The organism is Proteus hauseri (genome assembly GCF_004116975.1).
GTDB lineage: Bacteria > Pseudomonadota > Gammaproteobacteria > Enterobacterales > Enterobacteriaceae > Proteus > Proteus hauseri.
Genome location: NZ_CP026364.1, coordinates 1,845,486 through 1,960,828, shown reverse-complemented (window position 1 = coordinate 1,960,828; position 115,343 = coordinate 1,845,486). Strand labels below are relative to the sequence as shown.

106 protein-coding genes, 3 tRNA genes and 2 pseudogenes (2 of these 111 cut by a window edge) are annotated in these 115,343 nt (G+C 37.4%); 42 read left to right on the top strand and 69 right to left on the bottom strand.

From position 1 onward, the window contains the following. The 5 genes from PH4a_RS09015 to PH4a_RS08995 form a co-directional block, all read right to left on the bottom strand. On the bottom strand, positions 1–791 hold the 5' portion of the coding sequence (locus PH4a_RS09015) for a Na+/H+ antiporter (RefSeq protein ID WP_064718723.1). It extends 859 nt beyond the left edge of the window; 791 of the gene's 1,650 nt are visible here — the first part of the coding sequence; it begins with the start codon at positions 789–791; the stop codon falls past the left edge of the window. 398 nt (positions 792–1,189) lie between these two features. Further along, on the bottom strand, positions 1,190–1,696 hold the full coding sequence (locus PH4a_RS09010; protein ID WP_129039262.1) for a GNAT family N-acetyltransferase: 507 nt from the start codon (positions 1,694–1,696) through the stop codon (positions 1,190–1,192). A gap of 127 nt (positions 1,697–1,823) precedes the next feature. Continuing rightward, positions 1,824–3,170: an NCS2 family permease gene (locus PH4a_RS09005; RefSeq protein ID WP_064718721.1), complete on the bottom strand. Its 1,347-nt coding sequence runs from the start codon at positions 3,168–3,170 to the stop codon at positions 1,824–1,826. Between the two features lie 740 nt (positions 3,171–3,910). Beyond that, positions 3,911–5,098 (bottom strand): MFS transporter, encoded by a 1,188-nt coding sequence (locus tag PH4a_RS09000; RefSeq protein ID WP_129039260.1) that lies wholly within the window; start codon positions 5,096–5,098, stop codon positions 3,911–3,913. A gap of 196 nt (positions 5,099–5,294) precedes the next feature. Beyond that, positions 5,295–6,041, bottom strand: a complete 747-nt coding sequence (locus PH4a_RS08995; RefSeq protein ID WP_129039258.1) for a sulfite exporter TauE/SafE family protein — start codon at positions 6,039–6,041, stop codon at positions 5,295–5,297. 185 nt (positions 6,042–6,226) lie between these two features. Here PH4a_RS08995 and PH4a_RS08990 point away from each other — a divergent pair, with 185 nt between their 5' ends. Beyond that, on the top strand, positions 6,227–6,805 hold the full coding sequence (locus PH4a_RS08990; RefSeq protein WP_064718718.1) for a helix-turn-helix domain-containing protein: 579 nt from the start codon (positions 6,227–6,229) through the stop codon (positions 6,803–6,805). A 134-nt stretch (positions 6,806–6,939) separates the two neighbouring features. Beyond that, entirely contained in the window at positions 6,940–7,836 is an 897-nt protein-coding gene (locus PH4a_RS08985; RefSeq protein WP_129039256.1) for a cation diffusion facilitator family transporter, read from the top strand. 74 nt (positions 7,837–7,910) lie between these two features. Here PH4a_RS08985 and ilvN read toward each other — a convergent pair whose 3' ends face one another. The 11 genes from ilvN to rbsK form a co-directional block, all read right to left on the bottom strand. Beyond that, positions 7,911–8,195, bottom strand: a complete 285-nt coding sequence (gene ilvN / locus PH4a_RS08980; RefSeq protein ID WP_129039255.1) for an acetolactate synthase small subunit — start codon at positions 8,193–8,195, stop codon at positions 7,911–7,913. Positions 8,196–8,198: 3 nt separating this feature from the next. Next, positions 8,199–9,893, bottom strand: a complete 1,695-nt coding sequence (ilvB, locus tag PH4a_RS08975) for an acetolactate synthase large subunit (RefSeq protein ID WP_129039253.1) — start codon at positions 9,891–9,893, stop codon at positions 8,199–8,201. Between the two features lie 444 nt (positions 9,894–10,337). Continuing rightward, the gene (locus tag PH4a_RS08965; protein WP_129039249.1) at positions 10,338–11,849 is read right to left on the bottom strand and encodes a YfcC family protein; all 1,512 of its coding nucleotides are present in this window, start codon (positions 11,847–11,849) and stop codon (positions 10,338–10,340) included. A 105-nt stretch (positions 11,850–11,954) separates the two neighbouring features. After that, positions 11,955–12,896, bottom strand: a complete 942-nt coding sequence (gene arcC, locus PH4a_RS08960) for a carbamate kinase (RefSeq protein ID WP_129039247.1) — start codon at positions 12,894–12,896, stop codon at positions 11,955–11,957. A 15-nt stretch (positions 12,897–12,911) separates the two neighbouring features. Further along, complete coding sequence (argF, locus tag PH4a_RS08955) at positions 12,912–13,904, bottom strand: ornithine carbamoyltransferase (protein ID WP_129039245.1); 993 nt, start codon at positions 13,902–13,904, stop codon at positions 12,912–12,914. A gap of 137 nt (positions 13,905–14,041) precedes the next feature. After that, entirely contained in the window at positions 14,042–14,143 is a 102-nt protein-coding gene (gene speFL / locus PH4a_RS18420) for a leader peptide SpeFL (RefSeq protein ID WP_106426928.1), read from the bottom strand. Between the two features lie 305 nt (positions 14,144–14,448). Beyond that, a complete protein-coding gene (locus PH4a_RS08945) occupies positions 14,449–15,240 on the bottom strand; it encodes a sulfite exporter TauE/SafE family protein (RefSeq protein WP_129039243.1) in 792 nt (263 codons plus the stop codon). Beyond that, positions 15,241–16,092 carry a MurR/RpiR family transcriptional regulator gene (locus PH4a_RS08940; protein WP_129039241.1) on the bottom strand — a complete coding sequence of 284 codons (852 nt, stop codon included), beginning with the start codon at positions 16,090–16,092 and terminating at the stop codon, positions 15,241–15,243. It lies immediately after the preceding gene. A gap of 31 nt (positions 16,093–16,123) precedes the next feature. After that, positions 16,124–17,488: a PTS transporter subunit EIIC gene (locus PH4a_RS08935; protein ID WP_129039238.1), complete on the bottom strand. Its 1,365-nt coding sequence runs from the start codon at positions 17,486–17,488 to the stop codon at positions 16,124–16,126. 43 nt (positions 17,489–17,531) lie between these two features. Next, positions 17,532–18,443, bottom strand: a complete 912-nt coding sequence (gene murQ, locus PH4a_RS08930) for an N-acetylmuramic acid 6-phosphate etherase (RefSeq protein WP_129041862.1) — start codon at positions 18,441–18,443, stop codon at positions 17,532–17,534. Positions 18,444–18,694: 251 nt separating this feature from the next. Continuing rightward, positions 18,695–19,624 carry a ribokinase gene (gene rbsK / locus PH4a_RS08925; RefSeq protein WP_129039236.1) on the bottom strand — a complete coding sequence of 310 codons (930 nt, stop codon included), beginning with the start codon at positions 19,622–19,624 and terminating at the stop codon, positions 18,695–18,697. 177 nt (positions 19,625–19,801) lie between these two features. On the opposite strand from rbsK, the gene deoC reads away from it, so the two are divergent. The 4 genes from deoC (at position 19,802) to prfH (ending at position 23,378) form a co-directional block, all read left to right on the top strand. Next, positions 19,802–20,470, top strand: coding sequence for a deoxyribose-phosphate aldolase (gene deoC, locus PH4a_RS08920; RefSeq protein ID WP_064718707.1), 669 nt, complete (start codon positions 19,802–19,804; stop codon positions 20,468–20,470). A 57-nt stretch (positions 20,471–20,527) separates the two neighbouring features. Then, positions 20,528–21,304 (top strand): DeoR family transcriptional regulator, encoded by a 777-nt coding sequence (locus PH4a_RS08915; protein WP_129039234.1) that lies wholly within the window; start codon positions 20,528–20,530, stop codon positions 21,302–21,304. Positions 21,305–21,629: 325 nt separating this feature from the next. Continuing rightward, positions 21,630–22,766 (top strand): RNA ligase RtcB family protein, encoded by a 1,137-nt coding sequence (locus tag PH4a_RS08910; RefSeq protein WP_129039232.1) that lies wholly within the window; start codon positions 21,630–21,632, stop codon positions 22,764–22,766. Continuing rightward, complete coding sequence (prfH, locus tag PH4a_RS08905; protein ID WP_129039230.1) at positions 22,767–23,378, top strand: peptide chain release factor H; 612 nt, start codon at positions 22,767–22,769, stop codon at positions 23,376–23,378. Between the two features lie 84 nt (positions 23,379–23,462). On the opposite strand, the gene PH4a_RS08900 is transcribed toward prfH, so the two are convergent. Continuing rightward, entirely contained in the window at positions 23,463–23,669 is a 207-nt protein-coding gene (locus tag PH4a_RS08900) for a hypothetical protein (protein ID WP_129039228.1), read from the bottom strand. Between the two features lie 996 nt (positions 23,670–24,665). On the opposite strand from PH4a_RS08900, the gene PH4a_RS08895 reads away from it, so the two are divergent. The 4 genes from PH4a_RS08895 to PH4a_RS08880 are packed head-to-tail and all read left to right on the top strand — an operon-like array spanning position 24,666 to position 29,580. After that, a complete protein-coding gene (locus tag PH4a_RS08895; RefSeq protein WP_129039226.1) occupies positions 24,666–25,244 on the top strand; it encodes a fimbrial protein in 579 nt (192 codons plus the stop codon). Between the two features lie 57 nt (positions 25,245–25,301). Next, entirely contained in the window at positions 25,302–25,982 is a 681-nt protein-coding gene (locus PH4a_RS08890; RefSeq protein ID WP_129039224.1) for a fimbrial biogenesis chaperone, read from the top strand. 19 nt (positions 25,983–26,001) lie between these two features. Then, a complete protein-coding gene (locus tag PH4a_RS08885; protein ID WP_244212952.1) occupies positions 26,002–28,509 on the top strand; it encodes a fimbria/pilus outer membrane usher protein in 2,508 nt (835 codons plus the stop codon). Positions 28,510–28,518: 9 nt separating this feature from the next. Continuing rightward, a complete protein-coding gene (locus PH4a_RS08880) occupies positions 28,519–29,580 on the top strand; it encodes a fimbrial protein (protein ID WP_064718700.1) in 1,062 nt (353 codons plus the stop codon). Between the two features lie 97 nt (positions 29,581–29,677). On the opposite strand, the gene PH4a_RS08875 is transcribed toward PH4a_RS08880, so the two are convergent. From PH4a_RS08875 to PH4a_RS08840, 8 genes are read right to left on the bottom strand one after another with little or no spacing between them, the layout of a single operon-like run. Beyond that, positions 29,678–30,847, bottom strand: coding sequence for a hypothetical protein (locus PH4a_RS08875; RefSeq protein ID WP_129039222.1), 1,170 nt, complete (start codon positions 30,845–30,847; stop codon positions 29,678–29,680). 8 nt (positions 30,848–30,855) lie between these two features. Further along, the gene (locus PH4a_RS08870) at positions 30,856–31,371 is read right to left on the bottom strand and encodes a fimbrial protein (RefSeq protein ID WP_129039220.1); all 516 of its coding nucleotides are present in this window, start codon (positions 31,369–31,371) and stop codon (positions 30,856–30,858) included. 9 nt (positions 31,372–31,380) lie between these two features. Next, entirely contained in the window at positions 31,381–31,908 is a 528-nt protein-coding gene (locus tag PH4a_RS08865) for a fimbrial protein (protein WP_064718697.1), read from the bottom strand. Then, positions 31,901–32,377 carry a hypothetical protein gene (locus tag PH4a_RS08860; RefSeq protein WP_064718696.1) on the bottom strand — a complete coding sequence of 159 codons (477 nt, stop codon included), beginning with the start codon at positions 32,375–32,377 and terminating at the stop codon, positions 31,901–31,903. Before PH4a_RS08860 ends, PH4a_RS08865 begins: the two co-directional genes overlap by 8 nt. Before the next feature lie 15 nt (positions 32,378–32,392). Continuing rightward, positions 32,393–33,127: a fimbrial biogenesis chaperone gene (locus PH4a_RS08855; protein WP_064718695.1), complete on the bottom strand. Its 735-nt coding sequence runs from the start codon at positions 33,125–33,127 to the stop codon at positions 32,393–32,395. Between the two features lie 21 nt (positions 33,128–33,148). Further along, positions 33,149–35,644: a fimbria/pilus outer membrane usher protein gene (locus PH4a_RS08850; protein WP_129039217.1), complete on the bottom strand. Its 2,496-nt coding sequence runs from the start codon at positions 35,642–35,644 to the stop codon at positions 33,149–33,151. A 46-nt stretch (positions 35,645–35,690) separates the two neighbouring features. Continuing rightward, a complete protein-coding gene (locus PH4a_RS08845; protein ID WP_129039215.1) occupies positions 35,691–36,278 on the bottom strand; it encodes a fimbrial protein in 588 nt (195 codons plus the stop codon). A 58-nt stretch (positions 36,279–36,336) separates the two neighbouring features. Continuing rightward, positions 36,337–36,891 carry a fimbrial protein gene (locus tag PH4a_RS08840; RefSeq protein WP_064718692.1) on the bottom strand — a complete coding sequence of 185 codons (555 nt, stop codon included), beginning with the start codon at positions 36,889–36,891 and terminating at the stop codon, positions 36,337–36,339. Positions 36,892–39,328: 2,437 nt separating this feature from the next. Here PH4a_RS08840 and PH4a_RS08835 point away from each other — a divergent pair. From PH4a_RS08835 to PH4a_RS08800, 8 genes are all read left to right on the top strand, one after another. Next, positions 39,329–39,604, top strand: coding sequence for a helix-turn-helix domain-containing protein (locus PH4a_RS08835; protein WP_064718691.1), 276 nt, complete (start codon positions 39,329–39,331; stop codon positions 39,602–39,604). Between the two features lie 201 nt (positions 39,605–39,805). Next, positions 39,806–40,351, top strand: coding sequence for a type 1 fimbrial major subunit FimA (gene fimA, locus PH4a_RS08830; RefSeq protein ID WP_129039213.1), 546 nt, complete (start codon positions 39,806–39,808; stop codon positions 40,349–40,351). Between the two features lie 17 nt (positions 40,352–40,368). Continuing rightward, positions 40,369–40,902, top strand: coding sequence for a fimbrial protein (locus PH4a_RS08825; RefSeq protein WP_129039211.1), 534 nt, complete (start codon positions 40,369–40,371; stop codon positions 40,900–40,902). A gap of 20 nt (positions 40,903–40,922) precedes the next feature. Further along, a complete protein-coding gene (locus PH4a_RS08820; protein ID WP_129039209.1) occupies positions 40,923–41,621 on the top strand; it encodes a fimbrial biogenesis chaperone in 699 nt (232 codons plus the stop codon). Between the two features lie 30 nt (positions 41,622–41,651). Continuing rightward, positions 41,652–44,189, top strand: a complete 2,538-nt coding sequence (locus tag PH4a_RS08815; protein ID WP_129039207.1) for a fimbria/pilus outer membrane usher protein — start codon at positions 41,652–41,654, stop codon at positions 44,187–44,189. Positions 44,190–44,200: 11 nt separating this feature from the next. Next, positions 44,201–44,728 (top strand): fimbrial protein, encoded by a 528-nt coding sequence (locus tag PH4a_RS08810; protein ID WP_129039205.1) that lies wholly within the window; start codon positions 44,201–44,203, stop codon positions 44,726–44,728. A 12-nt stretch (positions 44,729–44,740) separates the two neighbouring features. Then, positions 44,741–45,244, top strand: a complete 504-nt coding sequence (locus PH4a_RS08805; protein WP_129039203.1) for a fimbrial protein — start codon at positions 44,741–44,743, stop codon at positions 45,242–45,244. Positions 45,245–45,271: 27 nt separating this feature from the next. Continuing rightward, a complete protein-coding gene (locus PH4a_RS08800) occupies positions 45,272–46,231 on the top strand; it encodes a fimbrial protein (protein ID WP_064718684.1) in 960 nt (319 codons plus the stop codon). A gap of 441 nt (positions 46,232–46,672) precedes the next feature. On the opposite strand, the gene PH4a_RS08795 is transcribed toward PH4a_RS08800, so the two are convergent. The 11 genes and pseudogenes from PH4a_RS08795 to PH4a_RS08750 form a co-directional block, all read right to left on the bottom strand. Continuing rightward, the gene (locus tag PH4a_RS08795; protein WP_129039201.1) at positions 46,673–47,860 is read right to left on the bottom strand and encodes a hypothetical protein; all 1,188 of its coding nucleotides are present in this window, start codon (positions 47,858–47,860) and stop codon (positions 46,673–46,675) included. A gap of 24 nt (positions 47,861–47,884) precedes the next feature. Continuing rightward, on the bottom strand, positions 47,885–48,670 hold the full coding sequence (locus PH4a_RS08790) for a fimbrial biogenesis chaperone (protein WP_064718681.1): 786 nt from the start codon (positions 48,668–48,670) through the stop codon (positions 47,885–47,887). Positions 48,671–48,688: 18 nt separating this feature from the next. Continuing rightward, positions 48,689–51,229 (bottom strand): fimbria/pilus outer membrane usher protein, encoded by a 2,541-nt coding sequence (locus tag PH4a_RS08785; RefSeq protein ID WP_244212964.1) that lies wholly within the window; start codon positions 51,227–51,229, stop codon positions 48,689–48,691. 58 nt (positions 51,230–51,287) lie between these two features. Beyond that, positions 51,288–52,007, bottom strand: a complete 720-nt coding sequence (locus PH4a_RS08780) for a fimbrial biogenesis chaperone (protein WP_129039197.1) — start codon at positions 52,005–52,007, stop codon at positions 51,288–51,290. Between the two features lie 6 nt (positions 52,008–52,013). After that, on the bottom strand, positions 52,014–52,595 hold the full coding sequence (locus PH4a_RS08775) for a fimbrial protein (RefSeq protein WP_164971536.1): 582 nt from the start codon (positions 52,593–52,595) through the stop codon (positions 52,014–52,016). After that, the gene (locus tag PH4a_RS08770; RefSeq protein WP_129039193.1) at positions 52,579–53,292 is read right to left on the bottom strand and encodes a fimbrial biogenesis chaperone; all 714 of its coding nucleotides are present in this window, start codon (positions 53,290–53,292) and stop codon (positions 52,579–52,581) included. The genes PH4a_RS08775 and PH4a_RS08770 overlap by 17 nt, the downstream gene beginning before the upstream one ends. A gap of 53 nt (positions 53,293–53,345) precedes the next feature. Beyond that, the gene (locus PH4a_RS08765; RefSeq protein ID WP_129039191.1) at positions 53,346–53,909 is read right to left on the bottom strand and encodes a fimbrial protein; all 564 of its coding nucleotides are present in this window, start codon (positions 53,907–53,909) and stop codon (positions 53,346–53,348) included. Between the two features lie 250 nt (positions 53,910–54,159). After that, entirely contained in the window at positions 54,160–54,429 is a 270-nt protein-coding gene (locus PH4a_RS08760; protein ID WP_244212951.1) for a helix-turn-helix domain-containing protein, read from the bottom strand. 820 nt (positions 54,430–55,249) lie between these two features. Further along, a pseudogene (locus PH4a_RS18270) lies at positions 55,250–55,641 on the bottom strand (IS3 family transposase); the annotation flags it as partial. Continuing rightward, positions 55,629–55,759 (bottom strand): annotated as a pseudogene (locus PH4a_RS18265) (Arm DNA-binding domain-containing protein); the annotation flags it as partial. The pseudogenes PH4a_RS18270 and PH4a_RS18265, both read right to left, overlap by 13 nt. A gap of 179 nt (positions 55,760–55,938) precedes the next feature. Next, positions 55,939–56,023: transfer RNA gene (locus PH4a_RS08750), tRNA-Leu, on the bottom strand. A gap of 1,387 nt (positions 56,024–57,410) precedes the next feature. On the opposite strand from PH4a_RS08750, the gene ampH reads away from it, so the two are divergent. Then, complete coding sequence (ampH, locus tag PH4a_RS08745; RefSeq protein WP_129039189.1) at positions 57,411–58,637, top strand: D-alanyl-D-alanine-carboxypeptidase/endopeptidase AmpH; 1,227 nt, start codon at positions 57,411–57,413, stop codon at positions 58,635–58,637. A gap of 88 nt (positions 58,638–58,725) precedes the next feature. Here ampH and lptG read toward each other — a convergent pair whose 3' ends face one another. After that, entirely contained in the window at positions 58,726–59,805 is a 1,080-nt protein-coding gene (gene lptG, locus PH4a_RS08740; RefSeq protein WP_064718673.1) for an LPS export ABC transporter permease LptG, read from the bottom strand. Continuing rightward, a complete protein-coding gene (gene lptF, locus PH4a_RS08735) occupies positions 59,805–60,902 on the bottom strand; it encodes an LPS export ABC transporter permease LptF (RefSeq protein WP_129039187.1) in 1,098 nt (365 codons plus the stop codon). Before lptF ends, lptG begins: the two co-directional genes overlap by 1 nt. A gap of 286 nt (positions 60,903–61,188) precedes the next feature. On the opposite strand from lptF, the gene pepA reads away from it, so the two are divergent. The 6 genes from pepA to PH4a_RS08705 all read left to right on the top strand — a co-directional run bounded on the left by pepA (position 61,189) and on the right by PH4a_RS08705 (position 68,897). Then, on the top strand, positions 61,189–62,697 hold the full coding sequence (pepA, locus tag PH4a_RS08730; protein ID WP_064718671.1) for a leucyl aminopeptidase: 1,509 nt from the start codon (positions 61,189–61,191) through the stop codon (positions 62,695–62,697). Positions 62,698–62,834: 137 nt separating this feature from the next. Further along, positions 62,835–63,284, top strand: a complete 450-nt coding sequence (locus tag PH4a_RS08725; protein ID WP_129039185.1) for a DNA polymerase III subunit chi — start codon at positions 62,835–62,837, stop codon at positions 63,282–63,284. 13 nt (positions 63,285–63,297) lie between these two features. Then, complete coding sequence (locus PH4a_RS08720; RefSeq protein WP_129039183.1) at positions 63,298–66,186, top strand: valine--tRNA ligase; 2,889 nt, start codon at positions 63,298–63,300, stop codon at positions 66,184–66,186. A gap of 398 nt (positions 66,187–66,584) precedes the next feature. Then, positions 66,585–67,094, top strand: coding sequence for a GNAT family N-acetyltransferase (locus PH4a_RS08715; protein WP_129039181.1), 510 nt, complete (start codon positions 66,585–66,587; stop codon positions 67,092–67,094). Positions 67,095–67,507: 413 nt separating this feature from the next. Then, positions 67,508–67,675 carry a YhfL family protein gene (locus PH4a_RS08710; RefSeq protein WP_064718668.1) on the top strand — a complete coding sequence of 56 codons (168 nt, stop codon included), beginning with the start codon at positions 67,508–67,510 and terminating at the stop codon, positions 67,673–67,675. A 358-nt stretch (positions 67,676–68,033) separates the two neighbouring features. After that, positions 68,034–68,897, top strand: a complete 864-nt coding sequence (locus PH4a_RS08705; RefSeq protein WP_208730492.1) for a pirin family protein — start codon at positions 68,034–68,036, stop codon at positions 68,895–68,897. Between the two features lie 125 nt (positions 68,898–69,022). Here PH4a_RS08705 and rraB read toward each other — a convergent pair whose 3' ends face one another. After that, positions 69,023–69,454 carry a ribonuclease E inhibitor RraB gene (gene rraB / locus PH4a_RS08700; RefSeq protein ID WP_129039177.1) on the bottom strand — a complete coding sequence of 144 codons (432 nt, stop codon included), beginning with the start codon at positions 69,452–69,454 and terminating at the stop codon, positions 69,023–69,025. A gap of 185 nt (positions 69,455–69,639) precedes the next feature. On the opposite strand from rraB, the gene argF (PH4a_RS08695) reads away from it, so the two are divergent. The 4 genes from argF (PH4a_RS08695) (at position 69,640) to PH4a_RS08675 (ending at position 73,840) form a co-directional block, all read left to right on the top strand. Next, positions 69,640–70,644 carry an ornithine carbamoyltransferase gene (gene argF, locus PH4a_RS08695; protein WP_129039175.1) on the top strand — a complete coding sequence of 335 codons (1,005 nt, stop codon included), beginning with the start codon at positions 69,640–69,642 and terminating at the stop codon, positions 70,642–70,644. Between the two features lie 358 nt (positions 70,645–71,002). Next, positions 71,003–71,938, top strand: a complete 936-nt coding sequence (pyrB, locus tag PH4a_RS08685; RefSeq protein WP_064718663.1) for an aspartate carbamoyltransferase — start codon at positions 71,003–71,005, stop codon at positions 71,936–71,938. Between the two features lie 13 nt (positions 71,939–71,951). Continuing rightward, on the top strand, positions 71,952–72,410 hold the full coding sequence (gene pyrI, locus PH4a_RS08680) for an aspartate carbamoyltransferase regulatory subunit (RefSeq protein ID WP_064718662.1): 459 nt from the start codon (positions 71,952–71,954) through the stop codon (positions 72,408–72,410). Positions 72,411–72,658: 248 nt separating this feature from the next. Continuing rightward, positions 72,659–73,840, top strand: coding sequence for an MFS transporter (locus PH4a_RS08675; RefSeq protein WP_129039173.1), 1,182 nt, complete (start codon positions 72,659–72,661; stop codon positions 73,838–73,840). On the opposite strand, the gene PH4a_RS08670 is transcribed toward PH4a_RS08675, so the two are convergent. Then, positions 73,837–74,745, bottom strand: coding sequence for a LysR substrate-binding domain-containing protein (locus tag PH4a_RS08670; RefSeq protein ID WP_129039171.1), 909 nt, complete (start codon positions 74,743–74,745; stop codon positions 73,837–73,839). The genes PH4a_RS08675 and PH4a_RS08670 overlap by 4 nt on opposite strands. 333 nt (positions 74,746–75,078) lie before the next feature. Between PH4a_RS08670 and PH4a_RS08665 the strand changes: the two genes are divergently transcribed. The 5 genes from PH4a_RS08665 (at position 75,079) to PH4a_RS08640 (ending at position 79,206) form a co-directional block, all read left to right on the top strand. After that, positions 75,079–75,465, top strand: coding sequence for a RidA family protein (locus tag PH4a_RS08665; protein ID WP_004246200.1), 387 nt, complete (start codon positions 75,079–75,081; stop codon positions 75,463–75,465). Between the two features lie 344 nt (positions 75,466–75,809). Continuing rightward, complete coding sequence (gene nrdD, locus PH4a_RS08655; RefSeq protein ID WP_129039169.1) at positions 75,810–77,948, top strand: anaerobic ribonucleoside-triphosphate reductase; 2,139 nt, start codon at positions 75,810–75,812, stop codon at positions 77,946–77,948. Between the two features lie 4 nt (positions 77,949–77,952). Next, complete coding sequence (nrdG, locus tag PH4a_RS08650; RefSeq protein ID WP_064718657.1) at positions 77,953–78,417, top strand: anaerobic ribonucleoside-triphosphate reductase-activating protein; 465 nt, start codon at positions 77,953–77,955, stop codon at positions 78,415–78,417. A 26-nt stretch (positions 78,418–78,443) separates the two neighbouring features. Next, positions 78,444–78,653, top strand: coding sequence for a hypothetical protein (locus PH4a_RS08645; protein ID WP_023583554.1), 210 nt, complete (start codon positions 78,444–78,446; stop codon positions 78,651–78,653). A 190-nt stretch (positions 78,654–78,843) separates the two neighbouring features. After that, positions 78,844–79,206: a hypothetical protein gene (locus tag PH4a_RS08640; RefSeq protein ID WP_129039167.1), complete on the top strand. Its 363-nt coding sequence runs from the start codon at positions 78,844–78,846 to the stop codon at positions 79,204–79,206. A gap of 10 nt (positions 79,207–79,216) precedes the next feature. Here the strand turns inward: PH4a_RS08640 and PH4a_RS08635 are convergent, their stop codons facing one another. Both PH4a_RS08635 and PH4a_RS08630 read right to left on the bottom strand, forming a co-directional pair. Continuing rightward, positions 79,217–79,657: a YhbP family protein gene (locus PH4a_RS08635; protein WP_129039165.1), complete on the bottom strand. Its 441-nt coding sequence runs from the start codon at positions 79,655–79,657 to the stop codon at positions 79,217–79,219. Positions 79,658–79,771: 114 nt separating this feature from the next. Further along, complete coding sequence (locus PH4a_RS08630; protein ID WP_064718654.1) at positions 79,772–80,023, bottom strand: YdgH/BhsA/McbA-like domain containing protein; 252 nt, start codon at positions 80,021–80,023, stop codon at positions 79,772–79,774. 289 nt (positions 80,024–80,312) lie between these two features. Between PH4a_RS08630 and PH4a_RS08625 the strand changes: the two genes are divergently transcribed. Continuing rightward, complete coding sequence (locus PH4a_RS08625; protein WP_064718653.1) at positions 80,313–80,600, top strand: GIY-YIG nuclease family protein; 288 nt, start codon at positions 80,313–80,315, stop codon at positions 80,598–80,600. A 16-nt stretch (positions 80,601–80,616) separates the two neighbouring features. On the opposite strand, the gene PH4a_RS08620 is transcribed toward PH4a_RS08625, so the two are convergent. Beyond that, positions 80,617–81,123: a GNAT family N-acetyltransferase gene (locus tag PH4a_RS08620; RefSeq protein ID WP_129039163.1), complete on the bottom strand. Its 507-nt coding sequence runs from the start codon at positions 81,121–81,123 to the stop codon at positions 80,617–80,619. Next, the gene (gene ubiT, locus PH4a_RS08615) at positions 81,117–81,650 is read right to left on the bottom strand and encodes a ubiquinone anaerobic biosynthesis accessory factor UbiT (protein WP_064718651.1); all 534 of its coding nucleotides are present in this window, start codon (positions 81,648–81,650) and stop codon (positions 81,117–81,119) included. The genes PH4a_RS08620 and ubiT overlap by 7 nt, the downstream gene beginning before the upstream one ends. A 217-nt stretch (positions 81,651–81,867) precedes the next feature. Here ubiT and ubiU point away from each other — a divergent pair, with 217 nt between their 5' ends. Next, positions 81,868–82,863, top strand: a complete 996-nt coding sequence (ubiU, locus tag PH4a_RS08610; RefSeq protein ID WP_129039161.1) for a ubiquinone anaerobic biosynthesis protein UbiU — start codon at positions 81,868–81,870, stop codon at positions 82,861–82,863. A 13-nt stretch (positions 82,864–82,876) separates the two neighbouring features. Further along, positions 82,877–83,755 (top strand): U32 family peptidase, encoded by an 879-nt coding sequence (locus PH4a_RS08605; protein ID WP_129039158.1) that lies wholly within the window; start codon positions 82,877–82,879, stop codon positions 83,753–83,755. Positions 83,756–83,890: 135 nt separating this feature from the next. Here PH4a_RS08605 and PH4a_RS08600 read toward each other — a convergent pair whose 3' ends face one another. The 3 genes from PH4a_RS08600 to PH4a_RS08590 are packed head-to-tail and all read right to left on the bottom strand — an operon-like array spanning position 83,891 to position 87,180. Next, the gene (locus PH4a_RS08600; protein ID WP_064718648.1) at positions 83,891–85,054 is read right to left on the bottom strand and encodes an ABC transporter permease; all 1,164 of its coding nucleotides are present in this window, start codon (positions 85,052–85,054) and stop codon (positions 83,891–83,893) included. Beyond that, entirely contained in the window at positions 85,054–86,199 is a 1,146-nt protein-coding gene (locus PH4a_RS08595) for an ABC transporter permease (RefSeq protein WP_064718647.1), read from the bottom strand. Before PH4a_RS08595 ends, PH4a_RS08600 begins: the two co-directional genes overlap by 1 nt. 9 nt (positions 86,200–86,208) lie before the next feature. Further along, positions 86,209–87,180: an HlyD family secretion protein gene (locus PH4a_RS08590; protein WP_129039156.1), complete on the bottom strand. Its 972-nt coding sequence runs from the start codon at positions 87,178–87,180 to the stop codon at positions 86,209–86,211. 213 nt (positions 87,181–87,393) lie between these two features. Here PH4a_RS08590 and PH4a_RS08585 point away from each other — a divergent pair, with 213 nt between their 5' ends. Both PH4a_RS08585 and btsR read left to right on the top strand, forming a co-directional pair. Further along, positions 87,394–89,097, top strand: coding sequence for a sensor histidine kinase (locus PH4a_RS08585; protein ID WP_129039154.1), 1,704 nt, complete (start codon positions 87,394–87,396; stop codon positions 89,095–89,097). Between the two features lie 2 nt (positions 89,098–89,099). Beyond that, positions 89,100–89,816, top strand: coding sequence for a two-component system response regulator BtsR (btsR, locus tag PH4a_RS08580; protein WP_064718644.1), 717 nt, complete (start codon positions 89,100–89,102; stop codon positions 89,814–89,816). A gap of 159 nt (positions 89,817–89,975) precedes the next feature. On the opposite strand, the gene PH4a_RS18175 is transcribed toward btsR, so the two are convergent. The 17 genes from PH4a_RS18175 to rlmE form a co-directional block, all read right to left on the bottom strand. Continuing rightward, the gene (locus PH4a_RS18175; protein WP_208730502.1) at positions 89,976–90,485 is read right to left on the bottom strand and encodes a hypothetical protein; all 510 of its coding nucleotides are present in this window, start codon (positions 90,483–90,485) and stop codon (positions 89,976–89,978) included. A 150-nt stretch (positions 90,486–90,635) separates the two neighbouring features. Beyond that, positions 90,636–92,558 carry a DEAD/DEAH family ATP-dependent RNA helicase gene (locus PH4a_RS08570; protein ID WP_129039152.1) on the bottom strand — a complete coding sequence of 641 codons (1,923 nt, stop codon included), beginning with the start codon at positions 92,556–92,558 and terminating at the stop codon, positions 90,636–90,638. Positions 92,559–92,730: 172 nt separating this feature from the next. Beyond that, positions 92,731–93,618 (bottom strand): lipoprotein NlpI, encoded by an 888-nt coding sequence (gene nlpI / locus PH4a_RS08565; protein WP_129039150.1) that lies wholly within the window; start codon positions 93,616–93,618, stop codon positions 92,731–92,733. 114 nt (positions 93,619–93,732) lie between these two features. Next, positions 93,733–95,862: a polyribonucleotide nucleotidyltransferase gene (gene pnp, locus PH4a_RS08560; protein WP_064718639.1), complete on the bottom strand. Its 2,130-nt coding sequence runs from the start codon at positions 95,860–95,862 to the stop codon at positions 93,733–93,735. Between the two features lie 251 nt (positions 95,863–96,113). After that, positions 96,114–96,383: a 30S ribosomal protein S15 gene (rpsO, locus tag PH4a_RS08555; RefSeq protein ID WP_064718637.1), complete on the bottom strand. Its 270-nt coding sequence runs from the start codon at positions 96,381–96,383 to the stop codon at positions 96,114–96,116. A 125-nt stretch (positions 96,384–96,508) separates the two neighbouring features. After that, on the bottom strand, positions 96,509–97,462 hold the full coding sequence (truB, locus tag PH4a_RS08550) for a tRNA pseudouridine(55) synthase TruB (protein WP_129039148.1): 954 nt from the start codon (positions 97,460–97,462) through the stop codon (positions 96,509–96,511). Continuing rightward, complete coding sequence (rbfA, locus tag PH4a_RS08545; protein ID WP_064718635.1) at positions 97,462–97,863, bottom strand: 30S ribosome-binding factor RbfA; 402 nt, start codon at positions 97,861–97,863, stop codon at positions 97,462–97,464. Before rbfA ends, truB begins: the two co-directional genes overlap by 1 nt. Positions 97,864–98,173: 310 nt before the next feature. Continuing rightward, positions 98,174–100,927 (bottom strand): translation initiation factor IF-2, encoded by a 2,754-nt coding sequence (infB, locus tag PH4a_RS08540; RefSeq protein WP_129039146.1) that lies wholly within the window; start codon positions 100,925–100,927, stop codon positions 98,174–98,176. A 22-nt stretch (positions 100,928–100,949) separates the two neighbouring features. Beyond that, positions 100,950–102,458 carry a transcription termination factor NusA gene (gene nusA / locus PH4a_RS08535; RefSeq protein WP_064718633.1) on the bottom strand — a complete coding sequence of 503 codons (1,509 nt, stop codon included), beginning with the start codon at positions 102,456–102,458 and terminating at the stop codon, positions 100,950–100,952. Positions 102,459–102,478: 20 nt separating this feature from the next. Beyond that, positions 102,479–102,931 (bottom strand): ribosome maturation factor RimP, encoded by a 453-nt coding sequence (rimP, locus tag PH4a_RS08530; RefSeq protein ID WP_064718632.1) that lies wholly within the window; start codon positions 102,929–102,931, stop codon positions 102,479–102,481. Positions 102,932–103,132: 201 nt separating this feature from the next. After that, positions 103,133–103,209 (bottom strand) — tRNA-Met (locus PH4a_RS08525). A 60-nt stretch (positions 103,210–103,269) separates the two neighbouring features. Then, a tRNA-Leu gene (locus PH4a_RS08520) sits at positions 103,270–103,359 on the bottom strand. A gap of 63 nt (positions 103,360–103,422) precedes the next feature. After that, positions 103,423–103,767, bottom strand: a complete 345-nt coding sequence (gene secG, locus PH4a_RS08515; RefSeq protein WP_129039144.1) for a preprotein translocase subunit SecG — start codon at positions 103,765–103,767, stop codon at positions 103,423–103,425. Between the two features lie 166 nt (positions 103,768–103,933). Beyond that, positions 103,934–105,271, bottom strand: a complete 1,338-nt coding sequence (glmM, locus tag PH4a_RS08510; RefSeq protein WP_129039142.1) for a phosphoglucosamine mutase — start codon at positions 105,269–105,271, stop codon at positions 103,934–103,936. Continuing rightward, positions 105,268–106,110 (bottom strand): dihydropteroate synthase, encoded by an 843-nt coding sequence (gene folP, locus PH4a_RS08505; protein WP_129039140.1) that lies wholly within the window; start codon positions 106,108–106,110, stop codon positions 105,268–105,270. The genes glmM and folP overlap by 4 nt, the downstream gene beginning before the upstream one ends. An 80-nt stretch (positions 106,111–106,190) precedes the next feature. Continuing rightward, positions 106,191–108,125, bottom strand: a complete 1,935-nt coding sequence (gene ftsH / locus PH4a_RS08500) for an ATP-dependent zinc metalloprotease FtsH (RefSeq protein ID WP_129039138.1) — start codon at positions 108,123–108,125, stop codon at positions 106,191–106,193. Between the two features lie 47 nt (positions 108,126–108,172). Beyond that, complete coding sequence (rlmE, locus tag PH4a_RS08495; RefSeq protein ID WP_004246244.1) at positions 108,173–108,802, bottom strand: 23S rRNA (uridine(2552)-2'-O)-methyltransferase RlmE; 630 nt, start codon at positions 108,800–108,802, stop codon at positions 108,173–108,175. A gap of 145 nt (positions 108,803–108,947) precedes the next feature. Between rlmE and yhbY the strand changes: the two genes are divergently transcribed. Beyond that, entirely contained in the window at positions 108,948–109,241 is a 294-nt protein-coding gene (gene yhbY / locus PH4a_RS08490; RefSeq protein ID WP_064718751.1) for a ribosome assembly RNA-binding protein YhbY, read from the top strand. 122 nt (positions 109,242–109,363) lie between these two features. Here the strand turns inward: yhbY and greA are convergent, their stop codons facing one another. Further along, positions 109,364–109,840: a transcription elongation factor GreA gene (gene greA / locus PH4a_RS08485; RefSeq protein WP_064718626.1), complete on the bottom strand. Its 477-nt coding sequence runs from the start codon at positions 109,838–109,840 to the stop codon at positions 109,364–109,366. 408 nt (positions 109,841–110,248) lie between these two features. Here greA and dacB point away from each other — a divergent pair, with 408 nt between their 5' ends. Then, the gene (dacB, locus tag PH4a_RS08480) at positions 110,249–111,691 is read left to right on the top strand and encodes a serine-type D-Ala-D-Ala carboxypeptidase (RefSeq protein WP_129041856.1); all 1,443 of its coding nucleotides are present in this window, start codon (positions 110,249–110,251) and stop codon (positions 111,689–111,691) included. 131 nt (positions 111,692–111,822) lie between these two features. Here the strand turns inward: dacB and cgtA are convergent, their stop codons facing one another. The 3 genes from cgtA to rplU form a co-directional block, all read right to left on the bottom strand. After that, the gene (gene cgtA / locus PH4a_RS08475; RefSeq protein WP_064718624.1) at positions 111,823–112,995 is read right to left on the bottom strand and encodes an Obg family GTPase CgtA; all 1,173 of its coding nucleotides are present in this window, start codon (positions 112,993–112,995) and stop codon (positions 111,823–111,825) included. Between the two features lie 131 nt (positions 112,996–113,126). Then, positions 113,127–113,384 carry a 50S ribosomal protein L27 gene (gene rpmA / locus PH4a_RS08470; protein WP_064718623.1) on the bottom strand — a complete coding sequence of 86 codons (258 nt, stop codon included), beginning with the start codon at positions 113,382–113,384 and terminating at the stop codon, positions 113,127–113,129. Positions 113,385–113,403: 19 nt separating this feature from the next. After that, positions 113,404–113,712, bottom strand: coding sequence for a 50S ribosomal protein L21 (rplU, locus tag PH4a_RS08465; RefSeq protein WP_064718622.1), 309 nt, complete (start codon positions 113,710–113,712; stop codon positions 113,404–113,406). 262 nt (positions 113,713–113,974) lie between these two features. On the opposite strand from rplU, the gene ispB reads away from it, so the two are divergent. Next, a complete protein-coding gene (gene ispB, locus PH4a_RS08460) occupies positions 113,975–114,946 on the top strand; it encodes an octaprenyl diphosphate synthase (RefSeq protein WP_129039136.1) in 972 nt (323 codons plus the stop codon). A 47-nt stretch (positions 114,947–114,993) separates the two neighbouring features. On the opposite strand, the gene PH4a_RS08455 is transcribed toward ispB, so the two are convergent. After that, positions 114,994–115,343, bottom strand: the 3' portion of a protein-coding gene (locus tag PH4a_RS08455) for a DNA-binding protein (protein ID WP_064718620.1). Its footprint extends 67 nt past the window's final position; the window shows 350 of its 417 coding nt (coding positions 68–417); its start codon lies beyond the right edge, outside the window; it ends in the stop codon at positions 114,994–114,996.

Below are 115,343 nucleotides of genomic sequence, written 5' to 3'. Positions count from 1 at the left end.
GGCGCATTACGAATCACGCCGGATTTACTAATTGTCATACCGGCCGCAACTGCCGCAAGAATTCCAGAAAAGCCGATATGCTCTGCAATTAAATAAGAAGCAAAAGGTAGCAACAACATAAAGACAATTTGTGTCGCAGGATCATCACCGCTCCAACGGCTCATTAATCTTAATGATTTGCTGTAAATTAAAGTCACACCGATACCGGCAAGCAAACCACCCACAGCAACTTTAAAGAATTCAAGTGTTGCGCCACCAACAGTAAACACCATAGTGCCCATTGCGACTGCAACAGCAAATTTTAAAGCAACCAGACCTGAAGCGTCATTCATTAACGCTTCGCCTTCTAAAATACCCATTATTCGTTTAGGTATTCGTCCTTTCCCCACAATAGAAGAAAGTGCGACAGCATCTGTAGGTGAAAGAACTGCGGCAAGGGCAAAAGCAGAAATCAGAGGAATACTTGGCATCATCCAATAAATAAGATAGCCAATACCCACAACCGTGACCATAACAAGCACAAGCACAAGGATGAAAATTTCACGCCCATTTTGAATAAACTCACGCGTTGGTGTCTTCCAGCCATCAACAAATAACAGCGGTGGAATTAATAGAACGAGAAATAATTCAGGATCAAATGTGACATGCAAACCAAACTGAGGCCATGCCAATAAAGCCCCTATAACAATCTGTATTAATGGTAACGGAATACGAAAAGGAATAACTTTTGTAATTAAACCTGAAACTGAAACCACCAATATTAAAATTAAAATAGTAAAGAAAATTTCCATGTTACCCTTACATGCCCATTTTTACCCTGAAAACTGCTATCTTCACGCTAGATGAAAAGAACCCCTACTTAATGATAAAGAATACACACCTGTAAAATCTAAGCACTATGCCTATTCTTTACCTTTTCTTATTTTAAACTGATTCTTCTTTAACCCATGAGTAATCATTTAAAATTAAGATTAATCGCACTTTAATTGCTAGAACACATTTATCTCTTAAGAGATAAGCGTACTTTTATTAACGGCATATGAAAAAGAAAGAATACGTTTTTATTCCTATTTTTTGTTCTATCAATGTAATAGAGAGTATAAAAACGTAAAACATACAATAGTTAGAAAAAACTAGCCGATGAAAAACGATATTTATAAAAAATAGTTATTAAAATAGAGTATTCAACTTACGCTTCAATATTTTTGAAACGTGCCATCATAACAACATCACAGTATTTGCCTTCTTTAAATGCAGCATTTCGACGAATACCTTCAACTTCAAACCCTAACTTTTTATACAGATGCAACCCTTTTTCATTATCTGAATAAACCTCTAATTCTAATCGAGTCGCAGCTAACCAATTGAAAGCATAATCAATCGCCGTATTAATTAATAATTTTCCGACACCTTTTCCTGAATATTCAGCACCAACACCAATACCAAAACTGACAATATGCCGACGTCGAGGATGTGAATCAAGGATCAACGCTAAATGCCCAGCAACCTGATCATCGATAGTCGCAACAAAGTTAGGAACACCTTGCTCTGCAAATTCAGTAAGTCGTTTTTTCCATGTTGTGACGGAAGGATAAGGAAACTGACAAGTACATATATATAGATCAGGATGCATATACAATTGCTGTATTGCACCCGCATCTTCAGGTTCACTATGTCGAATTTTTATTTCTTGCATATGTTCTACCAACTATTTAATAACTAGCCTTAATTTCGACAATAGCGAATAAAAGTAGATAAATAAATAGCAAAAAGGCGGAATAAAGATATATTCCGCCTTTTGTTATTAAACCTGATTATTTAAATTAAATTGCCCAGTGACCCGCATAAAATGCCACTAACGCAATGGTAATTAATACTGTACCAATATTGAGTTTACGCCATTCGCCAGCGAATATTCTGCCAATAACTAAGCAGCCAAAACCTAGCATAATGCCCGTGACAATATTACAAGTAAGAACAATAAATACAGCACAAACCATGCCTGACATAGCATCAACAAAATCACTAAAATCGAGCTTAGTGACATTACCTAACATTAATAATCCTACATACATTAAAGCGGGCGCAGTTGCATAAGCGGGCACTAAATAAGATAGTGGCGATAAAAAGAGAATAAGTAAAAATAAGATCCCAACAACCGTTGCTGTTAATCCGGTTTTACCACCTGCTGCGGTTCCTGCGGCTGATTCGACATAAACTGCGGCAGGGGCTGCACCAATGACCCCTGCAAAAATACTACTTACTGAATCCGATGTTAACGCTTTACCACCATTGATAATTTGCCCACGTTTATCAAGTAAATTAGCTTGACCTGCAACAGCGCGAATCGTGCCTGTAGCATCAAAAATGGCAGTCATGACTAAAGCTAACACACTAGGTAATACTAATGGCTGTAAAGCACCTTTAATATCCATTGCAAATAATAAAGAAAGTCCTTCTTCACCTAATTGAGGCATTTTAAATACGCCTTGATATTTTACATTAGGATCAAAAATAAGCCCGATAATAGAAATAGCAATAATCACTAATAATACGCCACCGGGTACTTTACGTTTTTCTAAGCCAAAAATCGCAGCAAGTCCACCAATAGACATTAAAACAGAGAACGAAGTAAATTCGCCCATAGCAACAGGAAGTCCTTCAAAAGGATTTTTTATGACTAATCCAACGCTGTTGGCCGCAATTAAAAGTAAAAATAATCCGATACCAATACCTGCACCATGCGCGATACCTGTAGGAATATTTTTTAATATCCAAGTTCGAATGCCAGTTAAAGAAAATAAAGTAAACAAACAGCCCATTAAAAATACGGCACCTAAAGCAACAGGAACCGAAATATTTTGCCCTAAAACAAGACTAAAAGCTGTGAATGCTGTTAGCGAAATCGCACAACCTATCGCCATTGGTAAATTAGCCCACAATCCCATTAACAGGGAGCCTAAACCTGCAACCAAACAAGTGGCAATAAATACTGCAGTATGTGGAAAACCGGCTTGTCCTAACATACTAGGAACGACAATAACAGAGTACACCATAGCAAGAAATGTTGTTAAACCTGCGATCATTTCTTTACGAACCGTGGTTCCTCGAGCGGTAAGTTTAAAATAGTTATCTAGTTTACCTGTTGCTGCTGATTGATTAGCGGACATTACATTCCTCTGACATAAATACGGTTCTCTATCCATCAATACGAAAACGATTACGTATAAATAACAACATCCTCTTCAGGAGTAAAAATGAGGAGAAGAAATTTAGGCGCAAACGTTTGTTTTTTAGCGTGGATAAAGCAATAGAATTTGACGCAAACGATTATCTGGTGAATTTAGGGTAACAATCAAGCAAAAAAATGCTTTTTACATAAAAAAATCATAAAAAGATAGTTCAAAAGGGATAAAAAAGAAAAGAAGAGCATAGTGACCTACACTCTTCTAAATTTGATTTTTCATTATTAATAAAATTTTCAATATTTACCATGTAAATAATTAAATTTAATTAATATATTATTCTATTGTTATTTTTTCTACATTTCCCTAGCTTGGCTATTAATCATTCAATTCTTCATCATTAATCTGCTTAAAAAGCACTCATGTACTACTATAAAGTTAGTTGAGCTCGAACAGTTTTAGCAAATAATTTCCTATTAAATATTAATATTTCTAGATTATTCTTAATAAACTAAGTTAAATAACCTAGATATAAATGATAATTATATTCAATTCATAGAAAACAAATGGATAGAAGACTATCTTTAAGAAAGATACAAAATAGAAAGAAATGATTTAGATAAACAATAGAAAACAAATAAGACTTACTGTATATCACCTACTTAACTATCGCACTCTACAACTTACATTAAGTAGATGAAAAAACGATTAAATAAAGCATTCCATTACGGAGTACTCTTGTTTAGTGCATCGACACCCACATTAAAACGCTCTAATGTCGAAAGTAAAAATAGCCCCGTCATCACAACGAGCAAAAAAGGCAACGATGACGACGATATCTCAGACATTGCACCAGCAAGGAGTGGCCCAGAAAGATTCCCAATCCCCCATAACATCGCTGCAGAAGCATTTGCTACCATTAAGTCATTACCAGAGAAATATTGTCCAATTTGTACCAATGCGATGGTATAAATTGCGCCCGCAGTTGCACCCAATACTAATAAAAGAGGCCAAATTAAAATAGGATGAGACATAGTCACTGGCAATAACAAGCTAGAAAGTAGTGTGATCACCCCGCAAATACGATATAACCTTGTCCGATTCATATGATCAGCAAGCCAACCAAATGGCATTTGCATAATGGCATCACCCGCAAGAATGGCACTGATCATCATTGCAGCTATCGCTTCCGTGTGCCCAAGGCTTAAACCATAAATAGGGAACATCGACAATACCGTGCCGTCGAAAAAAGCAAAAAATAAAATACCACCACAAATAGCAGGTGCCACTTTAACAAAGCGGAAAATAGAAAAATTAGGCTCTTCAGTATTTGTTGGTAATTTGTCGCCTTTTTTCTGATCCATCATTAAAAATAGAACAATAGAAATAAGGTGAATAAAAATGCTAATTAAAATAGGTGTTTTATCCGCGACGCCATAAAGCGCAATAATAGAAGGCCCTAATAATTGGCTAATAGTGAACACTGTTGTATATACCGCTAAAATACGCCCTCTTTTGTTATCTGGCGAAAGCTCATTAATCCATGTTTCGCCTAAACAAATCATCACTCCACTAGCAATCCCTGTAATAAGCCGTAAAGGAAAGAGTAACTCAAGCGGTAATGTGCCCATTAAAGGCAACAAGCTAATAGCAGATAGCATTGTCGCCAATAACATCGCAAAACGTTTACCAAACCATTGCACAATACGTCGTGCAAAAGGCGAAATAATTAACATACCAATTGCAGGCGCAGCCGAAATAAGTCCAATAATAGATTCACTAATTCCCGCTAAATTAAGGCGTAATGCCACCATAGGAATAGTTAATCCGATAACAATACCGATAACCCCAATGCTTACCGTAATAGTTGTTATCGCAAAAATTTCAGATTGACGATAATTAGGATGAGACATGTCATTTTGTTTCTACTGGCTGTAGAAACCTCTTTATAAAGGAAATGGGTTAAATAAAATATTGTCGTATTATAGGGGATTAGAAATAGATAAACATGCTTAAAAATAGTAAGAAACCAGCGAAAGATCTTAATTTGTAGTAACTCGATCTCTCGCTTTCACAATATTCTCGTTTACATAATAATTGGCTTTAATCTTAAGCGAAGTAACGATAAATCAATACAGTGCCAGAAATTAAAACAATAGTGTAAATCACACTCATAAATCGCGCTTTAGACATCCGTAAAGTGAAATGTCGGCCTAACCAAATACCCGCTATCATCGCTGGCAAAAAGATAAGAGCCAATTGCACAATCTCTAATTGCCAATAAATTCCAGCAAAAAGAAAAATAATAACTCTCGTTAATGTGCTAAAACCAATTAACGTTGTTTGAGTAATACGAAACGTATTTTTATCTACTATTCGCCCTGATAAATAAATAGCATATAAAAAACCACCACTGCCGAAAAGTGCACTAAATACACCGCCAATTAAACCAAAGGGATAAACTAAGTGCTGAGAAAAATGACTCTCTTTCTTTTTCCAACATAAGGCATACAGCGCATAACAAGCGGCAAAGACACCTAATAGAAGCGAGAGTAAATCAGGTCGTGTGGTTAACAAGATAGCAGCGCCAACTAAACTTCCGATAATAATTAAGGGAATAAGGTAACGGATCTCTTTAAAATCCGCTTTTTTGCCATCTCTTAAAACATTAATAACCGCAGCGGTTAAATCAATCAATGCTAGCAAGGGGACTATTATTGATAACGGTAAATAAAGTGCCAACACAGGGCCTGCAATTAATGCTGAGCCGAAACCCGCCATGCCAAATATAATATAAGCAAAAAATAAGGTAAGAAGGCAGACAATAATATCTGTCCAAGAGAGCAATTCGATCATAATTAGCCTTGAATAATTATCATTTATAGCCAAGATATTAGCTTAGTAACTGAAAATCGAACAGATGGCGTAAAACTATTCACAAAATACAGTAGAAACAGAGTCTCATTTTCCCGAATGTGCCTAATTAGTGCTATTATCTAATGCGAATAACACTTTTAAACTGATGATATCTTGAATTGGCAATGAACCCACAACCCACAAAGAAAACCAATGAATACCTTGGTAATAAAGTCAAACAGTTAAGACAATCCCGAAATTTGTCACTTAATGAGCTATCAAGAAAATCGGGGATCTCCAAGGCGGCATTATCCAAATTAGAATCTGGCGATTCTAATCCTAGAATAGACACGCTAGAAGCTATTGCAATAGCCCTTGGCTTCCCTTTAGGTGATCTATTTAGTTTTACACGAGAAGAATATCCTCGTTTAGAACGCCATAAACCGATTATTGGTGATTATGCTCAGGAATTTAAATTCCGTATTGGTATCGGGAATATTACCGAAATTTGGCATATTGAAATGAAACATGGCGCAATTATTAATAGCCCTGCTCATGCCGATGGTACCCAAGAGCATATTATGGTCTATTCAGGAAAACTGATGATGCGCTTTGCTAATGATGAAACCGTATTATTAGAAACTGGCGATTTTTACGCATTCCATGGTAATGCACCGCACTCTTATATTTGTGTTGAAGGACATATGCGCGCTTCCGTTATTATGTCTAGCCCGAATCAACAACATTATCACCACCGCCCTTAAACTCTTTTCTGCCTTTATCACACGATAATTAATAAACTACTTATACTGTATTTTATTATCGTGTGTTCTCAATTTATTTTTATTTATTTTCAGCTATGTTTTAAATAGTGCTGTAAAACAATAAGGATACTTGAATGAGTGGAAATCATGAACATGCAGATGTAAAAGCATTACCTGAATCACGCCTATTAATTGCGTTCGGTTTAACATCATCATTTATGCTAGTCGAATTTATTGGGGGATATCTAACCGGTAGTTTGGCATTAATTTCCGATGCAATGCATATGATGACAGATGCTTTTGCTCTTTTACTTGCACTAATTGCTATTCATGCCGGTAGAAAAGCTTCTGATGTCTTGCGAACTTATGGTTATGCACGCTTTGAAATATTAGCAGCCACCATGAATGCTCTTATTTTAATGGCCGTTGCTTTTTATATTTTATATGAAGCCTATAAACGTTTATCTTCCCCTCCTGAAATTCAATCTATTGGTATGCTTATCATTGCGCTAATAGGTCTTATTGTTAACCTAATTTCAATGAAAATGCTCGCCAGTACAAAAGACGAAAGTCTCAATGTAAAAGGTGCCTATTTAGAAGTTTGGGCTGATATGTTGGGCTCAATTGGTGTCATTATTGGCGCTGTGATTATTTGGCTAACAGGTTGGGCGCTTGTTGATTCAATTATTGCGGTATTAATCGGCTTTATGGTCTTCCCACGAACTTGGATATTACTTAAAGAGTGTCTGAATATTTTACTTGAAGGTGTGCCACGCGGTATCGATTTAATTAAGGTTACTGATACCATTAATAATACAGAAGGTGTTATTGACTCTCATGATTTACATCTATGGGCACTCACACAAAGTAAACTTATTTTAAGTGGTCACATCGTTTATCAACCCAATGCCAATCATGAAGAATTAAGAATTCACCTTGAGCAACAACTTCGTGAGCAATTTCATATCAATCATATTACGTTGCAGATGGAATGCGAAGACAGGCAACATCTAGAAAAAAACCATCATTAAAACAAAATACGCTTATATCCTTATAAAGTTCTGGCTCTCTCTTAATAATTGAGAGAGAGCCAATAACAAACTAATTAATTTAAATAGCTTTCCATCTGCTCAAAAACACGCAAATCACCACTAAACCTGACTTCTTTAACATCTTCTAGTTTTTCAACCTGACTTACCATCTGCATTAAACGGTCATCTTTCTGTACTAATAACCAAATACGACTTTTATCACTATTTTTCATTGGCAAACAGAGAATGCCATCAACGTTAAATGCACGACGAGCAAATAATCCACAAATATGAGTCATCACACCAGGATGGTTGCGAACAATTAACTCTAGCGCGATAGGTTGTGTTTGTTGTGACATAAATTAAGCTCCTATCATATCGGTATTTGCCGCGCCTGGCGGAACCATTGGAAATACTTTTTCGTGAATATCAATCATTACATGAATTAAGCAAGGGCCCGGTTTATCTATCGCAGCTTGTAATGCTTGTTGCGGATCTGCCTCTTGGTTTAAATCACAGGTTTCTAATCCAAAACCTTCAGCGATGCGAATAAAATCAGTTTGATAAGGATAAGCCGCAGCATAAATACGCTTATCAAAAAAGAGTGTTTGTTGCTGGTGAACTAATCCTAATGCCTGATTATTTATCAAGATAATCTTGATATCCAATTGGTGTTCAGCCGCCGTTGCTAGCTCTTGGATATTCATCATAATGCTACCATCGCCTGAAAAGCAGAGGATTTTTTTATTCGGCTCTGCTAACGCAGCACCAATTGCCGCTGGCAGTCCAAATCCCATCGTACCTAATCCCCCAGACGTTAACCATTGTCGAGGTCGATTTAATGGATAAGCTTGTGCAACCCACATTTGGTGCTGACCAACATCTGTAGTAATTATCGCGTCATCATCAACGCAACGCGCTGCGGCTAATACAATGCCATAACCACTAAGAATGTTTTCTGAGTTTTTCATTTCCAGTGGATATTCTTGTTTCAATGTATTTACGCGCTCTATCCACTCACTGCGCTTATTATTATTAATAAGTGGTAACAGTAGTGATAACACCGATTTGGCATCAGCATGAATCGCGATATCTGGTTTTTTTATTTTGCTTATTTCCGCTTTATCAATATCCACATGAATAATTTTGGCATTAGAGCAAAATTTTTCTGCTTTACCTATCGCACGATCATCAAAACGGGCACCTAAAACGATTAATAAATCTGACTCTTCTAACACAAAGTTTGTACTACGCGCCGCGTGCATTCCTAACATGCCTAAATACAAAGGATGTGAAGGTGGCATTAATCCTAATCCCATCAAGGTCATGGTGGTAGGAAGATTATTTTTCTCTGCCAGCTCAATCGCTTCTTTGCAGGCGTCAGCACTAATAATGCCACCACCGAGATATAACACAGGATTTTTAGCTTGATTGATCATTTGAGCCGCTTGAATAACCAAATCCGTATTAAATGGCGGCACCAGATCTTTTTGTGGAATTGGCGGTAAATTATCAAAAGTAATAGTGGCTTGTTGGATATCTTTTGGTACGTCAACCCATACCGGGCCAGGTCTGCCTGACATGGCTAAACGAAATGCATCACAAATAATTTCAGGTAAATCTGCAATATCACGCACTAAATAATTATGTTTAGTAATGGGAATAGACATGCCATAAGTATCAACTTCCTGAAAGGCATCTGTACCAATCATTGCAGAAGAAACCTGCCCTGTAATACAAACCAGAGGAATTGAATCCAGTTTTGCATCTGCAATAGCAGTCACTAAATTTGTGGCGCCTGGGCCACTCGACGCAATACAAACCGCGGGTTTGCCATTAGTTCTAGCAATACCTTGCGCAATAAAACCAGCACCTTGCTCATGGCGAGTAAGGATATGACGAATAGATTGGCTTTGGCTCAATGCATCATACAAAGGTAAAGCGGCACCACCGGGGATCCCTGCAACCGTTGTAATGCCTTGCCGTTCCAGTAAATAAACGATTAATTGCGCGCCAGTAAAGGTTCTTTCTGCGGCATTGTCTTGTGATGCACCCATTTCTCTGTGTCCTTCATTTTAGGCCGGACTCCAATGGGCGGTTAGAATAAAAAACCCCGCCCGGTTTGTGCGCCGGCGGGGTTGCGAAACTATGTTGATTCGACCCGTTACGGCGCTTTGCCGACGACCACCACACGCACGACAACCGCAGACGCAATGTGCGCTGTTAGTCGTAGGCCTTGTAGTAGAGTAGTGATGATCATGGGGTACCTATCAATTTATTTAGTGATGTGTTTATTTGTTGTCTGTATTTAAAAAAACATAACTTATACAAATTAACAACCTTTTTTTACGGTTTATTTTTTATTGCCATTAAAAACGAGATCTTGATCACTGATGTTAGATGCAAAAATTCCCCCTTAGCTTGGAGTAAAAAACTATATTAACTTGCATTATTAGCATAATAAAAAACAAACTCAGTTAAATAAATACATCAATCACAAATTATAAAAGTGCCACTTGCACCAATAATAATGTCGCTGATAGTACAAACATAAATAACACCATTGGTATAATAAACTTGAGCCATTTATTATAAGAAATATCTAGCATTTGCAATGTGGCTAATACTAATCCTGTTGGTGCTAAAAATAACATAATATATTGTCCCCAATTATATGCTGATACCACCATATAACGAGGAACACCCACAGCATCCGCTAATGGTGCCATAATTGGCATTGCTAATACCGCTAATCCTGAAGATGACGGCACAATAAATCCCAAACAAATAAAAACCAATAATTGTGCAATTAAGAATAAGCTTGGTGGCATTCCAGCAACCATATGAGACATAAATTCAAGAATAGTATCTGCTATTTTTCCTTGTTCCATAACAAGGTTAACACCACGAGCTAAACCAATAATCAGTGAAACCCCCACTAATTCTGAAGCACCGTGAATAAAACCATCAATTGCTGTTTTTTCTTTTAAACCTGAGATACAAATAATGACAATGGCGATGGCTAAGAAAAGTGCTGCCATTTGTGGAAACCACCATCCCATATGCATAACACCCCAAACCATAATTGGGAATGCGGCAACAAATAAGCATAAGATGATTTTGCGACGCCAAGAAAAATCAAGTATCTCATTAGGATCATAATGGCTTAAAAAACGCTGTTTAAAACTTTCTGCATTTTCATAATTATAAGAAAAAGAAGGGTCTTTTTTAATTTTCTTACAATACCAATATAAATAAACAATAACGCCTATTGTGCCAATAATAAGCCCAATAGTACGAAAACCAATCCCTTCAATAAAACTTATCCCTGATGCATTAGAAGCAATAACCACAGAGAAAGGATTTACAGTTGAGAATCCAGCCCCCATTGACGAAGCTAAGAAAATAGCCCCAACACAAACAATAGCGTCATAACCCAGAATTAAGAATATTGGTACTAATATGGGATAAAAAGCGACCGCTTCTTCTTCAATCCCACAACTAGTTCCCCCTATGGATAAAATAATGGTGACACCAAATACCACTAAAAACTCTTTTCCTTTAGTTCGATTAGCCAGTGCTGATAAACCTGCATTAAATGCACCTGTTTGATTTACAACACCAATTAAGCCACCAAGCACTAAAATAAAAACAATAACATCAGCCCCCTCTATTGTCCCTTTCACCATGCTTTCGGTAATATCCATAATACCTTTGGGCTGCTGCGCAACTCTTTCATAAGTACCGGGTATCGCAATAGGTTTTTTTATTGTTCCATCAGTAAATTTATCAATTTCAATAGAAACATTTAAATTATCTAATGTTGATTGAGTAGCAGGTAATATTTCACTAGAGCCATCTATTTTTGCCACAATTAATGATGAATCTACGGAATTATAACTTAATCGTTCATATTCTCCTGCTGGAATAATCCATGTTAAGCCAACCACTATTACTGTAATTGCAAATAAAATAGTAAAAGCGGTCGGAAACGCAAACTTTTTAAGTTTCATAGCGTCCTCGACTTAAATAAGAGAGTAAACTCTGCTAGTAGAGGTAATATCTATCTAACAGAGTCAATTATTAGAATTAATTTTTAGTTAAAGATGATTAGGATATTAATTTAGTGTTATTGTTGTACCTGTTTTCCCCTCTAATGCAGATAACGCATTATCTAATGAAGTAATAATAGCTTGAGATGAAGAACCTCTTTCTTTAATAAAGTTAAGGCAAGCTTCTACTTTAGGTAACATACTCCCCTTAGCAAACTCACCATTATTTATATATTCTTGTGCTTGAGAAAGCGTTAATTTGTCTAAATTCTTTTTCTGAGGCGTATTAAAATGGATCGCCACTTTATCTACAGCAGTTAATATTAATAAAGTTTCTGCTTTTAATTCGACAGCTAATTTAGAACTGGAGTTATCTTTATCAATAACAGCATCAACACCTTCTAATACACCATTTTTACGAATAACAGGGATCCCCCCACCACCGACAGTAATAACCACCACATTATTCTCTACTAATTGCTTAATAACCAAAGATTCAACAATTTCTAATGGCTTTGGTGAAGGAATAACACGACGATATCCTCGTCCGGCATCCTCCATAAAATGAAAACCATGCTCTTTTTGAATTGTCTCAGCTTGCTCTTTAGTATAAAAAGCCCCTATCGGTTTGGTGGGTGATAAAAAAGCAGGATCTTGTTTATCAACCACGACTTGCGTAACCACAGTAGCGCAACCGTTATTCAGATTTCGTGCACATAATTCATCATTAATCGCTTGTTGCAGATGATAACCAATATAACCTTGGCTCATGGCACCACATTCAGCAAATGGCATATAAGGAGTACCAATATTTTGTTGCGATGCATAGTCCATTGCCAAATTGATCATGCCTACTTGAGGACCATTACCATGACCAATAATCACTTGGTAGCCCTTTTCTACTAAATCGACTATCGGTTTTGCCGTTTTTCTTACTATTTGTTTTTGCTCTAGTGGCGTATTTCCTAGTGCATTCCCACCTAAAGCAATGAATACCTTTTTAGGCATTTTAAGCTCCTTGCTTTAGCTTAATGTTGCAAACATCACTGCTTTAATGGTGTGCATACGATTTTCAGCCTGATCAAATACTTTAGATTGGCGAGATTCAAATACACCATCAGCCACTTCCATTTCGGCTAGGCCAAATTTTTGATAAATATCTTCACCAATAATCGTCAAGCGGTCGTGGAATGAAGGTAAACAGTGCAAGAAAATCGCATGCGGATTTGCCATTTTCATCATTGATTCATTCACTTGATAAGCTTTTAGCAGACGTATTCTTTCATCCCAAACGCTATCTGGCTCACCCATAGATACCCAAATATCGGTATATAAAACATCCGCATCTTTCGCACCTTTTTGAATATCATCAGTGAGTGTTATTGAGCCTTCATTTTCAGCCGCAATTTCACGACATACTTTCACCAACCCTTCTTCTGGCATTAATGATGCTGGGCCACAAGCTGTAAAATGCAGACCGAGTTTGGCACAAACAACCATTAAAGAATTCGCCACATTATTACGTGCATCACCAAAAAATGTCAGTTTCAAGCCTTTTAAATGGCCAAAATTCTCTTCAACAGTTAGCATATCTGCCAACATTTGTGTTGGGTGAAATTTATCTGTTAACCCATTCCATACTGGCACTCCTGATTTTGCTGCCAGCTCTTCAACCAGAGACTGATCAAAACCACGATATTCAATCCCATCATAAAAACGTCCTAAAACCCGCGCAGTATCTTCAATAGATTCTTTCTTACCCATTTGAGATGAACCAGGATCAAGATAAGTCACTCCCATGCCTAAATCATATCCAGCGACCTCGAAAGCACAACGAGTCCGTGTTGAGGTTTTTTCAAATAATAAAACAATATTTTTGCCTTCAAGTGAGCGATGAGGAATTCCCGCTATTTTTAATGATTTAAAATGTTTAGAAAGCTTCAATAAATATTGAATTTCATCAGAAGAGAAATCGAGTAATTTTAAAAAACTTCTGCCTTTAATATTAATAGACATAATAATCCTATCTCCTAATTATTTTGAGAATAATAGAGTGAAAATACGTTATTATTAAAAATAGAAACTCACCCGATAATATTGAAAGTCAATATAATCAGGGAATATATACGTACTATTAGAGAGAGAAAAAGAAATTATCCGTTAAATACAGAGAAATGAAAGCATTGGCGCTGCTTATACATCATGATATGTGTAATACGTCTTATATGAGGCGTTTTTCTATTATTATTTTCCATAATACTAGCACCCTCCTATATAGATATTTAAACGAGGGATTAAGTGAAACATATAGGAAATAATATTATTGTGACTATCATCTCAATTATCTATTTATAGCTAAAACTAGTTTTAGTTATAAATTAATGGCGAAAAGCACATACTGTTAACACTAAAAAAATGATAGCAATATATTATGGCCATTATCTTATTAATCTATCTCGATTAATTATTAAATATAAAAAATAGCGATAAATTTTATAAGATTTAATTTATAACGATTTATTAAAGTTATTTTTTATTAACATTATAGATACATTAAATATCAAAATAATCTAGCTAACATCATCACCGCACTACAAATAATTAAAAAAAGCGTGGCATATTGAAATACGCGATCAGGCATTCGGGTAAGTAACCACTTTGATAGCGGAATTGAGATTAAAGATCCTAAAAAAAGCATCAGAGCAAGATGAACATCAGTGTGGCCATCTTGCATATAAGCTAATGCTGAAGATCCCGATAATAGTGTTGTGGTAAAAATAGATGTACCAATGGCTTGTTTAATAGAGAGATTGGCATAACGCAAAAGCAAAGGCAGCACGACAACCCCGCCACCGACCCCCGTTGCACCTAATACTACACCTGCACTTATCGCCGGTAATAACAATGCCCGAATATTTAATGGTACAAGTTCTGCACTATCATTAACGGTTTTAGTCGGTAATGAAAAAAACATACGCTGAATAAACAAAAATAGAGAAAAAACTATCGCAGCAACTACCAGCGCATTGATTCCCCATTCGACTTGCTGCTGATACTCATTTAATGAACCTAAATAATTGACGAATATACTGGCTAAAAAGGTACTTGGTAGCATTATTCCTAATACTATTAAGGCGCGTTTAAAAGGAATATTACCTAAACGAAAATGCATGTAAGAAGAAGTTACTTTCATTAGCATAGAGAGCAAATTAGCGGTTGCTACAGCCATTAATGCATCCATACCAAAAAAGTAAGTTAAAACGGGTAAAACAATAACACCACCACCCACACCTGTTGTGCTAATAATTAAACCAATTGCCGCACCAACAGCTAATATGGTGACTAATAACATTTACTGATTCCCCTGCATAACAGCTTGTCGTCCTTTTAATAAGGCTCTTTCTGCTTGCTCATTTACCAATGTCATATATTTAAAAAACAGCACATCAAATGCCACCATTTGTAAAACTTGAGGAGTAATAACACCTAATTGGGAGTGCTGCTCATCATAGAAATAAGGCAAAGTATAATCAGCAAGTCGTGTTGCTTCATCTTGACCGAAACGAGTTAACGCCATAGTTAAACACTTATCTTTTTTTGCTGATTTTAGCATACGGTTAATATCAACCGTGTTTCCCCTCGCTGTCACCGCAATGGCTAAATCATCGGAAGATAAATTGGCAGAATAAGCTAATTGAGCATGCAAATCGGGGCTAAATAAGGCGTTTTTATTTACTCGAATTAATTTATGAAAAATATCGCTCGCAACCACCGAAGATGCGCCTATACCAAATAAAACAATACGTTTTGCCGACACCATATTTTGAGCTAACACATCAATAGTGTTCGCATCTAATAATGCTAATGAATCCTGAATTGCACTGGTAAATAAGTGACCTGTTTTAACAATAATCTGTTCTGTCGTATCTGTTTTAGCTAAATTTCCATAAAGTACATCGCCATTGTTTTTTTGTTGTTTTTCTTCTGAAAGGTAATCAACTTTAAATTCAGGATAACCGCTATATCCCATTTGGCGAGAAAATCGGATAACAGAGGCACTGCTAACACCCGCTTTAAGCGCAAGCTCTGCCGCATTCATACTGGCAATATTTTCGCTATTTTCCAGTAAATAATGCGCTATACGCTGTTCAGTTCCTTTGCCTTGCATGAGTAAATTTTCAAGCTTTTTTGTCACTGTAGACATGCTGTTATCCTTTTTATTATCGATTTTTTTCTTACTTTTCTGGGTCTGTAAATCCGATGATCATACTGGCAATAAAGCCAACAACCCACGCCCCTAATACGGCAATTAAGAATTTAGTGATTTGCCCATCACCAACTAAAGGAATTAATGATAAACCCGCAGTACCAAATGGAATAATAATGCCCACTTGGAAATAAGCCATTAATGCACCCCCAGCAGCACCACCAATACAACCCGCGATAAACGGTTTTCCTAGTGGTAATGACACACCGAATAATAATGGCTCACCGACACCAAAAATTCCCACAGGTAATGCACCCATTAATGTTTTCTTTAAGCGCTGATTTTTAGTACGTAAATAAACCCAGAAACAAGAACCAACTTGTCCCATTCCCCCCATGGCTAAAATAGGGAATAAATAATTTAACCCGAAGGTATTTAAAATCTCAGTATGAATAGGAATTAAACCTTGGTGTAACCCTGTTAATAATAAAAATAAGAAGCTACCACCTAAAGCAGCACCCGTTACAACAGCACCGCCACCTTGATTTAATAACGACAACGACACACCTTGTGCCAATAACTGATTAAGATAATGACCAATAGGTTGGAAAATCATTATCGCTACTAGGGAAGAAACTAGAATAGTGACAAATGGCGTTAAAATAAGATCGAGGCTTTCTTTAACAATGCTACGAAACCATAACTCTAATTTTGAAGAGAACACCACAACCATTAATACTGCAAAAATTCCGCCGCTATTTGGCTGTAATTTTTCACCCAATAAAGTGATATCTGCAAGCCCTGGCATCGCCAGTAACCCTGCCATTACTGCACCAATAGAGGTTGATGCACCTAATTCTTTTGCCGTATTAATACCAATCATAATAGAAAGATAAGCAAATACGGTGCTACCAATTAATTTAAATAATTTAAATAACTCAGGAAACTGTTCGACTAACCCCGGAGCTACTAAGCGAATAATATTAATTAGCCCCATAATCAAACCACAGCCAATTAATGCTGGAATAGTCGGAACAAAAATAGCAGCCAACGTATTCAATGTACGGCGAATTGAAAAACCTTTTTTCACTGGTGTTGACGCCGGTTCTTCGTCGCTATTTTCTGCATTTTTTTGCATGCGCTTATTCATAATAGAATAAACTTTTGCTGCGGTTCCCATTCCGACAATAACCTGATGCTGTTCACCATTAAAAACAACACCTTTAACGCCTTCAACCTGTTTTAACGCATCTGAATTAAACAGTGAGCCCTCTTTTAAAATTAAACGAATACGGGTCATACAATGGGTTAAGGTTGCGATATTTTGAAACCCACCGGCTTGTTTTTCTATTTCTAATGCTAATGTATCTAGGTGTTCTATTTTATTAGCCATAAGTGTGCCTGCTAGAGTTTAAGAGTAGTGACTCATCTTGTTATTAGTTAAATAGAGCAAGTTGTTGTTGTAGTGAACGATAAGGGTATTGCTGTGTGATCTGCTCTACCTTATCCACGCTAAGGTGTAACTCATACATTAAAATGGCTTTTCGTGGATGATAATCAACCATATTTAACAGCTCTGCGGCTTTTTCTGCTGTGATGCCACACACTTCACTCACAATACCTTCAGCGCGTCGTTGAAGCTTTTCGTTACTCGCAATAACATCAACCATAAGATTTTTGTGCACTTTTCCAAGTCGAGTCATTACGCTGGTGCTTAACATCCCTAAAATCATCTTTTGTGCTGTGCCACTTTTCATTCTGGTTGACCCAGTTAAAACTTCAGGGCCAACATCAGGAGCAATTGAAAAATCAGCAATATCGCTCATGATGCTTTTACCGCGTGTAGTAATAGACACGGTTAGTGCGTGAATTTTTTTGCCATATCGCAATGCTGCCACGGTAAATGGTGTTCGACCGCTGGCTGCAATACCAACCACAACATCTTTTTCGCTCACATTACGGCGATGGAGTTCTTCAATTGCGGCACTTTGGCTATCTTCAATATTTTCAACCGCTTTTAGCATTGCATCATGCCCACCAGCGATAATAGCTTGCACAAGTGTTGGCGATACGCCAAAAGTAGGCGGACACTCTGCGCTATCCAAAACAGCCAATCGACCACTGGTACCCGCACCAACATAAAAAATACGTCCACCTTTTTGTAATCGCTCAGTAATGGCTTCCACTGTTTGAGCAACGGCAGGTAACACCTTCTGCACTGCTTGTGCCACTGTCATATCAGCGCTGTTTATCAAGGTGACTAATTCTAATGCTGTTAACTCAGAAAACTGAGCTGTTTCTTGATTACTCTCATTGATAAGACATTGGCTCAATGCATCATCTTTCATCGCAACAACCTTAATGAAATTAAATTTCACACAAAAATACATCTTGTGAAATTTTATTTCAACTAAACTTGTTACTATTTTGTGAGTTTAATCACACTATAAAAATTCATGAAAAAATATTTTGATAGGTAAGAAATTGTCCAACATCTCGCATTAATGCAGTTTTTTCAAAACTAAATTTGATAGCACTATTATTTTTATATTCTCCTATCTCAATAAGATAGGAGAATTAAACGCAGTTACTTTAGCAATTAAATAGAATTATTTTTATTCGATAAAAATAAGCCAAACTCTTCAATACTCGGATATGACGATTGCGTCCCTTTACCTGCAACACTTAATCCTGAAAACATAACTGCTTTATTTAACGCCTCTTCAATATTACCTGTGTGCACATAATAGTGAGAGAAACAGCCAATAAAAGCATCGCCGGCACCACTGGTATCAATAGCATCGACATCTATTGCTGGAATATATTTCTCTATTTCGCCGTTCATCCACAGCGCGCCTTTTTCACCTAATGTCACAATGATATTTTTAAAGCCTTTCTTCAGCAAAAAGCTAGCCGCATCTCGGATTTCATCCATTGTGGTGATTGGCATTGCAGTTAAAATTTCAAGTTCTGTTTCATTAGGAACAAAAAAATCACATTGAGCAGCAATAGATAAATCTAACGTTTTTGAAGCGGGGGCGGGGTTAAATAACACAGGAATTGCGTGTTTATTACCAAACTCAATGGCGTGATAGACCGTTTCAACTGGGATTTCTAATTGCAATACGATAATTTTGCACTTTTTCAGGCTCTCTGCCGCTCTATCAATATCTTCTGGTGATAAATGTTGATTGGCACCTTTCACAATTAAAATACTATTTGATGATTTGGAAGTCACAAAAATAGGCGCAACCCCACTTGTGGTACCGGGTACTTTTTCCACATAACGAGTGTTAATACCATAAGACTCTAAATTCATAATGGTGTTATCTGCGAAAATATCATCGCCCACTTTTGTTAGCATCATCACTTTTGAATTCAATTTTGCAGCAGCAACCGCTTGATTTGCGCCTTTACCACCACAACCAATTTTAAATGCCGGCGCCTCAAGGGTTTCTCCCTCTTTTGGCATACGGTCTATATAGGTGATCAAATCCACCATATTTGAACCAATCACTGCAATATCCATAGCGCCTCTTACTCTTATGTGAAATTAATAATGTTATAAAAGTTACATTTTGATAGGTGTATAACAATATCATGTTATTTAAATATCATTTGTGATTGTTATCGTGTTAGAACAGCACTAATATGTTGCCAAAATCACATGAGTGATAAATAACAATCTTCTATTAAGGAATACACTATGCGTCCATTAGCTAATTATATCGATCATACCCTTCTTGCTGCAGATACAACTGAAACACAAATCAAGACATTGTGTGCTGAAGCTGTAGAACACGGTTTCTTCTCTGTTTGTATTAACACTTCTTATATCCCTTTAGCAAGAACTTGCCTTGAAGGCAGTGATGTTAAAGTCTGTTGTGTTATCGACTTCCCATTTGGTGCGGGTTTAACAGCAACTAAAGCATTTGAAGCAGCTGAAGCTATTCGCCAAGGTGCACAAGAAGTTGATATGGTTATCAATATCGGTATGTTAAAAAGCGGTCGTTTAGACTTTGTAAAACAAGATATCGAAGCAGTAAAAGCGGCTTGTGGTAACACAACACTGAAAGTTATTTTAGAAACTTGCCTATTAACTGATGACGAAGTACGTTTAGTTTGTGAAATGTGTCGTGAGATCCGCGTTGATTTTGTGAAAACATCAACAGGATACAGTACAATGGGTGCAACAGAGCATCATGTTGCTTTAATGCGTGCAACAGTCGGTGACGAAATTGGTGTAAAAGCATCTGGTGGTGTTCGTGATCGCCAAACTGCACTGAATATGATCAAAGCCGGTGCAACACGTATTGGTGCTAGTGCAAGTGTGGCTATTGCAACAGATTCAGATGCACCAGAATCAAACTACTAATTATAGTTAGCGTGCATTTTCTCGGTGCACGCAATTAATTAACACAAGGATCCTTCGGTGATAGAGACCAAACAGCACGAACGTTTGCGCCGCCTCAGTGAATGTATTAAACGCTCAGGTCGCATACATCTTAAAGATGCCGCAAGGATCCTTGAAGTTTCAGAAATGACTATCCGACGTGATTTAAATTCGGATTCAGAAAACCCATTTCCGATGTCGCTGCTTGGTGGTTATATTGTTGCATTAGCACAACCTCATGCTGGCTTAATAGCAACATCGTCCGATATTATTACGCCAGATCAAACCCAAGAGTTACATATTCCTAATCTTGCTGCGGGCATGGTTTCAGAGGGGGATGTGTTATTTTTCGATAATGGCCAATCTATTCCCACTCTAATTGAGCTTATCCCAGATAACCTTCACTTCACGGGAATTTGTTATTCACATCGGGTATTTCTTGCATTAAGTCAGAAAAAAAACGCCACCGTATTACTCTGTGGTGGAGAATACCGCCCTAAAAGTGACTCTTTTTATAACCCAACTCAACCTTCTTATCTTGATAGCATTAATCCTAAAAAAGCATTTATCTCCGCTGAAGGTGTACACCTCGATTTTGGTGTTACCTGTTACAACATCGACGATTTATATATGAAGAAAAAAGCGATGGATAAATCTATTCGTAAAATCCTATTAACGAAATATCACTGCTTTGATGAAACAGCAACAGGAAATATGGGCGATTTAGCGCTATTTGATGTTGTTATTACCGATAGAAAATTAACGGATGACTATGAAAATTATTGTCGAAAAAGCTCAGTAAAAGTTATTTATTAGTTTTCCGTTTAGTTTTTATCATTAACTAGAATAGTTAGTTAACAAAAGTAAAACTTAAATAAAATAATCTACTTTTATTTTTATCTTCTCCAAAAATCAATAATAAACAAAACTCGTTTTCCATTGCCAAAGCAAAAAAAAGTGGTTACTATGCCCCCGATTTTTTATTAAACACTCATTTCACTTAACTGCAAGGAGGTATCCCATGACAACAATTAATATGAATACTCTTTGCGGACAATCTCAGAAGTAATTCTTTTTTCCTTCTTTTTGCTGTCCGCCAATCAATTTATTTTTTTATCCTTTACATTATATGGATTGGTATATGGACAAGTGTGTTCATTATTTATCTGACCGTGTTTGTTATATCGCGTCAGATGATACTTGGATTGAAAGCAAAGCAATCCAACAATTAGAAATTACTGCTCAACTCCCTAATATGGCTTATGTGGCTGGCATGCCAGATCTGCATCCCGGCCGTGGTTATCCTATTGGCGCAGCCTTTTTTTCTGTTAACCGCTTTTACCCTGCTTTAGTTGGTAATGATATTGGCTGTGGTATGACGTTATTTCAGACCGAATTTAAAAACAATAAACTCAATTTAGATAAGCTGGAAAAACAATTAAGCCAAATGAGTGATATCGCCACTTCTGAATGGCTAGAAGAAAATTTGCCAAAACAGAGACAAAATCATCCTTTCGCAGGCTCTTTAGGATCTATTGGTGGTGGTAATCATTTTGCTGAGTTTCAGCAAATTGACCAAGTTGTAAATGAAACCCTGTTTGCACAAAGTGGTATTAATAAAAAACAGGTGTTGTTATTAGTGCATAGTGGTTCTCGTGGATTAGGACAATCTATTTTACGATCCCACACTGAGCAGTTCGGCCATAAGGGTTTAGAACAAGACACTGATATGGCAAGCGATTATTTGCTCGCTCATAACGATGCACTTCGTTATGCAGAACTTAATCGTCAATTAATTGGCGAAAGAATGATGCAACAGATCCATACTCATGGTCATGTTATTGCGGATGTTAACCATAATTTGGTTGAGCCTTGCGAATTGCATGGTCAACAAGGTTGGTTACATCGTAAAGGGGCAACGCCTGCACACCATGATCTCGTCGTGATCCCTGGTTCTCGTGGTGACTATAGCTATATTGTGAAGCCCATTGCTTCTGATTTAAGCTTAAATTCGTTACCTCATGGCGCGGGTCGAAAATGGATGCGTACAGAATGCAAAGGCCGTTTATCTCATCGTTTTACACCATTGCAGCTTTCTCGCACATCATTAGGCAGTCGCGTTATTTGTGCCAATAAACAATTGATTTATGAAGAAGCACCTCAATCTTATAAATCGATTGAAACCGTGGTAGAAAGCATGGTGAGTATAGGTTTAATCGAGGTTATCGCACGTTTAAAACCACTGATAACTTACAAAACCAGTGGGGAGATAGCGTAAATGTTATTACAATTTTCCTCAGCTCAAGGGCCTGAAGAGTGTTGTGTAGCCGTTGAAAAAGCGTTGCACTACTTTTTAAAATCGGTTGAAAAGCAACAAGTAAAAATCGCGGTACTTGAAAAAGAACCTTCTCGTTATGGTTTAAAATCAGCCTTAGTTTCTATTGAAGGTACTGATGCACAATCTATTGTTCAACAATGGACAGGTTCAGTGCAATGGCAATGTGCAAGCACCTTAAGACCAAAGCACAAACGTAAAAATTGGTTTATTGGTGTCGCTTGTTTTGAGCAACCGAATGAAATTAACGATAACGAGATTGTGTTTGAAACCATGCGTTCTAATGGTCCCGGAGGTCAGCATGTCAATAAAACAGAATCTGCGGTAAGAGCCACACATATCGCCACAGGTATTAGTGTAAAAGTACAATCAGAACGTAGCCAACATGCCAATAAAAAGCTGGCTAAACAACTTATTGCATGGCATTTAGATAATTATATGATGAAACAACAAGCCTCATTAAATAGTCAGCGCCATATTGCTCATCATCGCGTTATTCGTGGAAACGCAGCACGGTGTTTTTCAGGTAACGATTTTGTCCCAACGACTAAATAAGTATTATTGATATAACAAAATCAAAGCCACGATTTTAATCGTGGCTTTGTAAAGACAAAAATGCCCTGCAATAAGATTTTTAAATCACATCACAATTGCAGATGCAGCTAATGCCACAATCATAAAAATAAACACACTATCATAACTGTCACCACTCGCTTTAATTAAGATGTCCATTATTGGTGCAAAGAACACGTCTATTGATAACGATAAACTCACGATGATATTTCCCCATGATTGGCCAAGTAACATCAGAAAATAGTGTAATATGATTGAGTATATGTATGTCATACAAGGTAAAAACACCTATTTAAATCTAAGCTGCCTTCCGCCTTACCTATTAGAAAAGAAAAAAGTTGAAAATGAGCGATTACTTGAATTAATTATAGTGAATAAAAATAGTAACGATAATTCATCTCAATTAAATAAAGAAAAATACAATTTTAAAAAATATTACGCAAAACATCAAACCATTATTCAATTATTCAATTATTCAATTATTCAATTATTCAATTATTCAATTATTCAATTATTCAATTATTAGATCAATCTTGACATACTCTAGATAGAAAAAAATAGTAGAAACATTAGAAATAAGTATTTTTACACTATATAGAAGAATGAAAAAAGTATAATCACTCTAATTAATTTGTTTTCTGTACAACTATTTTATATTAAAGATAAAAAAACAAATCATTTTTAGACTATTATTTAATGAGCATGATAATTTATTAATGAATAAAAATTTAACTTAACACAATATCATTTAAAATCTTGGTCATCTTAACACATTAAATGACTCCGTATTTGTAACTAAATATATTACTCATAAAGTAAGGTTAAACTATATTATAATAGAATACTTATCATAAATTAACGTAACACGTTGAAAGTGTTAATTATATATATGCATTATTCATTACATTATTAATGAATTCAGATTTTTTATAAGAAAATTTTGTAACATTGTCTTTAAGACATCATTCAATAAAATCACTAAACTCCTTTCACATAAGCCCATTTTAATGCCATAAAGAACCCAGCATTAATTATAAATCAATAAATATATCTAAATATGAGCTTTATTTAATAATTAATGCTAACAAGCTATTTTATAAAAGATTATATCTTGTTATTTAATTTATCTGTTTAAAGCACTTGTATATTCAGGTGACTTTACTAGATTTATAATTGGTAATAGTAAGTTAATCTCTAAATTAAATAGCACCTAATCTGTTTTCATTGAGAAAACAACTACTATTTATATAAATCTATAGAGGTCATAAAATGACTATTTCGACAAAGAAACTTCTGCCTATCACTTTATTGGTTTCAGCAATGACAACAAGTGTAGGTGTATTAGCCGCTGAAACACAATCAGGTACTTTATCCTTTAAAGGATTAATCTATTCTTCTTCTTGCATCATTGATATTAACGATACTAACTCACCTAATGCGAACGTATTAATGGGTCGTTATCCTACGAGTGCATTTAGTGGAAAAGATTCTGAAGTTGGTGGCGAAAATGGTAATGGTAAAATTGAAATTACGCTAGAAAACTGTCCACCTGTTGGGAAAGTAACACTTAAATTAGATGGTAAAGCAGATAGTAGCTCTGACCAAACCTTAGCATTAGATAATCCAGCCGATTCAAAAACTGCGCAAAACGTAGGCATCCGTATTTATAACGCTAAAAATCTATCCACTCCTTTGATTATTAACGGAAGTAAAACTGAATCTATTGATGTAGAAGGTGCCGACTCTTCTTGGACGGCTGAGTTTGTTGCTAAATATATTAGTACAGCAAACACCGTTTCAGCAGGTCAAGCTGATGCAACACTGAATTACACTCTTACTTATCAATAATAATTAAACGCAGGTTAATATTTTAACCTGCGTTTTTACATAAAGGTTGTCATCGTTATGTCTTTTAAAAGAGCACTTTTAGGATTAGGACTTATATTTAGCACAGTAACATCAAGCTTCGCAGGCTTTGGCTTAGAAACAACACGTGTTATTTATAATGAACAGAGTAATAACGAAGGCTTTGTTGCATTTAATACCGATAAAGATACCAACTACTTATTACAATCTTGGATTGAAGATCTTAATGGCAAAGTCACACAAAGTTTTGTTATTACACCGCCATTATTAAAACTTGTTGCACAGCAAAAAAATACACTACAAGTGACTAAAAATACGACATTACCCAATGATGTCGAATCGATGTATTGGATTAATGTAAAATTTGTTGCCCCAAGCAATGAGAATTTAGAAAATGTTTTACGTTATTCTATGACTAATAAAATAAAACTAATTTATCGCCCGCAATCTCTTAGTAATATCAATGTTGAAGAAGAAGTAAAAGCACTCAAGTGGTCAGTAAAAAATGGCAATTTAGTTGTTGTTAATAATTCACCTTTCTTTGTAAATATCGGAAAAATATTTATTAATAATAGTGAAATTGAAGAAAATCCTGGTTATCTCCCCCCCAAATCTGAAACTGTTATAAAAACCAATAAAACACCCAATAATCAAAGCAAGATACAACTGCTTTATATTGATGATTTTGGCAAAGGTGTTCCAGTTGATTTCAAATTATAACTAAGAGATTTATTTTAAGATGAAAATGGAAAAGGGAATGGATAATTATTTTAATAAATCTTCACTCTATTTATTGATAGCGGGAGGTTTATTTACCTCTTTCAATACTTCAGCAGATGATTATTATCCACCTAATCTATTGAATATTGAAGGTAGCTCACAACAGATTACTAACGAAGATCTCAGTGTATTTAGAGAATCTTCTATTGCCCCTGGCTATTATCATGTTGATTTTTTTATTAATAAAAATCGTATTTTCAATCGTGAAGTTGAATTTGCATTGATGGATGATGCTGAAAATAAAAAAATTCTAGTGCCATTATTAACTGCAGATGAGTGGTATCAAGCCGGAGTTGATATTCCCAACCAACTGATTAATCAAGATGATCAATTTGTTAATATTAGTCTTATTGAGCACGCTGTGGGTGTACTCGATTTAAACAGAAGCCAGTATGTTTTGACTGTGCCACAAAAATATATTAACGAGAATAGAATTCAACTGAACGAAGTAAATAATTGGGATTCTGGTATTCCCGCAGCTTTAGTTAACTATTCATTTTCATCTTTTAATCGTCGTAGCGATGGCAAAACTAACGACAGCTATTATGGTAATATTCAAAGCCAAGTTAACTTTGATGCATGGCGTTTCTATAATTATTCCACATGGGCTAAAAATGAAAATGGTGAAAGCCATTGGAATACATTAAGTAATGTTCTTTCTAGAGATATTTATACCTTAAAAAGTGAATTACAATTAGGAGACCTTTACAGCTCATCCCAACTATTTGACTCTGTTAAATACCGTGGCTTAAAGCTAATGACAGATCGCCTAATGACACCTTATCAAAATAGAACTTATGCCCCTAGTGTTATTGGAATTGCTAATTCAGAATCAATTATCACCATTACGCAAAATGGGCAAGTTATCTATAAAAAGAGTGTTCCCGCAGGGCCTTTTAATATAGTGGATTACTCCCCAATGAGTAGTGGGGGAAATTTATATGTTAATGTGAAAGAATCTGATGGCTCAGAAAAGAATTTCATCGTGCCTTTTTCTTCTATAGCCAGCCTAGAGCGAAAAGGTGAAATAAAATATAGCTTTTCAACAGGTAAATACGACAGTCACAACAGTGGTGACGGTAGCTATTTAACCCAAGCTGAAGCTTATTATGGTTTAACGGATTACGTCACACTTTATAGCGGTTTATTGGTTGCTGAGAAATATCAATCTTTTGGCTTCGGTAGTGGCCTTAACTTGGGGAGTTATGGTGCTGTTACCGCAGATTGGCTCTATGCAAAATCAACCGTTAATCATGACGAGTCTTTAAATGGTAATGCCTTTAGAGTTAATTATTCAAAAAATATTGAGTTAACCAATACCAATGTTTCAGTAGTGGGTTATCGCCATTTTGATGCTAATTTTCTTAACTTCAATGATGCCATGGAGTACAAAGATAAAGAATATCAGGTGAATGATGGATTAAAAAATGAATATACCATGTCCATTAGCCAACCTTTATTTTCAAATAACTCATCAATAAACTTAAACTCTATTATATATAAGTATGCTGATGGCAAGAATATTAGCTCTTATAATGTTGGTTTTAATAGCTCTATAAATAAAATCAGCTACAGCATTTATTATACTTATTACGATGGTAATCGATTCGATAATAATGATAAAAACACTTATGACTTAAGCATGAATATTAGTATCCCATTAACATGGCACGAAAACTATGTGTGGGCAAACTATGCTGTCTCAACTAATAATAATGACCAAACCTTGCATACCGCTCGTTTAAGTGGAACCTATGGTGACAGAAATCAAGCAAGCTGGGATGTTTATCAAGGTTATGGTAATAAAGGTGTTAACTATAGTGGTGGATTAAACGGTTCTTATAAAACATCAAGTGCTATTGTAAATGCCGGTTATTCATATTCAAAAGATAGACAAAACTTTAACTACGGAATAAGTGGTGCTTTAGTCGCGACACAATATGGTGCAGTACTTGCCCCATCATTACAACAAACTAATGCTTTGATTCTGACGAAAGATACAGCAGGTGTTGAAATTATTAATGGTCAGTCAGTCAAAACCAATGGTCGTGGTTTAGCAGTTATTTCAGGGATGTCTCCGTATCAGAAAAACAGTATTAGCATTGATACTCAATCTATACCAGCGGATACTGAAATTACGAATAACATTATTAGTAATGTTATTCCAACTAAAGGTGCATTAATTCTTGCTGACTTTGATGCTAAAAAAGGATTTAAATTCTTACTCACATTAGAAACACCTGATAACAGTATTATCCCTATGGGTGCTCAAGCAGATATTGGGCAAACAGAAAAACAATTAGTCGCTAACTTTAATCAGCTTTATTTTATTGCAGATAAACCACAAGGTGATATTCAGGTTTCTTGGAAATCTGATGGTAAAACATATCGTTGCCATGCCAATTACAATGCAAATAATGAATCATCAACCAATGGGTTATATATCTTAACGACTGAGTGTAAATAAGGAAATAAAATGACTAACAGTAAAAAGAAAACCAATAATTTATTATTTCTTACTTTTATACTTGGTCTATCCTCGACCTCGTTTTATAGCTATGCGGCACCAAATTGCGTTAATAATGGCGGTATTAAACACGGTACAATGGATGCAAAAGCAGGTACTGTTGAATTAACCGGTTCAATTAAAAAGAACCAAGAAATAGGCCGTTTTACCTTTGTACGAGATGGCTATGACGTTTCTGTTGCAGATTGTCCTGATGGCGCAGAAATTTATGGTTATGCCACCTATAGTGAAGCTAGTGGTGTTATACCAACCTACTATATGGATATCGATGGCAGACCTGCTTATTATGTTGTTCGTAATGCTCCTATTGTTGGATTAGATGATTATGCTTATGTGCTAATTGATAATAAAACACAGCTCTCTTTTAGAAGTCAGCCAGGACAGGAGATCCCTGTAAATGACAATAAGCTCTATTCCAGAGATGCGACAGTTATTGTCTATGCCACTAAAGATAATCCTAAGTCACAACGTTTTACTACCCAATATATTGGCTCAGTATTAATTAATCGCTTTAATTCAGGCGGTGGTACAACAGCAGTAGGTTTTAGTTATCGTCTTTCTGTTAATATTATTAGTGCACCAACATCATGTAGCGCTGAAAATACGGATCTTGTTATGAACCTTCCTAGAATATCAACATCGGCATTTCCTAAAATTGGTTTTCCAACTGAACAAGCTTATGCAGAAGATAATTTAAGAATTAATTGTACAGGTAATGTTTCAGCCAAAATAAAACTAATGGCGAACAATACAGCAAGTTATGAAGGTCAAGAATCGGTCATTAAAGCCGATAATGAAGGTAGTCGCGATAATGCACAAGGTATTGGCTTTGTTGTCTCATCACCCTTGAGCAATGATACACGATTAGTCAATAATCAATTTGTTAAGCTAGCAAATTTAACCAGTGGCACAACAAGTGTACCGTTGAAAGCTGAATATTTTCGTTATGGTGATGAAGTTAAACCCGGTAAAGTGAATGGCTCAGCTAATTTTGTACTGGAATTTAATTAAGATAAAAATTATTAGAAATTAAAAAATACGATATTCAATGAAAAAAGCGCTATTAAAGATAATTTAATAGCGCTTATTAATAAACCAAAGGTATTAATTAAGGATAAGCTGCAATTAATACCGCAGTACCACTATAGTTACCGCCATCGGCGTTCTCACCTTTCAATATACTTTCAATTTGAATTTGTTTATATTGCCCTACTTTTGAAATAAAGTGTTGTCCCTTATTCCCAGATTCCGCATCAATCATTTGAATTTTACTGTAAATAGTTTTATTTGTACCATCTACTTTTAATGGCAGTCGCTGCTGTGAATCATTATCTTTAGTATAAAGTAATTCAAATTCAACTGGTGTTGGAATAGCGTGATCACAAGAGAAATTAATCGGTTTAACTATTCGACTATCATATTTTTCTGCATTTAATACACCATGATTAATAATTAAACTACCACCTATATCTGTTCGGCATTCTGCCGGCGAAATAATTGTTGCACCTTTTAATCTCATTGGTGCCGTAACATCTTGTATCGCCATAAATCCTGGTAATCTTGAAAAAACTTCCGATTCATTTCTAAAATTACTAAATGCTCTGGTATAACCGGCAAAATCCGTTGATGGGATGACCGTGACACCATCGATATTTTTCTTCTTAATATAAATATTAATTTCTATTGGAAGGTGAGCATAAAAATCACTCATTTTTCTTGTGCCACCATCAAATCTACTGGCTTCATTACAATAAGGACCATAAGCCCGGATCCACCCCAGTCCCATTCCTGGTAATTTTGAAAGGTCAATGGTTAAAAAAGTATTGTAGCTTAGCTGATAAACTTTACGGCCATTAATGGTATAAGGCATTACAGGCATATACATAAACACACGATGATAAGAATTAGATGTATAGCTAGAAGTTTGAGCACCTGATCCACTATTAAAAATAGCACCACCATTACAATAGGCATTACCTATTCTTTCTACACCACCTTTAGTACTACTTGTATTTTTTATTTCAAAAGTAGTACCAACCTGATAAAAAAAAGTACCATCAGAAGCTACTGTAGGATTTTTAAAAATTGTTGCTTTTTGCTTACTTAAATCAATTAAATACCCATCTGTTGATGATACCGCTTTCGCTGCATATATTAACGGACCGCTAGGCCTAGCTGCTTGTGCAGAATTAATTAACGAAATTGCACCAATTATAATTAAAGGTAGATTAATACCTAATTTTTTTATCTTTCCAAACAATGAATAATGTTTACTCATACTAACCTCTAATTATAATCAACTAATAACGAGACATTGGCGGTAAATGGCCCCATTTTTAGTTCTGTACCCGGTTTATTTGCAACCAATTGTGTGCTTAGTGAGATCTTCCCTGAATTGCTGCTGCTAAGAATTGGTGTAATACGTTCATAACGTTGAACATTAATTTTACGCTTGCCGCTGGTAATATCCGAAAACTCTATTCCCAGCTGGTCTGTTGTTGTGGCTAATACATCAATGCCATTATAAGAAAAATAACCATTATCTTTAGGAGAAAGATATAAGTTCATCATTTTATTGAGGTTACAATCTTTAATTAATACATCAAAATTTCTTGGTGGTGTTTTTACCACGGCATTAACATCCACATTTTGAAAATCGATAAATAATTCTTTTGCCCCTTTGTCATCTGTTACTGTACATGCGGGATTAACTAACAGTGCATTAACTGTAATATAAATTTCAGCTGATGAAATAGGCACATATAATAGGCCAAGGGTTAGCGCAATTATTCTTTTTTTCATTATCGCTCCCTATTGATAATCAATATTAAATGTAATGGTAGAGGAAAATGCACCCTCTTTTAAATCACCAGTAATAGGAGGCCTAGCATAAACTTTAAAATTCAGTAAATTTTGTTCATCTTTACCACTTACCATTACGCGTGACATATCAATTTTTTCATTGAACTTTATCGCTGCATCATTGCTATCAAGTAAGCCTAATAAAATATTAGAGCCCCCTTCCGTCTTTAAATAGCTCACACCTTGATCTGTTACGAGGCTATTGCTATTTAATTTTATTGAAATCATTTTGTTTAAATCACTGACATAGCAGTCAACAATTGGAATTGAGAAATCAATGGATTGAGAACGACCATATTCGTAAAGATATTTACTGCTTATTTTATCCAACTGAACTTCTAAGTTATAAGGTGATTCAGGTAATTTACAGCCTGTTGATACCAAATTTCCCATAAAAGAGATATCTAATGAACCACCTGCATTGCTATAGCTAGTAAAGCTACATAATGGCAATAATAGATAAATTAACTTATTCATAATAAATCTCCATTAAATAGCTATGAGCACCTAATTCACGCGCTTCAAATTGCAGTGAATTTCTACCATTTTGTAATAAGAATTTATGCCGTGATAGCACGTGATCATACTCAATAAATGAAAGATTTATTGGTGTTGGCGGTGACATACCCTTTACAAATAAATTACCAGCACCACACTGAGATAAGTTAGCGGTAATAAGAAATGCATCATAAGAGAGAAATTTATTTTTTGGGCGATAACTCTTAATATGATAATCAATAAAATCACAAGGTGAACTTATAATATTCGCCGTCACATATAAATAACCACTATTTCTATTTTCATAAATATCTTGAACATTTTTAGTCGATGATAAATCTACTGTTTCATCAATAGAAATGTTCTCTGCATAGACATAACTCCCAGATAATAAAATTATCACAGATAAACATGTACTTTTTAAATAACGTAATTTCTGGGAGCTCATCTCTTATTCCTTAAGTTACATTTCTTTTTCTACAGTACATTTTGCTGCATCACACTTAAATTTCAGTGTTGGTTTTCCGCCGTAGTCATTAATAATAGTCATATAAGGAACTGTCGTTTTTGCCATAGCAAATTCGTGGTCTGATTTAGGTGGGATCATAACTACATCAAATGCACCCGTTTCAGCCGTTTTTTGGCTTGATGCTAACCCAATAACGGTTAAATAAAATGGTGTCACATTATTAACAGTATATCCTTTAGCAGATGGCGTTAAGGTCACGCCATGAAACCACATGCTATCTGCTTGAGACAAAATACCTGCTGGGCGATAAAACAGTTTTACGCGACTTTGCAAGGCGATTTGTAACACGTTCGCTTCTTCAGATTTTGGTGGTACTTCACGTAAGTTATAGTAAAAAACAGACTCCCTATCTTGTGGTAATGACGCAATAGAAGGTGTTGTACTGATTTGAACAATACTTGATGATTTAGGGTCTAACCGCTGAATAGGCGGTGTCGCAATTAATGGCCCAGTGGTGAGTTTTTTCTCATTAGAATCATCAATCCAAGTCTGAGCTAAATAAGGAAGCGTTGGATTATCGTTGCGAATAGTAATATTAATAGACTTCTCAGAACCCGGAAAAATAATTCGAGTTCTATCTAAAGTTACTGCACTTTGAGCAACAGTAGAGACCCCCATTAATGAGATGAAAAGAGTCGAAATAACGGTATTTTTAAGTTCTTTTTTCATTGTGATTAACCTTTATTAGCATCACTTACATGGCATTAATAGCATTTGTGTTTTTGGATCTATGGTTTCAGGAAGACTAATGGTGCATCGTTTCTCATTTCCCCAGAACACACCCAATTCGTCATTTTCCGCGACACCAACTACCCATGCCACGCCTTCGTCACCCACAATGCCTAATTCAACATTATCTTTATTACGGATACTTGCTCCAAATGGCGGATGTTTACCATCACTCATTTTAACTGTAGCAAACAACTTATACCCTTTAATGACTTTCATCTGACGATAACCTATCGCACCACGCGTTAAAGTTACGTCAGTCATTGTATCTATTGCATCGTAGTTTTCAGGTAACGCACTGACATCTATCGCGGCAGATGAACTACGGAAACTGGTTACGCTAGGAATTATCGCTAAGCCAAATGCATTTGTTTTCATTGATTCTCCTTCTATAGGCACACCTGATATACCCGGAGTTTCAATAAGTAAACGTGTATCGCCATAAGCCGGTTGGTGAAGTACAAGACCATGAGATGTTCCTGTTAAACCGCCAGAAATACTTCCGCTTAAGCTTTTATATTGACCCGGAACATAGCTCGCACTTGCCGCAGCATTTGCTAAGCTCATGTCTTTACTGACATAACCACTAAATGAAGACTCGTTATCAATGGCCTGACCATGGGTTAAACCTGCATTCATGCTATAGCTTAAACCTTCGTCATATCCACTGTAGCCAACACTATGGTTGTAACGTCCTTTTTCATCAGTTTTAGTATATTGTTCAGAGAAAGTAAGGTTTCCACCTTGGTCAAAAGGTACTGATACATAAAGGTTTAAGGTGTCGTCGTTAATCCCTTCACGCTGTGATCTAAAAGCAGAAAGCGTGAGGTTAATATCACGAATTTTTATTTTAGATAGCGAGAAGCGGGTATTAGCATAAACACCGTATTGAGTCTGAGAGCGGCTATTCCAGAATGTATTATGTTGATAGTTAAACGATAATGAAAAATCATCAAAATATTTATTTAAATAAACTTGATAGCTTTCTTTCGGTGAATAGGCATCTTGCCCTGTTCTTCTTTCTTCCATCGTTTGACTAATTGTTCGGTAATCTTCATCTGTAAAACGATAGCCTGCGAAAGTAATATTTGTTTTTACTTCATCAAACGATTTTGAGTAGTTCACTCGATAAGAACGACCCTGTTTATCGCTATCTGATAATTTGGCGAATGATTGGTTAATATCAAAAGATAATGCACCAAACATAGAAAGGTCACGACCAATACCTAATGCAATAGATTGATAATTTTGTGCTAATTGGCTACCACCGTATACGCTCCATGCGTTACTGACACCATATGAAACCTCACCACCAATAACCGTATCGCCAGTTAATTTATGGTCATCATAACGTGTTTTACCACCAACTAATTTATAACGAACTTGTCCTGGTCGAGTTAAATACGGCAGTGTTGCCGTAGAAATAGTAAACTTACGCTCTTCACCATTATCTTCACGAATGGTGACATCCAATTGACCTTGAATTGAGCTGTCTAACGTCTGAATTCTAAAAGGTCCTGGTGGTACAGTCGTTTCTAATACAATACGATCTTGGCTTTTGACAATAATGGTCGCATTCGTTTTTGCCACACCCACAATTTCAGGGGCATAACCAACTAGCTTAGGCGGCAACATACGATCATCACTTTCTAGCGTGATACCTGTATATTGCCATGCATCAAATAACTGAGAGTAAAAGTAATTTTCACCCATCGTTAATGTTGCCGCTAATGCCTTGATAGAACGATATGCATAAAAACGATTAAAATCGAAATTATGAGATTCTTGGTTATCGTTATTTCCACCGCTTTCTTTCTGATAGCTCATGCTATAGTCGCTACGAAAACGCCAAACCCCCATATTAAAGCCACTAGTACCATTCATTGATGCATAAACTGATTTTGAACCTGAGTTATATTTCGCACCACTTAGTGACAAGGTATAGTCTACAAATGCACCAACAATCCCCTCTTCCCAACGAGAAGGTGGCACCCAAGAAGGATCTGAATATTGTAGCCATGTTTGTGGCACTGTTAATTTCAGTGCTAAAGAAGGAAGGTCGAGAGTTAAATTTGTCCCTGTTAAAGCAGATAAATCTAAGCATTGATCGTCATGATAAACTTTGACTTTCTTTTCCGCTTGTTCTGTTAATCCTAATAATTCTAAATTATTTTTAGGAATACAGACGGTATTAAAAATATTTTCAGAAGAGGCGGTTTTTTCGACAGGAAATACACTGATTTTTTGGCTTGGGCCTATTCGCTCACCATTACTGAAAATAGAAAGGTGATAATCCCCTGGCATAATATATCCAGAGCTATTGAATTGACTAATATCAATATTAGCAGCATCAGAAGCATCAAGAATATCAGTATTAAATTCTACAGAATAGGCATAGAAGCACGGTGTCATTGTTAGCAATAAGACTATTTTTGCCATATTTTTAGAAATTAGCATATCCATCCACCGTGATAATGTGACCAAGCGAAAATAAAATGGTTATTTATTTATAATCAATTGAAAAATAAACAAATGCAGAATATTTACCTGCTTCAATAATTTGATTTGTAAAAGCGAGTTCCACTTGGTACTTCAATTCCGGATCTTTTTTCGCATCTTGACCGCGATATATAAGATGATCAATATAATAAGGCCGATTAGGAGGAATAATATTTCCCTCTTCATCTAAAATATAAAACCCAAGTCCTTGTGAGTTGCCAGACATTGAAAATATAGAATCATTATTTGCTTCTAATCCATTAAATTGAATATTTAATGATTTTTTGTCTGTATTACTATATTGACTAACACAACCCGATAATCTTATATAAAAGCTTTTCCTTAAACTTTCCCTTTTTACTTTATTATCAATCATCGATAGTGCAATATCCGAAAAGTCGATGTATTGATAACGATCTTCCATTTTTATAGAGCAAGGTGATGCAATAACTGATCCCGATAATGTTGCATTTGCTTTCAGAACTTTAGGCTCAGCCATATCATCAAAAGCAAAAGAGGCCGATGATGCAAAAAATAGTACTCCCATCATATTTAAAATAGTCAGATACTTATTTTTATTAAAATTCATCATCTCATTACCATTAGATAAATATGTATAGGGGAATATCCCCTATACATATATTGGTGCATTATTCGTATGAAATACGGAAGTCAGCGATAGCAGAGAATTCGCCTTCTTTAACATCTTTAGTAACGTCAACAGCTTTTGCTAAAGCAGTAAACTCAAGTACGTTAGTACCTTGTTTGTTACGAATTTTTGATAAAATATCTGCTGCTTCACCAAATTTGTAAGTATCGATAGCGATACCAACGTTGTTTTCTTTAGCTCTGTCAGTTGCTAACAGAGTGTTGGTTGTATCAGCATATGAACGTCCATCAAATTGGATTTTCATAGTCTTAACAGGTAACCATGCACCTTGGTCATCTTTTTTGAATTTGTCGAAATTACATTGTTCTAATTTAATAGTGAAAGCTTTCTCTCTTTCATTACCTTGTTCTAAGAACACACGTGAAATTTCGCCAAATTTAACAGTTTGGTTTAAACTTTCATCAGCAATATTACATGGAGAATCAACAACTGAACCTACGAAGTTAATTACACCATTATTTTCAGCCATTGAGCCAAAAGAAGCTAAAGATAAAGCAACAGCAGCGCCAACGATGCTTAATTTATTGAATGTCATTATGAATACCTCAAAAGTAAGTTAATATCTGACATGACGTCATTTTTTTAAAATATCAAAACCCGTCTTAATTAAAAAATAATCAAGATTTACATATAGAATAATAAAAAATCCAATCTACAAAAAATAATTAAATTTAATGAAAATTAATAATAAGAATTAACTTTCATTATTAATTTAATCACCAAATCTTGTTGCAAATATATTAATCCTTGAAAAACTTATTTTCAATTAAGTATATTTACAATGAACCGATAGATTATAATATGGATCAAATAATTCAGATGGTATAAAAAATTAATCAACTCAAAAAACGAGTAAAAAAACAATATTTAACACTATCAAACAAAATAAGATAATCTACTTACGAAGAGAGAATAAAATAAAGACACTCTAAATATGATTAAGTTCTGGATGTTTTATATAAAATTAAGATTATTCTTGCACATTAAAAATAAATAAAAATGATCAAATTTACACACCGAGGGAGTAAAATAAACATAAATATACAAATTTAAACATAATTGAAACAATTGGCATGAAAAATAAAAAATAATAATAACCTGTAAATAGTATTTATCTTAAAATATCATTAATGATAAAGTCTATATTTAAATGAAATATCCAATAACATTGGAGAAAAAATTAAATATTAAGTAGTATTACTTGCATTAATTAAAGAAAAATAAAAAATAGGTAGTATTACCTATAGGTTAATATTGATAATAATTAAAGAACAATCATCATTAACTGTATCCATAGTTTATTGACGATGCTGCTTTTATGATTTTTTTATCTTGTCTTTATCTTCAAACTCACCGCCCCAGCCTACATCATATAGTTATTAAATAATTTATCTGAAGTACAAATCTAGTAAGTGCACAAATATTTAGGACTAACTTCATTAACCAAGCCAATTAGTCTGATGACTAAATTCAATTTCATAAAATTGTTTTTTTAGTCAAGCGTCTGAATTATGCACAAATAGCGATGAGATTTTTAATCCTGACCACGTATTGGCCATTTAAAAGATCTTGTTTGAAGAATATCAGCCAAATGTAAATCATTATCTTTTGAGGTATATCACCAAGCAACTATCCCTCAATACTATCTTTATAATTACCCCAATTAAAAGTCACGGTTGCATCAACAAAAAATCACGCTGAACTAACTAACGTTTCTTATTCAAACAGTGCTTCACTAGCAAAATCATCTGCGAATACAATTAATGATTATCACAAATGACACCTCAGTACTTACTGGATGAATAATTCCTACTTCAATATTTCTATGCGTATTTTGCAAATGACAAAACCTTGAGTATGTAAATTTCCACGATCCTGATCCTATCACTAAGTTTTTTAGTTTTCGTTTACACTAACTAAAACTTAACCTGAGTGATTAAGGAACGTTCATCTTTGGGAGGCAAAAAAGAGTGAAAAGATAACTTACGGCAACTAAGCATAGATTGAACTAGCTTATTTTATACACAGCGGGTAAGACCTAGGATCAAATTTGGTGCTATCTAGTACTAATAAGCATCTAAATCAGATTGGTTAAAATCATCGATTAACTGTACTAAAATTTTTAGAAAAATAAACAAGTCATATACTCAGCTTTTCAATAATTCTATTACCTACTAATTTCTACTATAAAACACCTTCATCAATTCTATTTACAGAACAACTATGCTCTCGCTTACTTTGTCATTAATTTACCTATTATTAATAATGAGGTAAGTAAACTCACCTATGGTTAGCGTTTTGTTTTCTATAATTATGTTTTTTCAATTTATTAGGTTGTATTAATCTTCTCTCATAAATTTCATTCTAAGACCTATTGATACTCTTTTAATCGGAATAAGAATAATACTTATCACTAACTAATCAAAATAAGAATAACCCTTATCATCATCTCATCAAAATAAGAACTATACTTATCACTGCATCTTAAAAAATATATAAAAATTAATTTTTCTCATACTTTTCTTATTATCATTTTAAATATTTAAAATACCAATCTTATATTGACTCTCTTATTTAGATATTATTTAATTTCATTTGTAACAAACTATTTCTAATAAATTTTTACCGTTAAAACGATGATATTTTTTTGTTAAAAATATTATTAAATACAATAAATCCATTTTCAATATTAAATAAAATTTATTTATAAATCAGTATACTAACTTCTGATTAGTTGACTTGTGTTATTACTTTGATCTGTTTTGACGATCATTAAAGCAATTTTGATAGGCTGTGACTATCACAGAAGGGTTATTGATCGGTATTATCGTCTTTAAAGATATTTTTTAATTGTATATAGTTTCCTTAAGTTAAATATAGAAATATATATTCCAGTAGAAATACTTAATATATTAATTAGCAAAAATTATATATCTTATTGCTGGCAAAATACATTAAGTAGGAGAAATTAAATGAATAACAATACTAATGATGTTATTGACTTAAATATCAAAACAGGAGCATTTATAAAAAAACATCGTATTAGTAAAGGGTGGAACGGTGTTTTATTTGGTAGTTTACTTTTCATTAGTCAGCAACAAGTTTCTAGATATGAAACTGGAAAAAATATTTTGTCCATCACTATGTTAAATCAATGCTTAACTGTATTAGGTTTAACATGGGATGATTATATTAGAGAAGTCATCTATAAAAACACGGATATAAATAACATTGATGTAATCATATAAAGAACAAAAAGAGTTATCAAAGAAGTTTTAAAATTCTATTTTCCCATTTATTTGGCATGGCCGCTATTTAATAAAATTATTTAGAATACGTTGATAATACTATATATATAAAATCAATTAGATTTTATATATATAGTGATATTTTTTGTCTGGTAAATAATCATGTTTATATTTATTCATAACTAATAAAAGGTGTTAAAAATGAAATTATTAAAAGTATCTGGTCTAGCTGCAGTATTAACCCTGGCGTTTGCTGGATATGCTAATGCTGCAACTGTAACCGTAAGTGGTGGTACAGTGCATTTTGTTGGCCAGATTGTTGCTGCTGGTTGTTCTGTTGATAGTGAGTCAATGAACCAAACTGTTGAAATGGGCCAAGTAAGAACGGCAGCCTTCGCAGCTAAAGGTGACAAATCGGACGCTAAAGATTTTAATATTACTTTAAATAATTGCGATGTTGCTATTGCAAAAAATGTAGCTTTTTCATTCTTAGGTCAAACTTCTACAGCTACTGATATTTTAGCTCTTTCTGGTACTACTGATGGTTCAGCAAAAAATGTTGGTATCAACATTATTGACCAAAGCGGTACTAACTTAAAAGTTGATGGTAGTACATTTGGCGCTAAAACTGCATTAGTTAATGGCCGAAATATTATTCCTTTAACTGCTCGTTATATTTCTACAGGTGATACTGTACAAGCTGGGCAAGCAAATGCCGTAGCTACATTTAACGTTCAATATGATTAATTGATTGTAAGGCAGATATGAGAATTTTAATTTTCATATTTGCATTAGCTTTACCACTTTTAGGGAATGCTAAAAGTGGTAATCTAAATGCAAAGACGAGTGGGTTTACTTTCTTTCATGGAAGTATTGTTAATTCTGCATGCCAATTAGATATTAGTGGAGATTATCAAGAGAGAGATCTTGAACGAATTATTGATTCAAATATAAAGCAAGAAAAAGACATTATAAATTTATTAAAATATTCATTTACACTTAAAGGATGTAAAAGATACATCTCGGATGGCGTTATTGTCTCATTTAATAAAGTGTCTTCTACAAATCAAGAAGTCTTAATGGTGAAATATGATGGCAATATAAAACACCATACAGGTGTTGTTCTTTTTGATCATAATAAAAACCTGCTTGTTGTTAATTCAGACTTTGATCCTAATTATCAGTCAATGGACGATGCTGTTGAATTTTATTTAATTGCAAAATACCGTCTACTTAAAAAAGAAAAGCGAGAGCTTATTCCAGAAATTGTTGCGGATCTACTTATCAGCTATCAGTAAAAATAAAGTTGGAAACTTAAATGATATTCAAAAATAAAATTATTGAAACTATAGTACTAATTATAGGAATGATGAGTGTGTCATTATCGACACAGGCAGGCGTATCTTTAGGTACAACAAGGGTTGTTTTTCCAATAGATAAAGAGCAAGTCATATTACCTGTTAGCACTAGCTTAGATGAGGATGCTTATCTTATTCAATCATGGATAGAAAATAAAGATGGAGAAAGAAGTGATCAATTCGTTATCACACCTCCTCTTTTTATGATGCAAGGAAAAAAAGAAAATAATTTACTTATTCTTAATAAAAAAAATGTGGAATTACCTAAAGATAGAGAATCTTTATTTTGGGTAAATGTTAAATCAATACCGGCTTCTGATAAAAAAGATGCTGATAAAAACATACTTCAGTTTTCTATTACAAATAGAATAAAAATGTTTTATCGACCTGAAGGGTTGTTAAAAGCATTAGAAGAAGCGCCTAATAAATTAGAGTTTTCTATTGCTAATAACTCGTTAACAATAAAAAACCCCTCACCTGTCTTCGTTACCATCGTTCAATTAAAAATAAATGATAATGAACTGAATAATATAATGGTAGAGCCTTTAGGTCAGGAAAATATCCCTATTAAATTCAGCTTAAAAGCAACTAATGAAGTTAGTTATGAAACCATTAACGATTATGGTTCTATGACTCCAAGGAATACAAAGAAAATATAAAAATTTCTATACGGATGGGCTGGATGCATTATGAGAGAAGATCACAAATTAAAGAAAAGTACTAAGTATAATATTACTTATGCTTTTATTGTTTATATTGTTAGTTTTAGTTCATCTGCACAAGACCTATGGTTTAACCCTTTGCTTTTGTCTGATGATGTCGAAAATGTTGCTGATCTATCAAATTTTGAGAAAGGTCAAGAAATCCCTGATGGTTTTTATAAAGTAGATGTTTATATTAATAACAATTTTTTATCAACATTAACTTTAGATTTTAAGTTTAATATTGATAAAAAAAGAATGCAGCCATGTTTTAGTGAAAATGAAATTGGCATTATGCCAATTAAACCCGAGTATCTACCCGAAGAAATAAAAACATGCACGACTATAGATGCTATTTTTCCTGATGCAACAACCGATTTAGATATTGGTAAGCTACGACTAGGTATATCGATACCACAAGTATATATAGATAATAAAGCAAGAGGGTATATTCCAGCTAGTCAATGGAATAGTGGTATTAATAGCGCCATTATTAATTATACTTACTCTGGTGGTAATTACGATTACAAGGGTAGCTCTTCTAATCGACATTATTTAAACTTAAGATCCGGATTAAATATTGGTGCATGGCGACTAAGAGACTATTCGACATGGAATTATAATAGTAGTAAACAAGATTCTAAAAGTGAATTTAACCATGTAAATACAACCTTATCTCGCGATTTAGGACAATGGCGCTCGCGATTAGTATTAGGGGACACTTATACATCATCAAACTTATATGATGGTGTCAGTTTTAGGGGTGTTAAGCTCACTTCTGAAGAATCTATGTTGCCCGATAGTCTGCGTAATTTTGCGCCAGTAGTACGTGGTATTGCTAAAGGTACTGCGGTTGTATCTATAAAACAAAGCGGATATGAAATTTATCAAGAAACCGTTCCTGCGGGGCCATTTGAAATTAATGATTTAAATTCCGTAGGTTCTGGTGGTGATTTATACGTAACAATAAAAGAAGCTGATGGTAGTTCTCAATCATTTGTTGTCCCATGGTCTTCCTTACCAAATATGCAGCGTGAAGGTGGCTTCCAGTATTCTATCAATTTTGGTGAAGTAAGAAATGCGGGTGCAGAAGTTGAAAAAAATAAATTCATTCTAGGTGAGTTTTATTATGGATTAAAAAATGATTTAACTATCTTTAGTGGTACTCAGTTATCTAAAAATTATAATAGCTTTACATTAGGTAGCGCCAAAAATTTAGGCACGTTAGGGGCGGTTTCTATTTCAGTCACACAAGCTCATGCCAAGCTTGCCGATAATAGCTCTCATGATGGGCAACAATTTGAAATATCTTACCAAAAGAACTTAGAAAAAACAGATACAGATATTCACTTTGCCGGGTATCGTTACTCAACAAGTGGTTATTATGATTTTAATGATACTAACTACAAACATATGAGTCAGAATAAATATGACAATGATGATAATTATTACTATGACTTAAATTTTAAAGTAAAAGGGAAAACGAGTATTAGTATTTCGCAACCTGTAGGAGTTGGTTCGATATATTTAAGTGGCGAGAATAAAACATATTGGAATACCTCTAAAAAAGAAACGTTATTGCAATTAGGTTATTCAACTAGTTATAACAGCATTTCTTTTAGTACAAACTACTCGAATAATAAAACGGTTTGGGGTGATAAAAATGATCAAATGTTATCCTTCAATATGTCAGTCCCGATGAGTTTATTTTTATCTCCTGATAGTACGGCTATCTATAAAAATAGTTATATTAGTAATTCCTTTGTGTCAGATTTAAATGGTTCACTCAATGATCAAATGACGTTAAGTGGCAATTTACTTGAGGATGATGCTTTAAGCTACAATATCTCTCAAGGGTATAATAAAAATGAAAGAACATTATATCAAAGCAGTATTTCAGGAAGTTATTATTCACCTAAAGTGCTCTCTAGTGCGGGCTATTCTTATAATAAAGACAGCTCACAGCTCTACTATAGTTTATCAGGTGGTGCATTGATCCATTCTGGAGGCATAACCTTAGGGCAGTCTTTAAATCAAACTGCTATTTTGGTTAAAGCGCCTGGTGCCAGTGATACACCAATAAGTGGGCATCGAGGTCTCTCAACCGATAGTCAAGGTTATGCGCTTATTCCTTATGCTACTAATTATCGCGTTAATAGAGTGGAATTAGATATAACCCAGCTACCTAAAAATGTTGAAATTGAAAATGCGATAGTCAATGTGGTACCTGATAATGGTGCTGTTGTGCTCGCCAGTTTCGAACCTCAAGTGGGATATAAGGCCTTCATTAATATAAGTTATAAAGGAAACCCAATACCTTTTGGTGCTATTGCAACGTTAGAAGGTAAAAATATTTCATCTTTTGTTGGAGATTCTGGACAAGCTTATATTACTGGCTTAAGTGACAAAGGAATCATTAATGTGAAGTGGGGAAATCAAAAAGAACAGACTTGTTCATTTGCATATGAATTATCAGATGCTGAGAAAAGTCAGTCTATTGTAAACATCTCTGCTCAATGTCAATAATATTAAGGTGAATGATGAATAAGCCATTTTATATTTTACCTATAATTTTACTTTTCTCTTTTATGCCTATCATTGCTGAAGCGAAAACAGAAATAATTATTAAAGGACAAGTTTGGTCTAATTCTTGTGAAGTTGCCGTGGGAAGCCAAAACTTTACTGTCGATTTAGGCTCCAATGCCAATAAAAGCTTTTTAGATTTAAATCGAAGAGGGCCTAAAAAGAGCTTTAATATTATATTGAGTCGATGTGGAGAAACGGTTCAGGGTGCATATTTAAGTTTTAATGGAGAGCAAGACCCTTCTAATCGTGATCTATTGAAATTAAATAGTGCTCCAGCGGCAGCAACAGGAGTCGCTATTATGATCACAGATAATAATAATACTCTGATCCCAATAAATAAAAATAGGGCTATTACTGTTAAGCTACAACCAAGTGTAAGTAATGTTATTAATTTAAATGCGGAATTAGTTTCTGTTCGTTTACCTGTCACTATGGGTAAATTTACAGCGACTTCAAACTTTGTACTTGAATACCTATAAAAGAAGGTTCTTATGACTAAATATATTGTTATCTGTATGCTATGTTTATTCAGCCTACCTTCATTAACATATGCAAAGACAATTAAGTCTTCAACAGTCACAATTAATGGTAGTGTTTTAGCAAAGCCGTGCGAAATTATTCCATCTAATAAAATAGTCGACTTAGGTGATATATTTACATACAAAATGAATCCTTATTCAGATTGGGTTGACTTTGATATTAAAATGACTAATTGCCCTAATGTAACAAATAAAGTTTCGGCAGTGTTTATTGGTGATTTTAATGCTCAAGGAGGTTATTTTATTAATAAAGGAACATCAACTAATGTTGGTATTCAAGTTAAAAATAGAGACAATAATAATTTACTTCGCTCCGGTGAAACGATAGAAAAAAATATTGTGAATGATTCTGATATTTTAACTTTTAATTTATCGGCAAGAGCATCAAAACTTTCAGGTATTACTCAGTCAGGTACACTACAGGCAAATATAAACGTAACATACACTTGGCTTTAGTGATTAAAATAAAAAGAGATAAACAGTATGAAATATAAATTACTTTGTTATTCACTATTTTTAATTTCATCATCAAGCTATGCTATTGATGTCTATTGTGGACCTGGTTATGATGATTTTAATGTCGTTAAAGGACAAGGAGTGCCTGGAGATCAAGCCAGTCCAATAACTCTTGTTACAAAACCAATAATAACGCCAGAAGAAGCATATACTAACGGTTTATCAGTATTACTTCCTGTTGAATGTGGATTTGTCTCTCATAAAAAAATTAATGGTTATAAAACTAATAATAATTACATGAATTTCGGTGGTAGCTGGAGCCCGACGATTGAGAATATAAATACACAATATGTGGATAGAGTTCCTGACCCTGGTCAATATAGAGGTGATAGAGTACCACAGAATAATAATAAGATGCGTGCTATTGCAAATGAGCAGACTAGAAATAATCTTATTTTTTTAAAAAGTAATGTTACAGAAATTCCACCAAATACAACACTATTTAAACTCAGATTACATGGTAGGCTTGATCTAGCAAATACAAGAGATGAGAATTTTACAACTTATATTAGAGTTGTTACTGGCAGTAAAATTCAGATCCAAAATCCTACCTGTGATTTCAGCGCGACAAATACCATCGTAAATTTAAAATCTTATAATGGTGGTGGTTCTACATCACAACAGATACCTTTAGAGATTAATTGTAATTTAGATAATACAGTAAACATAACATTAAAAGGGCAAGCTGAAAGCAGTAATTCATCTATTTTAAAAAATACATCAACTAATAATCCAGCAAAGGGAATTGGTTTTAAGATATTTGATATGAATGGAGATACACTCAGCGTTAATATACCCAAAGCTTATCGATTATATGCTAACGAACATAAAAAATTGTTTAGTACAGACTATGCGCCTGTTCCTTCATCAAGAATAAAAGCGGGGAATGTACAAAGTGTTGTAAATATTGAGATGGAATATAATTAGTTAAGATATTTAATTGTAAGTAAAGATTACATCATTTTGTATCTCTGCATTTAAGTTACTAATGTAAATAAGGCAGATTTTATTCATTATGATAGTATTAAAAATTATTAATGATATTTTCTACAAAATAATTATTAAAGGTGAATAACTTCATTGATGCCGAGCATCGGATCAGGTTTTCACCTTTTTTTCTTTTTTATTTCAGGACATACTAACACTACGACATTTTTTATCAGGAACAACATGGATTGATAAGATATGATCAATAAAAATATTTCGACTTGCAAAAAATTGTCATCTTCTCCTATGATGTTCATTAATCAAATCAATCCAATTTCATTCATTAATAAGCATATTAATCAGTACGTTATAAAAAATCGATAATAATAACCAAGAATATAAATATTCAGTTGAAAATACTACCGCTGATTCTTAACATTCTTAATTAAGTGTTACCGTCACTTCTGCCGATGCAGTCACTTTGCCGTAAGGCAACTTACCATCGCCCCCAGCACAAAGACGCCATAGAACTGGATTAATAAAACTGGCTGAAGGTTGATCTTTAGTGATATGTCCGAGTTTTATGTGGGTTGCGTTATCAAAAGGAATACCTCTTCCCGTTAAACCACAGCTGCCATCAAAAGATTGCTGAGCGCCTTCAAGTTGGCCAGTTATATATCCGCCCCCTTCCTTTAAACTTAATTTACTCATATCGTTCCCGTAATTTCCCGATACACTCTTAAAGGTCAGGTTAATATTACTATCAATAACCTCATCACCCTGTGAGCAATAAGTCTCAATGGTGGTCATCTTACTGGCTAACTCTTTACCCGCCTCATTAGAGTGAATAACATCACCAAAGTTAATGGTAGGTGGGGTATTAATATTGCATTCAAGTGTTGATACTTTAAACTCGACTGTTCTAGGAAAAATAGATGAATCACTGCTAGGGGAATTTGATGAGCCGGTTCCTAAAACAAATGACGATATAAAAGAGGCTGTTGTTGTTTTTTGTGTCCCATCTGCTAAAAGAACCCAATATCCACTCATTTGTGCGTGATATGTCGAATAACCAGCAACTAGCTCTGTTTTATTCTTTAATGATACACAGTTTGCTTTATCATTTATGATTTCTAATTTAGGTGAACTTGCAGGCGCATTTGATGTAATAAATTTATTGTTCCCAAAAGATCCATTAAATGAAACAGTTTTATTACTTCTGTAATCCTTGTATTCTCCCATAAAATTACCCACTACAGCAAAATAAAGTCCAGGAGTGACCACTGTGGCATCATAGCCTTGAATATGGACGACATCTCCTGGTGTTGTTATTGAGCCATAAGGTCTACAAATTGCATAATATCCTCCACCTGGGCGGTATAATGTACTCGTAGTTGTTAGAAAGTCTGTGTAGCTAGCGCCACCACCAAATAAGTAAGGGTTATAATACGGATTTTTTTCTTGCAACAATTTGCTGGTAAAAGGTTTCCCTTGCCACACAATTCCCGTTCCTTTTGGAATAATAATCACCTCGTTGGCTTGCACTATCGAGGCGATCACAAGCAACCCGCTCAGTAACAATAAAGCGAGCATTTTTTTGACTGCGTTTAAAGATAAGAACGAAAACATCGGATTTTCTCCTACTGTGAAGACCTAATGAATAACCTGTTGTGTTATTTTTGTTGAACCACCTAATTCATCCAATAGGCTCCATTCGATAGAATATTCGCTTTTATTTTTTGACAAGGCGGGAGAGACATATCGCACCGTCCCTAAAGGGGGAAGCATCCTTCTTAACGATTCTTTATCTATATTAAGTCCCTCTATCGTTAAATGGTCGAATGTTATCCAATACGGTGTAGGGTTGATTATCTCCACTGCACCCTGTTTGATACTGAACGTTAATTTCTCGCTGTCTGGAACTTCTTCGATAAACCATTTTTCTAAGGCATTCGGTCGATAAAATAATTTCAAGTTAATTACCGTTGAAATCGACATATTGTTCTGATTCATTTCACTGTGAATGATGGGGATTGCTTTTAATGAAATATAAAATACAGACTCTTTTTTATCATCCAATAACACACTCGGTACCCGTCTAATCAGTAGTTTAATCTCACTTTTAGGCTCAAAACGAAATAAAGGAGGGGTGACCATAAAAGGTTTTTTGTCACTTAGTGTTGAGTCTTCACTTAGGCTTTCTGCCTCCATAACCAATCCCGTATTCGGATCCACGCTGTGTATCACTGATTGCAATAAATAGGCGTTATCCGTTTTATTATTGACTTGTAAACTAACCCCTTTCTCATCACTTTCATGGAAAATTACCCGTGTAAATAATAGCGATAGTCCAATATTGGTATCGACCTTCTCAGCCTGTGCCGGTAAGCACAGACAGCACGAGAACATCAGTCCAAGTAACAACCCTTTCATCCTCATCACGCCCTCTTATATGGTTTATTGGCAATCCGCAGTATATTCAATGACTGGGGTATTTTTATCCTGTGGTGCGCTCTCTATTGGCAAGGTGTAATTCACTTGACAGGTCTGCTGGGCATCATTCCCCCACCGAACCGTTAACTGCCCTTGTGATGCAAGCCCCGCGAGATAAGCCTCTCCATTGTCGCCCACCACTGAAGTATTCGTTTCATCCCCTACAACCGATACCAGCGCCCCAAAAGGGAGCGGTTTATGCTGACGCATCAGCGTCATAATCACTTGATAACCCACTTTGGTATTAAATTTCGTGTAAACAACCGCGTCTTTGGTGGGATAGAGTTGATGAATAGAATTATCGACTTCCACGTTGTTCGGTAAAGAATAGATATCCAGAGAAACGGGGTTTTTATTGTAAGCATTGCCTATCGGCACTAAGGCAAAGCCCCTGTTATTGATGGTCCCAATACCCGAATTGACTTTGGTGCCCGCAGCCTGTTCTGCTTCTACTAAGGCCAGCGGTGATGCTCCCACATAACGGGCTAACGTTACCCCATAAGGATGGGCAATGATCCCACCATTAAGACTACCTGATAAGGTATTGTAATCATTACTGTAACTGTAGCCTAACGCACTGTTAGACACCTCACCCACATAGTTAATATTTAAATTGCTATTATTGTTGGTATTTTTATCTTTGCTGTAATCTTGGTCAACGGAGATCCCTAGCCTATCTTCTAAAAGAGAAGTTCTTAACCCTATATTTTGCGTAGTATTACCATGGTTTCCCGTATTAATCGCATACGATAACGAGGATTTCTCGGCCAAGGTAGAAGGATTAAATATACTGAAAGGAACTTGCATCCCTATTGATAAACGCCTATCTTCTGGCCAATTATTATATTCATCTTTACGCTTTTCAATATTATACGTAACAAAATAACTAACTCCTTTTAATGTGGCGTTATACGATAATGACACTCGTTTATTGACTTCATGGCTATTCCAATAGTCTTCCCGATTTCCCGATAAAATCAGGGAGCCATAACGACCTAATTGTTGACTTATACTGACTTGGAAATTATTTTTACGTTTTGCTCTGCCCCACGATAATAATCCATTTTCATCAATTAAATTCGCATCATTAAAACTGTAATAATCTTTGGTGGAATAACGATAAGCAGCTAAATCAAAGGTTGTGCCCGTTGACAACATATTTTTGGCGTAGCGGACGCGGTAGGATTGTCCATTTTTCCAATCATCCATCCCATTTAATTTTGCCCGTGAAGTGGTTGCATCAAAAGAGATTGCGCCTAAAGTACCTAGCGATGTACCAATTCCGACAACGGATGACACATAGGTATTCCCACCCATTACGCCTCCGTAGAGGGTGATATTGTTGTGCAATCCATAACTAAATGTACCTAATGCAAACTTCGATTTCTCTGAGCCTGACGCATTATATTGCCCTGCGGAGACTTCATATTTAAAAGCCCCCTCTCTTTCCATGATAGGTAAACTGCTGCTGGCAATCATCTGCTTGCGAATAGAACCGTCAGCTTCTTGGATAAAGACTTCTAATTCCCCTGAAAGCTGAGTCTGTCTTAAATCGTCAATCTTAAATGGCCCAGGTGAAACATAGGTTTGATAGACTGTATTGCCATTTTGCTTCACGAGCACTAAGGCATTGGAATTTGCATATCCCGTAATGACAGGTGCAAATCCACGTTGAGATTGTGGGATCATCTCTTCATTTGAGGACAGTGAAATCCCTTTAAAAGGAAAGGATTCAAAGATACTCAATACCGGCATAATTTCACCGAGTTGTAAGGTCGATTTTAACGATTTGATATCACGGTATAATCGCACATTATTAAAATTATTATTGGTGCCGGTATTAGAATTACCGTGGCCATCGTATTTATTATAGTTACCAAAATAGTTAAAACGAAAACGCCAAGCTTGGAGATTCATACCTCCAAACACTTGAGCTAAGACGTTTTTCATATTCGCCCCAGAAGTGTGGGAGGACGTGCCCATCAGCGAATAGTTAAAGAGTAACGCCGGGATCCCTTCATCCCATAATGTAGGATCGACTTCACGTTCCGATTTATTTTTCATGATTAACTGAGGAAAGCTCAGCTTTAATTTTAAATCCGAGGTGATAAACGTTGCTCGATAATCAGGAATAAGAGCGATGATATTCTCTATCGGGGCTTCTTTCGGTAAGTTTTTAAGTGCGGGAACATTCTCCACATCCACACCCAGCGCCTTCAATTGATTGGGCGTAAAGACGGGCACCAGTTTGTATTCTTTATTCAAGGCAAACTTGACCATTTTCTCTGGCATCACTTTTTCATTCACGCTGACTGAGACTAAATAATCCCCAGGTGAAATATCCCCGTCTTTTGAATAAAAAGAGAGATCTAATTGACTATCTTCATTCCCACTAATAAATGCTGGATCAAAATATTCTGCTGCAAATGTTTTGGTTGAGTAGAGCGAGAATAAAACCGCAAGGGTTAACAGGCTTAAAGAGTGAATGCAATTATTATCAACCACGTTGAGTTTTTGTTTGTTTTTCACACAACACCTACATACTTTTTAGTCAAGAGGAGAGTCATTCAATACGAGGGTGTTGTATAGTTGAACGACACCACTCTGAAGCAAAGCCATAATCATTAATCGTTTGCCAATGAATTTGTGTATTGGGTGGGATCTTTTTATTATAAATAAAAGACCCTTGTGCCAACGGTGAAAGCATTAATGTGTTAGATAAGAGATTTTTTTTGTCATCATTGAGTGTGACCGTCACTAACGTAATAAAATACGGGGTATTATTTTTTAAAATAATCGCCTCGTTCTCCTGATTTATCTCAATAAAGCAATCATTGTCTTTTTTCTTTTCGGACAATGCCTCTGGGCGAATAAAGACCTTAATAATATTTCGTAAGCCTACCGCCACCGTATTTTTATTTTCTTCAGACGCTTTATCGAGAGCAGGAATAGCCAATACCGCCAAATACCCGAGTGATTCCACCGACGCCTCGGGGCTATTTTTTTTATACAATTTAATGGGTCTCGATTCATGGGCGGCCAATTTAAATAAAGGTGGAGTGATCATGACCGTATTATTTTTTTTATTATTATCGGGCGACTCAAGTAAATCTGATTTAATTAAATAGCTAGTGTTTCCATTATTAATAATTTGAATCGTTTTACTGTCTTTATCTAAAATGACACGTGTCGTGCCTAATACAATGCCGTCATCAGCAAGGGATAAAGAATGAAAAGAAATAAGAAATAAAATACACAAAAATAAATATATTGATTTCATCATTTTTAATTAATCATAAAGAAGGTCAAAACTCACAATTGCTTTAATAATGCCGGTCTCGACTTTCGCTTTATCACAGGTTTCGCTATCACCGCAGGCCATCATGGCATAAAATTTGGTATCCAAATTAAGTGTCGAGACTTTATAGGTTTGGTGATAATCAATAATGTCATTATTTTTAAGTGAGATATCCGAATAACTCGGCTGAGTATCACTGTGATACAATAAAAACCCCATATTTTTGACGGAAGAGTCCTGGGTTTTAAATAACCATTTTCCATCACTGGTATTAAATCCCAACCCCGAGACTTTTAATTTGGGAGTAATACTGTCTTGGCCATCTACGGCATTACACCGCGAAATATTCAAAATAAAATCACGAGCGCGAATAAGGGTATGCGGTTTAATTTCATTATTCATCACTGGATCAAATTTAATTTGACTCTGTGAGACCGATAATTCACAAGCTACCTTCACAACATTGGCTTCAAAATTAATGGTTGCTCGGGATAATGCAAACACACTTGAAGAGAACAATGTCAGTAAAAAAAGAATGAACCCACACAACACCGGCTTATTTTGAATATTCATACATGCCGCCCGAATCATTAATTAAAGTCCATTGGAATTGATGTGGGGTTGATGGGCTCTTTTTCTCGGTTAACGTATATTCAAAGGCGTCATAAGGCGGCAACATGCCTTTTCCCTTTAAAGGCACTTGTTGACCATCTACTTTAACATTCACCAAGGTAATGTAATAAGGAGAGGCATTGGATATTTTTAATTTATTGTCTAAAGCTTCGAACCGTAAATTTTCTTGGGCAGTCTCAATACTCATGGGTAAATTTTGGGGGCGATAGAAAAGTTTTATCACCGACGATATACCAATATTAATTCCCCCTGAGATATTTTTTTCTTGTTCTTCTTTATGATCAATTAACGGGATCGCTTTACTATTGATATAAAAAATAGATTCGCGATCTTTAGGTAACGACGTCGCCTCTTTGAGTATGATTTTCACATTTGTTGATGACTGCGGTGAAATTTTGACGATAGACGGTAGAACATAAAATATTTTTTCTTCTGGTCCTGAGGGGGTTTTTAATGTCACTGTTTGGGTTAAAACGGATTCCTCTTTAGTGTTATTAATTAGCATTAAAGGGACCCCTTTTTCCCCTTCATGATAGACCACTCTTAGTGCCCCTAATTGGTAAGAGATCCCCGCGAAAGTATAAGCGGGGCATAATGCCACCATAGCGGTAAAACATAATGTCAAAATCGATTTCACAACGTATCCCCCTGATATAATAAAAAGGGAGGTTTTCCCTCCCTCATTTCTATTTATTCATAAACAAATGAGAATAAAACAGGCGCTTTAAATGTCCCAGTAGTCACAGCCGTATCGGTGGCAGTTGAACCATAAGCAGCGGTTAATTTTAAAGACACATTGTCCAGTGAGGTGTAATCATCACCTTCCGTAGGTGCGGAGATTTCAGCCATTTGAACAGATTTACCATTTTCAATTGGTTGTTTTTTATCATCTAAAATCATGACACCTGCATTACTGGTTGGGTTTTTACTTTTTTGTAAGAAAATATTAGTGCTTCCTGGTACGGTATCACCGTTAATTTCAACCAGTGCTTTACCCGCAGTTTTTAGTGCATCACAGCCACTTAATGTTAATTGAAATTCAGTTTGACCCTCCGCAACAGGGGTAGAGGCGGTAGTGAAGTCAGAAGTACGCACACTCCCTAAAGTCACTTGGTTTTGACCATTAACATTGACGTCGCAGCTCACCGCTTGGATATTACCTAAAAACTCAATGTTAGTTTGGTTAGCCGCTTGTGCTGAGCCGATCCCCATTAATAAGAAAGGGACTGACAGCGCGATTAATTTAGTACGCATAATTAAATACCTTTGAAAAATTAAAATGACACTTATTCGGTTATATTCAGAAAACAATGTCTCTCGATATAACCCCTTTTTTTAAAAAAAAGAATCAGCCTATCATTGACTCTTTTTTTTAAAATGATGTTCAAACCTTTTTAAAAGACAGCCTAAGTCCGTGGTCAACCACCCCACTAAAAAAGATAAATAATGAAGAGCCTGTAATAAAAATAAAAAGTACATGAAAAGAGAGAGTGCACTTTTCTATTTACATTTCCTTTTTCATAATATAATCAAGAAAATCAAACCAATCTTTCTCTAAGATAATTAAAATGACATTTAAGGTTTCGATATTAATGCTGGTCACGGCATTTTCATATCGTGATATCTGCTGTTGGCTCAAATTTAATAAATCACCCAACTGCTTACCTGATAAAGATTTATTTTTACGCGCAGTCTTAATATAAACACCGATATTTTTTCGCAATAATAAATCATTATTTATTCTCATGTTATAAAATTGTTTTTTTTGATTCATTATGATTATCTCACCATACTCATCGGATTTAATTAGTCGAAATAAGATTTCCTTTATTATTATTTAACTCTCTTTATTACTTTCTTTATTTTTTATTATTTAATAATTTATTGAGTTAAATTTAATATTATTAATAAGGCGTGTAAACACGTTACTACCGATCAATAAACACCAAATTGATAGCCATAACCTATTAAACAAGCAGTGATTGATCGTTAATTTCTATTTATTTTTTTATATTTTACTTTATTATCAATACATTAATGAAAAAATCACTAATAGCATGAACAGATAACATAAAAAAAGGTTTAGAGGATATTTTCAATTTATATGATGAAGATAAAAATTAAGTAATCGAATAATGATTAAATGCGTAATAACCTAATTTAAAAAAGTGGTTAGACTAGGTTTAAATAAATAGATAATGCGAATAAAAATAATTTTTTTGAATCATTTTCTAAGAGTACAAATAAAGTTTCTCGGAGTTATTATTTAAATTAGTGCCCTTTTTAACGTCTTATACATCAAGTTCAATCTCCGAAACTTCCTATAAAAATGGATACTTATTTTTATCGAAAAATAAGCTAATTTAAGACTAGTCATTATTAAAATAAAAAGAGCCAGTGTTATTAATAATATTATCTAAAAATAACTTGTGGATACATAAATAACCTGTGTTTATATTGATTTGTAACAGAACTAGCTTGTGCCATCCAAATTCACTCAAAAGAGAGCATGCCGATCCTATTTACTTTAGTGTTCCCTAAATAATAATTAAACCATGCAGGTCATTTTTATCGGTGATCTTGCTTTGTAGTGTTCAACTAGAGCTAACTACCGTTTTAGTGTTTTTCCAGTATCGCTTTTCAAATTTGTTGGGTGATAACCCTTGGTTATATTCGTGCGGTCTGTGTATGCTGCAATACCCGACGATATAACCCGTTATTGCATGAGCATCATCACTAAACTTATATAACCAGCCACTGGTACCCGCTCGTTCTTCTGGCTCATGAAGAAGCACTCCATTAAGCTATTATCCCAGCCGTTTCTGCGCCTACTCATATTTTGTCTGATCTGGGCATCTCCACAGTAACTACTGGAACTGCTTACTTGTATAGTGACTAACCTGATCGCTATGGAATTACCTCGAGTTGCCCACTCCATATCTAGCGCTTTGATGGTCAGTTTATTGCCCAGAGAAAACGATACTGCAAACGCCAATATTTTGAGCCGTTGGTATGTACCATCAAGTGCATACCATCACCGTCTGTTAATTTATACGATTTATCCAAGGCTTGGCAGACCTGACTTAAGCATCTGTAAAAGCCATGATTTATCTACTTCTATTGATACAAACTATTATCGAATCGAGAGATACCAACACATATACCAACAGCAGGTACTTGATGTGGGTTGACCTTAGTATACTTGGGAAGACTAAAAAGTGGGGAACGCCTTATAAAACGCAGATTTTGGACATAAAAAAAGACGCTCTTAGGCGTCTTATTTTGGTGCCGAAGGCCGGACTCGAACCGGCACACCCGAAGGCGGTTGATTTTGAATCAACTGCGTCTACCAATTTCGCCACTCCGGCACTGAAGTGTATCTGGAAAACCCGCCCATTATACTTGCGTTAAATAGCCCCGCAACAATTATTGTTGATTTTCAGGCTGATTGGCGAAAAAAAGTGCATATCTTACTTTTTGTGTATATAAAATCTGCTATTTTTACTATCCAATCAATTATTAGCTATACTTAATCCTTAATCCTTAATCCTTAATCCTTAATCCTAGATAAATATTATGATTAAATTATCAATATATTTATATTGGTTAATTTATATCGATATCTCGATATAAATTATTTTATATATCGAAAAGCAAAAAAAGGATCAAAACTTGGGTTAGTGTTTTGATCCAACAGTACTTCTAATTGAGGGCTTAGTTTTGTTTTAATGACTATAAATATTGTTTTAGCGTCACTGCCCTTTCTTCCCTGGTGTGAGGAAGATAGTAGTTATTTTTTATTAATATATAGGAAGTTATTTTCTAATATATAAGTACTACTTTAATAAAAAAGAAACTTACTTTTGATATAAGAGATAACCCTATTAATAAATAGATATTTTATTTTTAATTAAAAATATTTATTTATTAAAACAAAGAAATTCATTTTAACTCTAGATACTTTGTAATGTATTTAAAGGAACGTCTCATTTAATATATAATAATGTAAAACTAAAAGTTTATTCTTATTTATAATTTACTTTATTAAATCTCTATTATTTGCTGTGTTATCTTTGCTCTATTTAAAACAATTTACTGGCTCTTAACTCGATGAAGCTATAATAAGTTTAATTTGTGAATCTCACAACGAATAAATTATTACAAAATATGACACACCATTATATTATCTTTATATAATACTAAAAATAACATCATAAAAAGATAAAATTTAAAATAAAAAATTAATAACCCTAACCGTATTGAATGATAACTCTATTAATTAACATTTTCTTGATAAACATATGCTAACTGAATAATAAAGAAAAGCTAATATTTAGATTGAAATAGCAGAACTTAAGGCCAGATTGTAACTTAGCTGTAATACTAATTTCTCTTTTTGATAGTAAAAAAAAAGAATATTTATTGTCTTTTTGTGATACCCCACGTAAAAATTTTTGAGTTATGACAATTTGACACATTTATCTTTATATTTTTGTTAACTCACACTTGCACTGATAGACATTCTTATTTCTGATAATATAATCAAAATTTAGTTTAAATCTGATAGATTGGGGGGGTTATGGGCATTGTTGGCTGGATTATAACAGGTATGTTTGTTGGTATTATATTAGGCGCTGTACTAAAAATGATAAATAAAAACAAGAAGTAGCACGACGAAAACAGCACAAACCAGAACATAAATGGATTTATGTTGCTCATACTCTTTCTACTCACTTACTTTTGTTGATCGTAAAAATGAAAAAACATGTTCTGAATTATCTATTGCTCCCTCTTGCCATGTTAACGCTAAATGCTTGTAGCCAGCGATCATCAATACCACCAGCATCATTGCCTTCTTCACCATTTAGCCAGAATGTACCTGAGCTAACGCAGTGGCCAACAACGTTAACGCCAAATGCCCGAAATGCCAGCGCTCTATTTGATAAATATGCATCACAGATTTATCAAAAAAGTAATCCGCAAGGTATGGTCATTGTGATGATCAATAATGATCAATCTATGAATCGTGCATTTGGTACCACAACACCTGAAAGCCGTAATGCTCCAACAATGAATTCACTTATCCGTATTGCCTCTATTACTAAATTAATGACGAGCGAAATCATGCTCAAACTGCAAGATGAAGGCAAACTGTTAGTGACAGATCCGTTGCAAAAATATAATTATTATGGTGTTGATATCCCATTAGTCAGTGCACAGTCGCCTATTCGTCTTTATCATTTAGCTAGCCACACTAGTGGCTTTCCTCGTGAGCAGCCCGGCGGAAAATGGGGGAGACCTGTTTTTATTTGGCCGACACATGGTGATCGTTGGAATTGGTTGAAGAAAGCGACATTAACTTCGCCTGCTGGAAATAGCGCTGCTTATTCTAATTTAGCTTATGATCTTCTTGCTGATGCGCTAATTAAAGCATCTGGCAAAAGCTATCCTCAATTACTACAACAATATGTCGCTAAACCTGCGGGTATGAGAGATACCACACTGACGCCAACACCCGCGCAGTGTCAGCGTTTATTAGTGGGTTATCGTCCAAGCCCATGCTCAGATACTTTAGCGGCAGCAGGTAGTGGTGGGGTTTACTCAACACCGGCCGATATGCAACGCTGGATGCAAGGTTTTTTAACCTCACATAACGCCATGAGAAAAGCAACAGCAAGTAAAGAGCAATCTATCTATTTTCCTCGTAATCAACTCTCTTCAATAGAAGGTATGGATGTTGCCGGGCGTGCTGATGGTGTTGGCTTAGGTTGGGTTTATATGGCTCCTGCAAATGGTATTCCAGCTATTTATCAAAAAACCGGTGGTGGTGGTGGGTTTAACACTTATATGGCCACCATTCCAGAACTTAATATTGGAGTGTTTGTGGTGATAACACGTAAACCTAATGGCACTAAATTTAGCGAAGTCACACAAGGTACCAATGCCCTGGTGCGTGCTTTAGCAAAAGATTTTTATCAATAACACGATAAAACATCCATAAAATAACCAATAAAAAAGCACCTTCGATTTTTAATCAAAGGTGCTTTTACTTTTTATTATGCTCTATCTTTTAACGATTACGTCTCATTAATAACCAAAGGCTAAGAGTAAGAAATAATATTCCTGGAACTAAAGCAGCAATAACTGGCGGAATGCCATATACCAAACTTAATCGCCCCGAAACTTCATTCACAATATAGAACAAGAAGCCAAAAGCGATACCTGTTACTACTCTTAATCCCATGGGTACCGTACGTAATGGCCCAAAAATAAATGACAATGCCATCAGCATCATTACCGCAACAGAAACAGGAGCAAAGATTTTTTTCCAAAAGTTCAGCTCATAATTACCAGACTCTTGCCCACTCTGTTTTAAATATTTAACGTACTGATATAAACCACTAATGGATAAAGCATCAGGATCTAATGCCACAACACTCAGTTTTTCAGGCGTTAAACGTGTATTCCACTCGACTGAAACCTGTTTTTTGCCCGTGATTTGTTGCTCATTACTTAAATTCGATTCTTCAACTTGTTTTAATACCCAAGTTTTCTTCTCGCTATTATACGTCGCACTAGAAGCGTATCGAACTGATACCAGTTTTCTATCTTCATTAAAGTCATATAGTGATACACCTTGCATCTCATTTTGACTTTTAATACGGTTGATATAAATAAACTGATTACCGTCTTTTGCCCACATACCGCGATTAGTTGAAACCAAAGAGTTACCCATGATTTTCTCTGCACGATAGTTACGAGCGTATTGCTCGCCTTGTGGTGCGCCCCATTCACCAATCAAGACTGTGAGTAACACCAACGGTATTGCTGTTTTCATCACCGAGCCCGCAATTTGCAAACGGGTAAAACCAGAAGCTTGCATTACCACCAACTCACTACGCGTGGCTAATGCACCTAGCCCCAACAATGCACCGAGTAATGCCGCCATAGGGAAGAAAATTTGCACATCTTTTAGGATATTTAAAATGGCATAAATACCAGCATCTAATGTGGTGAAATCACCTTGCCCTACTTTACGCAGCTGATCGACAAACTTAATAATGCCAGAGAGTGATACCAGTAAGAAAAGCGTCATCAAAATAGACTGCAATATAGTACGCCCGATATATCTATCTAATACACCAAACATCAGGCAACTCCTTTCTTAAAGCGAGAGCGTAATTTACGCATTGGCAAGGTATCCCAAATATTAAACAAGATAGCCAATACCAGATATGCGCCATTTACCGCCCACATTGCAATTAAAGGATCTACTTTTCCTTTTTCTCCACTAGAGCGCAAAGAGCTTTGTAATAAGAAAAAGACCAAATAGAGCAGCATTGCTGGCAACATACTTAATACTCGACCTTGACGAGGATTTACCTCACTTAAAGGTACGACCATTACCGCCATTATGACTACAGAGAAAATCAGCGTTAATCGCCAATGGAATTCAGCAATAGATTCTGCTTCTGTCGAGTGCCATAACTCTGACATGGTTTTTTGTTCGACACGATTACTGTTGATGGTTGACTCATGGTGCCCAATGACCGCTTGGTAGTCGGTAAAATCAGTAATACGGAAATCACGCAATACCGCAGTACCTTCGTAGCGAGTACCTTCACTCAAGACCACAATCTGATTACCATTTGGTAATTCTTTGGTATAGCCCTTATCTGCAACAACCACAGAAGGACGCTGATCTTGTGTTGGTCGTACTTGTGCAAGGAAAACATCTTGGAACTGATTTCCTTTTACACTACCAAGATAAAGCACCATATTGCGGTCGCTGGACATTTTAAATTGCCCTTCCATCAATGCAGCTAAACTTGGATTTGCTTTAGCATCTTCAAGTACTGTCTCTTGGTGCACTGATGACCAAGGAATAAGCCAAATAACATTCCCTGCGGCTAATGCGGTTGTCAGTAATGACAGCAGAAGTGCAGCTTGCACTAAGGCTTTCTTACCTATTCCACACGCATTCATGACGGTTATCTCACTTTCAACATAAAGTTTGCTGTAAGTCATCAAGAGCCCAAGGAAAAGGCTTAGTGGAAGAATAAGCTGTGCCATCTCTGGTATTCCCAGCCACAGCAGAGAAATAACAAGATTAGTAGGGATATTCCCTTCTACTGCTGCCCCTAAAATTTCAACCAATTTCTGGCTAAAAAAGATAAGCATCAAAATAAATAAGATGGCTATCTGACTTTTAAGGGTTTCCCGAGCTAAATATCGAATTATAATCACGCTAGTTATGCCTGTGAAAACTTGTCTTTTTGCAGGAAAATCGCTAACTTCGTTGTCTATCTATCATTTGCGCATCTCAGTTAGATATTCTTGCAGCCCAAATGATATCAAAACATGCTATAAACAGGTTCCCAATAAGAACAAGCTTATAAGTTAGCTAAATTAGTTGTGTTCAATTAATGCATTTAGCTTAACATAAAAAGTAAACTTTCTATGGGGTAGATTAATGCGGATCGTTATTCTAAACGATACTTTCCGTCTTTGTCTTTAATATTCAGGAGAACGCATGGAGTTTAATGTAAAAAGCGGCAGCCCAGAGAAACAACGCAGCGCTTGTATTATCGTGGGGGTGTTTGAGCCTCGTCGTTTATCTCCGATAGCGGAGCAACTAGATAAAATCAGCGATGGTTACATCAGCGCCTTATTACGTCGAGGTGAACTGGAAGGTAAAGTCGGCCAGTCATTGCTGCTTCACCATGTACCAAATGTTCTCTCTGAGCGCGTGTTACTCATTGGTTGTGGTAAAGAACGTGAGCTGGATGAACGTCAGTATAAACAAATCATTCAGAAAACAATTAATACGCTCAATGAGACGGGCTCAATGGAAGCAGTCTGCTTTCTGACTGAGTTACATGTTAAAGGCCGTAATAATTACTGGAAAGTTCGTCAAGCTGTCGAGACTGCAAAAGATTGCCTCTATACTTTTGATCAACTGAAAAGTAATAAAACTGAATTACGCCGTCCTCTGCGTAAAATGGTCTTTAATGTGCCAACTCGTCGTGAGTTACCAAGTGGTGAACGAGCTATCGCTCACGGTTTAGCTATCGCATCAGGAATTAAAGCCTGTAAAGATTTAGCGAACATGCCACCAAATATCTGTAATGCCGCTTATTTAGCCTCTCAAGCGCGTCAATTAGCAGATACAGCACCTAATGTTGCAACGCGTGTTATCGGCGAAGAGCAAATGAAAGAGCTGAGCATGAATGCTTATTTGGCAGTAGGCCAAGGCTCGCAAAATGAATCTTTAATGTCGATTATCGAATACAAAGGCAGTAAAGATCCGCAAGTACGTCCTATCGTATTAGTGGGTAAAGGACTCACCTTTGACTCTGGTGGTATTTCAATCAAACCTGCTGATGGCATGGATGAGATGAAATATGACATGTGTGGTGCCGCAACTGTTTATGGTGTGATGCGCGTCGTTGCTGAATTGCAATTACCTATCAACGTCATTGGTGTACTTGCTGGCTGCGAAAACATGCCAGGTGGCAAAGCGTATCGTCCAGGTGATATTCTCACTACGATGTCAGGCCAAACGGTTGAAGTACTTAATACTGATGCGGAAGGCCGTTTAGTATTATGTGATACATTAACTTATGTAGAACGTTTCGAGCCTGAATTAGTTATCGATATCGCAACACTAACGGGTGCATGTATGGTCGCTCTTGGGCATCATTACAGTGGATTAATGTCAAACCATAATCCATTAGCTCATGAATTAATGAATGCATCAGAACAAGCAGGTGATCGTGCATGGCGTTTACCATTAGGCGATGAGTTCTACGAGCAAATCGAATCTAATTTTGCTGATTTAGCCAATACAGGTGGCCGTTTAGGCGGTGCTATTACCGCGGGCTGTTTCTTGGCGCGTTTTGCAACCAAATACAACTGGGCACACTTAGATATCGCAGGTACTGCATGGCGTTCAGGTAAAGCGAAAGGCGCAACAGGTCGTCCTGTTTCTTTACTGTCTCAGTTCTTACTTAATCGTGCGGGTTTGAATAGCGACGATTAATACCGCATAATTATTAGGGTAAAGGTATTATCCTAATTTGCTAGCGACGTACTTAATAGCTAGTTAATTATTACGGTTAATAGAGCAGACTCAAAGAAGGGTATTGCAACGCAATACCCTTCTGTTATCGGGATATCATGAAAAACGCCACGTTTTATTTAATGGAACATCCATCAATACATGAAGATCTACAGGCTCATGAGTGGCTTGCCTGTCAACTTATCGCTACTCATTGGCGATTAGGTAAACGTATTTTGCTCGTTTGCGAGTCACAGGCACAAGCTGAGTTACTTGATGAAGCGCTATGGGCAAGAGAGCCTCATCAGTTTGTACCTCATAATTTAGCAGGTGAAGGACCTCGTTATGGCGCTCCTGTTGAACTATGCTGGCCTGGTAAGCGTGGAAATGCCCCTCGTGATCTCTTAATTAATTTGCAATCTCAATTTTCAGACTTTGCCACAGCTTTCCATGAAGTGATAGACTTTGTACCTATCGATGAACAATTGAAACAGTTGGCGCGTGAGCGATATAAAATCTATCGTAGCGTCGGCTTTACTTTGACTATGGCTACGCCGCCAACCTACTGAATACGTAAAGAATATGGAAAATAAATCCGCACCTAAAGAGCCATCGCTCGACACAACTTATAACCCAGCAGAGATTGAACAACCTCTGTATCAACACTGGGAAAAAAACGGTTATTTTAAAGCTAATGGTGATACGACCCAGGAAAGTTTCTGCATCGTTATCCCACCACCAAACGTTACTGGTAGCTTACATATGGGTCATGCTTTTCAGCAAACCATTATGGATACCATGATCCGTTACCAGCGTATGCAAGGTAAAAATACCTTATGGCAATCAGGTACAGACCACGCCGGTATCGCGACACAAATGGTAGTAGAACGTAAAATTGCTGCTGAAGAAGGTAAAAATCGTCATGACTATGGTCGTGATGCATTTATTGACAAAATTTGGGAATGGAAAGCTGAATCCGGCGGTAACATTTCTAACCAAATGCGTCGTTTAGGTAACTCCGTGGATTGGGAGCGTGAGCGCTTTACCATGGATGAAGGTCTATCAAAAGCCGTTAAAGAAGCGTTTGTTCGCTTACATAAAGAAGACCTTATCTATCGCGGTAAACGCCTTGTTAACTGGGATCCTAAATTACACACTGCAATTTCTGACCTTGAAGTTGAAAACCGTGAAGTAAAAGGTTTTATGTGGCATCTGCGTTATCCATTAGCGGATGGCGCAAAAACCGCTGAAGGTAAAGATTACCTGATTGTCGCAACCACACGACCAGAAACTATGTTAGGTGATACAGGTGTTGCGGTTAACCCTGAAGATCCACGTTATAAAGACTTAATTGGTAAAGAAATTATTCTGCCTATCGTCAACCGTCGTATTCCAATTTTAGCGGATGAACACGCTGATATGGAAAAAGGCACGGGATGTGTAAAAATCACCCCTGCTCATGACTTTAATGACTATGAAGTAGGCCGCCGTCATCAATTACCAATGATTAATATCATGGATTTTGATGGCAATATTCGCGTGAGTGCCGAAGTATTAGATACTAACGGTGTCGAGACTGACGTTTACAGCACAGAGATCCCACAAGCCTACCAAGGCATGGAACGTTTTGCTGCACGTAAAGCGATGGTTGCTGAATTTGAACGTTTAGGTTTATTAGAAGAGATCAAACCTCACGATTTAACCGTACCTTATGGTGACCGAGGTGGTGTTGTTATTGAGCCTTTACTCACAGACCAATGGTATGTGCGCGCTGCGCCTTTAGCAAAACCCGCTGTTGAAGCCGTTAAAAATGGCGATATCCAGTTTGTGCCAAAACAGTACGAAAATATGTACTTCTCTTGGATGAACGACATTCAAGACTGGTGTATTTCGCGTCAACTGTGGTGGGGTCACCGCATCCCAGCTTGGTACGATAATCAAGGTAATGTTTACGTTGGTCGTGACGAAGAAGAAGTTCGCCGTGAAAATAATATCGCTGCTGATGTCGCATTACGCCAAGATGAAGATGTGCTGGATACTTGGTTCTCTTCTGCATTATGGACATTCTCAACATTAGGCTGGCCTGAAAATACTGAAGCACTAAAAACATTCCATCCAACGAATGTATTGGTCAGTGGCTTTGATATCATTTTCTTCTGGATCGCACGCATGATCATGATGACCATGCACTTTATTAAAGACGAAGATGGTAAACCACAGGTTCCATTTAATACCGTTTATATGACGGGTCTTATTCGTGATGAAGAAGGCCAGAAAATGTCAAAATCTAAAGGTAACGTACTTGATCCTTTAGATATGATTGATGGTATTTCATTAGAAGCGCTGTTAGAAAAACGTACGGGTAACATGATGCAGCCTCAAATGGCTGAAAGAATTGGTAAACGTACGAGCAAAGAGTTCCCAGAAGGCATTGAAGCCCACGGTACAGATGCACTGCGTTTCACTTTGGCGGCATTAGCCTCTACGGGTCGTGATATCAACTGGGATATGAAGCGCCTGTCTGGTTACCGTAACTTCTGTAACAAGCTATGGAATGCTAGCCGCTTTGTGCTGATGAATACCGAAGAACAAGATTGTGGTTACCAAGGTGGAGAGATGACACTCTCGCTGGCAGACCGTTGGATCTTAGCTGAATTTAATAATACCGTTAAAGCCTATCGCGAAGCGTTAGATAACTACCGTTTTGATATTGCAGCAGGTATTTTATATGAGTTCACATGGAACCAGTTCTGTGACTGGTATCTGGAGCTATCAAAACCTGCGGTACACAAAGGTAATGATGCGCAAAAACGTGCGGCTCGCCATACGTTAATTGAGGTGTTAGAAGGCTTACTGCGTCTTGCACACCCAATCATTCCATTTATTACAGAAACTATCTGGCAGCGAGTGAAGGAAGTGAAAGGTGTTGAAGGCGAAACGATTATGTTACAACCTTTCCCTGCTTTCGATGCCGCTCAAGTGGATGAACAAGCGCTAAACGATTTGGAGTGGATCAAAGAAGTTATCGTTGCTGTACGTAATATTCGTGCTGAAATGAATATCTCTCCGGGTAAACCGTTAGAAGTTATCTTACGTGGTGCTGATGATACAGCGAAGCGTCGTGTCACTGACAATATCGGTTTCTTGAAGGCGATGGGTCGTTTAGAAGATATTCGTCCATTAGCGCAAGGCGAAGAAGCACCATTATCTGTAACCAAATTGGTTAGCGGTGCAGAATTGCTGATCCCAATGGCTGGCTTTATTGATAAAGATGCAGAGCTTGCACGCTTAGATAAAGAGCTAGAAAAAGTAGAAAAAGATATTACTACTTTAGATAGCAAACTTTCTAACGATGGCTTTGTTAGCCGTGCCCCCGAAGCGGTTGTTGCTAAAGAGCGTGAACGTTTAGCGACTTGCTTAAGTGCAAAAGAAAAGCTGATTGCCCAGAAGATCTCAATTGCTTCACTGTAAGTGATAAATCAACAAGCCACTTTTATAGTGGCTTGAACACTGGCACTAAAACCCGCATTTATCGCGGGTTTTTACTTATTTTATCGTCAATAAAAACCAGGGCCAAAGAAAACTATTTTCTACTTAATTGTTATCATTTTTCGAGTTCATTTATTTATAAACATATTTTAATCTCTCTATTTCCTCTTTGATTTAATTGATTAATAAAATATAAAACTATTAATAATTAGCCTTACTTTATCAATGAGTCAGTTTCGCTGTTTACAATCATCTCAAATCAATTAAGATGGATTTTGTAGCTATCAATGCTACTTCCTATGAAGAAGTTCCTTTCCGGTGCTCTCTCAATAAGTTATCAAAAAATATTCTACTAAAAAGTAAAAACGATGAGTGCAACTATGACTGCAATCCAAGCTACAACACAAAATATTGTTATCAGAGTTATTGAAGAAAAAGACAATGCGGGCATTGCACGCATTATTCGTGAAGTCTCTGCCGAGCATGGCTTAACTGCCGATAAAGGTTTTGCTGTTGGCGACCCTATTTTAGATACCCTATATGACGTTTATCATCAACCTCGTAGTGCTTATTGGGTTGTTGAAATGGATGGCGAAATCGTTGGTGGTGGCGGTGTTGCACCACTTGCTGGTGGCGATAGTAATACCTGTGAACTACAGAAAATGTATTTATCATCGGTATTACGAGGCAAAGGTATTGCGAAGAAAATCGTTCAGCAATCCTTGGCCTTTGGTAAAGAACAGGGCTATAGCCGCTGCTACTTAGAAACAACAGATATTCTGAAAGCGGCTATCGGTTTATATGAAAAACTTGGTTTTGAATTTATTGATGAAGCATTGGGTAACACGGGTCATGGTGACTGTGAGATCCGTATGCTGAAATACCTATAGTCGTTTAACGTTACCTTAACACCCCCCGATTAAAAAATAAGAACAATCTATCTTACCCACACAATAATATGTGGGTTTTTCAACGCCAAATAGCATCTATCAACACAATTCCTATTTATCAAAATGATATAAAAGAGCCGTTTCCTTCCCCCTTCTTTTTCTAATTAATTTATTATTTAATTATGAGTGACTCGGTTTTTTCCTTAAATACTATCAAATTAATAAAGTTTAAATTATTTTTCATTTCACTATAAATAATCATATTTCATTTCTTAAATAAAATATTTTTTATCTTATTTTTTATTTTAAAAATTCTATTTTTTCACATTGCTATTTTTATTTATTTTAATATCTTTATACAGATAAAATCATGCATTGATTTTTATTACTCTAAAATTTAAAAGGAATTTTTCATGAAAAACTTTGTTAAGATTGCACTTCTTGCTTCTGTTATCACCGTTATGACTGGTTGTACTGGTAGCGTATACAATAAAGAAAAAGACTGTAACTACGACTATTTATTGCATCCGGCAGTTTCTATTTCTAAAATCATTGGTGGCTGTGGCGACACAAGTAAATAAGAAATAAATTTATTAATAAACTACATTCTGACTTATTGTTGCTAAGAAAGAATGTAGTTTATTATCTTATAAAATAATTAATTTTATTTTCCATTACATTATAAACTCTATTTTTAATTCTCCAAATAAACATTATTTTTTATTCTTGTTCTACTCATTAGATTAATAGTTATTTCTATTCTCTCGTTATTAAAGTCATTCATATTTTTTGAACCCTATCAACAAATTCACCTTATTTTGTTTATTGTCAGAACACTTTAAGATGGCTGTCATTAAGAAGTCGCGATAACCTGTTTTGCCTCCTTCTGTGTTTGGGTTGTTGCGATTTCTTTCCTTAATTCGGAGAATAATCATGACCATCAGACAGGTTAATCATATCTATGACGCGCCAAATTCACATTGGGTAGGTAACGGTTTTCCAGTGAGTTCAATGTTTTCTTATCAAGAAAACCCTGAGCAATACAGCCCGTTTCTGCTGATGGACTATGCCGAGCCAACGCTTTTTAAACCAGTAACAAATGCACGTGGGGTTGGAGCGCATCCACACCGTGGATTTGAAACCGTAACCATTGCTTACCAAGGTGAAGTTTCACATCATGACTCAAAAGGCCATGCTGGAACTATTGGTACTGGTGATGTTCAATGGATGACCGCTGCATCTGGCATTTTACATAAAGAGTATCACTCTGAAAAAATGACCAAAGAAGGCGGTACGCTAGAAATGGTGCAGCTTTGGGTAAATTTGCCTACAGCGTATAAAATGACACAGCCTCGTTATCAGGCGATAAAAGCAGAAAATATTCCCCATGTTGAATTACCCAATGCTCAAGGTTATGTCAGAGTCATCGCAGGTGATTATTTGGGAACCCAAGGCGCAGCAAATACCTTTTCGCCAGTAAATGTATGGGATATGCACCTAAATAATGCGGGTATTTCTCATCACCGCATTCCAAACGGCTATAATGCAATGTTATTTGTGGTAAAGGGTGCAGTACATATTAATGACCGCGAAATTGCTCGCCAAAACGAAATGGTTATTTTAGATAACCAGGGTGACACACTAACATTAGAATCAATGGGCGACACTATTGTGCTGATGTTAAGTGGTGAAGCAATTAATGAGCCTGTAGTCGGCCAAGGCCCTTTTGTGATGAATACACAAGAAGAGTTAGCACAAGCATTTGATGATTATGATAATGGGAAGTTTGGTGTATTAGAATAATGATTAATTGCTAATATTTAAGTACTAAAAACAAACAACACCAGTCACAACTCATTGATTTTGTGGCTGGTGTTATTATTTTGTACTGACAAATTTAGTACAAAGGGACAACATTTAGCGAAAAATTAATGTAAACGTGATGATTTGTCAGAATCGTCTTCTTCAGCTTCATCATCGCCATCTTCATCATCATACTCAGCATCAGGATCTTCAAAGTAAGTTCCCCAGCCATCGTAATAGACACCCATTTTTTCAGCTAAATTCATTAACTGTTCAACTTGCGCATCAATAAGTTCTGCATTAAGACCACTTTCACTTACGGCATCAAAACAGACTAAAATTTGCCCTGATTCAACTTCTATTTCTTCAGGTTCTGTCACTTCATAACCCAGTTTAAATACTTCAACGGCTGCTTTTTCTAATGTTTCAAAATCTTCACAAGAGATGTGATGTTCGATAGCATACAGCGCATCGGGATCACTACCATCCTCAAGTAATTCTTCAATAATCAGCCGAGTTTCTTCACATTGTTCTGCTAATTCTTTGCTGTCCGCCATAATCATGCTCCGCAATAGTCTGAAAAGGTATCCGGCTCATTCTCCCACAGCCAGAATCAACACACCATACCTAATCGCGCGCTCGTTAAGTTCTCACTTTCGGTTAAAAGTTTTCTTTCGGGGGTTGTTTGTGAATATTTATTGATATAAATTGAATATAAATTCAATGAAAGGATAGATTTTTTATGAACCCATTTTACCAAAAATCATTTTTGCGGTTGCTAGATTTTTCTCCTACAGAGATCCAGCAATTACTTACGTTATCGGCAAAACTTAAAAAAGCAAAAAAATCAGGTAATGAAATTCAATACCTTACTGGCAAAAATATTGCTTTAATCTTTGAAAAAGACTCAACACGGACTCGTTGTGCTTTTGAAGTCGCTGCATTTGATCAAGGTGCCAGAGTGACTTATCTCGGTGGTGGTAGCCAAATTGGCCATAAAGAATCAATTAAAGATACAGCCCGTGTATTAGGTCGCATGTATGACGGTATTCAATATCGTGGCTATGGGCAAAAAACAGTGGATGCGCTAGCACAATATTCTGGTGTACCGGTTTGGAATGGCTTAACTAATGAGTTTCATCCAACACAATTACTCGCAGATTTATTAACAATAGCAGAGCATCAAACCAAACCATTATCTGACACTGTTTTTGCTTACTTAGGTGATGCTCGTAATAATATGGGAAACACCATGCTAGAAGCAGCCGCATTAACCGGAATGGACTTACGCTTAGTTGCGCCAAAAGCCTGTTGGCCAAATGCAGAACTCGTTGCACAATGCCAAACTATCGCGAGTAAAAATGGTGGAAAGATAACCTTAACAGAAGATGTTGCAGCCGGTGTTAAAAATGCTGATTTTCTCTATACCGATGTTTGGGTTTCCATGGGAGAACCCAAAGACGTTTGGCAAGAACGTATTGCCCTACTCAAGCCTTATCAGGTAAATATGGACGTCATCAAATTAACAGGCAATCCTAACGTTAAATTTTTACACTGTTTACCTGCATTTCATGATGAAGAAACCACGATGGGCAAAACGTTAGCACAAGATTTTAATTTATTTGGTGGCTTTGAAGTGACAGATGAAGTGTTTGAGTCAAAACATAGCATTGTGTTTGATGAAGCAGAAAACCGTCTTCACACCATAAAAGCGGTTATGGTGGCAACTCTTGCAGATCCTTTCTAAAACACATATTCATGCAAAAACACCGTATTTTTTATCCTAAAAAGAGCGGTGTTTTATTCATTTATCTTCAATCTCTTTGATTTTTAAATTAAAAAAATTTATTTTGCAAAAAACAAAAGCAAACGCTTGCGTGCAAATTTAAGATGCGTATAATGCGCCACAATTTGTCAGGAGGAAAGATGAAACAGCGCCTATTCCAGTTTGTCTCAATAAAATGCACCCTACCATCGGGTCGCAAGCGCATTCTCTTTTTTCCAACAATCCTATTTTTTAAAACCCCTCTATTTGAGGGGTTTTTTTTGGCCTGTAAAAAACCATTCATCGCACTATTCCATCTCATCGCACGAGGAGAACTCAAATGACTAATCCGCTCTATCAAAAACATATTATTTCCATTAATGATCTGGACAGGGAAGATTTGGAGTGTGTTCTCCGTGTTGCTGATAAATTAAAGCAGCAACCAAATAATGAATTATTAAAAGAGAAAGTCATTGCAAGCTGCTTTTTTGAAGCATCAACGCGTACTCGCCTCTCTTTTGAAACGGCCATTCATCGCCTTGGTGCATCTGTTGTCGGTTTTGCTGATGGCAGCAATACATCATTAGGTAAAAAAGGGGAAACACTGGCGGATACAATTTCGGTCCTTCGCACTTACGCTGATGCGATAGTCATTCGCCATCCTCAAGAAGGTGCGGCGCGCTTAGCGGCCGAGTTTGCTGGTGATATTCCAGTACTCAATGCAGGTGATGGTGCAAATCAGCATCCAACTCAAACTTTGCTGGATTTATTTACCATCAAAGAAACTCAAGGCCGATTAGATAACCTCAATATCGCAATGGTCGGTGATTTAAAATATGGTCGAACAGTACACTCTCTAGCGCAAGCCTTAGCCAAATTTACAGGAAATCACCTCTATTTTATCGCGCCTAAAGTATTAGCGATGCCAGAACATATACTGCACTTACTTGAGGAAAATGGTGTCGAATATAGCCAACATGAAACGCTTGACGAAGTAATGCCAGAGCTAGATATCCTCTATATGACAAGAGTGCAAAAAGAACGTTTAGACCCTTCTGAATATGCCAACGTGAAAGCACAGTTTGTTTTAACCACTGCTGATTTAACTCATGTGAAAGATAATCTAAAAATTCTTCATCCACTACCACGCATTGATGAAATCACCACTGATGTAGATAAAACCCCTTACGCTTACTATTTTCAACAAGCAGGTAATGGTATCTACGCGCGTCAGGCATTACTTGCCTTAGTTCTGAATAAAACACTGGTTCTTTAATAAGGAGCACACCATGACACATGATCACAAATTAAAAGTTGAAGCAATTAAACGTGGCACTGTGATTGATCATATCCCAGCGCAGGTGGGCTTTAAAATCCTATCGCTCTTTCGCTTAACAGAAACAGACCAAAGAATTACTGTCGGTTTTAACTTACCTTCTGAGAACTTGGGTAAAAAAGATTTAATTAAAATCGAAAACGTGTTTTTAACCTCAGAACAAGCAAACCGTTTAGCGATGTATGCACCACAAGCTACGGTGAATATTATCGACGATTATCAAGTCGTTGATAAAATGGCATTAAGCTTGCCAGAGTTACTTGAAGATGTGGTTCCATGCCCTAATAGCAACTGTATTAGCCATAATGAACCTGTACAGAGCAGCTTCCGCGTTAAAAAGCTAGCCACAGACGTTGTATTAACCTGCAAATATTGCGAAAAAGAATTCGAGCGTCACGCCGTTATTCGCTAAAACCAATGCACTATCTGCTCATTAGGGCAGATAGTTTTTTCTTATATTAACAATACCTAATATAAATCTGTCGACAAATTAAAACTACAATAAAGCAAATTGTAGACATTTGCTCTACATAGAATCGCCAAATTCGTTCTTCTGTTTGATTTCACTTTTTGTCACCATAGCCATCAAGGATATATCCGCAAAACTATTTACTTACTCTCTTTAACAGGGACGAAATATCGTCTTCTGCGGATAGACTTATGCAAACGAAAACTCGCTTATTACTTTTAACGCTGTCACTTGCTGTATTTGGTGTAATTACAACTGAAGTTGCAGTTATTGGACTTTTACCTCAATTAATAGAACAACTTAATATTACTGCACCACAAGTTGGCTTTTTAGTCAGTATTTACGCCATTGTGGTCGCAATTACAGGTCCGGTGATTACTTTATTATTCGGTAAATTTAATCGTAAAACTGTATTGTTGGTTATTATGGCGATCTTTATTGTCTCCAATACTGTTTATGCTTTAACTCATCAATACCATGTTATTTTGCTATTTAGAATTCTGCCTGCATTAACGCATGCCCTATTTTTTGCCATAGCACTAATGGTAGCAGCCAATTCAGTACCCGTTGAAAAATCGGCACATGGTGTCGCAATTGTTTTTTCTGGGGTCGCGGTGGGGATGGTATTAGGTATGCCTTTAAGTGCTTTTATTGCTGAAACTTGGTCGCTTAATATGGCATTTTACTTTGGAGCACTTACCAGCATTATTGCTTTTCTGGGTATTGCTATTTTTGTTCCTTCGATGAAAGTCACACAACCACTAAAAGTTCGTGATCAATTAAAAGTACTAACACAATTTAATGTTTGGTTAAGTATCATAACTGTTACCCTTATTTTTTCTGCTATGTTTGCCGGTTTTAGCTATATCGCTGATTTTTTGGTTAATATCACCGGTTTTTCTAACAATATCACCAGCACATTACTCATTGTTTTCGGTATTAGTGGCTATATAGGTAACTTTATTTTTAGTCATTATTTACAGCAAAATACGATTAAAACCACACTGACTTATCCCATTTTATTTAGCTTAATCTATTTTGTTATTTGGTTAACCGGTGCTCATACATTCGCGATGATCCCATTAATTATTGTTTGGGGAATGCTGCATACTTCTGGGTTAATTGTATGCCAGACTTGGTTAATGCGAGATGCAAAAACGGCACCTGAATTTGCCAATAGTCTTTATATCGCTTTTTCTAATTTAGGTATTACGGTGGGTTCTATGGTAGGTGGTTGGGTTATTTTACACCTAGAACTAAAAATGATTATGTGGGTAGGAATACTTTTTTCATTATTAGCCTTAAGCACAATTTGGTTGCGAATACGCTTACCGTCACCTAATACTCATATTGCTTATCAGTCAGAAAGTTAATTAAATCCCCCTTCTTTCGCCACTTGAAGCAACGCATCTGCAATATAGCGGGTTTTAGGTGGCACATTGCGTCCTTTAGGCCACATCATATGAATAGCCGATTGATATCCTTGCGACTCAGGTAACACTCGTTGTAATTGACCTTTTTTAAGTTTATCGCCAATCATCCATAAAGGCAGTTGAGCAATACCATTACCTTGCAGCGTGGCCTCTAACATTGCATCACCATCCGCCAATTCATAAAAAGGAACAGGGGTATATTGACGAAATGTATTTCCCTCTTTTAATGTCCAATAAAAAGGCGTTTCTTGGCGAAACCCAACAATACAACGATGCGCTGATAACGCATCAATATCTTTAGGATGCCCTTGTTTTTGCAAATATAAAGGTGAGGCACAAAGCACTAATTTTTGAGTCGTGAGTTGTCGTGCAACCACATGAGTACTATCAGGTAAATGGCCGATTCGAATGACGAGATCCACACTTTCATCATGCATATCAATATAGCGTTCACTAAAAGAGACACTCATTTTAAGTTGAGGCTGTTTATCCATCAGCTTAATTAAAATTGGCATAATACATTTACGACCAAAAGCAGCAGGCAAGTCGATACGCAGTTTTCCTGTTAATACAGACTGATGTTCTTGAATTTGATCATTCGCTTGCTCAAGAATAGTCAGTGCCATTTGACATTGCTGGAGGTAATGTTCCCCTTCCGATGTCAAAGTTAAACGCCGCGTTGTTCTTAAAAAGAGAGTGACACCCAGATATTCTTCTAATCGAGTAACACTTTTCCCTACCGCGGACTTTGTTATCCCTAAACGAGAGGCAGCACTAGTAAAGCTCCCTGTTTGAGCCGCGGCAACAAAAGCGGTAATACCAGCAAGTGAGTTAAACTGAAACATAAATTCCTATTACTGTTTTAGCCAAATCTAAAAATAATACTGAGTTTGTTTATTATAGAAGATTTAACCCTTAAATGAATAAAGGCGAGAGAAGCAAAAAATATAAACTTTCAAAAATCCATTATTTATAAAAAAATTTTCTATAAAACCCCCGTTAAACACGATAAAAAATGATGTTATATCGGGATCTTTACTTAAGTTCATTTTCTTTTTATCTACATAGACTTTATGATAAAGCCTGATATCTATCATATTGCTAATACTACCCGCTGGCTATAATAGCAGCGTGCTAACTCAGCGTTAGCGTCAATCTTATAAAAACAGGAGTTATACATGTCTTACGAGATTAATACCGAAAAAGCCCCTGCAGCTATCGGCCCTTATGTACAAGGTGTTGATTTAGGTAATTTAGTTATTACATCAGGCCAATTACCTGTTGACCCTGCTACCGGTGAATTTGTTTCTGACAACGCCGCAGAGCAAGCCCGTCAATCTTTAGAAAATGTGAAAGCGATTATCGAAAAAGCTGGCTTAACTGTTGCTAATATCATCAAAACAACTGTTTTCGTTAAAGATTTAAACGATTTTGGTACAATCAATGCTGCTTATGAAGCATTCTTTAAAGAACACAATGCCGCTTTCCCAGCACGTTCTTGCGTAGAAGTTGCTCGGTTACCAAAAGACGCAAAAGTAGAAATCGAAGTTATCGCTATCCGTTAATTTCGTCACAATTATTTATATTAAAAAAGCAAAGGTCTCTTTCTGAGCACTTTGCTTTTTTTATGTTCTCACTTTTTGATGGATAATTTATCACTTCGCTTTTCGGCACATATTTACAATCTCACCAAGCCCTCGACTTGCCTGATGTAGCAAAAATACCTTGATTTAGATCAGTATTTATGAAGATTATTTCCCTTTCAATTACTATATATTGTGCTTTAATACTTGGCGACATACAACATATAGTAATTATACACATCTTATCCACAATAAGCCTAAATGCAGTGCCATCGCCTGTTTTTATGGGATTTAAGCCTGTGGATAAACAGTTAAGGAGTAGGATTGTGAAAACCATAGTGATAAAACGAGACGGATGTAAAGTCTCTTTTGACCAAACCCGCATCAGCGATGCTATCAAAAGAGCAGCCGTAGCTTGTGAGATCACTGATGATGATTATTGCGAATCTGTCGCTCAATCTGTTTCACAATCTCTCGCAGGACGTTCAAATGTCGATATCCGTGAGATCCAAGACGCCGTAGAAAATCAGCTGATGGCTGGCGAACATAAAGATGTTGCCAGAGCCTATATCGAATACCGTCATGACCGAGATGTTGCCCGTGAACAACGTGGCAGGTTAACTCAGGAAATCCGAGGTCTTATCGAACAAAGTGATGTCTCTATTCTTCATGAAAATGCGAATAAAGACAGTAAGGTTATCCCAACTCAACGCGATTTACTCGCGGGTATTGTGGCTAAACATTACGCAAAATTACATATCCTGCCAAGAGATGTGGTACTAGCTCATGAACGCGGTGAAATTCATTATCATGATCTTGATTATTCGCCATTTTTTCCCATGTTTAACTGTATGCTTATCGACCTTAAAGGCATGTTAACTAATGGGTTTAAGATGGGTAATGCCGAAATTGAGCCACCTAAATCAATTTCAACAGCAACCGCAGTAACAGCACAAATTATAGCGCAAGTTGCTAGCCATATTTATGGTGGTACAACAATAAACCGTATTGATGAAGTACTGGCTCCGTTTGTTAAAGCCAGTTATGAAAAAAACTATCAAGTTGCACAAGAGTGGCAAATTACTGATAAAGAAGCCTATGCTAATGCACGTACTGAAAAAGAGTGTTATGACGCATTCCAATCATTAGAGTATGAAGTAAACACACTGCATACCGCTAATGGACAAACACCTTTTGTTACCTTTGGCTTTGGTCTTGGTACATCGAAAGAAGCACGCCTAATCCAACGTTCTATTTTAGAAAATCGTATGGCTGGCTTAGGTAAAAATCGCAAAACGGCGGTATTTCCTAAACTTGTTTTTGCTATTAAAGATGGGCTAAACCATAAGTTTGGTGATCCTAATTACGATATCAAACAGCTTGCTCTTGAATGTGCAAGTAAACGTATGTATCCCGATATTCTTAATTATGATCAAGTGGTTAAAGTCACTGGCTCGTTTAAAACGCCAATGGGTTGCCGTAGCTTCTTAGGTGTTTACGAAGAAAATGGTGAAATGATCCACGAAGGCCGTAATAATCTTGGTGTTATCAGCTTAAACTTACCACGTATCGCAATAGAAGCTCGAGGAGATGAAACCGCTTTCTGGTCACTACTTGATGATCGCCTCGAATTAGCGAAAAAAGCGTTAATGACACGTATTGCTCGTTTAGAAAATGTGAAAGCACGGGTTGCACCTATTCTTTATATGGAAGGCGCTTGTGGCGTTCGCCTAAAAGCTGATGACAATATTGCTGAAATCTTTAAAAACGGTAGAGCCTCAATTTCACTTGGTTACATTGGTGTTCATGAAACGATTAATGCACTCTTTGGCACTCAAAAACACGTTTTTGACGATGAAGTATTAAGAGAAAAAGCTGTCGCGATTATTAATCGTTTAAGAGAAGCCACCGATCAGTGGAAAGCAGAAACAGGTTATGGCTTTAGCCTTTACAGCACGCCAAGCGAAAATCTGTGTGATCGTTTCTGTCGTTTAGATGCTGCCGAGTTCGGTATATTACCTGGTGTAACGGATAAAGGTTATTACACCAACAGCTTCCACTTAGATGTTGAAAAGAAAGTAAACCCATACGATAAATTGGATTTTGAAGCACCTTACCCTCCTTTAGCGAATGGCGGTTTTATCTGTTATGGCGAATACCCTAACTTACAGCATAACCTCAAAGCCTTAGAAGATGTTTGGGACTATAGCTATACCCGAGTTCCTTACTATGGCACCAATACGCCTATTGATGAGTGTTATGACTGTGGTTTCACTGGTGAGTTTGCTTGTACCAGTAAAGGTTTTACTTGCCCTCGGTGTGGTAATCACAACCCTGCAAGAGTCTCTGTTATTCGCCGTGTATGTGGTTATTTAGGTAGCCCTGATTCACGCCCATTTAATGCAGGTAAGCAAGAAGAAGTTAAGCGTCGAGTAAAACATCTGGCAAATGGTCAGTTAGGTTAAGATTTTGAATTACCATCAGTATTACCCAGTTGATGTGGTTAATGGCCCAGGTACTCGTTGCACCCTGTTTGTTTCAGGGTGCATACACCAATGTCGAGGCTGTTATAACAAATCAACGTGGTCATTAAATTCAGGTAAGCCATTTACCCAAGAAGTGGAAGATCAGATCATTTTTGATCTTCAAGATAACCGTATTAAACGACAAGGATTATCACTTTCAGGTGGCGATCCCCTACACCCTCAAAATCTTTCTGCTATATTAAAATTGGTAAAACGCATTAAAACGGAATGCCCTGAGAAAGATATTTGGGTTTGGACTGGCTATTTACTGGCTGACTTAACCCCAGAGCAGCAAGAAGTCGTTAAGTATATTAACGTACTGATTGATGGGAAGTTCGTACAAGAACTTTATGATCCCGCATTACTGTGGCGTGGTAGTAGTAATCAGGTGATCCATAAATTGAAGTAATACACATTGAATTAACTGGAGGATGTATGCCTTTAAGTGATAATAAATATGTAAGCTTTTCTGAAGATCATGAATTGAACTACCATTTAAAAAAATGGGGTAAAAAGCAGTCTAAAGCGAATCGAGAACAACTCGTGAAGCTAGGCACCGAATTGAAAAAGAAACTCGGTGCTAAACATCTCCAACATACTGAAATTGATGCTGAGATAGAAAAAAACCTTTCATCATTTGAGTAATAGTTAAAAAAACCTGCTGATAATAGTGATATTCTATCGGCAGGTTTTCTTTTTCTAGCTTCCTTTTACTTAATTCTAACTAATCACCTTAGTTATCAAATGCGAATCATTTTCAAAAAAGATAGCAAAATCTATTAATTCTGTTTTATTATTATTGTTCTTAACTATTCTTTTTACGATGATTAACTTTATGAAGTCTCTTATTTTATCTTTATTTTCAGTTGTTTTACTTTCAGGCTGTAACAGTACTTGGGAGCCGAAAGGCGTATCAGACTACACATTACAAGAAGCGAAGCTTCTTTGTGATCTTAATGCCAATACCCGTTATCCAATACGTAAAGAAGTGCTACAACGTACAGTCTATCGTGATGTGCAAAAAACATGTCGCAAAGACGATAAAGATCACTGTGGTGATAAAAAAACCTACACTGAACGTGTGCCTATGACTGAAAGTTATGTAGAAGACATTAACCAAGAAGATAGAAAACTATTCTATACTTCATGTATGTCTTTAAAAGGATGGGAGCAAAAAAATCATTACTTTTGGGAATAAGCAGAAAATATTAATCTCGTTGCCAATAGAGTTTAGTGCCAAAGCCTAAACTATTATTAACCATCTTGATTTCTTGCAATTGTAATTGCCATATGGGGGTATGAATTGCGGCCAACGCGACAGGAAAACGCGAACAATAATGCTGTCTTGCACTCAGTTCTTCAATACCTGTTAGCAAAAACACTGAGCCTGTAAATTGAATACCTTGCAGATTCGAGATACTCATCTCTTGTGTGCTAATACTCCCTGCAACAGATAAATTTTTCTGCATTATTTGAGCGTGACGCGTCTTTTTTTCTGTCAGAAAGATCAGCCGCATTTGCTGCTCATCAAACCAATAAAAACAATTTGCACACCAAATATCTTGCATAGAATTTGTTGTGCACAAAGTAAATACATGGTGTTCGTTTATAAATTGTTTAATTATTTTGAGCGAGTTTATAGGCGACATTATGTACCTGTATAAAATAAAAAGAGACGCTGTTCATCAGATAATTATATCATCAGAACAAGCGTCTTGCGCGTGTCTCTTATTACAGGTTATTTATCGGTAATAAATAAGCTATTAACGATAAATTTGAGCACTAACAGTCAGATATTCGTCACCTGTAGCGCCGATAACTTTATAGCTTGTTGCACCTTGGTCTTTCGCGATTTGTGCAATTTTAGTGGTTAAACCGTCTAAAGTATCATTACCTGAAATAGTGATATACTCACCTGTTGAGGTATGACTTGTAGATACGCTATCAGCAGCGATTGAACCAAATGAAATAGCACTTAAAGCTAATGTTGCAGCGATTAATGTAGATTTTTTCATAATAAACTCCAATTAAATTCTAAGATTTGTTATTTATCGCGGAGTATGTCTCTGTGATGTGATTTATATTATGCACTTTCATTTGACTTTAAAATTAGCAATAATTGCTGTTCTTATTCAAAAAAATTGATTATATTTTTATTGAAATGAGTGATTAACATCACAAAATATTTACAACTCATTGATAAGATTGATAGATTTAACATTAATAAAGCTGTAAATTATTCACCTCAACAATTAAGAAATATAATTTATTAAATAAATTTTCAGCACAAAAAGGGAAAATACGATGCCAAGTGAAGTATGGTCACTTTATATCGTTAGAAATCGTTTAGGACATCTTTATACTGGGATCTCGATTGATGTTGAGCGACGTTTTACTCAGCATGAGAAAGGCGTTGGTGCAAAAGCGTTAAAAGGAAAAGGCCCTTTATCTTTAGAATTTCAATGCAAGATAGGCAGTAAACAACGGGCTTTGCAATTAGAATACCAACTAAAGCAACTGAAAAAAAAGCAAAAAGAAAAGCTGATCACAGACCAGCCTTCAGACATTGCATGCTATTTAGCTCAAAGTTAAACCTGTTATGGTTATATTAGCTAAATTGATCAAACAGCGGTGAGTAATTAACTAAACCGTGGATATCTTCAATGCTGCCATTATCCAACGCATAAATTTGAAATGCGTCTTCAGTATCAGGCCATTTACAGTGAAGCCCTTGTGTTTTAGCTGCAACAAATCCTGATTTTTGATAGTAATCAGGCGAACCTAATACCACTACGGCACCATAACCAAACTCATTTAGGCTATCAAGGCCTTCATTAATAAGCTGGCGGCCAATGCCTTGACCTTGGAACTCTTTAGCCACAGCCAGAGGGGCAAGTCCAACCCACTGACAATCTTTTCCATCAATATCAACAGGCGTAAATCCGATATAGCCCATTACTTGGCCTTCATCATCAACTGCGACCATACCTAATGTCAGCAGCCCTTCTTCTCGTAAATGTCCTACTAAATCAGCTTCAGCATGAGTAGGAAAACTATGGCGCAAAAGGTTATCTATCGCGGGGATATCAACAGGAATTTCAACACGTATTAGCATGAAGTTGAGCTCAGTTCATGGCTGTGTGTGATGTCTTCAGTTGATTCTTGAAGTCCACTTTTCACAAAATCAGCCAGTTGTAATAAACCAAAACGCAACACAGATGGCATTGAATCTAGTTCAATTGCATCCATCAGGTTTTTTACATATAACCCGAGTTCTGTATCGCCCTCAATTTGTAGGCGACGCTGGAAAAAGAGTGTATCTGGATCTTCTTTGCGAGCAGCAATTAAAATAAGATCATTGGCATTTCCGCTAAAGCTGACATCTTCTTTTTCCAAGCGGCTAACAATTAATTTATCATCACGAACACTGATAAACCACTGTAATTGTAAATCCTTAATTTCGATTTTTAGCCATTTATCTTCTAAAAAATGCAAATCACCTTCAGCGAGTGACTCACGAAATTGCCAGCTTAAAAACTGTTCTAAAATATCACGTTGCAGTGCAAATGGCGTAACTTGCAAAGGGTAACGTAAGAAACGGGGGCCATCTTTTACTAGGCGGGTACGAATTTTACTGAACACTTTTTCGGACTCCTTTAAATTAAATAGGGGCTATTGTGCCAGATATAGACGGATATTCTGCGATCCTATATCAATATTCCGTTAATCCGTTGGTCATATTTTGAGTTATCTTATTTTACTTAAGTTAAACGCACTGTTCTCTGCCCTAAATCAAAACCTTTTTTTATCTTGCTAATTACAATTTCTGATCATTTTTAATCTCTAAAGGGAAGTGAAGATGGAATTGTTGTGCCCCGCAGGTAACTTACCTGCACTGAAAGCGGCTATTGATAATGGCGCTGACGCTGTTTATATCGGCTTAAAAGATGATACCAATGCCAGACACTTCGCCGGACTTAATTTCACGGAAAAGAAGCTACAAGAGGCGGTTAATTACGTTCATCGCCACCAGCGAAAATTACACATTGCTATTAATACTTTTGCTCACCCTGATGGCTTTGAACGCTGGCAAAGAGCCGTGGATATGGCGGCATCTCTAGGAGCCGATGCATTGATTTTGGCTGATATTGCGATGCTAGAATATGCCGCGGAGCGCTATCCCCATATAGAGCGACATGTTTCAGTACAAGCCTCAGCAACCAATACTCAAGCTATTGAGTTTTATCAGCGCCATTTTGATGTGGCTCGTGTCGTACTTCCTCGTGTACTTTCTATTCATCAAGTCAAACAATTAGCACAGAGTAGCCCTGTACCTTTAGAAGTATTTGCTTTTGGTAGCTTATGCATTATGGCTGAAGGACGATGTTATCTTTCGTCTTATTTAACTGGCGAATCCCCAAATACGGTTGGCGCTTGCTCGCCAGCTCGTTTTGTTCGTTGGCAACAAACACCACAAGGCATGGAATCGCGTCTGAATAATGTACTCATAGATCGTTATTTACCTGATGAAAATGCGGGTTACCCAACATTATGTAAAGGTCGATACCTTGTTGATGACCAGTGCTATCACGCATTAGAAGAACCCACCAGCTTAAATACACTATCTCTACTGCCTGAGCTTATGGCAATGAATATTGCCTCAGTGAAAATTGAAGGCCGTCAACGTAGCCCCGCTTATGTTACTGAAGTAGCAAGAGTTTGGCGTGCAGCCATTGATCAGTGTAAAAAAGTTCCTCAAGGCTTCAATACCAATCCACGTTGGATGAATGCGTTAGGAAATTTATCAGAAGGAACACAAACAACCTTGGGTGCTTATCACCGAAAATGGCAGTAATAAGGATTTGAAAATGAAATATGCTCTTGGTTCTGTACTTTATTATTGGCAAAAGGCGACGCTTGAAACCTTCTATGAAAAAGCCAAAGCATCAAATGCGGATATTATCTATTTAGGCGAAACCGTATGCAGTAAACGTCGTGAAACAAAACCACAAGATTGGCTAAATATTGCTAAAGAAGTTGCTAAAAGTGGTAAACAAGTCGTTATTTCTACATTAGCACTTTTACAAGCGCCTTCAGAACTTAAAGAGATAACAAAGCTTGTTGATAATGGCGAATTCTTAATAGAGGCTCACGATTTTGGGGTCATCAATATGCTCGCTGAGCGCCATCTACCTTTTGTAGCAGGTCATGGGCTTAATTGTTATAACGCCTATGCGCTGCGGTTATTGCACAAACAAGGAATGATTCGTTGGTGTATGCCTGTCGAGCTTTCTCGTGATTGGTTAAATAATCTTTTAGCACAGTGTGAAACATTGGGTATTAGAGACAAATTTGAAGTTGAAATATTCGCTTATGGGCATTTACCTTTAGCTTATTCAGCGCGTTGTTTTACCGCTCGTTCAGAAGACAGATCAAAAGATGATTGTGAAACCTGCTGTTTAAAATATCCACAAGGCCGCGAAGTATTTTCTCAAGAAAATCAGCAAGTTTTTATACTCAATGGCATACAAACACAAAGTGGCTATTGCTATAACTTAGGTAACGAACAAACCTCAATGGCAGGATTAGTCGATATTGTTCGTCTTTCACCTGAATCAGAAGCTATTTTTGCTACCTTGCAGAAATTTCGCCAAAATGAACAAGGTCAGCAACCTATTACAACAATTCAACACCATGATTGTAATGGTTATTGGCGTAAATTGGCTGGATTGGAGTTGGTTAAGTAGACAATCTAAACCACTCTATTTTATTTCATCATAGAGTGGTCTTATTCTTCCCAAGGTAATTTTGATTGTGGGATTTTAATTAAATCAAATTTTGGGGTTAAATACGCTTTAACTGATAAGATTATAATGTATTACCTACTTGGTTCCACCGCGATGATACATCCAATGACGAAACTGATGAGTGATATGTCTTAACTCACCATTGCGTAGCATTCCTACAAATACGCCCAGCGCGGTGTAAACTAAGCCTAAAATCAACATCATCACGATATCACCCAATATACCTTGGAATGACATACCCATTTGATTAATCCCCGCCATCGCGTTTACAGCCCATGTAGAAGGAAGTGCAGATGAAACAGCGAATACCCAATCAGGCATTGCTTGCAAAGGCCAAATAGTGCCTGAAATATAGAACACAGGCGTGGTAACAAATGCTAGCGTTAAATAAATCATTTCCACACTACGTAAGCATTCTGTGATTAATTTACCTAATCCCAATACTGCTAATAAAAATGGGAAAGTTAACATCCATATTTGATAAAGCGGAGCTTCCTGGCGATAGCCCAATATCCAAGGCCATAATGCAAAAAATACGGTAGATAAAAATAACCAAATAGGAATAAGTGCAGATAATGCACCAAGATAAACAGCTAAAGGCGGTTTACCTTTTGGTGTACTTCTCACAGCAATACTCACTCGGACACAAGCAATTAATAATGAGTGTTGTAATAACATCACTAATAAGCCCGGAAAAACAATTGCCGCAAAGCTCACACCAGGGTTGTACATCGTGATTGTTTCACTTTGAATCGGCTTTAATAATATCTTCGATTGCTCAGCACTGAAACCTGCGTTCTGTAAAATACGATTATTGTAAGAATCTAATAACTGTTGATAGGCAAGCATTAGCTCTTGTTGAATTTGTCCACTGGCTAAACGGTTAGTGGCATCACCAAATACAGGAACAGTGACATCTTTGCCATTGAGTAATTTTTTTTCAAAATTGGTGGGGACAATAATAATGGCAAATAGCTCACGCATAATCATATCGTGACGAGCTTCCTCGAGATTATCGTAATTTTTCACACTCAGTTTGGGTGTAGCATTTAATGAACGAATCAGTGAATAACTAGCAGGACTATGATCTTGATTAATTACCGCAACCGGAAGCTCCCACAACACTGGTTTTGCATAAACTAGACTCATCACACAAAGGGATACAATCAACAACATCCACATTGGCTTTTCTAGCATTGACAATAAGACACGTTTAAACGTTTGAAAATACATCTGCATCATGCAACACCTACCTGTAATTTCAATCGTTTAAAAATACGTTTACGGATCAGGAGTGCAATAGCCACAGGATAAATCAGCAATAACAAGCACACATAGATAATACCTTGTAGCGATACCTCTCTTAAGAAAATATCAAACATCGCATTTAATGCGTGTGTTAAAGGCTCTAAATTAGAAATGATCCGCGCCGGTAAAATCATAGAAAGTTCAGGTACGGCCATACCTGAAAACGCCAAAGCAATACTCACGAGCATACCTATCATACTGTAAGCAGCAATGGCGCTGCTGGTAAATGCAAAGAGCAGTAACCCCACACTCTGTGCAGCTATAATATAAAAGAACCCCACTAACACCATATACAACGGATTACCGTTAACTTTTGCACCTGAAAAGTGTACCAACGCCGCTAACTCAACAATTAATAGAGTGAGAAAAAACAACGTATAAGGAGATAATTTACCAATTAAAGCAAAAGTGAATGGTTTAATATTGAGTAGCATATTGCCTCGTGACAGAGAATAGATAGTACATGTCACGACAAATAGCTGAAGCATATGAATCGTTGCAGCAAATTGTTGATAATAGATATAACTACCACTTGCATTAAAGAGGCTGTCATAAGAGAGAGTCACTTTGGCTAAAGGCGGCACAGGTTTATGCATTTCTTGTGCTAATACCGTGCGATATTGTGCATTTAATTCGGCTATTAACCCACTGAAATCCTGTATGGCGTAACTGCCTGCGGCATAATATAAGCCATTATAATACATACGTACTGTGGGCTGTTTTCCAGCAAGTACCCAATTTTGAAAATGGCGAGGAATAGTAAGAATAGCGTAATCTTGCGCACTACCTAATCTTTCCATTGCTGTGCGTGGATTCCCATCCAAGGTATTTAATTGCGCATGAGAGCCTGCATTTAAGTTACGAATAAGTGTTCTTGATAACGGACTATTATCGTTATTAATTACAGATACTGGTAAATTCAGCAATGTGCCTTCAGAAAAGTTAGCGCTTATTAACGTAAACAACATCAATGGAAACAGCCAACTAAGCCAGTGGAAAACGGGGCTACGAACTGCCATATGAGTTTCTCGCGAAAACGCGCTATTAAATCCTCGCCAAGCTGCCTTTACTCTCATTATTCGTCCTTATTTATCCCAGCGCCATAATGCGCTCATACCCGGACGCAGCCCTTCAATTTGTGTTGTAGGATAAAGTCGAACTTCAAAAGTTTTAAGGTCAAAATCACCCGTTGCACGCGTTGCTCTTTTCGTAGCGTAATCACCCATTGGAGCGATATATCGTACTTGCGCCTCAATTTCTTTATCACCTAATGCAGGAACCACCACTGTAATGCGATCACCTTTGCGGATATCAGCCAAGATATCTTCTCTTAGGTTATAAACAAAATAAGCTTCAGGAATACGAATCAGCGTTGCTAATGGGCTATTTGCATTGAAAAGTTCACCAATCTCAGCAGGAATTGGGCCAACTTCACCATCAACTGGTGCTTTAACTTGTAGATCTTCTTGCTGGATCTTCAATTCAATCAATTGTTGTTCTGCTTGATCTAATGCTGCCGTATATTTATTACGTAACTCAATACGATCACCATTTTTAGCTTCATCAAGATCAGCTTGTGCAGCGCGAACTCGCTGATTCGCTACATCTCTACTGCGTCGAGCATTATCTAACTCTGTAGCAGAAACATAACCTTTATTGGCAACAGCACTAATACGTTGAAAGTCTCTTGCTGCATTAGCAGCCTCAACGCTGGCTTGAGATAAAACAGCGGTTAAATTACGAATGCTCTCTTCTCTTGTACCGTGGAGTGATAAATCTAATTGAGCTTGAGCCTGTGCTTTAGCCGCTTCAAGCGCAGCAACTTGTGCATTAAGTTCAGGGCTTTCTAATGTAATCATTAATTGCCCAGCTTTTACATCATCACCACGCTCAATATGACGCTCAATAACGCGACCTTTTGCTTTAGACGCAACAATAACTTCAGGTGCGTCAACTTCTCCTTGCAGCAATAAATATTGATTATGCGCGCGGAAAAGTATGGCTAATGCGATTAATATCAGCATTAGTAAAATCAGATAAATTGCACTTTTTTTCATATAACGATTAAACCTTAATAGTGAAGCAGAACACTCACTGACAAGTTATATTACACAAAAACATCAAATCCTTTTAAGAATTTTGTGCGCTAGATCACTGATGTAGAGGAATATTTTATTTGATAGTTCGATTAAGTTATTCTTATATCAAAATTTATCACGCAATTAACTATCGCGTTTTATTAAATAAAAAAAGAATGGTGCACCACACTAATGTATGAATTTAACCTTGTTTTGCTGTTATTACAGCAAATGTGCGTTTATCTAATAATTGCTTGGTTTTTAAGCAAAACACCTCTTTTTACGCCACTTTTACAGGTTACAATAAAACTTCCTCATAAGTTAATGTGTTATGTCATCTTCTCTATTTTCTGCATTATGGGCACCTATTTTGGGCTTCATATTAATGATTCCATTGCCAATACTCGAGCCATAGGTTCTGTATTAGGAGGCCTATTGGGTGGCCCTTATGTTGGCGTCCTTGTCGGTTTTACAGGTGGATTACATCGCTATTCTCTTGGTGGTATGACCGCATTTAGCTGTATGGTTTCCACCGTTGCAGAAGGCCTCATTGGTGGTTTAGTTCATCGCCATTACGTTAAACAAGGGCAAATGCATCGCATTTTTAACCCTTGGACAGCGGCATCTGTCACCTTTGTCGCTGAAGTGGTACAAATGAGTATTATTTTATTACTCGCTCGCCCTTTCAATGAAGCTCTTGCCCTAGTTAAAGATATTGCGGCACCTATGATTGTAGCAAACACTATCGGCGCAGCGATGTTTATCCGGATATTGCAAGATAGGCGGGCTATTTTCGAAAAATATACTAGTGCCTTTTCTACTCAAGCTTTAAAAATAGCTGTATGTACTGAGGGTATTTTACGTAAAGGATTTAACCAAGATAATAGTACCCGGGTAGCAAAAGTTATTTATCAAGAGCTTAGAGTGAGTGCCGTTGCTATTACTGACAGAGAAAAGTTACTCGCATTTATTGGTGTAGGCGCCGATCATCACTTACCTGGTACACCTATTTCATCAAAACAGTCTAAACAAGCCATTAATAATAATGAAGTTGTTTATGCTGATGGTAATGAAACGCCTTATCGCTGTACGATTTCTTCTAATTGTAAATTAGGCTCAACCTTAGTTATCCCACTAAGAGGCGAAAATAATCAAGTTATAGGCACAATTAAGCTTTATGAGGCGAAAAATCGTTTATTTAGCTCAATTAATAGAACATTAGGTGAAGGTATAGCAAGTTTATTATCTGCACAAATTCTTGCTGGACAATATGAACGTAATAAACAATCGCTATTAGAATCTGAAATTAAATTATTACACGCACAAGTTAATCCACATTTTCTTTTTAATGCATTAAATACATTACAAGCTGTTATTAGGCGTGATGGTGAACAAGCAAAACAATTAGTCCAATTTTTATCTACATTCTTTCGTAAAAACTTAAAGCGCCCTGAAGCCATAGTCACACTCAGTGATGAAATCGATCACGTAAATGCTTATTTGCAAATTGAAAAAGCTCGTTTTCAAGAAAGATTACAAATAGACATCCATATTCCAGAAAACCTGCAAAATGCACGGCTTCCAGCATTTTCACTTCAGCCTATGGTTGAAAATGCAATAAAACATGGAACATCACAGTTATTAGAAACGGGAAAGGTTACAATCCATGCTTATCAAGAGTGTCATTTAATCATTATCGAAATTTGTGATAATGCGGGTCTTTATCGCCCTCAGTGTCCTTCTCATGAGTTAGGACTAGGTATGAGGCTGGTGGATAAAAGATTAAAGCTGCGCTATGGCGACCTTTATGGCGTTGTTGTTGATTATCAACCTGACGAATTTACTAAGGTCAAAATCTGCTTACCTTTAGAGAAAAGTATGGATAACACAGCATAATAATGAATATATTAATTGTTGATGATGAGCCATTAGCTCGTGAAAATTTACGTTGCTTACTTGAAGTAGAAAAAGATATTCATATCGTAGGGGAATGCAGCAACGCCATTGAAGCTATTGGCGAAATACATCGTAAAAAACCCGATGTCGTCTTTGTTGATATTCAAATGCCTCGTATTACAGGGCTTGAAATGGTAACAATGCTTGATCCTGAGCATCGACCTTATATCGTTTTTTTGACTGCTTTTGAAGAATACGCTATTCAGGCATTTGAAGAACATGCATTTGATTATTTACTTAAGCCACTAGAGCAAGAACGTTTAAGTAAGACACTGAACCGTCTACGCCAAGGAAATAAACAAAATATCGATTTATTAACGCCACCAGAAGAGCGTTTAAAATGTATTCCTTGTACCGGACATAGCCGTATTTGGCTAATGCCAATAGATGACGCAGTATTTGCGACATCAAGACTTAGTGGTGTTTATGTTACCAATAGTCAAGGGCAAGAAGGCTTTACCGAGCTGACATTACGTACATTAGAAATGCGTACACAGCTTGTACGTTGCCATCGTCAATATTTGGTAAATATGGACTACGTGAACGAAATTATTTTTGGCGATAGCGGCCAAGCCGAATTAATATTGCATAATAATAGTAAAATTCCTGTCAGCCGACGTTATTTAAAACCGTTAAAAGAAGCGATAGGTTTAAGTTAATTAAATAGTAATGAAAAAATAAAAGGATATAAAAATAGGATGGAACCGATTTATTTAAGGTATAGCTATTAAAGCCATTCAGGCTGCGCTTGAGCGTGTGAGCATTAATTTGAGTTAATTAATAAAGCTTAATAATGAAGTAAATGGGTATTTAAATAATTATAAATATTTTTCTAAATACTCATTAAAGACTTGTTGATATTGCTGTCGAGTAAAAATAAGTTGTTTAATCGTTCTAATACCATGCTTATCAAGCTCTAATTCATCTTCGCTATCTAAACCATCATCATAAGCAATATTACACCATTTCACATATTCATCATTAATTTCTAAATCACAGGAAATAACAGAACAATAATCACAACCACAATGGCAACGATAAAGTACCAATCGGTTATCTTCTAATTGGGTAAAGATCGGTTTTATGCCTAGATATTGGTCTATTTTATTGCCAATAATTTGGCGATGGTCATAATCAGGAAACAGAGTTTTATCTACAACAAAAATATCAAAATCAAAATTTAAAAAACGCCAATCAGTTTGTTTATTAAAACCAAGCCATTCATCTAATGCTTTTCCATCAATATAAAAATTAAAATAATAATTTTGAGTTTCAGTATCTAACTCAATACAACGTAATTCTAATTGATTGGTTTGATTCCATGGCATTGATTTCCTTATTCCTCATATTGATAAATACAGTTCGTTATACTCCTTTTGTATCATCCAAATAGGCATAAAAAAACCAGTCCATTTTCACAGACTGGTTTTTATTTTCATCACTAATTCAGATTAAAACTGAATTAATAGCCTTCTCTCTTATTGGTTATGAGAGCTGCTACGACGACGAGGAGTACCTTCGTTGCTACGGCTACGGAAGTTTCCACGCTCACCACCACGTTCACTACTGCTGCGTTCACTGCTGTTAGCACGATCAGCATTACCACGACGTTGTGGTTGTTCAGCATTACTGCTAAAACGACGACCACCTTGTGGCTGACCTTCACGACGGCTGCCGCTATTGCTGCTGCCACCACCACGACGTTCGCGGTAAGGTTGTGCATCACCCACTAATTGCATATTCAGTGGTTTGTTCATGATACGCGTGCGAGTAAAGTGACTTAATAAGTCTGTTGGCATACCTTTTGGTAACTCGATAGTTGAGTGAGAACCAAATAATTTGATATTACCAATATAACGGCTGCTGATATCACCTTCGTTAGCAATTGCACCAACGATATGACGAACTTCAACACCGTCATCGCGACCTACTTCAATGCGGTATAAATCCATTTCACCTGCTTCGCGACGTTCGCGACGAGGTGAACGCTCACGGTCGTTATCACCACGACGACGATCATCACCACGACGATCATCACGATCATTAAATTCGCGGCGTGGGCGACGAACTGGATCTGGTGGAAGAATAAGCGCGCGCTCACCTTGTGCCATTTTCAGTAATACAGCGGCTAATGTTTCCATATCTAACGCTTCTTCACCCGCTGGCGCTAATTTTGGTAACAGAGCACGGTACTGATCCAGATTGCTTGTTTCTAATTGTTGAGTAATTTGTTGTGCAAATTTTTCTTGACGGCGTTGGCTGATGAGCTCTGCATTTGGCAGTTCAACTTCAGGGATTGTCATCTTCATTGTGCGTTCGATATTACGCAGTAAACGGCGTTCACGGTTATCAACAAATAAAATTGCACGACCCGCACGACCCGCACGACCAGTACGACCAATACGGTGAACATAAGATTCTGAATCCATAGGGATATCATAGTTCACAACAAGGCTAATACGGTCAACGTCAAGACCACGAGCAGCAACATCTGTTGCGATCAAGATATCTAAACGACCATTTTTCAAACGCTCTAATGTTTGTTCACGTAATGATTGGTTCATGTCGCCATTTAATGCCGCACTGTTATAACCGTTACGCTCTAACGCTTCAGCAACTTCTAATGTTGCGTTTTTAGTACGAACGAAAATAATTGCTGCATCAAAATCTTCCGCTTCAAGGAAACGAATTAGCGCTTCATTTTTACGTGCGCCAAATGTCATCCAATAGCTTTGGCTGATATCTGGACGAGTTGTTACGCTGCTTTGAATGCGAACTTCTTTAGGATCATTCATAAAACGGCGTGTAATACGACGAATTGCTTCTGGCATTGTTGCAGAGAACAGTGCTGTTTGGTGTTCTGCTGGGATTTTACTTAAGATATTTTCAACATCTTCGATAAAGCCCATGCGTAACATTTCATCAGCTTCATCCAGTACTAAACCTTTCAGTTTGGATAAATCTAAAGTGCCACGATTTAAGTGGTCTAACAGACGTCCTGGAGTACCAACAACAACTTGTGGCCCTTGGCGTAATGCACGTAATTGCACGTCATAACGTTGACCACCATAAAGTGCAACAACATTCACTTTTGGTAAATGTTTAGCGAAATCTTCAATAGCTTCAGCAACCTGTACTGCAAGTTCACGGGTTGGTGCTAATACTAAAATTTGTGGTGCTTTTAATGATTCATCAAGATTGTGTAATAGTGGCAGGCTAAATGCAGCGGTTTTACCACTACCGGTCTGTGCCATACCTAAAACGTCATTGCCGTTTAAAAGAGAAGGAATACATTGTTGCTGAATTGGAGAAGGCTTTTCATAGCCTAAGTCATTCAGTGCAGTCAAAATAGGTGCTGATAAACCTAGATCAGCAAAAGTCATATCGGTTTCAGTAGTCATTGTCACTGTGCCTCATTCATTATGGCAGCCAGTTGACATAACATACCGCATGGTTTGTCGGTCTTTATCATCTAAAATGTGAACTGGCTCAAATTATATTATTAAACGAACAAACAAGCCCTCATCCTTCATAGATGATGGCTTTCAAACTGATCAGAGAAATGTTCGTCAGCTATTGCTGGTCCGATTCCGCTAGGTCTTCTTGTTGGCCTAACAGCGCTAATTCCAACAATGCATAGCGGTGCTCAACAAAGTTATGTGCGTTGTTGGCAACCGTCAGCTTGAATAACGCTTGTGCGCTATCCATGTCCCCCAGACTTAGGTAATACTTACCTAAATAGAAGTTAGTTTCACTGAGATGCTCAGCGAGCGAAGTGTTATCGGTTGAAACTTCACCTAGTTTTGCCATCAATGTTTTTTCATTGATATCACCTAAGTAAAATTCAACTATATTCCATCCCCATTGCCCCGTTTTATTCGCCTGCTGGTATCGCTGTTTCAGCTGTTGTTTAGCTGAATCAGTGTTTATCTCTTTTTCAACAAGATATAACCAAAGCGAGCGAATGGGGTCATTTGGATCGACCTGATAAAACGCCTGCAGATCATCCTGCGCCAATTTCAATCGGCCACCGTAGTATAAAGCGATACCACGATTAAAACGCGCATTATTGTAAGTTGGATCAAGCTCTAAAACAGAATCAAACGCTTCGTATGCAGCATCATAATTTGCTGCTTGCGTAAAATAGATACCTAGAAAATTAAATATTTCTAGCATATCGGGTCTCATTGATAGCGCCATTGAAAAATCATTACGCGCTAGTGCTCTTAAACCGAGACTATCATACAGCACACCACGCTCATATAAAAGCTGTGCGTATTCATCTTCGGTTAATGAGCGGCTCGCAAGGATCTGTTCTATACGAGCCAATATCACTTCTTGTTGTAAAGAAGGCTGTAGTGGAGTAGCAAAAACTGCATTCTGACGCCATTCTGGGCTAGTGCTGCATCCTGAAATAAAGACGAAAGCAGCAATAGAACAACCGCGCAGAAATGTTTTCATTTCCAACTCCCAAAGTCAGACTCTTTCAACAAAAAGCATTCAATGACGTCCTATTTGTCAGTAATAATAAATCCCTACCGATACCTATGTCTAGATACCGGTAGTAGAATATCATTAATTAGCAGATTCTTCAGATGAAGTTTCTGTTGCTTCCTGCTGATTTGCTTGTGCTTCTTTCATGCTCAAGCGAATGCGGCCTTGACGGTCAATTTCCAGTACTTTAACAGGAACTTCTTGTCCCATTGTTAAATAATCACTGACTTTCTCAACACGCTTATCTGCGATTTGAGAAATATGAACCAAACCTTCTTTGCCGCCACCGATAGCAACGAATGCACCGAAGTCAACAATACGGGTTACTTTACCATTATAGATACGATTTACTTCTACTTCCGCAGTGATTTCTTCGATACGAGCAATTGCCAGTTTCGCTTGGTCACCGCTAGTTGCAGCAATTTTCACAGTACCGTCATCTTCGATTTCGATAGTTGTACCTGTTTCTTCGGTTAACGCACGAATAACAGAACCACCTTTACCGATAACGTCTTTGATCTTGTCTGGACTGATCTTGATGGTATGAATGCGTGGTGCAAACTCAGAAATATCAGCACGAGGTTGGCTAATGGCTTCTTCCATAACACCTAAAATATGTAGGCGAGCGCTTTTCGCTTGGTTTAGCGCAACTTGCATAATTTCGCGAGTGATACCTTCGATTTTGATATCCATTTGTAATGCGCTGACACCGTTACGGCTACCCGCAACTTTAAAGTCCATATCGCCTAAATGGTCTTCATCACCAAGAATATCTGAAAGAACAACGAAGTTTTCGCCTTCTTTAACAAGACCCATCGCAATACCTGCAACAGATTCTTTAATTGGTACACCTGCGTCCATCAGTGCTAAAGAAGCACCACAAACAGAAGCCATTGAAGATGAACCATTTGATTCTGTGATTTCTGAAACCACACGAACGGTATATGGGAATTCTTCAAGTGTTGGCATTACTGCTAATACACCACGTTTCGCTAAACGGCCATGACCGATTTCACGACGTTTTGGTGAACCCATCATACCTGTTTCACCAACTGAGTATGGAGGGAAATTATAGTGCAGTAAGAATGAATCTGTGTGTTCACCCATAATATCATCGATATTTTGAGCATCACGCGTTGTACCTAATGTAGCAGTAACCAGCGCCTGAGTTTCACCACGAGTAAATAGTGCTGAACCATGAGTACGTGGTAATAAACCAGTGCGAATATCTAACGCACGTACCATGTCTTTTTCGCGACCATCAATACGTGGCTCGCCAGCTAATACACGAGCGCGAACAATGTTTTTCTCTAAGCTAGAGAAAATATCATTGATTTCGCCTTCGTCTAATGTTTCGTCTTCAGCTAATAAAGTCGTTACTACTTCATCGCGGATAGCATCGATTTGCTCATAACGTTCTTGTTTTTCAGTAATACGGTAAGCATCACCAATACGTGCTTGAGCAATTTGTGCAATACGGTCATGTAAAGGTTGATTAACGGTTTCTGGTGCCCAGTCCCATTTCTCTTTACCCACTTCTGCAACTAATGCATTAATATTTTCAATCACAACTTGTTGTTGATCATGACCAAATACTACCGCACCTAACATTTCTTCTTCTGATAATAAATCAGCTTCTGATTCTACCATTAGTACCGCACCCGCAGTACCTGCAACCACTAAGTCTAATTTACTGACTTTCAGCTCATCAACAGTTGGGTTCAGAACATATTGGCCATCGATAAAGCCAACACGTGCACCACCAATAGGGCCATTAAATGGCACACCTGACAGTGCTAAAACCGCAGAAGCACCAATCATTGCAACGATATCTGGGTTAACTTGTGGGTTAACAGAAACAACAGTAGCAACGATTTGAACTTCGTTTAAGAAGCCTTCTGGAAATAATGGGCGTAAAGGACGGTCAATTAAACGTGCAATTAACGTTTCGCCTTCACCAGGACGACCTTCACGACGGAAGAAGCTACCTGGGATACGGCCAGCAGCGTATGAACGCTCTTGATAGTTAACCGTTAATGGGAAGAAATCTTGACCCGCTTTAACTTTTTTCTTGGCAACAACAGTAACAAAAACAGCGGTGCCGTCCATGTCTACCATTACAGCTGCCGTTGCTTGACGAGCCATCATGCCCGTTTCAAGCGTTACGGTATGTTGACCGTATTGAAATTTACGAACTGTAGGATTCAGCAAAATAATATCCTTTATCTTATTGTCGCCACATGTTTAGCGACGATGAATGATTTTTTCTCCGCTACGTCCCCTCGCGACTAATGAAAATATTTTCCACATTGTATTAAAATATTTTCATTAGCCGCGCGAATTGTCGTAACTAGAGAATCTAAATAACAATCACCACATTAAAACATAACGACTAGTATTAAAAATAGCACGTTCTAGTAGAAAAGGGGCCAACAGGCCCCTTTCCACTGAAACTCGCTTAATTAGCGGCGCAGACCTAAACGTTCGATCAGTGCAGAATAACGAGCAACATCTTTACGTTTCAGGTAGTCCAGCAGATTACGACGGCTAGAAACTTTACGCAGCAGACCACGACGGCTGTGGTGATCTTTTTTATGCTCTGAAAAGTGACCTTGCAGGTGGTTGATTTCTGCTGTCAGCAGTGCAATCTGAACTTCGCTAGAGCCGGTATCGTTAAGACCACGACCGAATTCAGCAACGATTTTTGCTTTCGCTTCAGTACTTAGAGACATAATAAACTCCAAAATGATATAAAATATTTAGATAGCCAATCTCTAATTCAGCTACCCAACTCAGCCACCTAAACAGATAGCCGCATTATTCTACGCTGCAAACACAGTTTGCGCAAGAATTGCTATTAAGTGTTATCAGTTGTGTTGTATTCAACAACCACTCTTTTAGGTGCAACCAGTCCATCTCTGATAATAGCTAAACCAATAAATTTTTCTTCATCACCTTCAGTGACTCTAAGTAATTCACCTTCAGCAATATCATGGTTAACTCTAACAGGTTGACCTAATTTTAAGTATCCCGCAATAACCGTGGATAAGTTAACAACTGGGAAATGAGCAACAGCGGTATCCATTGGTAATAATAACGCATCAAGTCGAGAGAACGGCTCGTCTTCCATTGATTGTGCTTCTTCAATCAATTCTCTCAATTGCTCAAGTGTTACCATACGTTCTTTAGGATAATCAGCAACTTCTAATCGACGTAAAAAAATAACATGTGCTCCACACTGTAATTTCTCACCAAGATCATCGATTATCGTACGAATATAAGTTCCTTTAGAGCAGTGAATTTCAAGCTCTAACTCGTCATTTTCCCAACGTATAAATTGTAGTTCATAAACAGTAATAGGTCGCGCTTCACGTTCAATTTCAATGCCTTGTCTTGCATACTCATACAAGGGTTTACCTTGATGTTTTAATGCAGAGTACATTGAAGGCACTTGTAACGTTTCGCCCCGAAAGCTATCTAATGCAATATCCAATGCTTGTTGTGTGAACTCAATTGGACGTTCTTGGATAATTTCGCCATGTGCATCAGAAGTATCCGTTCGTTGCCCTAAACGCGCAATAACACGGTAACGCTTATCTGAATCCAACAAAAACTGAGAAAATTTAGTTGCTTCACCTAAGCAAATAGGTAGCATTCCTGTTGCTAAAGGATCCAGTGCCCCCGTATGTCCTGCTTTACTTGCATTGAACATACGGCGGACTTTTTGGAGCGCATCGTTAGAGGAAATATCTTGGGGTTTATCGAGTAACAAGACACCGTTAATCTCACGCCCCTTACGACGACGCGCCATTACTCTTCCTCTTTATGACGACGTTTTTCATCATCCTTAACCACATTAGTTACAAGGTTAGACATACGCATACCTTCAACTAATGAGTTGTCATAAGAAAATGTCAGCTCAGGCACAACACGTAAGCGCATCGCTTTACCCAGTAATGAACGAATAAAACCCGCAGCTTCATTTAATGCTTTTAAGCCATTAGCAACCATTTCTTCTTCGCTTTCTTCACCACCAGATAGATTAAAGAAAGTCACGAAAACTTTGGCGTAAGCCAAATCACGTGAAATTTCAACACCTGATACAGTAGCCATTCCAATACGAGGATCTTTGACTTCACGCTGTAAGATGATTGCGATTTCTTTTTGCATTTCCTGAGAAACACGTTGAGCACGGCTAAAATCTCTTGCCATTTTATCTCTCCCTGGCAATGCAGCATTTTCTCTGATTGCCACTATTGATTCTGATTCAAAAATAGATAACTTCTAAAGAGTATACATGATGTGGCGTCTTACGACTGCTTTCTGCTCATATACACTTTAGAAATAAACATTTTTCTTCGTTGCTATTTTACCCTGTTCTCTTGCTTTCATAAATTACTGAAAGCCAATCTATTTCGGTTATATTGAAAAATAAAGGAGAAAAATAAGCGAGGATAAACAGAGCAAAGAAGGGAATAAGAAGGGAGCTATTAAGCTCCCTTTTAAAGCAAGACGTACTAAATTAAGCAATAGAACGTTTGATTTCGATAACTTGGAACACTTCAATCATGTCGCCAACACGGACATCGTTGTAGTTTTTCACACCGATACCACATTCCATACCATTACGAACTTCGTTAACGTCATCTTTAAAGCGACGTAATGACTCAAGCTCGCCTTCGTAGATAACCACGTTATCACGTAGAACACGGATTGGGTTGTTACGTTTGATGTTACCTTCAACCACCATACAGCCTGCAACTGCGCCGAATTTAGGTGATTTAAACACATCACGGACTTCTGCAAGACCCATGATTTCTTGTTTGTATTCCGGTGCTAACATACCGCTCATGGCCAGTTTGATTTCATCAATCAGGCTATAGATAACGGAGTAGTAACGTAAATCAACACTTTCTTGTTCAATGATACGACGCGCTGATGCATCTGCACGCACGTTAAAGCCAAGAATAATTGCTTCAGAAGCTGCAGCTAAAGTTGCATCTGTTTCAGTGATACCACCGACACCAGAACCAATGATTCTCAGTTTCACTTCATCGGTAGACAGTTTAACTAATGCATCAGTAATTGCTTCACAAGTACCTTGAACGTCAGTTTTCAGTACGATGTTCAGTTCAGAAACTTTACCTTCTTCCATGTTAGCAAACATGTTTTCCAGTTTAGATTTCTGTTGACGAGCAAGTTTCACTTCACGGAATTTGCCTTGACGATACAGTGCAACTTCACGCGCTTTCTTCTCGTCACGAACAACTGTCGCTTCATCACCAGCAGAAGGAACATTAGACAGACCTAAGATCTCAACTGGCATTGAAGGGCCTGCAGACTGAACTTCTTGGCCTAGCTCGTTACGCATTGCGCGAATACGACCGTATTCAAAGCCACACAGAACGATATCACCTTTATTCAGTGTACCTTCACGCACAAGAATAGTTGCAACTGGACCACGACCTTTATCAAGGTAAGATTCAATAACAACACCACTTGCCATGCCTTCTTTCACTGCTTTCAGTTCAAGAACTTCCGCTTGCAATAAGATTGCATCCAGTAATTCATCGATACCAAGGCCTTGTTTTGCAGATACATGCATAAACTGAGTCTCACCACCCCAATCTTCTGACAAAATGCCATATTGAGATAGCTCAGTTTTAACGCGATCTGGGTCTGCTTCGTGTTTATCGATTTTATTCACAGCCACAACAACAGGTACGTTAGCCGCTTTAGCATGCTGAATTGCTTCGATAGTTTGAGGCATTACGCCATCATCCGCAGCAACAACGAGAACAACGATATCTGTTACCTGAGCACCACGAGCACGCATTGAAGTAAACGCGGCGTGACCTGGGGTATCAAGGAACGTAATTTCGCCTTTATCAGTCTTAACGTGGTAAGCACCAATGTGCTGAGTAATACCACCCGCTTCGCCTGATGCAACTTTCGTTGAACGAATATAGTCAAGTAATGATGTTTTACCGTGGTCAACGTGACCCATGATAGTAACAACTGGCGCACGAGAAACCTCGCTTTCTTCACCAGTATCACGGTCATTCATAACTTGTTCTTCTAACTCGTTTTCACGACGTAAAATAACTTTATGACCCATTTCTTCAGCAACTAGCTGTGCCGTTTCTTGGTCTAAAACCTGATTAATGGTTGCCATTGCGCCCATTTTCATCATGGTTTTAATAACTTCAGAACCTTTTACAGCCATTTTGTTTGCTAGTTCAGCAACCGAAATGGTTTCACCGATGATAACATCACGGTTGACTGCAACAGCAGGTTTGTTAAAGCCTTGCTGTAAAGTGCTGCTCTTACGTTTGCCTTTCTTGTTAGAACGACCCGCTGCACGTGCTTCTTCACGATCAGCTTTTTCAGAGTGGCGGTTATTTTTCTTAGCACGAGGTGCTTTAGCAGTACGACCGCGACGGCGATCACCTTCTACTTCTGCATCGCTTTCATCTTCTGCATCACGAGCATAACGAGATGTAGTTACATGATAGTCCGCGCTTTCTGTTTCAGGAGCTTTAGGTTCAGCAGTCCATTTTTCAGCGTTTTCTTCAGCTAAGCGGCGTGCTTTTTCTGCTGCAGCGCGCGTCTCTTCTTCAACTTTAAGGCGCTGTGCTTCTTCTGTTTTACGTTTCAGTTCAGCCAGTTCAGCATTGCGACGTGCTTTATCCTGATCTGCTACATCAGCTTTTGGTTTATCGTTTTGTTTCACTTTATTTTTTTCCGCTGCTTCGCGCTTAGCTAATTCCGCTGCTTCACGTTTTGCTTCTTCAGCTTCACGTTTCGCTTTTTCTTCGGCCTGTTTCTTGGCCTCTTGTGCTTCACGTTTTGCTTTTTCTTCAGCTGCGCGCTGTGCTTTTTCTTGTGCTTCGCGCTGTGCTTTCTCTTCTACTTCGCGATGCGCCTTTTCTTCCGCTTCACGCAGCGCCTGCTCTTCCGCTTGTGATTTTTCAATTACATCACGGTTCACATAAGTGCGTTTTTTGCGGACTTCGATGGCTACTGATTTACTTTTGCCACCTGTACCAGGAACACTTAACGTACTACGAACTTTACGTTGCAGTGTCAATTTACTTGGCTGGCCAGTTGATACGTCTGTATCACGGTTCAACCAAGCCAGCAAGGTCTCTTTCTCTTTTTGGGAGACAGAATCAGAGACGGTCTTCTTAATACCGGCATCAGCAAACTGCTGTACCAAACGTTCAACCGGTGTCTGAATTTCTTCTGCCAGTGATTTTACTGTTTCATCTGTCATTCTGTTCCTTCCTGCTCAGTTATTATGCATCATTCCCAAACCAGCAGATATTACGTGCGGCCATAATGAGTTCGCCTGCGCGCTCACTATTTAAACCTTCAATATCAGTTAGGTCGTCGATACCCTGTTCGGCAAGATCTTCCAGTGTGCAGATACCACGGGCAGCTAGATCAAATGCTAAAGAGCGCTCCAAGCCTTCAAGGGCTAATAAGTCCTCAGCTGGCTGGTTATCGCCTAGGCTTTCTTTTTGAGCTAATTCAATTGTCGTTAATGCAGCTTTGGCTCTTTCACGTAGAGCTTCGATAGTTTCTTCATCTAAACCATCTATTGCTAACAATTCGTCAATTGGCACATAAACTAACTCTTCAAGGGTAGAGAAACCTTCTTCAACCAAGACGGTTGCGAAGTCTTCATCAATGTCGAGATGCTTAGTAAATATTTCAATGGCTGCGTTTGCTTCCGCCTGATGCTTAGCATTCAGGTCATCAGCAGTCATGACGTTTAATTCCCACTTGTCATCACCGCGATGTTTTTTCAGTAATTGAGCAGCAAGACGAACGTTTTGACCGTTACGGCCTATCGCTTGAGCTAAATTACTACTTTCAACTGCCACATCCATTGTGCATTTGTCTTCATCGACAACAATAGAAGCAACATCTGCCGGAGCCATTGCGTTAATAACGAATTGTGCAGGATTATCATCCCACAGAACAATGTCAATTCGTTCGCCGCCCAGTTCACTGGAAACAGCTTGTACACGCGCACCACGCATACCAACACATGCACCGACTGGGTCGATACGTTTATCGTTGGTTTTTACTGCGATTTTGGCACGAGATCCTGGATCACGAGCGGCTGCTTTAATCTCAATGATTTCTTCGCCAATTTCTGGCACTTCAATGCGGAATAATTCAACCAGCATTTCAGGGCGAGAACGAGTAACGAAAAGCTGTGCGCCACGTGTTTCAGTACGTACATCGTATAACACACCACGTAGACGGTCACCAGGACGGAAGTTTTCACGTGGAAGCATATCTTCACGTAGAATAACGGCTTCCGCGTTGTTTCCTAAATCTAGGGTAATGTTATCACGGTTCACTTTCTTCACAACACCTGTGATAATTTCGCCTAAGTGTTCGCGGAATTGATCAACAACCATTGCTCGTTCAGCTTCACGTACTTTTTGTACGATAACTTGTTTAGCCGTTTGTGTTGTGATTCGGTCGAAAGTAACAGATTCAATTTGATCTTCAATGAAGCCACCTAATTCAATTTCAGGTTCTTCATATTGTGCAGCTTCAAATGTAATTTCGCGGGTAGGCTGAGTCACTTCCTCAACCACAAGCCAACGGCGGAATGTATCAAAATCCCCCGTTTTACGATCAATGCACACACGCACATCAATCTCTTGTTCATATTTTTTCTTAGTTGCTGTCGCCAGTGCGGTTTCCAGTGCTTCAAAAATCTTTTCACGAGGAAGAGATTTTTCGTTAGAGACCGCTTCCACAACAGCCAGAATCTCTTTGTTCATCCTAGTTGCCTCTTCAAAACTTAAAAGTGGGGTACCAGGTTAGCTTTCTGGATGTTGCTCAGTGCGAACACTTCGTCTTTACCATCCACAGTAACCGTGATCATTTCGCCGGCGACAGATTTAATAATGCCCTGCCATTTGCGGCGGTTTTGCATTGCAATTCGTAATACAACGGCGACTTCTTCACCGATAAATTGCTCATAATGCGTTGTAGTGAATAAAGGTCTTTCTAAACCAGGAGATGAAATCTCAAGGTTATAAACGGTTTGGATCGGATCTTCGACATCCAACACAGCACTGACCTGGTGGCTGACATCAGCACAATCATCAACAGTGATACCATCTTCACTATCAATATAGATACGCAATGTTGATTCTCGGCCACGAATAAACTCAAGACCAACAAATTCGAAGCCTAATGCTTCTACTGGTGCTGAAACCATCGCTGTTAATTTTTGCTCTAATGTGGACAAACCCACCCCCAAGGCATAAAAAAAGGGCCTATAGCCCAGTATTCTATTCTCTGATAACAAAAAACCCCGAAATTCGGGGCTTTATGCAACTGGACCCTGTAAATTGCCATTCGAGAATAACCTCTTCTTACGGCACATTCCACTCAGGATCATAATCGATTTACAAGATGATTAATGAGAAAAGTGCTGTATTGTTAGAAGTGGTTGCGGGGGCCGGATTTGAACCGACGACCTTCGGGTTATGAGCCCGACGAGCTACCAAACTGCTCCACCCCGCGTTCGAAAAACGTGGCAAATTTTACGCTGATAACAAGCAAAACGCAAGTTATCTGGAATAATGGTGCCGAGAACGGGACTTGAACCCGTACGCCCGTTTTGTAGGCACTACCACCTCAAGGTAGCGTGTATACCAATTTCACCACCTCGGCACTTGAATGAGACTGTTATTTATAACTCAAAACCTAACAATCTCACTTTAAACTTTACTTAGATTACTGCGGAATATCTGTTTTTGCTGGCGCTACAGGCTGGGCTGATTGTTCAGCTTTCTTTGCTTCTTCTGCAGTCTGCTCGATAGACATCCACTTACTGTCTTCACGTACAGTTTTATTGGCACTTAAATTACCTAAAATTAGGCAAAGTACAATAAACACTGTTGCTAAAACAGCGGTCATACGGGTCATGAAATTAGCTGAGCCGCTTGAACCAAATACTGTACCGGAAGCACCTGCACCAAAAGAAGCGCCCATATCAGCACCTTTACCCTGCTGTAACAGGATCAGGCCAACCAGCCCTGTTGCTGCAATGATAAGAATAACAATGAGTGCTGTATACATTTGCGTTACCTATTCTATGGAACTTATCGCCTCGGCGATAACCTTCGATTGCTTCACCCGCTCTAGCTAAACGACCTTACTAAGCGGGTGTGAATACTAACCAAAGCTGAACTGACAAGCAAGGTTATTTTTCTATAAAGTGATTGATTGAAGAAAAAAACAGCAATTAACCAACGTGTTTTACTGCATCAGCAATACGGTTTGCCATTGCTGTGACTTGCTCTTCATTTTCGCCTTCAACCATCACACGAATTAATGGTTCAGTGCCCGATTTACGTAATAGAACACGACCTTTACCTGCAAGCTCTTCTTCAACTGCCTTAGCGATACTTTGAACTTCAGGTGTTTGTAGTGGATCATGACTACCCGTAAAGCGAACATTAACCAATATTTGAGGTAATAACTTCATGCCGCTGCATAAATCATGCAGGCTCATATGATTACGTACCATTGCACTAAGCACTTGTAACCCAGCAACAATACCATCACCTGTTGTTGTTTTATCAAGTAAAATAATATGGCCTGAGTTTTCAGCACCTAAACGCCAACCTTTTTCTTGCAGTTTTTCAAGAACATAGCGGTCACCTACTTTAGCTCGAACAAAAGGGATACCCAATTGTTTTAGTGCTATCTCTAATCCCATATTACTCATCAGTGTGCCCACTGCGCCACCGCGCAATTGCCCCTGACGTAACGCTTCTCTTGCAATAATATAGAGAATTTGGTCGCCATCCACCTTCAATCCTCGATGGTCTACCATAATAATTCGGTCACCATCACCGTCGAAAGCTAAGCCAACATCAGCACCTTCTTCCACTACTCTTTTTTGTAGCATACGAACATCTGTTGCACCACATTCATCATTAATATTAATACCTGTTGGATCGCATCCAATAGTAATGACTTCAGCACCTAGCTCACGAAAAACATTCGGCGCGATGTGGTATGTAGCACCATGAGCACAATCAACAACAACTTTTAACCCATTAAGGTTATTTTCACTTGGAAACGTTCCTTTACAGAATTCAATATAACGCCCCGCCGCATCAACAATACGATTGGCTCTACCTAATTCAGCAGACTCTACACAAGTAATTGGTTTTTCCATTTCAGCTTCAATGGCTTCTTCTACTTCGTCAGGGAGTTTTGTACCATCGATAGAGAAGAATTTAATCCCATTATCATAATAAGGATTATGAGAAGCTGAAATCACGATACCCGCTTCAGCACGGAAAGTCCGTGTAAGATAAGCTACAGCAGGTGTTGGCATTGGCCCTGTAAATGATGCAGATAATCCCGCTGCGGCCAGACCTGCTTCTAATGCAGATTCCAACATATAACCCGAAATACGTGTATCTTTACCGATAATGATTTTACGAGAACCATGACGAGCTAATACTTTACCCGCAGCCCAGCCTAATTTTAAAACAAAATCAGGAGTAATTGGGCTATCTCCTACTTTTCCACGGATACCATCTGTTCCAAAGTATTTACGTTCGCTCATTCATTATTTTCCTTTGCAGAAAGAGTCGCTTGCACGACTTTCATCGCATCAACGGTCTCTTTAACATCGTGTACACGAATAATCTGTGCGCCTTGCATTGCCGCAATAACAGCGCAAGCAACACTACCAGCAACACGCTCTTGTGGTGGAACATTTAATAGTTGTCCAACCATAGATTTGCGTGACATTCCGGCGAGTATGGGTAAACCAAAGTGATGAAATTCACTTAAGTGTGCTAATAACTGATAATTATGCGCTAAATTTTTACCAAAGCCGAATCCTGGATCAAGAATAATTTGATTTTTTTCAATCCCAGCATCAATACAACGTTGGATATTTTCCTCAAGAAAACGACTAACATCCATCACCACATTCTTATAATGTGGCGCTTGTTGCATTGTTTTAGGGTCACCTTGCATATGCATGATGCAAACGGGTAATCCCGTTTTAGCGGCAGCTTCCAATGCTCCAGGTTCTTGCAATGAGCGAATATCATTAATGATAGCTGCACCCACTTTTGCTGATTCGGTAATAACTTGCGCTTTTGAAGTATCAACAGAAATCCAAACATCGAAACGTTGTCTTATTGCTTCAACAACAGGAACCACTCGATGTAGCTCTTCTTCAATGCTTACATCACTTGCGCCAGGTCTTGTTGATTCGCCACCAATATCAATAATCGTCGCGCCTTGTGCAATCATTTTTGCCGCATGATTGAGTGCATCATTAAGTGAGTTATGAGTACCCCCATCAGAAAAAGAGTCTGGGGTTACATTTAAAATACCCATCACTTGAGGTGTTGATAAACAAAGCTCTCTATCATTGGCAATTAATTTCATTATGTTGATACCTTTATAAAAAAACCCCAGAAGCCTGGGGTTTGTATTTTACAGCTTACTCATTTATCTCTTAAATAGGATTAGTGAGTATTGTTATCAGACGGTGTGTCACCATCCGATTTAGGTTCATTCGCAACATGTGATTGAGCTGGTTGTGCAGTTGTGGTGTTAGAACCACTGTTGCCATTACCATCCCAGCCAGCAGGTGGACGTACTTCACGACGATTCATTAAGTCATCAATTTGTGGTGCATCGATAGTTTCATAAACCATCAACGCATCTTTCATTGAATGCAGAATATCGATATTGTCCATCAGGATCTGACGAGCACGAACATAGTTACGGTCTACAATTGCTTTAATCTCTTCATCAATTGTACGTGCCGTGTCATCAGACATATGTTGTGCTTTAGCGACTGAACGACCTAAGAAGACTTCACCTTCTTCTTCCGCATACAGCAATGGCCCTAATTTTTCAGAGAAGCCCCACTGTGTCACCATGTTACGTGCAATGTTTGTCGCTACTTTAATATCGTTAGATGCACCTGTAGAAACATGTTCTGAACCATAGATAATTTCTTCAGCTAAACGACCACCATATAAAGTTGAAATCTGACTTTCTAACTTCTGGCGGCTTGCGCTGATTTGGTCACCTTCTGGTAAGAAGAATGTCACACCTAATGCACGCCCACGAGGAATAATCGTTACTTTATGCACAGGGTCATGTTCAGGGACTAAACGACCAATAATTGCGTGACCAGCTTCATGATAAGCCGTTGATGCTTTTTGTTCTTCGGTCATTACCATTGAACGACGCTCTGCACCCATCATGATCTTGTCTTTAGCTTTCTCAAACTCAACCATAGAAACAACACGTTTATTACCACGGGCAGCAAACAGTGCAGCTTCATTAACTAAGTTAGCTAAATCAGCACCAGAGAAACCAGGAGTACCACGCGCTAAAATCGCTGGATCAACATCTGGTGACAACGGTACACGACGCATGTGGACTTTCAGAATTTGTTCACGACCACGAACATCAGGTAAGCCAACAACAACTTGGCGGTCGAAACGACCTGGACGCAACAATGCTGGGTCTAAAACGTCAGGACGGTTAGTTGCCGCAATAACGATAATACCTTCATTACCTTCAAAACCATCCATTTCAACCAGCATTTGGTTTAGTGTTTGCTCACGTTCATCGTGACCACCACCTAAACCTGCACCACGTTGGCGACCTACAGCATCAATTTCATCAATAAAAATGATACAAGGTGCAGCTTTTTTCGCTTGTTCAAACATATCACGAACACGCGAAGCACCTACACCCACAAACATTTCAACAAAATCAGAACCAGATATAGTGAAGAATGGAACTTTAGCTTCACCTGCTATCGCTTTTGCTAATAATGTTTTACCTGTACCAGGAGGTCCTACCATTAAGATACCTTTAGGGATTTTACCCCCTAATTTTTGGAATCGACCCGGTTCACGTAGATATTCAACTAATTCACTCACTTCTTCTTTGGCTTCATCACAACCTGCAACATCTGCAAACGTTGTTTTGATTTGGTCTTCCGTTAGCATACGAGCTTTACTTTTACCGAAAGACATCGCACCTTTACCGCCACCACCTTGCATTTGGCGCATAAAGAAGATCCAAAGACCAATCAGTAATAGCATTGGGAACCAAGAAACAAAAATCTGAGTCAGTAGACTTTGACCTTCTAGTGGTTCACCCGTTACTTTTACATTACGGTTCATTAAAGTGGTCAGCAGGTTGTCATCACGCATAGGCATATACGTGCTGTACTTTGAGTTATCTGTTTTAGTTACATTAATATCATAACCACTTATGCTGACCTCGCGTAATTGGTTATTAGTTAACTCATTGATAAAGGTAGAGTAATCCACCTTACGACTATTCGAATCGCTGGGTCCGAAGCTCTGGAATAATGACATCAAAACGACTGCAATGACTAACCAGAGGATCAGGTTTTTCGCCATGTCACTCAAGGGATTAACCTCATATTACAACTGTGTTAACAAATAGCTTTAGGGTACTAAAGTTTACGCCCTGTGGCTACAATATATACCTCACGAGAACGAGACCGCGAAGCGTCAGGTTTACGAACTTTTACCTTCGTAAACAGGGAGCGTATTTGCCCCAGGTATTCATCAAAGCCTTCTCCCTGAAACACTTTGACAATAAAACTTCCCCCGGGAGCCAGCACATCACGACACATATCAAGCGCTAACTCTACTAAATACATGGATCGAGGAATATCGACCGCGGGTGTTCCGCTCATGTTTGGAGCCATGTCAGACATGACAACCTGGACTTTGTTGTCACCTACTCTATCAAGCAACGCCTTCAATACAAGTTCATCACGAAAATCGCCCTGAAGGAAATCGACTCCAACGATAGGATCCATAGGTAAAAGGTCACATGCGATGATTCGACCTTTGTTCCCTAACTGCTGTACAACATATTGAGACCACCCACCAGGAGCAGCTCCTAAATCGACAACGGTCATACCCGGTTTAAAAATGTTGTCACTTTGCTGAATTTCTTCCAGTTTAAACCAAGCGCGAGAGCGAAACCCTTTTTTCTTTGCTTGTTGAACATATTTATCACTAAAATGTTCTTGTAACCAGCGGCTAGAGCTTGCCGAACGTTTTTTATTGGCCATTGCGTTTTCCAACTATCATACACTTAGCTATCAAAATTTTTACTATCTCACTCATTTAACCTCGTCATAACGACATTTTATGGTGATAAGTGAGAGATGGCGTTAGAATAGATCGTTTTCAATCCCAACAAAGCAAAAATTAATGATGACTCTTAACAAAAAACAAATTCAACACCTGAAAGGGCTCGCTCATCACCTGAATCCAGTCGTTATGATTGGTAACAACGGGTTAACTGAAGGCGTTCTTGCAGAAATTGAACTCGCTCTGGCACACCATGAGCTTATCAAAGTCAAAATCGCAGGCGAAGATCGAGATGTTAAAAACTTGATCGTTGCAGCGATTGTACGCGAAAGCGGTGCACAGAATGTACAAGTTATCGGAAAAATATTAGTTCTTTATCGCCCTTCACAAGAGCGCAAGATTATTCTACCGAAATAAAACTTATACCTTTATATAAAAATGCCATTACTAACTCTATGGCAAAAAAGGCCTTTTAAGGCCTTTTTTTATATTACCACAGGATAACAGCTGAGTTTTCTATAGAAACGTAAAATTACAAATTAAATATATTTTACATCTAAAACTTCATACTCAACTTGACCACCTGGAGTGTTAATAACAACCACATCATCTAATTCTTTACCAATAAGTCCCCGAGCTATCGGTGAGTTTACTGAGATTAAATTTTCTTTAATGTTGGCCTCATCATCACCAACGATGCGATAAGTTTGCTCTTCTTCAGTATCAACATTTAGCAACGTTACTGTTGAGCCGAAAATTACACGACCATTATTAGTTACTTTTGTCACATCAATAACCTGAGCATTCGATAACTTAGCTTCGATTTCTTGTATGCGACCTTCACAAAAACCCTGTTGTTCTCGGGCAGCGTGATATTCAGCGTTCTCTTTTAAGTCGCCATGCTCGCGTGCTTCTGCAATAGCAGCAATAATTTCGGGACGACGAACACTTTTTAAAAATTCCAGTTCTTCGCGTAATCTTTCTGCACCGAGAACTGTCATAGGGATCTGATTCATGTGTTAATACCTCAATACTATTCCTAATAAAAAATAGGTATCATCCTGATTTTTTATACTAACAACACAGAGAAAAAGATAAATTTCCTCTTCTCAAGACAAAAAAAGACACAGGCAACCTGAAATTGGGCCCGTCTCTACATAAATTCAGTGAATTAGAGGCCTATTTGGCAACTGATTCGTGCTATTGAGAAGTGAAATTAACCTCTCACATTTAAACTAAATCTAACACAAGACTCGAATAGCTTCACGCCTTATCTATATTTATAAATAGATAACTAGACATTTTCTGATAATGACATAATCACACTCATCAACGTTTACTTTTGCCCTCATTGCCCTTTAGTATTACCTACTTGGCAATCAACACTGTAACGTTATTACGCTATAGTCATGGATAGAGAAATTATGCGCTTATTCCCTAATTTACGACGAATACTTTGCACTTTAAGTATCGTTAGCTTTTCAACACAGGCTATTCCTGTAGAAAACTACATAGAATATCTTCCTGACGGAACACAAGTTGGCTTGATAACGCAAACAGTTGGCGCACCATCGCCTAATCTCACTTACCATGCAAATCAATTAGCACTTCCAGCCAGTACACAAAAAGTGGTAACCGCATTGGCAGCCTTATTACAGTTGGGTGGAGATTATCAATTTACAACAACAATGGAAACCGAAGGCAAAATCAATAAAGAGACACTGAATGGTGATTTAATCTTTCGTTTCAGTGGTGACCCAACCTTAACTCGCCAACAGCTTAGAGGTATGGTGACTATTTTAAAACAGTCAGGTGTCACAAAAATTAATGGTAATCTGCTTATTGATACTTCTGCATTTTCTAGCCATGACCAAGCGCCTGGTTGGGTTTGGAACGATATGACACAATGTTTTAGTGCGCCGCCAGGAGCTGCCATTGTTGATAAAAATTGCTTCTCCGTTTTATTGCAAAGCGGCACTAAAGACGGTGATATTGCAACTGTTCGCAAAGCGTCTTTTTATCCCGTTACCGTATTAAGTGAAGTTGAAACCTATGAGAAAGGTTCAACTCGAACCCGTTTTTGTGAATTAGATGTCACTGTTCGCGACTTAAATACCTATGTTATTACAGGTTGTATTCCAAAACGAGATGATGCAATCCCTCTTATGTTTTCAATTCAAGATGGCGCTCATTGGGCCGGAACAATCTTAAAAGAAGAACTGCAAAGAGCGAATATTGAGCTTGATGGCTATGTAAAACGCCGTTCCCAAGCTAAAGCCCCCGTTACCATTCTTGCTCAAACACAATCTAAACCACTGCATAAATTGCTCACCACCATGCTAAAAGAGTCTGACAATATGATTGCAGATACCATTTTTAGAACAATAGGCCGTGAATATTATGGTGTAGCAGGTACTTGGCGCTCAGGTGCAGATGCAACTCGAGCTATTTTAAAACAGAAAGCAGGTATTGATTTAAGTAATACCATAATGGTTGATGGCTCAGGCCTTTCTCGCCATAACCTCATTGCGCCTGCTACCATGATGCAAGTACTTCAATATATAGGACAACATGAGAGCGAACTCAATTTTATTACTATGCTGCCACTATCAGGTCACGACGGTACGCTGCAATATCGTGGAGGATTTCATGAGGCGGGTGTTGATGGCAAAGTATCAGCTAAAACAGGCTCTTTAAAAGGTGTTTATAACCTTGCTGGATTTATGACAACAGCTAATGGACAAAAAGTGGCTTTTGTACAATATGTTTCTGCTTACTCCCCGCCAACACAAAATCGTAATGCTGGTCGAGCCTATTTAGTTCGTTTTGAAACTAATTTGTATAAAGATATGTACAACAATAAATAATTTGATGATTCAATAAATACTAATCATAGTTAATTTATAAGTAAGATAAGTTAGCAATAATAATTAATCATAAAAAAATGCCTGATAAATCAGGCATTTTCTTTTAATTTACTATTTAAAGAAACGACAAATTAGCGTTTATAAATAAACTCGATACCTTCGTCATCTTCTTCATCCCAATCATCTTCGTCATCTTCTTCAAAATCAGGATTTTCAAGCTGTTCTTTATGGTAATCATCCCACATAAAATCAACTTTATCGCTACTCTCAACAGTAGCAACCACATCTTGCTCTCGTGGTGTTACATTGAGGAATTCCATGATATTCCAGCAAAGTTTTTTCACACCCTCTTGGTTGATCGCTGCGATCATATAGTAATCGCCTTCCCAACCCAGCGCTTCAACGATAGCTTGTGCTTTCTCTTTTGCTTCTTCAGGATCAAGAAGATCAACTTTGTTGAACACTAACCAACGTGGTTTTTGTGCTAATTTTTCGCTGTATTTTTCTAATTCAGAAATGATAATTCTGGCATTTTCAACAGGATCTGAACCATCAATAGGATCGATGTCGATCAAATGCAATAACACTCGGCAACGTTCTAAGTGTTTTAAAAATTGGATCCCAAGGCCAGCACCATCAGCGGCACCTTCAATAAGACCCGGAATATCTGCAACTACAAAGCTCTGATGATTGTCCATACGCACAACACCTAAGCTAGGTACTAATGTGGTAAATGGATAATCAGCAACTTTTGGTTTTGCTGCTGAAACAGCGCGAATAAAGGTTGATTTACCCGCATTTGGCATACCTAACATGCCAACATCCGCTAATAGCATAAGCTCAAGCAGTACTTCACGTTCCTCACCAGGTGTTCCCATTGTGCGCTGACGTGGCGCTCGGTTAACTGATGATTTAAAACGTGTATTACCTAATCCATGGAAACCGCCTTTAGCGACCATTTGCTTTTGACCATGAACCGTTAAGTCGGCAATGATCTCATTAGTTGCCAGATCACGAACTCGAGTTCCGACGGGTACGCTAATGGTAATATCTTGACCACGCTTACCAGTACAATCACGGCTATGGCCGTTTTCGCCTCGTTCAGCACGATAAGATTTAGTAAAACGATAATCGATAAGGGTATTGAGGTTTTCGTCTGCAATCATGTAGACATCACCACCATCACCACCATCACCACCGTCAGGTCCCCCATTAGGGATATATTTTTCGCGACGAAAGCTTACACAGCCATTACCACCATCGCCAGCGACGATTAGGATCTTGGCCTCATCAACAAATTTCATGATTTTACTCCGTATGATAGCCATTAACGTGCTGGATGGCCGAAATTACCCAGAGATGGCCTTTTTTAAATATAAAAAGCCCCGCAACAGACTGTGCAGGGCTTTTAACTCGGTATTTAAAGGACCGGTAATTATTCAGCGTCGATGCTGATAAATTTACGGTTGTTTGGACCTTTAATTTCGAATTTAACTTTTCCGTCAGCTAATGCAAACAGTGTGTGGTCACGACCACAACCAACGTTAGTACCTGCATGGAACTTAGTACCACGTTGACGAACGATGATGCTACCTGCTAATACAGCTTCACCACCGAAACGTTTTACACCTAGACGTTTTGCTTCGGAATCACGACCGTTACGAGTCGAGCCGCCAGCCTTTTTATGTGCCATTGAACTACTCTCCTAAACCTTAAGCGATACCAGTGATTTTAACATCAGTAAACCACTGACGGTGGCCCTGTTGTTTACGGCTGTGTTTACGACGACGGAACTTAACAATCTTAACTTTCTCGCCGCGACCGTGAGCAACCACTTCCGCTTTAACTTTAACGCCCGCAATGATAGGAGCGCCAATTTGAATGTTGTCGCCATCAGCGACCATCATAACGGTGTCAAACTCAATAGTTTCGCCAGTTGCTACTTCGAGCTTCTCTAAACGAATAGTTTGACCTTCGCTGACTCGGTGTTGTTTACCACCACTTTGGAAAACCGCGTACATATAAACTCCGCTTTCCGTGCACTCTCAATATGATAATCTGAGCGCACAATTAAAATATTCACATAGGGCGCGAATTCTACGCAACTTTAATGTCGATGACAAGTACAGATCGCAAACTACCGTTAAAAAAAAGAGTTTTTTACACGATATTTATTTCAGCAATTTTTAAAGTACAATCTAAATTATAAGAGAGTAAAATCTGTGGCATGATAATTTTTTATTAATAATAACGCGCTCATTGGCGAGCCAAAGTCGAAAAAACATGAATTTAGAATCTATTATAAAACTGACATCCACTGATATGACGGCGGTAAATGAGGCAATTCTTTACCAACTGAATTCAGATGTTTCTCTGATAAATCAGCTCGGCTACTACATCATTAGCGGTGGAGGAAAAAGGATCCGCCCAATGATCGCAGTACTTACTGGCAGAGCTTTAGGTTATCAAGGGGACAAACATATCTCGGTTGCTGCACTTATCGAGTTCATTCACACCGCAACATTATTACATGACGATGTTGTTGATGAATCAGATATGCGTCGAGGAAAACAAACGGCAAATGCGGTATTTGGTAACGCTGCCAGCGTATTAGTCGGTGATTTTATCTATACACGATCCTTTCAGATGATGACGGATCTCGATTCAATGCGTGTATTAAGATTAATGTCTAGCGCAACAAACGTGATTGCTGAAGGTGAAGTTTTACAATTAATGAATTGTAACGATCCTGATATTACTGAAGAAGACTATATGCAGGTTATCTACAGTAAAACAGCCCGTTTATTTGAAGCCGCATCTCATGCATCAGCTATACTTTCGGGCGCAACGCCTGAGCAAGAAAAAGCATTCCAAGATTATGGTCGTTATCTTGGTACCGCTTTTCAGCTCATTGACGATCTGCTTGATTATGATGCAGATAATAGTCAGTTAGGTAAAAATACGGGTGATGATCTTGATGAAGGGAAACCAACATTACCACTGTTACATGCAATGCATAATGGCAATGAAGAAGAATCTCTACTCATTCGCCAAGCAATTGAACAAGGCAATGGTCGTCATCTGCTCGATACTGTTTTAACTACCATGAAACAGTGTGGCTCTTTGGAATATACCCGCCAAAAAGCAGAAGAAGAAGCTGACAAAGCCATTGAGGCCTTATCTATTATTCCTGACTCATCTTATAAAGATGCGCTAATTGGGCTTGCACACGTTGCTGTACAACGCCAATCTTAATCGTAATGAAAGAGTATTAAGCATTACTTAGAAGCCCTCCAGAGCGACTATGTCGATTCTGGAGGACTTTTTAATTTTCGCAGTACTTCTTCATTTTCACGTTCTATCGCGTCTTGATTATCGGCATCGATATAACTAATCAATTTTGACAGCCCTTCGCGTAAAACAAACTTTACAATTTTCTCACGCTCAGATTTTGTTAACTGGTAATAGGCTTCAACCCAAATAAGAAAAGCATCCTGTCGCTTAGATAAATATTCTGCAGGAGGTTCATGAGCAGCTAAGACACCAATAACCTCATCAGGTAGGCTTTTTATCGAGTATTCGACGGCTTTACCCTGCACCCCACGTTTGCGACGATTTTCCCATCCTTCACGACGAGCCATCAAGTTAACCC

Coding starts and splice junctions, on each gene's coding strand:
- PH4a_RS08605 (WP_129039158.1), top strand. CDS start 82,877: ATGAAATATGCTCTTGGTTCTGTACTTTATTATTGGCAAAAGGCGACG.
- PH4a_RS08935 (WP_129039238.1), bottom strand. CDS start 17,488: ATGGCTAATAAAATAGAACACCTAGATACATTAGCATTAGAAATAGAA.
- PH4a_RS08590 (WP_129039156.1), bottom strand. CDS start 87,180: ATGAAAAAAAGTGCAATTTATCTGATTTTACTAATGCTGATATTAATC.
- PH4a_RS08910 (WP_129039232.1), top strand. CDS start 21,630: ATGGACAAGTGTGTTCATTATTTATCTGACCGTGTTTGTTATATCGCG.
- PH4a_RS08940 (WP_129039241.1), bottom strand. CDS start 16,092: ATGTCTACAGTGACAAAAAAGCTTGAAAATTTACTCATGCAAGGCAAA.
- PH4a_RS08670 (WP_129039171.1), bottom strand. CDS start 74,745: ATGTTTCAGTTTAACTCACTTGCTGGTATTACCGCTTTTGTTGCCGCG.
- PH4a_RS08870 (WP_129039220.1), bottom strand. CDS start 31,371: ATGAAAAAAAGAATAATTGCGCTAACCCTTGGCCTATTATATGTGCCT.
- rbfA (WP_064718635.1), bottom strand. CDS start 97,863: ATGGCAAGAGATTTTAGCCGTGCTCAACGTGTTTCTCAGGAAATGCAA.
- yhbY (WP_064718751.1), top strand. CDS start 108,948: ATGACTCTTAACAAAAAACAAATTCAACACCTGAAAGGGCTCGCTCAT.
- PH4a_RS08860 (WP_064718696.1), bottom strand. CDS start 32,377: ATGAGCTCCCAGAAATTACGTTATTTAAAAAGTACATGTTTATCTGTG.
- ilvB (WP_129039253.1), bottom strand. CDS start 9,893: ATGGGTGCATCACAAGACAATGCCGCAGAAAGAACCTTTACTGGCGCG.
- PH4a_RS08790 (WP_064718681.1), bottom strand. CDS start 48,670: ATGAGGATGAAAGGGTTGTTACTTGGACTGATGTTCTCGTGCTGTCTG.
- PH4a_RS08895 (WP_129039226.1), top strand. CDS start 24,666: ATGACTATTTCGACAAAGAAACTTCTGCCTATCACTTTATTGGTTTCA.
- PH4a_RS08945 (WP_129039243.1), bottom strand. CDS start 15,240: ATGTTATTAGTCACCATATTAGCTGTTGGTGCGGCAATTGGTTTAATT.
- PH4a_RS08995 (WP_129039258.1), bottom strand. CDS start 6,041: ATGATCGAATTGCTCTCTTGGACAGATATTATTGTCTGCCTTCTTACC.
- infB (WP_129039146.1), bottom strand. CDS start 100,927: ATGACAGATGAAACAGTAAAATCACTGGCAGAAGAAATTCAGACACCG.
- PH4a_RS08815 (WP_129039207.1), top strand. CDS start 41,652: ATGAGAGAAGATCACAAATTAAAGAAAAGTACTAAGTATAATATTACT.
- rlmE (WP_004246244.1), bottom strand. CDS start 108,802: ATGGCCAATAAAAAACGTTCGGCAAGCTCTAGCCGCTGGTTACAAGAA.
- PH4a_RS08635 (WP_129039165.1), bottom strand. CDS start 79,657: ATGTCGCCTATAAACTCGCTCAAAATAATTAAACAATTTATAAACGAA.
- PH4a_RS08675 (WP_129039173.1), top strand. CDS start 72,659: ATGCAAACGAAAACTCGCTTATTACTTTTAACGCTGTCACTTGCTGTA.
- PH4a_RS08780 (WP_129039197.1), bottom strand. CDS start 52,007: ATGATGAAATCAATATATTTATTTTTGTGTATTTTATTTCTTATTTCT.
- PH4a_RS08825 (WP_129039211.1), top strand. CDS start 40,369: ATGAGAATTTTAATTTTCATATTTGCATTAGCTTTACCACTTTTAGGG.
- PH4a_RS08990 (WP_064718718.1), top strand. CDS start 6,227: ATGAACCCACAACCCACAAAGAAAACCAATGAATACCTTGGTAATAAA.
- PH4a_RS08760 (WP_244212951.1), bottom strand. CDS start 54,429: ATGAATCAAAAAAAACAATTTTATAACATGAGAATAAATAATGATTTA.
- folP (WP_129039140.1), bottom strand. CDS start 106,110: ATGAAATTAATTGCCAATGATAGAGAGCTTTGTTTATCAACACCTCAA.
- dacB (WP_129041856.1), top strand. CDS start 110,249: ATGCGCTTATTCCCTAATTTACGACGAATACTTTGCACTTTAAGTATC.
- secG (WP_129039144.1), bottom strand. CDS start 103,767: ATGTATACAGCACTCATTGTTATTCTTATCATTGCAGCAACAGGGCTG.
- PH4a_RS08665 (WP_004246200.1), top strand. CDS start 75,079: ATGTCTTACGAGATTAATACCGAAAAAGCCCCTGCAGCTATCGGCCCT.
- PH4a_RS08625 (WP_064718653.1), top strand. CDS start 80,313: ATGCCAAGTGAAGTATGGTCACTTTATATCGTTAGAAATCGTTTAGGA.
- PH4a_RS08570 (WP_129039152.1), bottom strand. CDS start 92,558: ATGACTACTGAAACCGATATGACTTTTGCTGATCTAGGTTTATCAGCA.
- btsR (WP_064718644.1), top strand. CDS start 89,100: ATGAATATATTAATTGTTGATGATGAGCCATTAGCTCGTGAAAATTTA.
- PH4a_RS08805 (WP_129039203.1), top strand. CDS start 44,741: ATGACTAAATATATTGTTATCTGTATGCTATGTTTATTCAGCCTACCT.
- PH4a_RS08890 (WP_129039224.1), top strand. CDS start 25,302: ATGTCTTTTAAAAGAGCACTTTTAGGATTAGGACTTATATTTAGCACA.
- PH4a_RS08800 (WP_064718684.1), top strand. CDS start 45,272: ATGAAATATAAATTACTTTGTTATTCACTATTTTTAATTTCATCATCA.
- nlpI (WP_129039150.1), bottom strand. CDS start 93,618: ATGAAAACATTTCTGCGCGGTTGTTCTATTGCTGCTTTCGTCTTTATT.
- prfH (WP_129039230.1), top strand. CDS start 22,767: ATGTTATTACAATTTTCCTCAGCTCAAGGGCCTGAAGAGTGTTGTGTA.
- pyrI (WP_064718662.1), top strand. CDS start 71,952: ATGACACATGATCACAAATTAAAAGTTGAAGCAATTAAACGTGGCACT.
- arcC (WP_129039247.1), bottom strand. CDS start 12,896: ATGCCTAAAAAGGTATTCATTGCTTTAGGTGGGAATGCACTAGGAAAT.
- PH4a_RS09000 (WP_129039260.1), bottom strand. CDS start 5,098: ATGTCTCATCCTAATTATCGTCAATCTGAAATTTTTGCGATAACAACT.
- PH4a_RS08715 (WP_129039181.1), top strand. CDS start 66,585: ATGACTGCAATCCAAGCTACAACACAAAATATTGTTATCAGAGTTATT.
- PH4a_RS08720 (WP_129039183.1), top strand. CDS start 63,298: ATGGAAAATAAATCCGCACCTAAAGAGCCATCGCTCGACACAACTTAT.
- PH4a_RS08875 (WP_129039222.1), bottom strand. CDS start 30,847: ATGAGTAAACATTATTCATTGTTTGGAAAGATAAAAAAATTAGGTATT.
- PH4a_RS08840 (WP_064718692.1), bottom strand. CDS start 36,891: ATGACATTCAATAAATTAAGCATCGTTGGCGCTGCTGTTGCTTTATCT.
- PH4a_RS08845 (WP_129039215.1), bottom strand. CDS start 36,278: ATGATGAATTTTAATAAAAATAAGTATCTGACTATTTTAAATATGATG.
- ispB (WP_129039136.1), top strand. CDS start 113,975: ATGAATTTAGAATCTATTATAAAACTGACATCCACTGATATGACGGCG.
- PH4a_RS08820 (WP_129039209.1), top strand. CDS start 40,923: ATGATATTCAAAAATAAAATTATTGAAACTATAGTACTAATTATAGGA.
- PH4a_RS08585 (WP_129039154.1), top strand. CDS start 87,394: ATGTATGAATTTAACCTTGTTTTGCTGTTATTACAGCAAATGTGCGTT.
- PH4a_RS09005 (WP_064718721.1), bottom strand. CDS start 3,170: ATGTCCGCTAATCAATCAGCAGCAACAGGTAAACTAGATAACTATTTT.
- PH4a_RS08795 (WP_129039201.1), bottom strand. CDS start 47,860: ATGTTTTCGTTCTTATCTTTAAACGCAGTCAAAAAAATGCTCGCTTTA.
- rpmA (WP_064718623.1), bottom strand. CDS start 113,384: ATGGCACATAAAAAGGCTGGCGGCTCGACTCGTAACGGTCGTGATTCC.
- pepA (WP_064718671.1), top strand. CDS start 61,189: ATGGAGTTTAATGTAAAAAGCGGCAGCCCAGAGAAACAACGCAGCGCT.
- cgtA (WP_064718624.1), bottom strand. CDS start 112,995: ATGAAATTTGTTGATGAGGCCAAGATCCTAATCGTCGCTGGCGATGGT.
- ampH (WP_129039189.1), top strand. CDS start 57,411: ATGAAAAAACATGTTCTGAATTATCTATTGCTCCCTCTTGCCATGTTA.
- PH4a_RS08835 (WP_064718691.1), top strand. CDS start 39,329: ATGAATAACAATACTAATGATGTTATTGACTTAAATATCAAAACAGGA.
- glmM (WP_129039142.1), bottom strand. CDS start 105,271: ATGAGCGAACGTAAATACTTTGGAACAGATGGTATCCGTGGAAAAGTA.
- PH4a_RS08965 (WP_129039249.1), bottom strand. CDS start 11,849: ATGAAACTTAAAAAGTTTGCGTTTCCGACCGCTTTTACTATTTTATTT.
- truB (WP_129039148.1), bottom strand. CDS start 97,462: ATGGCGCGTCGTCGTAAGGGGCGTGAGATTAACGGTGTCTTGTTACTC.
- murQ (WP_129041862.1), bottom strand. CDS start 18,443: ATGAAAGATGATGCATTGAGCCAATGTCTTATCAATGAGAGTAATCAA.
- ilvN (WP_129039255.1), bottom strand. CDS start 8,195: ATGTCACAACAAACACAACCTATCGCGCTAGAGTTAATTGTTCGCAAC.
- rbsK (WP_129039236.1), bottom strand. CDS start 19,624: ATGGATATTGCAGTGATTGGTTCAAATATGGTGGATTTGATCACCTAT.
- rpsO (WP_064718637.1), bottom strand. CDS start 96,383: ATGTCTCTAAGTACTGAAGCGAAAGCAAAAATCGTTGCTGAATTCGGT.
- PH4a_RS08765 (WP_129039191.1), bottom strand. CDS start 53,909: ATGCGTACTAAATTAATCGCGCTGTCAGTCCCTTTCTTATTAATGGGG.
- PH4a_RS08775 (WP_164971536.1), bottom strand. CDS start 52,595: ATGAATATTCAAAATAAGCCGGTGTTGTGTGGGTTCATTCTTTTTTTA.
- PH4a_RS08985 (WP_129039256.1), top strand. CDS start 6,940: ATGAGTGGAAATCATGAACATGCAGATGTAAAAGCATTACCTGAATCA.
- PH4a_RS08620 (WP_129039163.1), bottom strand. CDS start 81,123: ATGCTAATACGTGTTGAAATTCCTGTTGATATCCCCGCGATAGATAAC.
- pyrB (WP_064718663.1), top strand. CDS start 71,003: ATGACTAATCCGCTCTATCAAAAACATATTATTTCCATTAATGATCTG.
- PH4a_RS08645 (WP_023583554.1), top strand. CDS start 78,444: ATGCCTTTAAGTGATAATAAATATGTAAGCTTTTCTGAAGATCATGAA.
- ubiU (WP_129039161.1), top strand. CDS start 81,868: ATGGAATTGTTGTGCCCCGCAGGTAACTTACCTGCACTGAAAGCGGCT.
- PH4a_RS08640 (WP_129039167.1), top strand. CDS start 78,844: ATGAAGTCTCTTATTTTATCTTTATTTTCAGTTGTTTTACTTTCAGGC.
- argF (WP_129039175.1), top strand. CDS start 69,640: ATGAACCCATTTTACCAAAAATCATTTTTGCGGTTGCTAGATTTTTCT.
- PH4a_RS18175 (WP_208730502.1), bottom strand. CDS start 90,485: ATGCCATGGAATCAAACCAATCAATTAGAATTACGTTGTATTGAGTTA.
- PH4a_RS08850 (WP_129039217.1), bottom strand. CDS start 35,644: ATGCTAATTTCTAAAAATATGGCAAAAATAGTCTTATTGCTAACAATG.
- lptG (WP_064718673.1), bottom strand. CDS start 59,805: ATGTTTGGTGTATTAGATAGATATATCGGGCGTACTATATTGCAGTCT.
- PH4a_RS08630 (WP_064718654.1), bottom strand. CDS start 80,023: ATGAAAAAATCTACATTAATCGCTGCAACATTAGCTTTAAGTGCTATT.
- deoC (WP_064718707.1), top strand. CDS start 19,802: ATGCGTCCATTAGCTAATTATATCGATCATACCCTTCTTGCTGCAGAT.
- fimA (WP_129039213.1), top strand. CDS start 39,806: ATGAAATTATTAAAAGTATCTGGTCTAGCTGCAGTATTAACCCTGGCG.
- argF (WP_129039245.1), bottom strand. CDS start 13,904: ATGTCTATTAATATTAAAGGCAGAAGTTTTTTAAAATTACTCGATTTC.
- PH4a_RS08810 (WP_129039205.1), top strand. CDS start 44,201: ATGATGAATAAGCCATTTTATATTTTACCTATAATTTTACTTTTCTCT.
- PH4a_RS08595 (WP_064718647.1), bottom strand. CDS start 86,199: ATGAGAGTAAAGGCAGCTTGGCGAGGATTTAATAGCGCGTTTTCGCGA.
- rraB (WP_129039177.1), bottom strand. CDS start 69,454: ATGGCGGACAGCAAAGAATTAGCAGAACAATGTGAAGAAACTCGGCTG.
- PH4a_RS08865 (WP_064718697.1), bottom strand. CDS start 31,908: ATGAATAAGTTAATTTATCTATTATTGCCATTATGTAGCTTTACTAGC.
- nusA (WP_064718633.1), bottom strand. CDS start 102,458: ATGAACAAAGAGATTCTGGCTGTTGTGGAAGCGGTCTCTAACGAAAAA.
- PH4a_RS08900 (WP_129039228.1), bottom strand. CDS start 23,669: ATGACATACATATACTCAATCATATTACACTATTTTCTGATGTTACTT.
- PH4a_RS09010 (WP_129039262.1), bottom strand. CDS start 1,696: ATGCAAGAAATAAAAATTCGACATAGTGAACCTGAAGATGCGGGTGCA.
- rplU (WP_064718622.1), bottom strand. CDS start 113,712: ATGTACGCGGTTTTCCAAAGTGGTGGTAAACAACACCGAGTCAGCGAA.
- PH4a_RS08855 (WP_064718695.1), bottom strand. CDS start 33,127: ATGAAAAAAGAACTTAAAAATACCGTTATTTCGACTCTTTTCATCTCA.
- PH4a_RS08880 (WP_064718700.1), top strand. CDS start 28,519: ATGACTAACAGTAAAAAGAAAACCAATAATTTATTATTTCTTACTTTT.
- PH4a_RS08710 (WP_064718668.1), top strand. CDS start 67,508: ATGAAAAACTTTGTTAAGATTGCACTTCTTGCTTCTGTTATCACCGTT.
- speFL (WP_106426928.1), bottom strand. CDS start 14,143: ATGGAAAATAATAATAGAAAAACGCCTCATATAAGACGTATTACACAT.
- PH4a_RS08885 (WP_244212952.1), top strand. CDS start 26,002: ATGAAAATGGAAAAGGGAATGGATAATTATTTTAATAAATCTTCACTC.
- greA (WP_064718626.1), bottom strand. CDS start 109,840: ATGAATCAGATCCCTATGACAGTTCTCGGTGCAGAAAGATTACGCGAA.
- PH4a_RS08725 (WP_129039185.1), top strand. CDS start 62,835: ATGAAAAACGCCACGTTTTATTTAATGGAACATCCATCAATACATGAA.
- PH4a_RS08600 (WP_064718648.1), bottom strand. CDS start 85,054: ATGCAGATGTATTTTCAAACGTTTAAACGTGTCTTATTGTCAATGCTA.